Genomic DNA, 113,356 nt, shown 5'->3' on the forward strand with positions numbered 1-113,356 from the left:
AAGCTGCTCAAGGGCCCCCGCGCCCGTGACCTGGCGGTGGCCGTCGGCCTCGATCCCGACCTGGTGCCGCAGCAGGCGGCAGCGGCGGACGTGCCGTGATGCGCCGGCTCGCGTACCTTCTCGTCCCGCTGCTGCTGGCGACGGCGGGCTGTACCGCCACCGCCGAGGAGCCGGAACGTCCCGCGCCCGCCACCCGGGCCGAGCGCCCCTCGCCGTTCGCCGACTGCGCCCCGCTGACCGTCGCGCCCGCCGCCGCGTCCCCGACGTCCGCCGGGAAGGCCGCGTCCCCGACGCTTGCAGGGAAGGCCGGGGACCAGCTCCCCGACCTGACGCTCAACTGCTTCACCGGCGGCGCGCCGGTGAACCTGCGCGACGTCAAGGGCCCGGCGGTGATCAACGTGTGGGCGTCCTGGTGCCCGCCGTGCCGCAAGGAGCTGCCCGCGTTCCAGCGGCTCAGCGAGCGGGCCGACGGCCGGTTCCAGGTGATCGGCGTGAACAGCCGGGACAGCCGCGGCGGCGCGCAGTCCATCGGCGAGGACTACGGCGTCGACTTCCCGATGCTGCTCGACCAGGGCGACGCGTTCCAGCGCGCGCTGGAACGCAACGCGTTCCCGCTCACAGTGCTGGTCGACGCCGGCGGCCGGATCCGGCACACCGACGCGACCGGCGCGCTCGACGACGCCCGCCTCGCCGCGCTGCTCGAACGTCACCTCGGGGTGCGGGTATGACCCGACGGCCGCCGCTGTGGTTCGACCCGCTGCTGGGCCGGCTCGGCACCGCGCGGGCGGAGGACTTCACCCGCATCGTCACGCCGTCCAGCGGCGGCCGGGAGAGCGCCGTACTGGTGCTGCTCGGCGAGGAGCCCGGCGCCGGGCCGGACGTGCTCGTCCTCCAGCGCGCCGCGACGCTGCGCAACCACGCCGGGCAGCCGGCCTTCCCGGGCGGGGCGGCCGACCCGGAGGACGCCGACGCCCGCGCCACCGCGCTGCGCGAGGCGAACGAGGAGGTCGGCCTCGACCCCGGCAGCGTCACAGTGCTCGCCGAGCTGCCCCGGCTCTGGATCCCGGTCAGCGACTTCGTGGTCACCCCGGTGCTCGCCTGGTGGCACGACCCGCACCCGGTGCACCCGCGCGAGCCGGCCGAGGTCGCGCACGTGGCCCGGCTGCCGGTCACCGAGCTGGTCGACCCGGACAACCGCATGCGGGTACGCCACCCGAGCGGCTGGATCGGTCCCGCCTTCTCCGCACGCGGCATGCTCGTCTGGGGCTTCACCGCAGGCGTGATCGACCGGCTGCTGGAGATGGGCGGCTGGTCCCGGCCCTGGCCGCACTCGCGTGTGGTGGATCTGCCGCCCGTGGACGCCACGCCCGCTCCGTCGGCGGGCACCGAGGCGGCCGACGAGAGCCCGGTGCGCTGATCACCCGTACGCATCCCCGGGTCACGTTCCGCGAGCGCTGAGCCGAGCACGGGCCCCGTGCCCGTACCCTTGGGGCGTGTCCGCCGTGGATCTCGTCCTTCTTCTGCTCATGCTCGTGTTCGCGATCAGCGGATACCGTCAGGGTTTCGTCATCGGGGCCCTGTCGTTCTCCGGCTTCTTCCTCGGAGCGCTGCTCGGCCTCCAGGTCGGGCCGCTGATCGCGCAGCAGTTCGCGGCGAGCGGCACACGTGTGCTGATCTCCCTGGTGGCGATCTTCGGGCTCGCGGTGCTGGGGCAGGCGCTGGCGGGCTGGCTCGGCTCGAACCTGCGGGCCGCCATCACCGGCCCGGCCGGCCGGAAGATCGACGACGTCGGCGGCGCGTTCATCTCGGTCATCGCGGTCATGCTCGTGGCGTGGCTGGTCGCCGTGCCGCTCGGCTCCTCCTCGGTGCCGTGGCTGGCCTCCTCGGTCCGCAACAGCGCGCTGCTCACCGTCGTCGACCAGGTGCTGCCGGACAAGGCGCAGGACCTGTCCACAGCGCTGCGCGACACGGTCGACACCAACGGCTTCCCGGACGTGTTCGGCGACCTCGCGCCGACCCGGGCCCGGCAGGTGGCACCGCCCGACCCGGCGCTCGCCAACTCCCAGGTGGTGCAGAACAGTAGGCGGTCGGTGGTGAAGGTGCTCGGCTCCGCGCCGAGCTGCTCGCGCCGCATCGAGGGCTCCGGTTTCGTGTACGCCGACGACCGGGTGATGACCAACGCGCACGTGGTGGCCGGCACCCGCTCGGTGGCTGTGGAACTGCGCGGCGAGCGGTACGACGGCGAGGTCGTCGTCTACGACCCGGACCGGGACCTGGCGGTGCTCTACGTACCGGGGCTGTCCGGGCCGTCGCTGCGCTTCGCCGCCGGCCCGGCCGCCACCGGCGCTGACGCGATCGTGCTCGGCTTCCCGCTCGACGGCCCGTACGACGCCCGCCCGGCCCGGATCCGGGACGTCGACCGGATCACCGGCCCGGACATCTACTCGGCCGGTGACGTCAACCGGGAGATCTACACGATCCGGGCGCTGGTGCGCAGCGGCAACTCCGGCGGCCCGCTGGTCTCCTCGAACGGTCTGGTGCTCGGCGTGATCTTCGCGGCGGCGGCGGACGACCCGAACACCGGTTTCGCGGTGACCGCCGCCGAGGCGCGACCGGTGGCGCTCGCGGGCGCGGAGCGTACCCGGGGAGTGGCGACCGGCGACTGCACCTGAGCCGGCCGGCGGCGCTCAGCCACCCGCCGATGCTCCCGCCGGTGTCGCCTCGTGGCCCGAGCGGGACAGCGGCAGCCGGGCGCGGCCCCAGGTGAGCGTGCGGTCGAGTACCGCCCGCGCCATGATCGCCACGCACGCGCCGCCGTTGAGGAACGAGGCGACCACGTCGCTCGGGTGGTGCATGCCCCGGTACATCCGGGTGAGCGCCACGCCGATCGGCACCAGCACCAGCAGCGTCCACCAGCCGACCTTGGCCGGGGTGCTGCGCGCCCGCAGCGCCAGCAGCACCGCGAGACCGACGTAGAGCGCCGTGGCCGCCGAGGTGTGCCCGGACGGGAAGCTGGACGTGGGCGGGGAGGCGTCCATGTGCGCGACGGCCGGGCGGTTCCGGTCGATGGCCATGGTGGTGAACAGGAAGATCAGCGCCTGCGCGGTCACCGCCGCGCACAGGAACAGCGGCTCCCGCCAGCGGTGCAGCACCAGCCGCAGCACCAGCGCCGCCAGCACCGTCACCACGACGATCATCTGGGTGCTGGCCAGCGTGCTGAACACCAGCGAGACGTCGTTCCACCCCGGCGTCCGGTCGCCGGCCAGCTCACGGTTGACCGTGTCCTCCACGGTGAACGGCCAGGTACGGGCCAGCACCCGGGTCACCAGCAGGCCCAGGCCCACCATCAGCGCGAAGAGCAGGGCCAGCGGCAGCAGGACACGCCGGGTGACTCGGATCACGACATCGGACATGGGCACGCCTGTACCCCGGCGCGGGTCCGGCTACGCCCGGCCGCCCTCCGGCCGCTGGTCGGCCAGCTCCGGCTCGACCCCCTCACGGAGCGGACGGGCGGACGGCTGCCCGGATCCGCTGCGCCAGGTGGCGAAGCCGGCCGCTGTCGCGGCCACCACCGCCGCCCCGAGCACCCAGCCGCCCACCACGTCGCTGGTCCAGTGCACGCCCAGCGCGATCCGGCTGAGCCCGGTCACCACTGCGACCAGCACGGCGGCGGTCCACAGCGCGACCCGGCCCCGGCGGCTGTCCCGCACGAACGGTAGGAACACCAGCAGCAGCACACCCGCCGCCAGCGTGGCGTTGAGCGCGTGACCGGACGGAAACGAGTAACCGGCGGCCCGGGCCACCGGGTCGAGCAGATCCGGCCGGTCCCGGCCGACGAGCAGCTTGAGCAGCGCGCCGAGCAGCCCGCCGGCGACCATTGTGACGACCACCCAGATCGCGAGCCGGGGCGCGCCGCGCCGGACCAGCCAGACCACCACCACGACCGCGGCCACCCGCAGCGGCCCGGGCCCGAACACGTGCGTCCAGACCGTCATCACACCGACCCAGGCGGAATGGTCCTGCGCGTACCCGTGGAACGCGTCGGCGATCGAGGCGTCCAGCCGCAGCAGAGGCGGCCACGCGCCGAGCACCAGCAGCGCGATCAGGGCGAACGGCACCAGCACCAGGAACGCCGCGACCGCGGCCAGGGTGAGCCGCAGGCCCAGCGAGTGCTCGGGGTCGAGGCGGCGGCTCCGCCACGACCGCTGCCGCGTGACAGTGGCCCCGGTGGTGTCCATGGGGCTCTCCCTACCCATCCGAGGGCGGGATCAGACCGGTTCAGCGACGGGTCTGCCGGAACCGGCGAACCATCAACGCGGTGCCGGTGACGAGTGCGACGAACAGGGCCAGGCCGGTCCAGAGCCGTTCCGGGGCGGAGGCGTCCGTCTGGCCCGCCGGCCGGGCGTTCCAGCCCTCCGAGGAACGTCCCAGCGGGTCACCGCCCCGGCCCGCCGCAGCGGCCCGGGTGTCCCGCGTGTCGCCGGGCGCCGGCCCGAAGCCCACCACGCCGGGGGAGCCGTTGTCGTCGAGCGGGTTGTGGCCCACCGCCGGGACGTCGGCGGTGAGCGCGGCCACCGGATCGACAAGGCCGTAGCCGAACCGGTCGTCCCGGCCGGTCGGGCCGAGATCCCGGGCGGTGGTGATCAGCCGGTTCACCACGTCCCCGGCTGACATCTTCGGATACCGCGCGCGGACCAGGGCAGCCGTCGCGGCGACGAGCGGCGCGGCGAAGCTCGTACCCTGCACCCGCCAGTAGCCCTCCGGCCGGGCGCCGTAGAGCCCGGTGGCCGGGGCGCTGAGCACCGTCTCGTGACCCGTGATCGAGCCGGACCAGAGGTTCTCGCTGGTCCGCTCCAGCCCGGCGACCGCGAGCACACCCGGTTCCCGGGCCGGGTACCAGACCTCGGTGGTCGTCGAGGTGGCCAGATTGCCGGTGCAGGCCACCACCACCACGTCCCGGGCGAACGCGTAGTCGAGCGCCGCGGCCAGGGCCGGGTTGTCGCTGCCGCCGCCGAGCGACAGGTTGACCACCCGGGCGCCGTTGTCGACCGCCCAGCGCACCGCCTTGGCGATGATCAGCGCGTCGTCGTAGCGGTTCTCGGCGTCGAGGACCCGGACCGGAAGGATCTTGGCGTCCGGCGCGAGCCCCAGCACGCCCCGGTCGTCGTCGGCCCGCCCGGCGATAAGCCCGGCCACCGTGGTGCCGTGCCCCACCGGGTCCGGGCCGTCCGAGCCGTCCGGCGTAACCAGATCGAGGCCGGGCAGCACCTGGCCCGCCAGGTCGGGGTGGGTGCCGTCCACACCGGAGTCGATCACCGCGACCACCACGCCGCGCCCGGTCGAGGTGCGCCACGCGGTCTTCGCCCGCAACTCCTCCAGCTGCCACTGCTCGTCGCGTACCTGATCGGTGCGCAGCAGGCGGTCGGGGGACACCCAGGGACGCGCCACTGTGGCCGGGGCGGCGGGCGCGGCGTGGGCCGGCGGCGCCAGCGGACCGGCGACGGTGGCCAGCGCCGACACGGCGGCGAGCAGCGCGCGTCCGGCGCGACGCCGGGGCGGCCCACCGGGCGGTCCCTGCCGATCCCCTGTCACATTCCCCAGCCGTTCGGTCGCGTCAGACACATGCTGCACGGAGATTACCGGTTGTCCCGACCGTCACGGGGCAACTCCGCGAGGCGGATCACCCGGGCGGGAGATGCGCCAACTGCACCAGGCGCACCCCCTCCCGGCGCGTGACCAGACGCGCCCGCCCCGGGGGCAGCGGCCCGGCCTTGACCTGACCGACGAGCGCGCCCTCCTCCGGGCCACCCGACATCACCAGCCCGGCCGTGGACAGCTCGCGCAGCCGCTGCACGATCGGCTCGTACGCGGTCCGCCCGGCACCGCCGGTACGCCGCGCCAGCACCAGGTGCAGCCCGACGTCCCGCGCGTGTGGCAGATGCTCCTCCAACGCCCGCAACGGGTTCGTCGGCCCGCCTGCCACCAGGTCGTAGTCGTCGACGAGCACGAACAGTTCCGGTCCCTGCCACCACGACCGGCTGCGCAGCTGCGCCGGGGTCACCTCCGGCCCCGGCTGCCGCCCCTGGAGATAGCCGGCGGCCGACTCGATCAGCTCGGCGGTGTGCGGCGCCGCGGTCCCGTACCCGATCAGGTGCGGCGTCTCGATCACGCCCATCAGGCTGCGCCGGTAGTCCACGAGCATCACCCGGGCCTGCTCCGGGGTGAACCGGTTGACGATCGAGGTGGCGAGCGCCCGCAGGAACGACGACTTGCCGCACTCGGCGTCGCCGAAGACCAGGAAGTTCGGCTCGGTGGCGAAGTCCAGCACCACCTGGGACAGGTCCGCCTCGGCCACGCCGATCGGGAACGCCAGCCCGCTCGTCGCGCTCTGGTCCAGCTCGGCGTACGGCAGCACCGGCGGAAGCAGCCGCACCAGGGGCGCCGGCGGACCGGTCCACGCGCCGGCGAGCGCCTTGACCATGTCGGCGGTCTCCGCGCCCAGTGCCTCGACGCGGGGTTCGGCGGTGAGGAAGTGCAGTCCTCCCGCCGTGATGCCGCGTCCCGGACGCTCCTCCGGCACGGTTGCCGCCAGCGCGCGCTTGACCACCACCGAGTCGGCCGGGTCGCCGAGCCGCAACTCCAGCCGGGAGCCGAACAGGTCACGGATCGCCGGGCGGAAGTCCGACCAGCGCAGCGCGCTCGCCACCACGTGCACCCCGTACGCCAGGCCCCGGGTGGCGAGTTCGGTGACCAGCGGTTCCAGATCCTCGTACTCGCCGCGCAGCGTGTTCCAGCCGTCCACCACAAGGAACACGTCCCCGAACGGGTCCGGCGCGCCCGCCGCCCGCCGCCGTCGCCATGCGGCCATCGACTCCACACCGGCCTCGGCGAAACGCCGCTCCCGCTCGGCCAGCAGGCCGGCGACCTCGCCGACGGTACGGCGCACCGCGGTGCCGTCGGTCCGCCCGCTGACACCGCCCACGTGCGGCAGGTCGCGCAGCGTGCCCAGCGTCCCGCTGCCGAAGTCGAGGCAGTAGACCTGCACCTCGGCCGGGGTGTGGGTGAGCGCGAGCGCGCAGACCAGGGTGCGCAGCAGGCTGGACCGGCCGCTGCGGGTGGTGCCGACCACAGCGACGTGCCCGGCCGCGCCGTCCAGCGCCAGCCAGAGCAGGTCACGCCGCTGCTCGAACGGCTTGTCCACCACCGCCACCGGCACCTGGAGCGCCCCGTGCAGCTCCGGATTCGCCACCGTGAGCCCGCGTACCGGGTCGGTGCCGACCGGGCCGAGCAGCTCGTCCAGGGCGGGCGAGGCGTCCAGCGGTGGCAGCCACACCTGATGCGCCGGTGGGCCCTGCCCGGTCAGCCGGTCCACGAGCAGGTCCAGCAGCGTCTCGCCGCTGTCGTCCTCGGCGGGCGGGGCGACGGGCGCGGGCGGCTCGGGCACCGGGACCAGGTGGGTGGAGAACGCGAGCACACGCGCCTCACCGGCGCCGGACGCGCCCGCCCCGCCGCCGCGGCGGCGGACCGCGCCGGAGACGTACGCGGCCTTGAACCGGACCAGCGGATCGGTGCCCGAGCGCAGGTAACCGTGCCCCGGGCTGCGCGGCAGCTCGTGCGCGTCCGGCACGCCCAGCACCGTCCGGGACTCCAGCGCCGAGAACGTCCGCAACCCGATCCGGTACGACAGGTGCGTGTCCAGCCCGCGCAGCCGCCCCTCCTCCAGCCGCTGGCTCGCAAGCAGCAGGTGCACCCCGAGCGACCGGCCCAGCCGGCCGATCTGCACGAACAGGTCGATGAAGTCGGGCTTGGCGGACAGCAGCTCGGAGAACTCGTCGCAGATCAGCAGCAGCGACGGCAGCGGGGCCAGCGGCGAACCGGCCGCCCGGGCCCGCTCGTAGTCGCGCACGCTCGCGAAGTTGCCGGCCCGGCGCAGCAGCTCCTGCCGGCGCATCAGCTCCCCGTTGATCGCGTCCACCATCCGGTCCACCAGCGGCAGCGCGTCGGCCAGGTTGGTGATCACGGCGGCGGTGTGCGGCAGCCGCTCGAACGGCGCGAACGTGGCGCCGCCCTTGAAGTCGACGAGGACGAAGTTGAGCTGTTCCGAGCTGTGCGTGGCGGCCAGCCCGAGCACGAGCGTGCGCAGCAGCTCCGACTTGCCCGAGCCGGTCGCGCCGATCAGCAGGCCGTGCGGGCCCATGCCGTCCTGCGCCGACTCCTTCAGGTCGAGGTCGATCGCCCCGCCGTCGGCGCCCACGCCGATCGGCACCCGCAGCCGGTCCCGCGCGGCTCGGGGCGCCCAGCCCTGCTCGGCGGTGAAGCTCTCCGGGTCGCCGAGACCCAGCAGCTCGGGCAGACCCAGCTCGGCGCCGGGCGGCGCGTCCGGTCCGCGTACCGTGCCGGCCAGCCGCAGCGGCGCGAGCCGCCGGGCCACCGCCTCGGCGTCGGCGGGCGCCAGCGCGTCGGCGGCGCCCACTTCGGCGTGCCCCTCCGCGGAGTGCGAGTGCAGCCGGCCGTCGACCAGGTCGAGCAGGAGCGCGTACCGGTCGAGCAGCCGGGGCGGCGGAGTGTCCAGGTCGAGCACTGTGACCGCGTCGATGCCGCCGTCACCGGCCAGGTCGGTCGCGCCGGTCAGGTCACCGCCGTCGAGCACCACCACGACGTGCGGCCCGTCGGTGGCGGTGCCGTGCGGGCTGAACCGGGACCGGGCGCCGAGCACGTCGTCGAGCAGCCGTTCCAGGTCGGCGGCGGAGCTGGTGACCAGCCGCACCGGGCCCAGCGCGTCGGTGCGCGCCGGATGGTGGGCGTGCGGCAGCCACTTCACCCACTCCCAGGCGGTCCGGCGTTCCGGCCCGGCGCAGACCGCGATCAGCAGCTCGTCCGGCGCGTGGAAGACGGCGAGCTGGGTGAGCACCGCCCGGGCCAGCGCCTGCGCGGCGGGCGAGCCGGCGCCGCGTACCGGGCCGGCCGGGCCGCGCACGAAGACCCGGGCGAAACTGCGCAGCGACAGCGCCACCGGCAGGTCCGGCACCACCGAGTACGCGTCCAGGAAGCGCCGCAGCGCCCCGGCCGTCATCGGCTCCAGCTCCTCCAGCGGGCGGGTGATCGGCGGGACCAGCGGGGTGGCGAGCGTCTGCGGGCCCACACCGACCCGGACCACGGCGAAGTCCGGGTCGCCCGGCCGGCGCTCCCACACCCGGTGACTGTCGACTGTCGACCAGAGCCGCCCCGGTTCCGGATGGCGGTAGGACAGCCCGGCCCGCTGGGCGCCGGCGGTCTCCCGGACCCGGCGCCGGAGCGTGGCGAGGTGGCGCAGGTACTCCCGGCGGGCGGCCATCAGCTCGGACTTCTTCGGCCCGGCGCTGCCCCAGGTGGTGACCAGCATCGCCAGCGAGGAGAGGCCGAACATGCCGCCCACCACGTACGAGTAGGCCCCGCCGCCGCGGCCGAACATCATCGCCATGGCCACCGTCCCGCCGAGCATCGGCAGCACCATCAGCGCCTGCTGCCAGCGCCCACCGGTCGCGGCGGGGATCTCCGGCGGCGCCTCGACGGGCAGCTCACCGACCGGGATCTCCGGTGCCGGGCGGCGTGGCGGCCGCTTGATGACGACAGTGGACACTCACCCTCCCCGGAAGTGGCTCTGGGTAACCCGAACCTGGCTCATCGTAGGTAAAGTCCTCTCGTCCGTCAGCCCACTCCCTCCGCTCGATATGGAGATGCCTCGATGACAAGCGGGCTCGCCCGGGTCACGATCAGCGCGCCCAGGCGGCGGGTCGACGTGGCCCTCCCGGAGCAGGTGCCCCTGGCCGAGCTGTTGCCCGAGGTGCTCCGGCACGCCGGTGAGGGGCTGGCCGACGACGGGGAACGGCACGGCGGGTGGGTGCTGCGCCGGACCGACGGGGCGGTGCTCGCCACCGCCCAGGCGCTGCTGCCGCAAGGAGTGCGCGACGGCGAGGTGCTGCACCTGGTGCCGGCCCGCGCGCAGTGGCCCGAACTGGAGTACGACGACGTGGTCGAGGCGATCGTGGACGGCGCCCGGCGCCGGGGTGCCGCCTGGTCGGGCCGGGCCACCCGGGCCGCAGCGCTCGCCGGTGCCGCCGTACCCCTGGCCGTCGGCCTGGTCGCCGTGGTCGCGGGCGGGCCGGGCGCGCGCGGCTGGCCGGTCGCCGCGGCGGTCGCCCTGATCCTGGTGCTCACCGCCACCGCGGCGTCCCGGGCGTACGGGGACGGCCCGGTCGGCGCCACGCTCGGCGGGTACGCGCTGCCCTGGGCCGCGGCGGCCGGTGCGCTGGCGGTCACCTCCGGCGACCCGGTCGGCCCGATCCCCGGCCTGCGCTGGGTCGGCGCCCCCGAACTGCTGGTCGGCTCGGTGGCGCTGCTGCTGGTGGCGGTGCTCGGTCTGCTCGGCGTGGCCAGCCGGTCCCGAGTCTCCGTGGCCGGGGTGACTGTCGGCGTGGCAGGCGTGGCGGCAGCGCTCGGCGGGCTGCTGCTCGACCCGGACGGCACCGCCGCGGTCCTGCTCGCCGTGCTGGTGTTCGCGCTCGGCGGGCTGCCGTTGCTGGCCATCCGGGTCGGCAAGCTGCCGCTGCCGCCGCTCACCCTGCCCAGCCCGGCCGGCACCCGGGACCTGCCGGACCGGGGGCGGGTGCACGCGGCGGTGGCCCGCGCCGAGGAGGTGCTCACCGGGATGCTGCTCGGCCACGCGGTGCTCGCAGTCGGCGCGGTCGCGGTGCTCGTCTCCGTCGGCCGGACCGCCGGGCTGCTGCTCGCCGCCGTCGCCTGCGGGGTGCTGCTGCTGCGCTCCCGGCTGTTCGTGGCGGTACGGCACCGGGTGCCCGCTGTCGTCGCCGGGCTGGCCGGGTTCGCCCTGCTCGGCGTGGTGCTGGCCGAGCGGGCCGGTCCCGGTGGCCGCCTGGCGCTGACAGTGGGCGGGCTGGCCCTGGCACTCACGGCGGTCACCGCCGGCGCCACGTACGCCCGGCGCCCGGTCTCCCCGTACCTCGGCCGGCTGGCCGACCTGACCGACACCGCGCTCGTGGTCGCGGTCGTGCCGGTGGCCTGCGCGGTGCTCGACCTCTACGACCGGGCCCGCGACCTGCTCGCCTGAACACGCGCAAGGCCCGGGTCGCGAAGCGCGACCCGGGCCTCCGGTGAAAGCGTGAGCGTCAGTGCAGCGTCTCGCCGCGCTCCTCGGCCTCCTTGGCGCGCCGGTACGACGCGGCGATCTCCGCCTCGGCCTCGACCCGGCCCACCCAGGTCGCGCCCTCGACCGACTTGCCCGGCTCCAGGTCCTTGTAGACCTCGAAGAAGTGCTGGATCTCCAGCCGGTCGAACTCGCCCAGGTGGTGGATGTCGCGCAGGTGCTCCTGACGCGGGTCCTCGTAGGGCACGCAGAGGACCTTGTCGTCGCCGCCCTTCTCGTCCGTCATCCGGAACATGCCGATGGTGCGGCAGCGGATCAGGCAGCCCGGGAACGTCGGCTCCGGCACCAGCACCAGCGCGTCCAGCGGGTCGCCGTCCTCGCCCAGGGTGCCCTCGATGAACCCGTAGTCGGCCGGGTACTGCGTGGAGGTGAAGAGGGTGCGGTCCAGCCGGATGCGGCCGGTCGCGTGGTCTACCTCGTACTTGTTCCGGTGACCCTTGGGGATCTCAACCGTGACGTCGAAATCCATCTTCCACGCTCCCTCGTTTGCCCACGCTGGCTAACGGAAACCAGCGGCTCACCCCCGGCGCGGGGTGAACGCCCCCCGTCGGCTCCGGCCGCCGCATAGTGTTCGGACCGAAGTAGTGTCGCCCAAGGCGATTTCGAGCGGGGAGGAGGGGGCCGTGGGGAGGGAAGATTCACACTACCGCCCCGAGAGGGTTGACGGGCGCGGGTCCGCCGGTTCCGGTTCCGGCGGGGCCACCGGGCGGGTGTCCGTCCCTGGTGCGAACGTCCCCCATCGTCCGGCTCCGGCCACCGGGTCCGCCCGCGTCGGCCCGCCGCACCACGGCTCCGGCCCGGCGAGCGGCTCGGCCCGCGTCGGCCCGTCCCACGACCCGACGGCTCCGCTGAACTGGCCCGGCGCGCCGGACTCGATCCCGGTCAGCCCGCCGGTCCCGCCGGTCGGCGCCGCGCCGCCCGTACCCTCAGGGCCGCCCCCGGGCCGGCCGCGACGCGGCCGGCGGCTCGTCGCGGCGCTCGCCTGCGTGCTCGTGCTGGCCCTGGCGGTGGCCGGGCTCGCCGTGCTGCGCCCCGGCCCGGTCGCCGGGTGGCTGGGCGACGACGACAGCACGGGTACGGCGGTCGCCGCGCCGCCCGAGCCCTCCCCGCAGGCCGTGCTGGCCGGGCCGGACGGCAACGCCCCGCTGCCCACCGAGGCCGGCATCCGCACCGCCCTCGACCCGCTGGTCCGCGCCGCCGCGCTCGGCGACCGGGTGCACGTGTCGGTGGCCGACGTGAGCACCGGCCAGGCGCTCTACGGCAGCGGTCAGGACACGCCCACCGTGCCCGCCTCGGTGACCAAGCTGGCGACCGGCGTGGCGGTGCTCGCCGCGCGTGGCCCGGCCTACCGGATCCCGACCCGCGCGGTGGCCGGGGCGAACCCGGGCGAGGTGGTCCTGGTCGGCGGTGGTGACCCCACGCTCGCCGTGGACAAGAACGGCTTCTACCCGGGCGCGGCCCGGCTGGACGACCTCGCCGCCCAGGTGCGCGACGCGCTCGGCGGCACCGCGCCGACCAAGGTGATCGTCGACTCGTCGCTGTTCAGCGGCCCGGTCTTCGAGCCCGGCTGGGACGCCGACATCCCCACCGGCGGTTTCGGCGCGGCGATCACCGCGTTGATGACCGACGGCGCCCGGAAGAACGCGGCTGAGGCGCGGCGCACCGCCGAGCAGACCAATCACGCCGCCGAGCGGGTGCCGCAGCCCGACCTGACCGCCGGCCGGCAGTTCGCCAAGCTGCTCGGCCTGACCGGCGGCGCCGCCCAGGTGACCCGGGGCACCGCGCCGGGCGCGTCCGGCGCCACGGGTACGGCCCCCGGCGCCGAGCTCGGAAAGGTCGAATCACTGCCGATGATCCGGCTGGTCGACATCATGATCAGCGACAGCGACAACGTGATCGCCGAGGCGATGGCCCGCCAGGTGGCGCTCGCCAAGGGCAAGCCCGGCTCGTTCGCCGGCGGCGCGGCCGCCACCGACCAGGTGCTCGGCGAGCTGGGCCTGCCCGCCGGCGAGATCAGCCTGGCCGACGGCAGCGGGCTGTCCCGCACCAACCGGATCAGCCCCTCGCTGCTCACCGACCTGATCACGCTCGCCGGCAACGGCAGCCACCCCGAACTCGCCGCGATCTTCGGCGGTCTGCCGGTCGGCGGCTGGTCCGGCACGCTCGACGAGCGCTACCGCGCGGCGGCGACCCGCGCCGGAGCGGGCGTCGTCCGGGCCAAGACCGGCACGCTGAGCGGCGTCAACGCGATCGCCGGCACGGTGACCACAGCCGACGGCCGGCTGCTCACGTTCGCCGTGCTCACCGACCGGACCCAGGGCTCGCTGGACGACACCCGGGCGGCGCTGGACCGGATCAGCTCCGCGCTGGCCGGGTGCGGCTGCCGCTGACCGACGGGCGTCGATAGGCCGGCGCGAGCCCGGGTGGGGGTGTTCCGGCGCGGGTACGGTGGGTTCATGGCGCAGTTCGTGGACTGGGATCTGGCCGCCGCGACAGCGGGGGCGCTGAGCAAGTCGGGCCCCCGGGTGTCGTACGCCGAGGCCACCGACGTGGTCGGCGACCTGCGCCGGCTGACCGAGGAGGCGGCCGGTCACGTCGCCGACTACACCGGCCTGCGTGCGCAGGTCGCGCACCCGCCGGTACGCGTGGTCGACCGCCGGGACTGGGCGGCGGCGAACATCGCCGGGCTGCGTGAGGTGGTCTCCCCGCTGGTCGAGCGTCTCTCCGGGGACAAGCGGCCGGGCGCGCTCACCGAGGCGATCGGCTCCCGGGTCACGGGTGTGCAGGCCGGCACCGTGCTGGCTTACCTCTCCGGCCGCGTGCTCGGCCAGTACGAGGTCTTCGCCGGCGACCCCGGCCAGCTGCTGCTGGTGGCCCCGAACATCCTGGAGGTCGAGCGGAAGCTCGGCGCCGACTCGCGTGACTTCCGGCTCTGGGTGTGCCTGCACGAGGTGACCCACCGCACCCAGTTCACCGCCGTGCCGTGGATGCGCGCGTACTTCCTCGGCGAGGTGCAGGCGTTCGTGGACGCCTCCCAGGGCGGCGAGCACCTGCTGGAACGGCTCCGACGCGGCGTGGCGACGCTCTCCGACGCGGTCAAGGACCCGGAGAGCCGGGCCAGCGTGCTCGACATCGTGCAGACCCCGGCGCAGCGCGCGGTGCTGGACCGGCTGACCGCGCTGATGACGCTGCTGGAGGGCCACGCCGAGTTCGTGATGGACGGCGTCGGCCCGCAGGTCATCCCCAGCGTCGAGTCGATCCGGGCGGCGTTCAACCGCCGCCGCGAGTCCGGCAACCCGCTGGAGAAGGCGATCCGGCGGCTGCTCGGCATCGAGGTCAAGATGCGCCAGTACGCTGAGGGCCGCAAGTTCGTGCACGGCGTCGTCGACCGGGTGGGCATGCAGGGCTTCAACAAGATCTTCTCGTCCCCGCTGACGCTGCCCCGCCTGGACGAGCTGGGCGACCCGGACGCCTGGGTGTCACGCGTACACGGGCCCGCCGGTGCCACCCCGCCCGTCGGCTGATCCGGCCGGTTCGGCTGGTCCGCTCGGTCCGGCTTCTTCCGCGGGCCGGGCGGATTCCGGCGCCCGGTCGCGCCGCTCGCCGTCGCCCGCTCCCGCCGTCGCCGCCGTGCGGCTCGCCGTCCGCCGGGTGCTGACCGGCCTGCCCGGCGGCGGCCCGGTGCTGGTGGCCTGCTCCGGCGGGGCCGACTCGCTCGCGCTCGCCGCCGCCGCCGCGTTCGTGGGCCCCCGGCTCGGACGGCAGGCCGGCCTGGTGACGGTCGACCACGGCCTGCAAGCCGGGTCGGCGGAACGGGCCGAGGCGGTCGCCGACTGGGCCCGCGCCGAAGGGCTCGACCCGGTCGAGGTGCTTCCGGTACGCGTGGACGGCCGGCCCGGCGGTCCGGAGGCGGCCGCCCGCGAGGCCCGGTACGAGGCGCTGATCGCGGCCGCCCACCGACTCGACGCAGTCGGTGTGCTGCTCGGGCACACGCGCGACGAGCAGGCCGAGACAGTCCTGCTGGCGCTGGCCCGGGGCGCCGGACCGCGCGGGCTGTCCGGGATGCCGGAGCGGCGCGACGTCGACGGGGTACCCCTGCTGCGCCCACTGCTCGACGTCCCGCGCGCCGACACCCGGGCCGCCTGCGAAGCACTCGGGCTCGACCCGTGGGCGGACCCGCACAACGCCGACCCCGCGTACGCCCGGGCGCGGGTCCGGGCCGACGCGCTGCCGGCACTCGTCGACGCGCTCGGGCCGGGGGTGGTGGCGAACCTGGCCCGGACCGCCGGACTGCTCGCGGCCGACAACGCCGCGCTCGACGCGCTCGCCGACGCCGCGCTCGCCGACGCCCGGACCAGGGAGGGCGGGCTGTCCGTAGCCGGGCTCGCCGAGTTGCCGGCCGCCGTCCGTACCCGGGTGCTGCACACCTGGGCCCGCGAGCTGGGCGCCGCGCCGGCCGCGCTGTCCCACAGGCACGTGGCCGCGCTGGACGCCCTGGTCACGGAGTGGCGCGGACAGGGCCCGGTGCACCTACCCGGCAACCACCAGGTACGCCGCCACGCGGGTCACCTCCTGCCCTGACCCGAGCGGGCGGCCCCCTTACCCCCGTTGATCAAGGCCTTTTGGTCACGTTCCGGCCCTCCCCAGCCCGCAAACTCCTTGATCACCGCTCCAGAGGCGCCGACGGTGTGGGGTGGGTCAGGTGGTCTGGCGGTCTCGGAAGGTGGTGCGGTAGGCGAGCGGGGTGGTGCCCACCCGGCGGGTGAAGTGGTGCCGCAGCGCTGCCGCGTCACCGAAACCGGCCTGCTCGGCGACGCCCTCCACGCTCAGTGACGTGTCCTCCAGCAGGTGCCGGGCCAGCAGCACCCGCTGGTTGGTCACCCAGTCGTGCGGGGTGGTGCCGGTCTCGGCGCGGAACCTGCGGGCGAACGTACGTGGGGCCATCCCGGCGCGCGCCGCCAGCTCGTCCACTGTCACCTGTCGCCGCAGGTGTCCCATCAACCATTCCAGCACCGGTTCCAGCGTGGGTGCCTCCGGCGCCTTGGGGATCGGCGCCTCGACGTACTGCGACTGGCCGCCGTCGCGGTGCGGCGGCACCACCATCCGGCGGGCCAGCCGGGTCGCCACCGCGGAGCCGTGCTCCTGGCGTACCAGATGCAGGCAGGCGTCGATGCCGGCAGCGGTGCCTGCGCTGGTGAGCAGCCGGTCGTCCTGCACGTAGAGCGAGTCGCACTGGACCCGGGCGGCCGGGAAGCGCTGCTGGAGTTCGTCGGTGTACCGCCAGTGGGTGGTGCAGTCGCGCCCGTCCAGTACGCCCGCCTCGCCGAGGACGAACGCGCCGGCGCAGACGCTGAGCAGCCAGGCGCCCCGGTCGGCGGCGCGGCGCAGCGCGGCGAGCACCGGCTCGGGGACCGGGGTGCCGTCGGCGTGCGCGGGGACCGCCACCAGGTCGGCGTCCTCGACCGGGCCCAGGCCGGCGGTGGGGGTGAGCAGGAACCCGGAGCGGCTGCGGACCGCGCGGCCGTCGGCGGTGCAGACGTCGAACCGGTATCCGGGGAAGCCGTCGGCGGTGCGGTCGGTGCCGAAGACCTCGGCGAGCACGCCGAGTTCGAACGCGGCGACGTGGTCCATGGCGATGACGGCGACCGAGCGGAGCATGTGACGAGGGTAACCCGACAGGTGGCAGGAAATCGATGTCCGACGACATTCCTGCCACTGTCCGGATCGGTCGGTGGCCCGCAGAATCAATGGTGTCCGGTGCGCACCGGCGGCGAAAACAGTCTCAACCATGCGAAAGCGAGCGCCGCCATGACCGTTCTGCTGCTCCTGCTCTTCCTGCTCCTTCTCGTCGGCGCCAGCGCCTTCGGGTTCACCGCCGACACCCGCGACTCGGCCGACTGGAAGCCGAGCGACGACGGGCAGCGCTGGCGCTCCCGTACCTGCTGAGGTGATTTATTCAGTTCGCGCCGAAAATCCCCGGCGGGACCGCGCCAAAAGGGGCGGCCCCGCCGACGGCGGCGCGGGGGCGTACGGCAGGCTAGGAGCATGGCTGACGGCTCCTGGTACGACGCCGACATCGACCACGTGATCATCTCGGAGGCGCAGATCCGCGACAAGACCGCGGAGCTGGCCAAGCAGGTCTCGGCGGACTACGCCCACGTCGAGGACGGCCTGCTGCTCGTGTGTGTGCTCAAGGGAGCGGTCATGTTCATGGCCGACTTCGCCCGTGCGCTGGGCCGCCAGGGCCCGCCCGCCGAGCTGGAGTTCATGGCCGTCTCGTCCTACGGCCAGGGCACCACCTCGTCCGGCGTGGTCCGCATCCTCAAGGACCTGGACCGGGACATCGCCGGCCGCCACGTGGTGGTCGTCGAGGACATCGTCGACTCCGGCCTGACGCTGTCCTGGCTGCTGCGCTACCTGGAGTCGCGCTCCGCGGCGAGCGTCGAGGTGGTCGCGCTGTTCCGCAAGCCGGACGCGGTCAAGGTGCAGGTCCCGGTCAAGTACGTCGGGTTCGACATCCCCACCGAGTTCGTCGTGGGCTACGGGCTCGACTTCGGCGAGCGGTACCGCGAGGTGCCCTACGTCGGGGTGCTCAAGCCCGAGGTGTACGCGCGGGCCTGAGGCTTTGCCGAGCCCTTCGTCAGCTGACATTCAGCGGGCTCTCAGTCTTCCGGTCTACGGTAGGGACCGGTGACGTGGAGGCACCCTCCACGCCCGGCCCCTCGAACCGCGTGACCGTGCGGTGTGGGCGGGCCGGGTGGGAGCTCCCCGCCACGCCGGCTCAAACCCGGGTTCGCCCTACGCGTAAGTGCCGGGCTCGCAAGCTCACTCGTCGCGCGTACGGTGTACCGTCGAATGACCGTGGTGCGGCAGTTTGCGTGCCCCGGGGGTCGGGCCGGCCCGCACGGCGGCCCCGGCCGCCGCTCAAGGCGGCGACACCATTCAGACGGTCAGGACGTCGATCAGGAGGATGCGGGCGCCTCGGCACCCGACTACAGCATGGAACGTACGCGTTTCTTCCGCCGACCGGTGGTCTGGATCATCCTGGTCATCCTCGGCGCCGTTGTGCTCAGTCAACTGTTCACCGCTGGTCCCAGCTACCACCGGGTGGACACGTCCGTCGCGCTCGACCAGCTCAACAAGGGTGGCATCGAGAAGGTCGTCTTCCAGGACAAGGAGCAGACGCTCCAGCTCGACCTGAAGGACAAGGCCAAGTTCGACGGCGACACCACCACTGACAAGATCGAGGCGCAGTTCCCGTACGAGGTCGGCGGCCAGGTCTGGAACCAGGTACGCGAGGCCGAGGCGGCGGACCGCATCACCGGCCCGGTCGACACCAAGGTGTCGTCGGACAGCATCTGGGTCAGCCTGCTGGTCAACCTGCTTCCCATCGCGTTGCTCGTGCTCCTGCTGCTGTTCTTCATGTCGCAGATGCAGGGCGGCGGCTCCCGGGTGCTCAACTTCGGCAAGTCCAAGGCGAAGATGATCACCAAGGACACGCCGAAGACCACCTTCGCTGATGTCGCGGGTGCGGACGAGGCCGTCGAGGAACTGCACGAGATCAAGGACTTCCTGCAGAACCCGGCGAAATACCAGGCCCTGGGCGCCAAGATCCCGAAGGGCGTGCTGCTGTTCGGCCCGCCCGGTACCGGTAAGACGCTGCTGGCCCGCGCGGTCGCCGGCGAGGCCGGGGTGCCCTTCTACTCCATCTCCGGCTCCGACTTCGTCGAGATGTTCGTCGGTGTCGGCGCCAGCCGCGTCCGCGACCTGTTCGAGCAGGCCAAGTCGAACGCCCCGGCGATCGTCTTCGTCGACGAGATCGACGCGGTCGGCCGCCACCGTGGCGCCGGCATGGGCGGCGGTCACGACGAGCGGGAGCAGACGCTCAACCAGCTGCTTGTCGAGATGGACGGCTTCGACACCAAGGGCGGCGTCATCCTGATCGCCGCCACCAACCGTCCGGACATCCTCGACCCGGCGCTGCTGCGCCCGGGCCGGTTCGACAGGCAGATCCCGGTCGACGCCCCCGACATGGAGGGCCGCAAGGCCATCCTGCGGGTGCACGCCAAGGGCAAGCCGTTCACGCCCGACGTCGACCTCGACGCGGTCGCCCGGCGTACCCCGGGCTTCAGCGGCGCCGACCTGGCCAACGTGATCAACGAGGCCGCGCTGCTCACCGCTCGTAAGGAGCAGCGGGCGATCACCAACGACTCCCTGGAGGAGTCGATCGACCGGGTGATCGCCGGCCCGCAGCGCCGGACCCGGGTGATGAGCGACCAGGAGAAGAAGATCACCGCGTACCACGAGGGTGGGCACGCGCTGGTCGCCTGGGCGCTGCCGCACGCCGCGCCGGTGCACAAGGTGACCATCCTGTCCCGGGGTCGCTCGCTGGGTCACACGCTCGTCCTCCCGACGGAGGACAAGTACACCCAGACCCGGGCCGAGATGATCGACACCCTGGCGTACGCGCTGGGTGGCCGGGCGGCCGAGGAACTGGTCTTCCACGAGCCGACCACCGGCGCCGGCAACGACATCGAGAAGGCCACGCAGCTGGCCCGCGCGATGATCACGCAGTACGGCATGAGCTCCAAGCTCGGTGCGATCAAGTACGGCACCAGCGGCGACGAGCCGTTCCTCGGCCGCAACATGGGCCACGAGCGGGACTACTCCGACGCGGTGGCCGCCGAGATCGACGGCGAGATGCGCGCGCTGATCGAGCTGGCCCACGACGAGGCCTGGGAGATCCTGGTGGAATACCGGGACGTCCTGGACAACATGGTCCTGGAGCTGATGGAGAAGGAGACGCTCTCCACCGCCGACATGGCCCGGATCTGCGCGCGGGTGGTCAAGCGCCCGCCGATGGCGCCGTACCACGGCTTCGGCAAGCGTCTGCCCTCCACCGAGCCGCCGGTGCTCACGCCGGCCGAGAAGGAGGCGCTGGCGGCGCAGTCCCGCGCCGACGCCGCCGCCTCGATCGGTGGTTCCAGCAACAACTCGGACGGTACGCACTGAACAGCGATCCGACGACGGCCGGCTCCCACCACAGGGAGTCGGCCGTCTCCGCGACCGAGCCCGACGGGGACGACGCGCTCGACTACGTGGCCGCGCGCCTGATCAGCGGCAAGCTCACCGGTGGCCCGGTGGAGGACAGCGTCGACCTCGCCCGGATCGAGAAGGCGGTCCGCGAGATCCTCATCGCTGTCGGCGAGGACCCGGACCGTGACGGCCTCCAGCAGACGCCCGCCCGGGTCGCCCGCGCGTACGCCGAACTCTTCGCCGGCCTGCGGGTCGACCCCGCGCAGGTGCTCCGCACCACGTTCGAGGCCAACCACGAGGAGCTGGTGCTCGTCCGGGACATCGACGTGATGAGCCTCTGCGAGCACCACCTGCTGCCGTTCCGGGGCAGCGCGCACATCGGCTACATCCCCGGCCCGGACGGCCGGATCACCGGCCTGTCCAAGCTGGCCCGGCTGGTCGAGGTGTTCGCCCGCCGGCCGCAGGTGCAGGAGCGGCTGACCTCGCAGATCGCCGACCTGCTGATGTCCAGCCTCGCCCCGCGCGGCGTGATCGTGGTGCTGGAGTGCGAGCACATGTGCATGGCGATGCGCGGCATCCAGAAGTCCGGCGCGAAGACCATCACGTCCGCCGTGCGCGGCGGCCTCCAGAACGACGCGAAGTCGCGGGCCGAGGCGATGGCGCTGATCATGGCCCGCTGACTCCCGACCGACATCGACGGCCGCGTACTCCCGCCCGGGAGGGCGCGGCCGTCGTCAGTCGGGCAGCATGGCGAGCAGCAGGCCGGCGGCGGTGAGCACCGCCGGGACCAGACAGACCAGGGCGCCGAAGCGGGGTGTCCGGTCCACCCGGTCGGTGGGCCGCGGGCGGAAGACACGCCCCACCGCGAGCCAGCCCAGCATGAACGCGACAGCCGGCAGCGGCAGCCCCACGAGCAGCGCCAGCACCGTCACCGGCCCCGGACCGGCGACCGCGTACAGCAGCAACTGGAGCAGCGGCACCACGAGCGCCAGCGGCCCGTACACCAGCAGGTTGCGCGGCCGGGCCGGCCACCGGGCCAGCCGCGGCAGGCCACGCGCGCTCAGCGTGTCGTCCGCCGCGTCCGCCCAGTCCCCGGCCGCGCGCAGCACCGCCAGCACCGCCGACGGCCCACCCGCCATCGACCGGGCCGCCTCGGTCACCTCCGGCGGCGTCGGGACCAGCGACATCGCCGGTACGCCCAGATCACGCAGCCGGGACTGCTGCGGCGCCAGTCGTTCGCGTACCGCTGTCAGCTCCTCGCGGGCCGCGGCCACCGACCGTGCCTGCTCCCCGGCAGCGGTGGCCGCCGCCCGGCGTACGCCGTCGAGCGCCCGCGCGGCAGCGACGTACTCCGCCCAGGCCGACTCGGCGGGGTCCGCCACGGTGGTCGGGCCACCCGAGCGGGGCCCCGGTACGGCCGCGCCGGTCTCACTCATGCCGCCCCCTCCCCGGCGCGGTCAGTCGCCCGCGGGTCCGGCTCGACCCGCGCGGTCGCCACCTCGGCTGTGCCGAACGGCACGAAGACCGTGCCCTGCTCGTCCGGACCGTCCCAGAGCACCGCGCGTCCCGGCCGGGGCCGCCACCAGACCGGGCGGTCGAAGAGCTGCTCCAGCCGGCCGCCCGGAACGTCGGTGACCGCCACGGCGGTGAGCTTGTCCACCTCGCCCTCCGGGCCGAGCAGTCCGGCCAGCGGAGCCGGTGTCCGCCACCAGCCGAGCAGGTGCCGGCCGGCGGGCGGGCCTTCCAGCAGCAGCGTCCGCAGCAGGTCGGGCGGCAGCTCGGTGGCGTCCGGCACGTCCAGCCCGAACACCACCAGGTAGCCCGGCTCATCCGACTCCATGGCGGTCCGCAACCCGGCCGCGTCGACGGTCTCCACCCGGTGGCGTCCGGCCAGCTCGGCGGCGAGCACCCCGGCCGGCTCGGCCGAGCCGTTCGCCAGCGGCGCCAGCACGAACCGGGCCGCGCCCGGATGCGCTGCCGCCGCGCTGCGTACCGCCGTGACCAGCAGCCGCTCGGCCTCCTCGTCCCGCCCCAGGACAGCCAGGTTCCGCCCCGCGCCCGGCCCCAGCGGCACCGTCACGGTGGACCGCCGCACGTCCACCGCCCGGCCCAGCAACGCGGCGGGCGCGTGGGCCCGGCCGGCGAGCGCGGCCCGGTGCCGCGGATCGTTGGCGAGCAGCGGGCGGGCGTACCCGGCGAAGACCACCGGCGGGGTCGCCGACTCGCCCCGCGCCTCCCAGAGCCGTCGCCGCAGGTCGGTCAGGACCGCGGGATCCTCGTACGGATCCGGGAAACGGATCATCCGCTCGTGCCCCCGGGTCGCGCCGCGCGGACCGCCCAGGCCACCCGCCGTGTTCACCACCGCGCTGCCCACCGGCAGCCCGGCCGCCGAGTCGTTCGCAGGTTCCAGCACCGCCGAGCCGCCGGGCAGCGCCACCCGCACCGGGAACTGGCCGAGCAGCGGGTCACGTGGGCCGCCGATGCCCAGGTCACCCTCGCCGGCCAGCACCAGGTGGATCCCGTACGACCGGCCGGCGCGGGCGAGCGCGTCCAGCCGGGCCAGCAGGTCGGCGGCGAGCCGGTCCCGCTCGCGCAGCGCCAGCGGGAAGTTGTCGACCACGCAGACGATGCGTGGGAGCGGCTGGTGCTGGCGCAGCTCGGCGTAGCGTTGCCCACCGGCCCGCCGGGACGCCTCCTCGCGGCGGCGCAGCTCCGCCTCCAGCTCGCCGAACAGGTCGGCCACGTACTCCCGGTCGGCCGCCATCCCGGTGGCGCGCACCTGCGGCACCCAGGAACGGTCCCGCTCGGTCTGGAGGAACTCCACGAACGACTCGCCGTCGGCCAGGTCGGCGAGGTAGAGCGCCAGCTCGTCCGGGCCGTACCGGGCGGCGAGGCCGAACAGTGCGTCGGTCAGGAACGCCGACCGGCCCGCCTGACCCCGGCCGCTCACCAGCCAGTGCGGCGTCAGCTCGGTGAAGCCCAGGCTGACCGGGCGCCCGGCGGCGTCACCCACAGTGGTGCTCAGTCCGTCGGCCGAGCCGGCCGTCCAGAAGCCGTCGGCCGGCAGCAGGTCACGCAGCGAGAGGCGGGAGCCGTCCTCGATCTGCCGGGCCAGCCGCGCGCACACGTCCGCGACCAGATCGGCGGGCGGATCCTCGTCGAGGAACACGGGCGAGTTCAAGCCGACCGGCGGCTCGGCGCCGGGACTGCTGAAGCCGGCGCCGGGCGGGTCGCCGACCAGCGCGTACGCGGTGCGGACCGTGACCGGGGTGGCGCGCGGCAGCGGACTGCCGTCCGGCCAGCCGGCGAGCACCAGATGCAGCCCGGCCCGCGGCCCGCCCTCGGCCAGTCCGGCGAGCCGGTCCAGGTCGGCGGTGGTCGTACCGTCGGGCAGCGCGGCCACCACGAGCAGCAGCGTCCGGTCGTGCCCGCGCTGCCGGGCCGTTCCGGCCGCCACCCACTGCTCCGCCTCGGCCAGCACCGCACGCATCCCGGCGAGGTCGGTGGCGGGCGGTGGCAGCAGGCCGGCGTCGGCGAGCGGCGCGTACCCGGCGAACGTCGCACCGGAACCGTCGTCGACCGCGCGGGCCAGCAGCGCGCCCGCCGGGGTCGCGGCGAACACGCGCAGCAGCAGCGCGCGGAGCAGCCCGGCCACCCGGGCGTCGGAGGCGTCGGCGTCGAGGCTCACATGGCCGCTGCCGAGCAACGGCACCAGCGCGGGGAAGCGGGCGTCGTCGAGCGGCGCCGCGGTGCCCACCCGGACCAGCGGCGGCAGGCCGTCACCGGGAGGTGTCGTCGCGCTCAGCGACTCCAGCGGCCCGCCGGCCCAACCCGGCGCAGCTACTTCTGCAGCCGCCCGCAGGCGCTCGGCCAGCTCGTACTGCCGGTGGTGGTCGGCCGGCGCGGGCCGGATCTCGTCGAGGATGCCCGCCGCCGCCGTCGCGGCGGCCTCGGCCCGGCGGTGCAGCGCGGCGGCCCGGCCGGCGCGCGCCTTCGGAGTCGCCACCGCGTCCACCTCTCTTTCCGAGGCCGACATGTCCTCCCCGAGGTGTGACGGTAACCCAGGCGGCGGCCGTCCACCGGGATGTCGGTCGGCGCGGTGAGCTGGTCGGCGGTGAGCAGCCTCACCCCGCCGCCGGTCGGCGTCCGCCCGGCGGTTCGCCACGATCCGCCGGTTCCAGGCATTGGGTACGCGACGCGCAGCCGATAGCCTCAGGAGGTGGAATCAGTGCAGCCCCCCGCCGGTTCCCAGGTGTCCCGAGTACCGGCGCAGCGGACCCCGCCGGAGCAGTTGGCGCCCCTCGCGCCCGCTCCCGCCCCGGTACGCCCCAAGCGTCCGGTGCGCACAGTGCTCGCTGTCGTCGCGGGGGTGCTGGCGGTGCTCTGCACCGTCGGCGGTGTGGTCGGGTTCGTGCTGTACGACCGCGCGACCGCCCCGGACCGAAGCGCCCCCGACGTCGTTGTAGCCAACTACATCCGGGCCTACCTTATCGACCGGAACGACACGAAGGCCCAGGAATTCACTTGTAATGACAGTGACGGGATCGGTGGCATGCGTGATCTCAGGACCGAGCTTGAGCAGCGCGAGGCCAACTTCGGCGTCTCGATCAAAGTGAGCTGGGGCCCATTGCTTCAAGCCGACAATGGATCGGGCGAATCGGTTACCACGACACTTGCCATCTCCAGCTCAAAAGATGGCCAATCGGTAAGCAGCCGTCGGGAAACGTGGCGATTCGACTTGACGGACAACAAGGACGGCTGGCGCGTCTGCGGTGCGAGTAAGGTCGGCTGAGGCCTACTCAAGCCAGAGCAGGTGCACCGGCACCTCCAACGTGGTCGGCGCCTGGCCGCGCCAGGCCCACCGGTACCACTCCAGTTCCGGGGCCACCCGCACGCAGATGTCGCCGTCCGCGCCGGAGTAGGTCTCGGTGACGGCGCGCAGGTCGCGCCGTTCCACACCGTTGTCAACGTGCACCACGCGCCGCCCGGTCACCGCGTCGGCCTCGAACACCGGCGTGGGTGGCCGGCGTTCCGGCACGTCCAGCGAGACCAGCCGGAGACCCGGGGCGCTCGCCCCGGCAGCCGGCCGCCGCTCGCCGATGGTCTCCACCCAGACCCGTTCCACAGGTACCAGCGGCGCGAACACCTCCACCTGCTCGGCCTCGGCCCGGTACCACTCGTGTTCCGGGATCACCGGTACGTAGGTGCGGCTGCCCTGCACCACCCGCTCGTCGGCCCGCAGGTCGCTACGCCAGCCGAGGCCGGGCAGGCCGACGAGCACGCGGCGGCCGCGCAGCTCGGTGCCGCCGGTGGCAGGCACGGTCTCCACCGGCCGGGGCGGCAGCGGCGCCCAGTCGGGCCGGTCGGCGAACGGGTCGGGCAGGGGGTTGCTCATCCGCCCGGCCTCACCCGGTCTCGCCGAGGGGCGCGCCCCGCTTGCGCATGAAGGGCACCGGGTTCTCCGCCCCGTTGCTGGACCGGTCGCCGTTCTTGTGCACCTCGAAGTGGAGGTGCGGGCCGGACGAGTTGCCGCTGCTGCCGGAGATCCCGATGACCTCGCCCGCCTCGACCGCCTGACCCGGCACCACGCGAGGTCGTTCGACCATGTGGCAGTAGCGGGTGATGAATCCGCCGGCATGCAGGATGTCCACGAACCATCCGCAGCCGCCCTTGTTCGGCCAGCCGTCCCGGTCGCAGTCCCGCCGCCCGGAGCGGTCGGGGTCGCAGCGGGCCACCAGCACCCGGCCCGCCGAGGCGGCGTGGATCGGCGTGCCCTTCGAGGCGGCCAGGTCCACGCCGTGGTGGCTGGGGCGGGCCGTGGTGCGGAAACCGGAGACCACACCGCCGGGCAGCGGCGCGGTCCAGCCGGAGGCGGCTATCCGGTCTCCAGCCGCGGCGTCGCACACCGCCTTGCCGGCGATCTCCACGGTCCGGGCGGCGCCGCCGGCCAGCGCGTCGACGATGGCTCCGGCCAGTTCCTCGTGCTTGGCGTAGGCGTCGGGGTAGGCGCTGACCTGGACCTTCTGGGCGACCACAGTGAGCGGGCGCTGCTGCCAGTCCGGCACCTTCTCCATCTTCTGGTAGAACTTGCGGGCCGCGTACGAGGGCGTCATCCGCTGCTCGACGCTGCCCCACCCGGGCCGCTGCTGGAACAGGCCCAGCGAGTCGTGGTCGGCGCCGACCCCCTCGTGCGGCAGCGCGAGCGACGCCGGCACCGTGCTGTTGGCGAGGTTGCGCAACGCTGATTCCTGCATCGCGGTGGCCAGCGCGATCACCCAGCCGCGGGCGGGAAGCTTCATGTCCTGGCCGACCTTGATGATGACCGCGGCGTTGCGCAGCTGACGCTCGCCGTACTCGGCGAAGCGCGGCATGTCGCCGGTCAGGTTCACCTGGTAGGCGGGGTCGCAGTTCAGGGCCGCGAGCTTCGGGTCGTCCTCGTCGCCGCCGAGTTCGGTGAGGAGGAAGGCGCCGGCCCCGCCGACGCAGCAGAGCAGGGCGAGCACGCTCGTGACGGCGGTGGCGACCACGCCTAGGCGCAGCTTCCGGCGGACCTGTCCGGCGACGGCCGGGCCGGCGGTCACGACCGCTCCCAGTCGATCGCGTCCACCAGCCAGGGTCCGTCCGGTGCGACGAGTTCGAGCCGGAGCGTGCCGTTGTCCAGCGGAACCACCGCCTCCACGAAGGACTCGGTTCGGGGCCGGAGCGTCGGGGTGCCTGTGGTCCTCCGTGCGGGCACTGTCTCCGGGTCGGCATCAGTCATCTTCTCGGCCAGCGCCGGGGTGGAGAGCGGCCGCAGGCGGGCCTGCCACGCGTCGCCGCTGCTGCCCGGGCCGCTCAGCCACGCGGTGGTGAAGCGACCGGCGACCTGCTCCGGCGTGTCCTCGCCCGGCCGGGTCTTCGGGGCGACCGCAGTCGGCGGGCTGGCGAGCACGCCGTCGTCACCGGCCTCCGGGTCCGCGGTGCTGATCGGCTGGGTGGGGCGGCTGGTCAGGCCGAGGCCCGGATCGCCGGGGCCGGCGACGAGGCGGGCCGCGCCGATCACCCCGAAGACCAGCACGGCGATCATGAGAGCGACCCCGATCCGGGACCGGAGGACCCGGGTGAGGAGGAATTCCAGCGCGCGTCGCACCGGACTCACCGGGCCTCGGAGCGGATGCGCGGCGCCGGCCGGGCCGGTGCGGTGCCGCGGCCCGCCGAGTCCGGCCGGTAGACGGCGTAGGAGGGCGCCTCCTCCGGCACGTCCGGCTCGGTCCAGGTCGACGGTGCGCGCCGGGGGCGGGGAGTGCCGCCGGGACGCTCACCCGGCCGTCCGCTCGCGGGCGCCTCTTCCGGCCTTTCCCGCCCGTCCGGCCGTTCCCGCTCGGCGGGTGTGGCGCTGTGCGCCGGATCCTCGTGCCGGGCCTCCGGCCGGAGGCTGCGCTGGTCGGCCGTGACGGTGCGGCGCTTGCCGATCGCCGGTTCGTTGGTGCCGCCGGGCTCGGCCACGTCCAGCCGTGCGGCGATGCGCATGTCCCGGAAGAACCGGCGGTGCCAGGAGCCGGCCGAGCTGACCGCCTCGCTGCTGTCCTTGCCGCCGAGCTGGGTGATCCGGCGGTACGGCCGCAGCAGCAACCAGCCGACCACACCGCAGAGCCAGACCAGGACCACCTGGAGCCAGCCGGGCAGCGTGGCGGTGTTCATGATCAGGTCGACGGCGAAGAGGTAGATGGCCGCGCCGGTGCCGAAGATGGCGATGTTGAAGACGGCGGCGACCACCGCGTTCGCCAGCCGCCGGAGGCCGGCGCTGGCCGGGCGCATCAGGCCGACGGTGCCGAGGATCGGCGCGGCGATCACCGCCCAGCGGAAGATCAGGAAGCCGAGCAGCACCAGCAGCGACGCCGTGAGGTCGAACATGGCGAACAGCACCGAGGCCAGCACCGCGATGAACCCGGCGCCGATCCGGTCCATGTCCCGGGTGCCCTGGAGGTACTCGTACGCCTCCGGGTCCTCGGTCTTGATCTGCTCGGCGACCTTGGCCCACTGCTGCTGCTTGGCCTTGATGACCACGTCGCGGGTGGCCGGGTTGGACCGGATCGACGCGGCCTCGTCCCAGGTGAGCGACTTCGCGTCGTAGAGCGCTTGGCCGTACTTCTTCGCGGTCTCGCTGTCCGCCGAGCCGAGCACACCGCGCAGCCAGTTCCGGTAGAGCATCGTCTCGGTCGCCGTGTCGCTGGCACGCACGGCGGGGGGACGGTGATCCTTGCACGCCTGCGGATTTGGGTCGTCACACTGGCCTGGCGGGGTGTCCTTGGTAGACGGGCCGACCGCGTCGTGCACCACGCCCAGAGTGCTGATCAGCGTGTTGTCGGCGATGTTCGCGGACTTGACCGGCCATGCGGCCAGCGCGGTCACCGCCACCATCACCAGCAGCGCCCAGCCCGCGGTGGTCATCGCGTTGCTCATGTCCGACTGGCGGGACCGCCAGAGCAGGTAGAGGCCGACCACGCACACGGTGATGATGCCGAAGACGCTGAACACCTTCTGGTAGACGGCCTTCGTGGCCTGCTCCACCAGCGGGTCGGCCCAGCTCCACATCGTCCGCGGATCCCAGGCGCGCTCGCGCAGCGCGTTCGAGGCACCGATCACCGCGTTGGCGAACATGAACTCGCCGTTGGCGACCATCGTCGTGAAGCGGTAGTCCGGATGCAGCACGGAGGAAGCGCAGCCGCCGTCGATGTCGTACGTGTTGTAGCTGTACCCGGCGTACCCGTAGTCGCTGTAGAGGCCCTTCGGGCCGGGCTCCTTCGCCGAGTCGGGCCGGGACGCGAACCAGCCGGCCAGGCCCGAGTCCGGCGCGGCGGGCACCGGCGCGTTGCGGCACTCGACCTGGTCCTCGCTGACCGCCTTGAGCCTGCCGACGCAGGACCGGAAATCGGCCTGCCACTCCTTGGTGGTGCACAGCTCGGCGCGCGCCTGGGTGACCGGCGCGGCGGCGTACGCGGGTGTGGCCGCCCCGATCACCGGCCAGGAGATCGTGGCCCCGGCGAGTACGCCGAGCGCGAGGAGGAGCGCCGCGATCCGTGCCCGGGCCCTCGCCATGTCACGCCTCCAGATCAGCCAGGACGGTCGGCAGTATCCCGGCGGCCTGGGCGACCGCGGCGGGGGTGGTGTCCAGGTGCTCCAGCAGCCCGTCGACGTACGACACGTCGACCCGGACCTTCTGCACGCGCCCGTCGACGTCGCGCATGACGAACTCGCGGAAGCCGAGCCGGTTGGCCGATCCGCTGTCCGCCTGGGAGAGCGAGGCGAGTGTGGCCTCGTAACCGTCGTCGACAGGCACCCGCAGCAGGCGCAGCGCCTCGGAGGCGATCTCGCTGTCCTCGGCGATCCGGCCGACGAAGACGGTGGAGACGAGGTTCTGCACGTCGAGTCCGAGGATGTCCTTCGGGTTCTGCGACGCGACGAGCGCTGCCAGGTTCCACTTGCGGGAGTCGCGGGCGAGCCGGACCAGGAACGAGCGCCCGGACCGCCAGCCCTCCATGAAGTGCGCCTCGTCGAGGCCGACCAGCTTCCGGGAGGACATCGACCCGCCGTAGCAGCGGCGTACGGCGAGCCGGTGCGCGGTGTGCAGCATCGGCAGCGCGAGCGCCTCCTCGGCCGACCAGTACTCCCGCTCGATCTTGAGGTCCGGGAGCCGCAGACCGGCCATGGTGATGACGGTGAGCGCGGCGTCGGCGCCGAGCAGCCCTTCCGGCGGCCGGCCGAAGAAGAGCATGGCCAGCGGCATCTCGGCGGTGTCGAGCAGCAGGTGTGCCAGTTCGCGCCCGGCGTCGTCGTCGAGCCCCTGGAGGCAGGTCACCACGTCGTCGAGCGTGGAGGTCTCCTCGGCGGGCACCTGGCGTACGGCGTGCCGGAACAGCGTGGCGGTGGACGCCTCCCGGGCCACCTGCGGCGGCACCAGCATCATGCAGATGTCCTGCACCAGCATCCGGCGCTCGGCGCGGGCGTTCGACACGGCGATCTCGAACTCGCGGTCGCCCGCCGGACCGGCCCCGAACTCGCTGCGCAGCGGCGTCGGGATCAGCGCGTACGGCGCGAGCGTGCCCTGTTCCGAGCCGGTCAGGTTGAGCACCCGGGAGTACGGAGCCAGTTCGGGCATGGCGCAGAGGCGGGCCAGCGGGCCGGACGGGTCGAGCAGCGTCACCTGCACGCCGCGGCGCGCGGCCAGGTAGCCGAGCGCGCCGAGCAGCGTCGACTTGCCACCGCCGGGTTCGGCGACGAAGACGGCGAGGCCGGAGCGCTCGCGTACCTCCATCGGGAAGTGCAGGTCGAGGAAGACCGGCCGGCGGCAGGTGCCGGCGGTCCGCCCGATCAGGTCGCCGCGCCGGTCGCCGACTGTGGACGCGGCCTGGGGCAGCGCGGCAGCGAGCAGGTTGACCGGCATCCGTCGGACGTAGCCGGTGTTGGCGATCGGCTCGCCGGGGATGAACTCGCGGGCCAGCCAGTCCTGGTTCTTCGGGTGCTGGAGCGAGATCCGCAGCTCGCGGGAGTAGAGCTGGATGAGCCGCCGGGCCCGTTCCAGGCACTCCTCCCGGGTACGCCCGCCGACCGCGATCCGGTGCCAGCCGTGTGCCCGGGCCGAGTCGACGGGCAGACCGGTGGTCATCTCGTCGCCGATCACCAGCGCGCGTTTGGCCAGCCGTTCCAGCTCGGGCGGGGCGTCGATGCCGTGCTCGGCGTAGTCGAGCTGCTGGGAGCGGATCATCCGGAGCCGGTGTTCGAGGTTCCGGAAGGAGTCGTTGGGGCCGAGGATGTCGACCCGGGTGGACAGCTCCATCGGCCACGGCAGGCGCTCGTGGAAGTGCAGCCAGGGCTCGTGCCGCTCGGGGATCTCCAGCGGCTCCATCCGTCCGACCGCGAGCACGGCGACGTGGCGTTCCTCGCCGGTCATCCGGTTGACCAGCTTCACCGTCGAGCCGTACGGGGTGCGGTAGCGCTCGACCTGCTCGGTGAGGGCCAGCAGGTCGCCGCGTTCCCACCGGCCGTTGGTGATCGGGGACAGGACGCCGGGCGGGGCCATGCACAGCGCCACCGAGCGGTAGAGCAGCCATTCCAGCTCGGGTGCGGTGACCCGGCGCCCGCGCATGCCGAACGCGCCGAGGACCTCGTCGAACTGCTCGACGGTACGGCTCAGCCGGCGCCGCTCGCCGTCGGCGGTGCCCCGGCCGAACGTGCGCAGGAGTCGTTCGGTGAGCGAGTCGCCGAGCGACCGGCGGGCGAACGTGACACCGAGGTAGGTCTGGCCCTCGGCGTGGTTGACCGCCATCAGGTGCCGCTGGGCGGCGACCAGGTGGTCGGCCCAGCCGGTGGTGCCCGGTACGTCGGGCAGCGGCGCGGCGGTGTGCGCGTCGATGGTGCGGGCCCACTCGTCGGCCGGGAAGGGCCGGGTGGTGCGGCGCAGGTGCAGCCGGAACCCGGCGAGTCCGGCGTACTGCTCGGAGATCGCCGAGAGCAGGGCCTCGCGTTCGGCGTCCGGCCGGAACGCCCACCGCACCTCGGGCAGCCAGTACCAGGCGGTGACGGTGTTGGGGGTGAAGGTGAGGTGCCCGGCGATCTCGGTGATGGCCAGCTCGACCGACGGATCCCGGTCGCCGAACTTGATCTTCGGGGCGCGGACCCGGACCGGCTTGGTCGGCCGGTTGCGGCGTTCCGGCGTGCGCTGCCGGGGCGGCGTCACCTCGCGGTGCGCCGGACGGCCGACCTCCCGCGACGGCGCCGCGCCGGCCGCGAGCGGGTCCGCCGCAGCGAGATCCGGCTCCCGGTATTCGGCGGGCGCGGGGGCGGGGATCTGCGGGGGCGGCGGGAGCGCCGGCTCGGGCTCGGCCGGGGGGCGGAGCGCGGGCAGTCGGTCACCGGCCTGCTGCGGCACCCGGCTACGCGACGGCGGCGGCGGGGCGAGCGCGGCCGGCGGGTCGGGCAGGGGCGGCTCGACCGGCAGCGGCGCGGCGTGCACGGGCTCGGGCCGGGGGCGCCCGACCGCGCGTACCCCAGGGGTCTGCTCGCGGACCGGCGGTTCCGGCTCGGCCCGGGGCGCCGGCTCGACCGGCACGGCGGGCTGGTGCGGGATCGGCAGGGGCTCGCGGCCGACGCCGCGGCGGGGTGGCGCCACCACCGGCTCGACCGGTGCGGGCGGCGTGGACGCGGCGGGCCGCCGGCGGGGCTGCGCACCGCCGAACAGGTCGAGGAAGGGCGAGTCGATGTCGCCGTCGGGGCGTACCGGCTCGCGCGGGGTCATCGGTCGCGGCGGCTGGAACACGCCGACGCGGCTGTGCCCGGGGCTGGTGACGAGCGCGCTGTCGAGGACGACCTCGTCCAGATCCTCGTCCGGTGGGTAGTCGAACGATCGCGCACGGTTACCGTTGGGCCCGGCCGGGCGCCCGGCCGGGGAACCCGGCGTGGAAGAGCGACTCATGCGACCGCCTCACCCGCGTCGTTCGTCTGCACGGTTGTCGTACGCCCGGTCATGCCAGTTCCTCCCGGATCCTGATCCGGCTCGCGACGAGCCGCGGATCCCGCTGCTCGGTGGCCGGTTCCCGGGTGCGTCGCCAGTCGGTCAGCGCGGTCCGGATGACCATGCGCGCGGGCCGGTCCGGGTCGACGTACCGGAAGATGAACGAGGTCGTCACGATCGCCAGCGAGATCTCCCAGGCGGGGAACAGCTCGACCTGGAGCGTGAACAACCAGTGGATGAACATGTAGAGGGGTACGAGCAGCATGAACAGGCCGTACTGGGCGTACGGCAGGTGGACGGGAAGGGTGTACCCGGGCGGCCCCAGGTAGACGAGGCGTGCCCGGTAGATGTCGTCGTCGGTGCGCAGCCGCATCGTCGCCCAGCGCCCTACTCGAAGATCAGGTTGATCAGGTAGTCGCCGACGAAGAAGAGTGTTGCCGCTCCGGCGATGAAGGCCAGGCCGATGATGGCGATGGCCGAGCTGGTCAGCACCTTGGAGATCTCACCCCGGCTGGCCCGGCCGATGAAGATCACCCCGAGGACCGCGAGCAGGATCGGCGCGATCTTGCTGGCGAAGAAGGTGACGACGTTGTCGGTGTCGATGCCCTTCGGTGCCGGCTCGGCGAGTGGAGTCGACGCCAGGGTGTGGAGCGCGTGGTCCACGGCACTGGACGCCGTTGCCATGAGCTCGATGGCGATCACTGGAAACCTCCCCAAGGTCGCGGCCGGCGGCGCCGCGTTGGTGCAAGTAGGCAAGCCTGGCGGGATGGTGCTCGTCAGAGACAGCGCCGTCAACGCTGAGTCCGTCACCCACCACGCAGAGTGGTGAGTTTTGGGGGGATTCTTCCCGCTTCGGCCCTCCCTCCAGGCTTCGCCATCTCGATGCTGGGCAATTCCAAAGCGTACGGCCCGGCCACCTTTGCGACAAGCCGTGAAGAGTCGACCTCCGACGGCCCGGATGACCGATCGTACACCTGTTCCAATGCGCACGTCAGGGGTGCCGCGTCGGGCGCTCGCCCGGTGGCCGGAAGCCCTGCCGGCGAACGGTACTGTCGGGTCCGTGACCGATCTGGTACGGGCGGAGACCCCGGTGGTGATGGGCGTCCTCAACGTCACGCCCGACTCCTTCTCCGACGGCGGCAGATACGCCGATCTGGACGCGGCAGTCGCACACGGGGTGCGACTGCGCGGGGACGGTGCCGACCTGATCGACGTGGGTGGCGAGTCCACCCGGCCCGGCGCCGAGCGGGTCGACGCGGAGACGGAGACCGCCCGGGTGCTGCCCGTGGTCCGCGAGCTGAGCGCTGCCGGCATCCGCGTCAGCATCGACACCAGCCGCGCCCGGGTCGCCGAGGCGGTCCTCGCCGCCGGCGCGTACGTGGTCAACGACGTCTCCGGCGGCCTCGCCGACCCGGACATGGCCCGGGTGGTCCGCGACGCCGGCTGCCCCTGGGTGCTCATGCACTGGCGGGGGCACTCGCGGGGGATGCGGGAGCTGGCCACGTACACCGACGTGGTGGCCGAGGTCCGGGACGAGCTGAGCCGGCGCGTCGACGCCGCGCTCGCCGCCGGGGTGGCCGCCGACCGGATCATCGTGGACCCGGGCCTGGGCTTCGCGAAGACCGCCGCGCACAACTGGGCGCTGAGCGCCCGCCTGCCCGAGCTGGTCGACCTGGGCTTCCCGGTGCTGTTCGGGGCCAGCCGCAAGTCCTACCTGGGCCGGCTGCTCGCCGACCCGGCCGGCGAACCCCGCCCCACCGCCGGGCGGGAGGCCGCGACCGTCGCGACGAGCGTGCTCGCCGTCGCGGCCGGCGCCTGGGGGGTACGCGTGCACGACGTCCGCGGCACCGCCGACGCACTCGCCGTCTGGCGTGCCACCGGCAGCCCCCGGCTCGCCACCGCGACCGGCCCACGGCAAGCGACATCGCCGCAGACCGCGGCGGCCACCGGCGGCACCCGGCCGGCGGAAGCGGCCACCGGCACGAGCGGAGGCGACAGATGAGCGACCGGATCGAGCTGACCGGCCTGCGGGCGCACGGCCGCCACGGCGTCTACGACTTCGAGCGCGCCCAGGGGCAGGAGTTCGTGGTCGACGCGGTGCTCGAACTGGACCTGGGCCCGGCCGCGCGCTCGGACGAGGTGACCGACACCGTGCACTACGGCGAACTCGCCGAACGCCTGGTCGCGGTGATCACCGGCGAACCGGTGAACCTCATCGAGACGCTCGCCGACCGGCTGCTCGCGGTCTGCCTGGCCGAGCCGCTGGTGGCCGCCGCCACGGTGACTGTGCACAAGCCGGAGGCCCCGATCCCGCACGCCTTCCGGGACGTCGCCGTCACGATGCGGCGTACCCGATGACCCGGGCCGTGCTGTCGATCGGCAGCAACCTGGGCGACCGCCTCGGCCACCTGCGCGGCGCGGTGGCCGCGCTCGGCGACCGGGTGCTCGTGGTCTCCGGCGTCTACGAGACTCCACCGTGGGGGGACGCCGACCAGCCCGCGTACCTGAACGCCGCGGTGATGGTCGCGGACCCGGCGGCGGCGCCGGAGGACTGGCTGGCCCGTGCCCGGGCCGCGGAGGCGGCGGCCGGGCGCGACCGCGACCCGCAGCGACGGTACGGGCCGCGCACGCTGGACGTGGACGTGATCGCGGTCTGGGACGACGCCGGCGAGCCGGTGCTCCGCGACGACCCCGAGCTGATCCTGCCGCACCCCCGGGCCCACCTGCGCGCCTTCGTGCTGCGCCCGTGGATCGACATCGAGCCGCACGGCCGGCTGCCCGGGCACGGCTGGCTGACCGATCTGCTCAACGCCGAGCCGCTCGCCGGGGACGCCCTGGAACTGAGCCCGCGACCCGATCTGGCGCTAGAGTCGGACACATGACCCGGTGGATCGTGGCCCGGCAGTGGCGAGCTGAGGAGGTGCGGTGAGCACCGACCGCTCCCCGCAGGGGCCCGACCGCTTCCGGATGGGGCCGACCCGGGCCTCCACGCTCGTGGTGGCCGGCCTGGCCGCCGCCGCGGTGGCCTGGCTGCTGATCAGTAGCTTCTACGGCGACCTCGGCTCTGACCTGCCCTGGCTGCCGGTGATCACGCTGGCCGGGCTGGCCGTGCTGGAGGGCTACGCGGCGGTGAACACCCGGGGCCGGATCGAGCGGCGGCCCGGCCGGGAGCCGGTCAACCCGCTGCTGGTCGCCCGGTTCGTCGTGCTGGCCAAGGCGTCGGCGCTGGCCGGGGCCATCTTCGCCGGCTTCTACGCCGGGCTGACCGGCTGGCTGTTCGTGGAACAGACCAACGCGGCCATGAACGATCGGCCGGCCGCGCTCGGCGGCCTCATCGCCGCGCTGGCGCTGGTCGCGGCCGCGCTCTGGCTGGAACGCTCCTGCCGGGTGCCGGAGCAGGAGGACGACGAGGACCGCGAGCCGGGTGACCGGGAGACGCCCCGCGGGCGTCTCTGAGGGTTCCCCCCACCCCGGCCCGGCGGTACCGTCCCTGGCGACCGGAGAGCGACGGCCGCCACCGGTCCGCCCGCCCGTGGGCCGGACGCGGCCACCTGGGGGAGGCGCGAGCCAATGGCGTACGACGATGCGGGCCGGACAGCGCCGCCGGAGACGTCGTCCGGGGTGCCCGCTGCCGTACTGGAGCACGTCTTCGACGACCCGGCCCACGGCGAACCCGGCCGGGACCGGATCGCGGTGCACGTGCTCTGGGAGTTCGTGCTGCTCGCCGGTCTGGTCGCGATGGCCTGGCTGCTCTGGCGGGAGGACTCGGACGCGCTGCGCGGCGGCTCCCTGAAGACGCTGCTCGTCGACGTGGCGGCGCTCGGCCTGCTCACCCTCGCCGCCGGCCTGAGCCTGCGGGCCGGCGCGGTGAACCTGGCGATCGGGCCGGTCGCGCTGGCCGCCGCGCTGCACTTCGCCGAGCAGGGCGACCGGGGCACGCGGGAGGCGCTGCTGCCGGCGCTGGCGATCGCGGCCGCGGCCGGGCTGGCGCTCGCCCTGGCCGTGGTGGTGCTGCACGTGCCCGGATGGGCGGCGAGCCTGGCCGGGGCGGCCGGCGTGATCGTCTACCTGGAACGGCGGACCGCGCCGGTGACGGTGCAGGGCGACTACGACCCGCGCGGCAGCGCGCTGTACTTCTTCGTCGGCTTCGCCGCGGTCGCCGTCCTCGGTGGCCTGTTCGCCGCGATGAAACCGGTACGCCGGCTGATCGGCCGGTTCCGACCGGTCGCCGATCCGGCCCGGCGGCGCGGCGTGGCAGCCGCCACGGTGACCGCGCTGGCGCTCGTCGGATCCACCGTGCTGGCGATGCTGGGCGGCGTGCTGATCGCGGCGAACGGAGACGGCCAGGTCGCGCCCGGCACCGGACTGGACTGGACCGTGCTGGCGGTCGGCACGGTCATGCTCGCCGGAACCAGCGCGTACGGGCGGCGCGGCGGCATCTTCGGCACCCTGTTCGCGGTCTGCCTGGTGGTGGTGTTCCTGGCCTGGACCGTGCCGCACGGCTGGACGGTCAGCCGGTGGGCGCTCGGCGGCGCCGTGCTCGGCGTGGGCCTGCTCGTCACCCGGCTGGTCGAGACGTTCGGCCGGCCCCGCCCGGCACCGCCGGGTCCGCTCGGCCCGGTCCGCCCGGCCCGGGACGGCGCGCTGAGCGGCGGCTGGACGATGACCCCGCCGCCCGAACCGGCCGACGCCTGGCCCTCGGTGCTCCCGGTACGCCAGCACGACACCCCGGTGGAGGCATGGGAGGCCCCGCGCTGGGACAACGAACCCCGGCGCTGGGACGCCGACGACCGCTGACCCCGGCGGTGGCCGTGCGTCCGGCGCGCCCGGACTGATCTCTCCGGTTAGGCTCGGCGGCATGACCGAAACTCCTGCCCCCGGTGGCCGCACCTTCGACGAGCTCGACAAGCTCTCCACCGAGGAGCTGCGCGAGCAGGCGTTCAACCTGGCGCGCGACCGCCGCGACGTGGGCTTCTTCTGGTCGGTCCTGCGGCACCTGCCCAACGCCGACGAGGCCGCCGCGCTGGACGGCGCGCCGAACTCGATCGGCCCGACCATCGACGAGGCGAACGCGCTCTGGCGTGAGCTGACCGGGCACGGCTACGACGAGTCCGCGCCGCTGCTGCGCGCCGCCTTCATCGACTACCTGATGAAGCACTGAGGTCGATGACTGCCCGTCGGCCGACGGCTGCCGACCGGTTGCGCAGGTTTGCCCGGCGGGACCGGCCGGGAACTGACCGCCGCATGGCTCTGAGCAACCGCCCCCGCACCGTCCCCCGGTACGGCACGGCCGCCGGCACCGGCACGCTCGCCGCGTTCCTGCTCGTCGCCGTCGGCGGCAGTCCGATGTACGTCGACTGGGCGCAGCGGGGCACCGACCCGACCGGCGCGGGTGGCTGGTTCCTGCGGCTGCTCGCCTGGCCGTCCTGGCGGTGGCAGGCCGACGAGGGCGTGTTCGCCACCAACCTGCGGGCGATCCTGCTGCTCGTGCTTGCGGCGGCACTGCTGTACCTGCTGCCCGGGCCGCAGGTCGACCGGGTGACGTCCTCGGGCAGCCAGTTCCTCTCCGGCTGGGGCGCGTACGCGCTCGCGGGCGGGCTCAGCGCCCTGCTCGCCACGCTCCTCGGCCCGCACGGCTCGCTGTTCGCCGCGTTCCAGGCCGCCAGCACCGGCGTCACGTACGGCTTCTTCGCGGGCTGGATCGTCGGGCTGGCCAGCCTCGGCGGCCGGGCCTGACCTCAGTCCACGGCGCCCAGCGCCAGCACCCGGGTGCGGGTGAGCAGCCCCACCGCCCGGCCCTCCTCGGTCACCACCGCGTGCTCCGCGCCGGAGGTGAGCAGCGCGCCGAGTGCGTCGTACGCCGAGTCGCCGAGCGCCACGGTGGGCAGGCCGGTGCCGCCGTCTACCGGGAGCGGGTCGAGTACCGCGCGGGTCACCGGGGTCACGGCCAGCCGCCGGATGCCCCGGTCGGCGCCGACGAACTCGCGGACGAAGTCCGAGGCGGGCGAGCCGAGCAGCGCGGCGGGCGTGTCGTACTGCTCCAGCCGGCCGCCCTCGGACAGCACCGCGATCCGGTCGCCCAGCCGGACCGCCTCGTCGAGGTCGTGGGTGACCAGCACGATCGTCTTGCGTACCTCGGCCTGCAACCGCAGGAACTCCTCCTGCAGGCGGGTCCGGACGATCGGGTCCACCGCCGAGAACGGCTCGTCCATCAGCAGCACCACCGGATCGGCGGCCAGTGCCCGGGCCACGCCCACCCGCTGCCGCTGCCCGCCGGACAGTTCGTGCGGGTACCGCCGGCCGAACTGCGCCGGGTCCAGGCCGACGAGTTCCAGCAGCTCGCCGACCCGGTCCCGGGTCCGCTGCTTCGGCCAGCCCAGCAGCCCCGGCACGGTCGCCACGTTCGCGGCGACGGTCTGGTGCGGGAACAGGCCGACGTTCTGGATGACGTACCCGATGCGGCGGCGCAGCGCCACCGGGTCGACCCGGGTGACGTCGTCGTCGCCGAGCAGGATCCGCCCGTCGGTCGGCTCGATCAACCGGTTGATCATGCGCAGCACCGTCGACTTGCCGCAGCCGGACGGGCCGATCAGCACCACCAGTTCGCCGGCGGCGACCTCCAGGCTCAGCTCGCGTACCGCCTCGGTGCCGTCCGGGTAGCGCTTGCGGATGCCCTCCAGCGTGATCGACGCCGCGCCGCCTCCGGCGGTGCCTCCCGGGGTACCGTCCACGTGTGTCCCTCCACCTGAGCTACCGGGCCGACCCGGGTAATCCGTGGTTCTCCTGGCAGTACGTGCGGGACAACTCTGACACGATCCTCGCCGCGCTGCGGGAGCACACCTGGCTGACCGCCCGCGCCGTGGTGATCGCCGCGCTGGTGGCGTTGCCGCTCGCGGTGCTCGCGTACTGGTTCCGGTCGCTGTCGGCCCCGATCCTGGCGGTGACCGGGGTGCTCTACACCGTCCCGTCGCTGGCCTTGTTCGCGTTCCTCGCGCCGTACCTGGGCATCGGCGCGATCACAGTGCTCACCGTGGTCGCGCTGTACGCGCTGCTGGTCATCGTGCGCAACGCGCTGGCCGGGCTGAACCAGGTGCCCCCGGAGGTGCGCGAGGCCGCCGAGGGCATGGGGTACGGCAGGTGGGGCCGGCTGTTCCGGATCGAGCTGCCGCTGGCGCTACCGGGCATCCTCACCGGCGTACGGCTGGCGACCGTGTCCACTGTCGCGCTCGTCACGGTCGGAGTGGTGGTCGGCCGGGGCGGGCTCGGGCAGCTCATCTTCGCGGGCTTCCAGAACAACTTCTACAAGGCGCAGATCATGGCCGGCACGGTGCTGTGCGTGCTGCTGGCGCTGGTGCTCGACCTGGTGCTGGCGGGCGTGGGCCGCCTGCTCACCCCCTGGCTGCGCGGGAGGTCCGCCCGGTGAACCCCGTCGAGCAGGCAGTGGTCTGGCTGAACGACCCGCTGAACTGGACCAACCCCGGCGGCGTGCTGGACCGCCTCGGCGAGCACCTGAGCATGTCCGCGCTGGCGGTGCTGCTGGGCTGCCTGGTGGCCTGGCCGATCGGGCTGTGGCTCGGGCACAGCGGCCGGGGCGGCGGGCTGGTCCTGCTGGTCTCCAACGTCACACTGGCGATCCCGACGCTGGCGCTGCTGACCATCCTGCCGCTGACGTTCCTCGGCTTCGGCCGTCCGGCCGTGGTGGTGGCGCTCGCGGTCTTCGCGGTTCCGCCGCTGCTGGCGAACGCGTTCACCGGGGTGCGGCAGGCCGACCCGGAGGCCCGGGACGCGGCCCGGGGCATGGGTCTGTCCGGCGGGCAGGTGCTGCGGCGGGTGGAGCTGCCGCTCGCGGTGCCCTACCTGGCGGCCGGCTTCCGTACCGCGGCGGTGCAGGTGGTGGCCACCGCCGCGCTCGCCTCGTTCGTCAACGGCGGTGGGCTGGGCCAGATAATCCGGGCCGGGTTCGGGCTCGACATCGCCGCCGGCGGCGGCCAGATCATCGCCGGCGGGGTCCTGGTGGCCGGGTTGGCGCTGCTCGTCGAGGGGGTGCTCGCGCTGGTCGAGCGGGTGGTCACGCCCCGCCCGCTGCGCCGGGAACGCACGCGGGCGAACCGCCGCGCGACGGCGGCGACGACCGGCAACTGAGCCGTCGGTGACGATCGGATGACGAAAACCGCTCCGAGTTTGTCGGTCGGGTCCGGAGGATATTGGCTGGAGTCGCGGGTGGCCGTCCGGATCGCCCGTCGGACACGCGGCCGGCCCGAGGGGGTCGCGCCGGGACACGGAAGGCGGGCACTGATGCGCGCGCGTACGACACTGGCCGCGGGGGCGCTCGGCGCACTCACTGCGGCTGTTCTCCTCACCGGCTGCGGCGACGCCGGCTCGTCCGGCACCGACGCCCCCGAGCAGGGCGCCTCGGGGGCTGGCTGTGCACCGGTGGCCGGTGACCAGCTCGTCGTCCTGACCGACGACAAGAAGCTCCAGAACACCGACAACGTCATCCCGGCGATCAACGCGAAGGCGGCCACGCCGCAGCTCGTCGCCGCGCTGGACAAGGTCTCCGCGAAGCTCGACACCCCGAAGCTGATCCAGCTCAACCGGGCGGTCGACGTCGACCGCAAGACGCCCCAGGTCGCGGCGCAGGAGTTCGCCTCCGCCAACGGCGTGACCGACGGGATCGAGAAGGGCCCGGGCGGTCAGATCACCGTCGGCGCCGGCAACTTCAGCGAGAGCCAGACCATCGCCGAGCTCTACAAGATCGCGCTCACCGCGGCCGGCTACCAGGTCAAGGTGCAGACCATCGGCAACCGGGAGCTCTACGAGCCGGCCCTGGAGAAGGGCCAGATCCAGGTCGTCCCGGAGTACGCCGCCACCATGGCGGAGTTCCTCAACACCAAGGCCAACGGCAAGGACGCCCAGCCCGTCTCCTCGCCGGAGCTGGACAAGACGGTCGCGGCGCTGAAGACCGAGGGTGACAAGGCCGGCCTGGTCTTCGGCCAGCCGTCCCAGGCGCAGGACCAGAACGCGTTCGCGGTCACCAAGGCGTTCGCCGACAAGTACGGCGTGTCCACGCTCTCCGACCTGGCCGCCAAGTGCTCCGGCCAGGCCACCGTGCTGGCCGGGCCGCCGGAGTGCCCGCAGCGGCCGAAGTGCCAGGCCGGTCTGGTCGAGGTCTACGACTTCAAGGCCGGCTCGTTCAGCTCGCTGGACGCGGGCGGCCCGCAGACCAAGAACGCGCTGAAGACCGGCTCGGCGAGCGTCGGCCTGGTCTTCTCCTCCGACGCGGCGCTGGCCACGAGCTGACGCACCACCGCCGGCCGGCGCCACGCGTGCCGGCCGGCGGCACGGGCAGCCCGTTCGGCGGGCCGCTCATCGGGTGGCGCCGACCCGTTCCCCTCCGGTGGAACTCTCGGTACTCTGCTCAGCCATGCCAGCCTCGGTCGCGCCCGCCGACAAGAGCACGCCCGCCCTGCTCACCGTCCTGTTCTGGGTCGGTGTGGGGCTGGCGCCCCTGGCCGCGCTCATCCTGCTGATCGCCGACGGCAACGGCTCGCTCCGGTTCGGCGCCGTCCTGGCGATCCTCGCGGTCGTGCTCATCGGTCTGTCCATCGCGCTGCGGCCGGAGAGCGGTTCCGGGGGCGCGGCGTCCGAGGAGATGCGCGAGGAGCTGGCGCAGCTGCGGCGGGAGTTGCGGGCCGAGATCGTGGCCGCCGCCCAGCGCGGCAATCAGGCGCTCGACCAGGCACGACGGGCCGAGGAGGTGGCCGGCGCGGTACGGCACCGGCTCGACGCGGCCGCCGCCGGACTGGCCTCCGCGCCCGTGTCCGCCCTGGCGTCGGCGCCGGAGCGCCCGAGCGGCGCGGCCCGGGTGCCGGGCGCCGGCACGCCCGACGTCGGCCGGCCGCAACCGGTCGGCCGGGACGACGAACCGGCCCGGCCGGCGTACCCCGGCGGCGGCTACGGAACCGACGCCGACGCGCCCCGGACGGGCCACTACGCCGCTGACCCGTCCCGGACGGGCCACCACACCCCGGACCCGTCCCGGACGGGCCGATACGAGGCCGAGCCGTCCCGGACCGGCCACTACGACGCCGAGTCGCCTGGGGTGGGCCACTACGACTCCGAACCGTTCCGGACCAGCCGCTACGGCACTGAGTCGCCCCGGGCGGACCACTACGAAACCGAACAGCCCCGGGCCGGTCGCTACGACTCCGAACCGGCACGGACCGGTCGGCACGACGCCGAACCGGCGGCGCGGGCCACCGTACGTCCGGACCGGCCCGCGAGCGGGGTGTACGGCGCGGCGCGGGTGTCCGAGCCGGTGGCCCGGCCGGAAACCCGCCCGGTCGGCGTGGTCCACCACACCGAGACGGTGCACGTCACCACCCGGCACACGATCGTCGGCGGTGAGCCGACCGGCACCCGGTACGGCGGATTCCCCGGCGGCTGGCCGGACGAGGACCGGTCCCGGGGCGCGGACGCGGCCGACCACCGGCACGCGGGACACCGCGACCCGGGCGACCGGCCGGGCCGCCGCGCCGGGTCGGACGACGGCGGCCGGGGTGCCGGCTCCGGCGACGACGGGCACTCGTGGACCGACCCCGGGCGTCCCGGTGCCGAGCATCCATGGGCAGGTGTCGGCCGGGCCACTGCCGGGGAACAGGGCTGGTCCGGGCGTACCGCCGGGGGCGGCTGGTCGAGCGAGCATGGCCGGACGGCGGCGGAGGAGCAGCGGCCCTGGTCCGGCGGCGGTGACGACCGGGCCGGCCGGGCGGCGGGCGCCTGGCCCGCGGCCGCAGCGGGCGTACCGGACGTGCCGCCCGGCCGGGCGGGCACCGACGGCGACCAGTGGTCCGAGATGCGTGCCGGCAACCGGTGGGCCGCGGTCCGTGACGACGGCGCGGGCCGGGAGATCCGCCTCGGGGAACGGCGGGCCGCAGTGCACGCCGACGGCGGCGGCACGGAGTACCGAGTCGAGGACCGGTGGGCCTCAGTACGCGGCGGTGGAGCGGCCGCGAGCGGACCGGACGGACCGGACGCCCGCTGGTCCGGGGAGAGCCACCCGGCGCTGCCGGCCGGCGGTGTGCCGGTGCCGGACGAGTGGCGGCCACCGACGCAGCGCAGCGGCCAGGCGGAATGGCGCCAGCCACCCCCGGAATGGCGTCAGCCCGAACCGGAATGGCGTCAGCCGGAACCGGAGTGGCGTCAGGCCGAGCCGGAGTGGCGTCAGGTCGAGCCCGAGTGGCGTCAGCCGGAGACGCGGCAGAGCGAGTCGCAGTGGCGTCGGCCCGAGCCGGAATGGCGGCCGGCGGAACCGGAGTGGCGCAGCCCGGAGCGCGGTGGACACGGCGAGCCGTATCGGGACACCGCCGACCGCTGGCGCTGACCCCGCCGGCTACTTGTCGATGTCGCCCACCACGAAGAACATCGAGCCGAGGATGGCGATCAGGTCCGGCACCAGGCAGCCGGGCAGCAGCGACGACAGCGCCTGCACGTTCGCGTACGAGGCGGTGCGCAGCTTCATCCGCCACGGCGTCTTCTCGCCCCGGGACACCAGGTAGTAGCCGTTGATGCCGAGCGGGTTCTCCGTCCAGGCGTACGTGTGCCCCTCGGGCGCCTTCAGCACCTTCGGCAGGCGGGTGTTCACCGGCCCGCTGATCCGGTCCACCCGGTCCAGGCACTGCTCGGCGAGGTCGAGCGAGACGTACACCTGGTCGAGCAGCACCTCGAAGCGGGCGTGACAGTCACCGGCGGTCTTCGTCACCACGGGCACGTCGAGCTGGTCGTAGGCCAGGTACGGCTCGTCGCGGCGCAGGTCGAGGTCGAGGCCGGAGGCGCGGGCGACCGGCCCGGACGCGCCGAACGCGGCGGCGTCGGCGGCGGAGAGCACACCGACGCCGACGGTACGGGCCAGGAAGATCTCGTTGCGCCGGATCAGGTTGTCCAGGTCGGGCATCCGGCGGCGTACCTCGGCGATGGCGGCGCGGGCGCGCCCGGTCCAGCCGGACGGCACCTCCTCCTTCAGGCCGCCGACCCGGTTGAACATGTAGTGGATCCGGCCGCCGGAGACCTCCTCCATCACGGCCTGGATGGTCTCCCGTTCCCGGAACGCGTAGAACATCGGCGTGATCGCGCCGATCTCCAGCGGGTACGAGCCGAGGAACATCAGGTGGTTGAGCACCCGGTTCAGCTCGGCCAGCGCCATCCGCAGCCAGGTGGCGCGTTCCGGCACCTCCATGCCCATCAGTCGCTCGACGGCGAGCACCACGCCCAGCTCGTTGGAGAACGCCGACAGCCAGTCGTGCCGGTTCGCCAGCACGATGATCTGCCGGTAGTCGCGTACCTCGAAGAGCTTCTCCGCCCCCCGGTGCATGTAGCCGACGATCGGCTCGGCGGCGACCACCCGCTCCCCGTCGAGCACCAGCTTCAGCCGCAGCACGCCGTGCGTCGAGGGGTGTTGCGGCCCGATGTTGAGCACCATGTCGGTGCCGAGCTGCTCACCGCCGGCGCCGGTGCCGACTGTCAGCTCGCGGAGGTCGGCGGCGTCCGTGGTCATGCCCGTCATCGTGCCACGACCGCGTCGAGCGCGACGCCGACCGGCTGCCGCAGCCACAGGTGCCCGCCGAGCCCGGCCGGGTCGGTCAGTTCGGCCGCCGCCGACGCGGCGGCCAGCGCCCGCAGGTAGCCGGCCGGGTCGCGACCGGCCAGGCTCAGTGGTGGTCGCCCGCCGTCGGCCCCGAGCGCCCGCAGCGCCTCCCGCTGAGAGACCATGGAGTACGCGCACCGCGCGACCCGCTCACCGGCGGAGGCGACCGAGTCCATGGCGACGTGCGCCGTCACGTCGCACGACCCGTCCGGAACCGGTGGCACCTGCCGCCCGCCCCGATACCCGGTGAGCGTCCCGTCGGCAGGACGCGAGTCCCGCAGATGCCCGTAGTCCACGGCGAGCGCCAGCCCCCGCGCCACCTTCCCCACAGCCTCAGCCCAGGCCAGATCCCGCGACCACCCGATCTCCCCCCTCCAACCGCCCCCGCCCTCGCCCTCACCCGCCCCGTTGATCAAGGAGTTTGTGTCCTGATCCGGGCCCTCCGAGGCCACAAACTCCTTGATCACCGGGGCGTTGGGCGGGGCGGCCGAGGGCCACCAGTGGGTGAGCCAGGTGGTGTCGGTGGGGGACGGGGGCGGGCCGATCGTCTCCTCGCCGGTTTTCGGGTTCACCAGGAGGAGGCGCCAGCCCTCGGGGGTGTGGACTGCCACGTCCACTGGGACGTTGTCCAGCCATTCCGTCGCCAGGAGCAGGCCGGTGATGTCGTCGGGTATGTCGGAGCGCCAGTCGATCTGCGAGGGCAGGTCCGGCGGGCGGGTGGCTCGTTCCACGGCTACCGGGTGGAGCCGGGCGGCCAGCTCGGGTGCGGCCTGCGCCAGCAGCTCCCGGAGCAGTTCGCCCCGGCCCGCGCCCACGTCCACCACGTCCAGCCGGGCCGGGTGCCCCAGCGCCGCGTCCACCGTCTCGAGCTGCCGCAGCAGGCACGCGGTGAAGACGGGCGAGGCGTGCACGCTCGTGCGGAAGTGCGCGGCGGGCCCGGCACCGGAGACGAAGAAGCCGTCCGGTCCGTACAGCGCCCGCTCCATCGCGTCGCGCCAGCGCAGCGGGGAGGTCACCGGGCCGACCCTACGGGACGTACCCGAACGGGCGGTTTGCCCGCCACCGCAGCAGCGGCTTCCGGCGGTCGGTGAAGGTTTTCACACCTTCTTGTTTCGGGTCTGTCACCCGGGCGCATACTTGCCATCGACCGGTACCCCCTTCGAGGACTGGATCGCTGCCATGAGCGCACCGCTGCGCCCCCGGGCCACCGCTGCCCCGCTCGTCTTCCCGCGTACCCTCGCCGTCGGCGTCCTCGGCGCCGGCCGGGTCGGCGCCGTGCTGGGCGCGGCCCTCGCCGCAGCCGGTCACCGGGTGGTCGCCGCATCCGGCGCCTCGGGCGCGACGAAGGCCCGGCTGGCGCTGCTGCTGCCGCAGACCCCGCACGGTTCCGCGTCCGCCGTGGCGCGTGCTGCCGCCGACCTGCTGATCGTCGCGGTCCCGGACGACGCGCTGGCGGGCGTGGTAGCGGACCTGGCCGCGAGCGGCGCGCTGCGCCCCGGCCAGGTGGTGGCGCACACGTCCGGCGCGCACGGGCTCGCCGCGCTGGCCCCGGCCGTCGAGGCGGGCGCCCGGCCGCTCGCGCTGCACCCGGCGATGACCTTCACCGGTACGCCGGACGACCTGTCCCGCCTGCCCGGCATCTCCTACGGGGTGACCGCCCCGGCCGAGCTGCGCCCGTTCGCGGCCCGGCTGGTGGCCGACCTGGGCGGCGTACCGGAGTGGGTCGGTGAGAACGACCGGCCGCTCTACCACGCGGCGCTCGCGCACGGCGCGAACCACCTGGTGACGCTCGTCAACGAGGCCGCCGACCGGCTGCGCGACGCCGGGGTGGAGCGGCCGGAGAAGGTGCTCGCCCCGCTGCTGCGGGCCGCCCTGGAGAACGCGCTGCGGCTGGGCGACGACGCGCTCACCGGCCCGGTGTCGCGCGGCGACGCGGGCACCGTACGCCGGCATCTGGACCGGCTGGCGCGGACCGCGCCGGAATCCGTACCCGCGTATCTGGCGTTGGCACGACGGACGGCGGACCGTGCCGTCGCGGTCGGCCGCCTTCGCCCGGCGGACGCGGCCGCGCTGCGCAACGTGCTCGACGGAATCGAGGTGGCGGCCTGATGGCCGAGGTGCTGCACACGCGCAAGGAACTGGCGGCGGCCCGCGAGGCGATGGCCGGCCCGGTCGGCGTGGTGATGACCATGGGCGCGCTGCACGCCGGGCACGAGGCGCTGCTGCGGGCCGCCCGCGAGCGCGCCGGCCACGTCATCGTCACGATCTTCGTGAACCCGCTGCAGTTCGGCCCGAACGAGGACTTCGACCGCTACCCGCGCACGCTCGACACCGACCTGGAGATCTGCCGCCGGGCCGGGGTGGATGTGGTGTTCGCGCCCTCGGTGACCGAGATGTACCCGGAGGGCCGCCCGACGGTGCGGCTCGACCCGGGTCCGCTCGGCGAGGACCTGGAGGGCCTCAGCCGTCCCGGCTTCTTCCACGGCGTGCTCACCGTGGTGATGAAGCTGCTCCAGCTCACCCGCCCCGACCTGGCGTTCTTCGGCGAGAAGGACTACCAGCAGCTCACCCTGGTCCGCCGGATGGTCCGCGACCTCGACGTGCCGGCCGAGATCGTCGGCGTGCCGACCGTACGGGAACCGGACGGGCTGGCCATGTCCAGCCGCAACCGGTACCTGTCGGCGCCCGAGCGGGAGACCGCGCTGAGCCTGTCCGCCGCGTTGCGGGCCGGCGCGACGGCGGCCGAGCGGGGTGAGGACGCGGGCGCGGTGCTGGCCGCCGCGCACCGGGCCTTCGACGCGCCGGACGCGCGCCTGGACTACCTGGTGCTCACCGACACCGAGCTGGAACCCGGCCCGGTCGCCGGCCCGGCCCGGCTGCTGATCGCGGCCTGGGTCGGCGCCACCCGCCTGATCGACAACACGGCGATCCACCTCGCGCCGCGTCCCTGAACCCCACCACGAATGCGGAAAGGCACCCCGATGCTGCGGACCATGCTCAAGTCGAAGATCCATCGGGCCACCGTGACCCAGGCCGACCTGCACTACGTCGGCTCGGTGACTGTGGACGAGGACCTGCTCGACGCGGCGGACCTGATCCCCGGCGAGCAGGTCGCGATCGTGGACATCACCAACGGCGCCCGGCTGGAGACGTACGTGATCCCGGGGCAGCGGGGCAGCGGCGTGATCGGCATCAACGGCGCCGCCGCGCACCTGGTGCACCCCGGTGACCTGGTCATCCTGATCTCGTACGGGCAGATGGACGACGCCGAGGCCCGCGCGTACCGCCCCCGGGTGGTTCACGTCGACGCCGACAACAAGGTCGTCGACCTCTCGGCGGACCCGGCGACCGCGGCCCCCGGCACCGCAGGCGCCCCCGTCCCCAACCCCCTCGCCGCCGCGTCTCGCCGTTGATCTTGCAGTTGCGGCCCCCTCGTCGCCCCTTTTGTCAGGTTTGCGAGGGCGGCTAGTGCAAGATCGACGGGGCGGACGGGCGGGAAACGCGGTCTGTCACCGGAAGGTCATTTTCGGCTACCCTGGGCGGACCGTCGGGGATCGACGGTCGTCGGCTTGGGGAGGCCGCGATGCGCCGTGCGATGAGCTTCCTGGTCGCCGCGATGGTCGCGAGCGCCGCCCTGACCGGCTGCGCCGGCGCCGGCGGGATGGACGGCGACCTCACCGACGACTGGGCCGCGATGGCCGCACCCGGGCCGTTCACCCCGGCGGCCGGGGTCTGCCAGGTCGCCGACTTCACAGCGAGCGTCGGCCTGGCCGCGTACGCGCCGGTCGGCTGCGAGCTGCCGCACCGGGTGGAGACGGTGCACGTCGGGGCGTTCACCACCGACCGGCCCACCCCGCCGCCGCTCGCCTCGCCCGAGCTGCGTACCGCGTTCGCCGACTGCGACAAGCGGGCCGCCGGGTACGTGGGTGACGACTGGCGCGCCGGGCGGCTCCGGCTGGCAGTGGCGGTGCCGACGGGCACCGGCTGGACGGCGGGCTCCCGCTGGTACCGGTGCGACCTGACCGAGCTGACCACCGTCGAGGCGGCGGCCACCGTGGTCACCCGGACGGGCAGCCTGCGCGACGCGCTCAAGACGCCCTCCCCGCTGCGGCTGGGCTGCCAGCGCTCGGTGCGGGACACGAACCGCGTGGAGCGGCTCAACCCGGTCGACTGTGCTGCCGCGCACGACGCCGAGTTCGTCGGCGTGTGGGCCGCGCCGGACCGCCCGTATCCGAAGAAGCCGGAGGACTGGGTGCCGCTCTACGACGGCTGCTTCGGCGTGATCGCCCGGTACGCCGGGGTGCCGGCCGACGGGCTCCTGCGCTACCGCAGCGACGTGGTGGTCCGTCCGCCCGCTGCCGGTCGCTGGGCGGTCGGCGACCGGGGCGTCCGCTGCTACCTGTGGCTCAGCGACCGTACGGTCACCACCTCGCTCAAGGGTGCCGGACCGGCCGGCCTCCCGCGCCGGACGAGGTAGCGGACCGCACTCGTCACGCCCCCCGCGCCCGAGCCGAGTTCGCTTCGGGTTGACTGTGCTCATGGACCTACCGACCGTCGACCTGCCGGCGCTGCCCCGGCTGCTCGCCGCGCCCGCCCCCGGCTGGGTGGAGACGACAGACGTGATCGTGGTCGGCTCCGGCGTGGCCGGGTTGACCGCCGCGCTGCACCTGCGCGAGGCCGGCCTGCACGTCACGGTGGTCACCAAGGTCGACATGGACGAGGGCTCGACCCGCTGGGCGCAGGGCGGGATCGCCGCCGTGCTGGACCCGGCGGACACGCCGGACGCGCACGCGTACGACACGGAGGTCGCCGGCGTCGGCCTCTGCGACCCGGCGGCGGTCCGCGCACTGGTGGCCGAGGGGCCGACCCGGCTGCGTGAGCTGATGCGGATCGGGGCGGAGTTCGACCGCAACCCGGACGGCTCGCTGATGCTGACCCGGGAGGGCGGCCACCGGGCCGACCGGATCGTGCACGCGGGCGGCGACGCCACCGGTGCGGAGGTGCAGCGGGCGCTGCACGACGCGGTCCGCCGCGATCCGTGGATCCGGCTGGTCGAGCACGCGCTGGTGCTGGACCTGCTGCGCGCTCCCGGCGACGGGCCGGACGGGCTCGGCCCGGCCTGCGGGATCACGCTGCACGTGCTCGGCGAGGGCAGCGAGGACGGCGTCGGCGCGATCCTCGGCCGCGCGGTGGTGCTGGCCACCGGCGGGATGGGGCAGATCTTTGCCGCCACCACGAACCCGGCGGTCTCCACCGGCGACGGGGTGGCGCTGGCGTTGCGCGCGGGCGCCGCAGTCACCGACGTGGAGTTCGTGCAGTTCCACCCGACCGCGCTCATCGTGCCGGCCGGCGGGCCGGGCGCGGGGCTGGCCCAGCAGCCGCTGGTCTCCGAGGCGCTGCGCGGCGAGGGCGCCCACCTGGTCGACGGCGACGGCAAGCGGTTCATGGTCGGTCAGCACGAACTGGCCGAGCTGGCGCCCCGGGACGTGGTCGCCAAGGGCATCCACCGGGTGCTGCTCGCGTCCGGCGCGGACCACGTCTTCCTGGACGCCCGGCACCTGGGCGGCGACTTCCTCGCCCGGCGGTTCCCCACCATCGTGGCGTCCTGCCTGGCCATCGGCGTGGACCCGGCGACCGACCTGATCCCGGTTGCGCCGGCCGCGCACTACGCCTCCGGCGGCGTCCGGACCGACCTGCGGGGGCGCACCTCCATCCCCGGCCTGTACGCGTGCGGCGAGGTCGCCTGCACCGGCGTGCACGGCGCCAACCGGCTCGCCAGCAACTCGCTGCTGGAGGGGCTGGTCTTCTCCCGCCGGATCGCCGAGGACATCGCCGCCGGGCTGCCCGAGCAGGCCCGCCCGGCGGAGACCGGCGCCTGGGTGGGCGGTCCGGGCGCGCTGGTGCCAGCTACGGGCACGGCGGAGCTGCAACGGGCGATGACGCGGGGCGCGGGAGTGCTCCGGTCGGCGCAGACGCTGGAGGCCACCGCCGCCACGCTCACCGGGCTGGGCGCGGGCCGGGGCGTGCCGCGTACCGCCGACTGGGAGGCGACGAACCTGCTGACTGTGGCGTCGACGCTGGTCGCCGCCGCGTACGCGCGCCAGGAGACGCGGGGCTGCCACTGGCGGGAGGACTTCCCGACGGCCGACGAGCGGTGGCTGGGCCACCTGGTGGCCGAGGTGGGTACGGACGGCCGGGTGGCCGAGCGCTGGGAGGAGAACCAGTCATGAGGGAGTCGACGGAGCGGGCGCTGCGGGACGGCGGCCTGGACCCGGAGCGGGTCCGGCACGTCATCGTCGACACGCTGCACGAGGATCTGGGGCCCGACTTCCTCGACGTGACGAGCGTGGCCACCATCCCTGACGACCAGCACGACACGGCCGATCTGGTGGCGCGCGCCGACGGCGTGGTGGCCGGGCTGCCCGTCGCCGCCGCCGTGTTCGAGCTGGTCGGCGAGGTGACCGGCGCGGGGCGTACGGTCGAGGTCTCGCTCGTGGCTCACGACGGGCAGCGGGTGGCGCGCGGCGACGTGCTGGCCACCGTGACCGGGCCGACCCGGCTTCTGCTGACCGCCGAGCGGACGGCGCTGAACCTGCTGTCCCGCATGTCCGGGGTGGCGACGCACACCCGGGCCTGGGCCGACGCGCTGGCCGGCACGAAGGCGATGGTGCTGGACACCCGCAAGACCACGCCGGGCCTGCGGGCACTGGAGAAGTACGCGGTCCGGGCCGGTGGCGGCACCAACAAGCGGATGGGCCTGTACGACGTCGCCATGATCAAGGACAACCACAAGGTCGCGGCGGGCGGGATCGCTGCCGCGTTCCGCCGGGTCCGGGAGGCGTTCCCCGACGTCGCGGTGCAGGTGGAGGTGGACACGCCGGCCGAGGCGGTGGAGGCGGTCGAGGCGGGGGCGCGGTTCCTGCTGCTGGACAACATGACCCCGGCGCAGCTGCGCGAGGTGGTGGCGTCGGTGGGCGACCGGGCGGAGCTGGAGGCCACCGGAGGGCTGACGCTGCCGATGGCCGCCGAGTACGGCGCGACGGGCGTCGACTTCCTCTCGGTCGGCGCGCTCACCCACTCGTCGCCGATCCTGGACATCGCCCTCGACCTGCGTGACGTCTAGGCTGCCGCTGTGCTGCTCTGCATCGACATCGGAAACACGAACACCGTGCTGGCGACCTTCGACGGCGACAAGCTGGTGCATTCGTGGCGGATCAAGACCGACGCCCGTTCCACAGCGGACGAGCTGGGTCTGATGTTCCGCGGACTGCTCGCCGGGGACGCCGTGGAGATCACCGGCGTGGCCGCCTGCTCGACCGTGCCGGCCGCGCTGCGCTCGCTGCGCACCATGCTCGACAGGTACTACGCCGACCTGCCCAGCGTGATCGTCGAGCCGGGTGTCCGGACGGGCGTGCAGCTCGCCATCGACAACCCGAAGGAGGTGGGCGCGGACCGGGTGGTGAACACGCTGGCCGCGTACACGCTCTACGGCGGGCCGTCGATCGTCGTCGACTTCGGCACCACCACCAACTTCGACCTGGTCAGCAGCCGTGGGGAGTTCCTCGGCGGGGCGTTCGCGCCCGGCATCGAGATCTCCTTCGACGCGCTGGCCGCCCGCGCGGCCCAGCTGCGCAAGGTGGAGGCGACCCGCCCGCGCTCGGTGATCGGCAAGAACACCGTCGAGTGCCTCCAGGCCGGGCTCTACTTCGGCTTCGCCGGCCAGGTGGACCGGATCGTCGAGCGGATGTCCGAGGAACTGGGCGGCGTGAAGGCGGTCATCGCCACCGGCGGCCTGGCCTCGCTGGTGCTCGGCGAGTGCCACACCATCACCCACCACGAGCCGATGATCACGCTGATCGGCCTGCGGATGGTCTACGACCGCAACGTCTGAGGTGCAAGGAAGGGCCCCCTGTTAACGCCTCCGGTAGAGGAGGGGCCCCTTCTTAACGCCGGCGTGCCCGGAGCACCATCGTGCGGTACGGCAGCTCCACGGCGTCCCGGCCGGCCAGGTCGGGGTGGCCGGCGAACAGCTCCGCCAGCTCCGCGTCGACCCGCCGCCGCTCGTCCGTGTCGGCGGTCAGCCAGAACGAGCGGGTGTGCAGCATGCCCACCACCTCGTCCGGCGTGAGCGTGGTGGCGTGCGGGAACTCGCCCACCTCGACAGCGGTGAAGGCGGCGCCGAAGTCCGCGTACCGCTGGGTCACGTCGCCCGCGTTGTCGCCGAGGTGGGCGATCCGGGTCAGCTCCGCCACCCAGCCGACCCGCTCGTCCCGGATGTTCCAGACCGGCGCGAACGTGCCGCCCGGGCGCAGCACGCGGGCCACCTCGGCGTGCGCCCGCTCCCTGTCGAACCAGTGGTAGGCCTGCCCGGCCAGCACCGCGTCCGCCGACCCGTCCGGCAGCGGCACCGCCTCGGCGCTGCCGGCCAGCGCCGTCGCACCCGGCGTCGCGGCGGCCAGTTGCGCCCGCATCCCCGGATCCGGTTCCACGGGTACGACGTGCGCCACCGGCCCGGTCAGCGCCAGCAGTCCCCGGGTGAGGATGCCGGTGCCGGCGCCGAGGTCCACGACCTGCGCGTCGAGCAGTCCGTCCAGCGCCCAGCGCAGCGCCGCCTCCGGATAACGGGGACGGAAACGGTCGTACTCGGCCGCGGCCGCACCGAACGAGAGCGCCGCAGTGGGGTCGGTCATGGCGGGCAGGTTATCCCGTAACGGCCGCCACGGCGCTTGAGTACGCTCATGTGCTGACCCCGCCGATGTCCCCAAGGCCTGAGGAAGCGTGCCGTGACCGAGCAGAACGCCCTGCCAACAGACCCCGCCGACGACCTTCCCGAGCAGATGAAGGTCCGCCGGGAGAAGCGGGACCGGATGCTCGCCGAGGGCGTCGAGCCGTACCCGGTGGGTTTCCCGCGGACCACCACGCTCGCGCAGCTGCGGGAGCGCTACGGCGACCTGCCCACCGACACCGCCACCGGCGACCGGGTCTCGGTCACCGGCCGGGTGATCTTCATTCGCAACACCGGCAAGCTCTGCTTCGCGACGCTGCGGGACGGTGACGGCACCGAGGTCCAGGCGATGCTCTCGCTGGACCGGGTCGGCGCCGAGCGGCTGGGGGACTGGAAGCGTCTGGTCGACCTCGGCGACCACGTGGGCGTGACCGGCGAGGTGATCACCAGCCGGCGCGGCGAGCTGTCCGTTCTCGCCGAGGAGTGGGCGGTGACCGCCAAGGCGCTGCGCCCGCTGCCGGTGGCGCACAAGCCGCTCAGCGAGGAGTCCCGGGTCCGCCAGCGCTACGTGGACCTGGTGGTCCGCCCGCAGGCCCGGCAGATGGTCCGCACCCGGGCCACCGCCGTCCGCAGTCTGCGCGACACCCTGCACGGGCAGGACTTCATCGAGGTCGAGACGCCGATGCTGCAACTGCTGCACGGCGGCGCGGCGGCCCGCCCATTCGTGACCCACAGCAATGCGCTCGACACGGATCTGTATCTGCGAATCGCGCCGGAACTGTTTCTCAAGCGTGCGGTGGTCGGTGGCGTGGACCGCGTCTTCGAGATCAACCGCAACTTCCGTAATGAGGGCATCGACTCTTCGCACTCGCCCGAGTTCGCGATGCTGGAGGCGTACCAGGCGTACGGCGACTACCACACGATGGCCGAGCTGACCCGAAATCTCGTACAGCAGGCCGCAGTGGCGGTCGCCGGCTCGACGGTGGTGACGCACGCCGACGGGCGTGAGTTCGATCTGGGCGGCGAGTGGCGGTCGGTGTCGCTGTTCGGTGTTCTTTCCGAAGCGCTCGGTGAGCAGGTCACCGTCCGCACCGAAAGGGCACGCCTGGTCGAGTACGCGGACAAGGTCGGTCTCTCCGTCGACCCGAAGTGGGGACCGGGCAAGCTGGCCGAGGAGTTGTTCGAGGAACTGGTCGTGCCGTCCCTTCGGGCGCCGACGTTCGTCATGGACTACCCGGAGGAGACCAGCCCGTTGACCCGGGCCCACCGCAGCGAGCCGGGCCTGGCCGAGAAGTGGGACCTCTACGTGCTCGGATTCGAGCTGGGCACCGCGTACTCGGAGCTGGTCGACCCGGTCGTGCAGCGGGAACGGCTGGTGGCCCAGGCGCAGCTCGCGGCGCGCGGCGACGACGAGGCGATGCGACTGGACGAGGACTTTCTCCGGGCCATGGAGTACGGAATGCCGCCGTCCGGCGGCATGGGAATGGGAATCGACCGGCTGCTGATGGCACTGACGGGGCTCGGAATTCGGGAAACGATCCTGTTCCCGTTGGTCCGGCCCGAGTAGGTGCTCCCCGCAAGCCTTCTCCGGCTCGTTACCCCGTCCTATTGACGGAGCAAGCGCCGGACGGGTTATTGTGCTCGGTGTATTGCAGGAGTACAACCCTGCTCGAAAGGAATGTGGGACGTGGCCAAGCAGATCATTCACAAGCTGGTCGATGACCTGGACGGCGGGGACGCTGACGAGACCGTCAAGTTCGCGCTCGACGGCGTGCAGTACGAGATCGACCTCTCCGCTTCCAACGCCGGGAAATTGCGCGACGTATTCGCGCCGTACATCGCGAACGGAACGAAGGTCGGTCGCGGGGGTGTGGTCGTCGGTGGCCGGGCCGCTCGGGGCCGGGGCGGCGCGACCGCCGACCGCGAGCAGAACCGGGCCATCCGCGAGTGGGCCAAGAAGGCCGGCAAGGACATCTCCGACCGGGGGCGGATCCCGCAGGAGATCGTGGACGAGTACCACGCGAAGGCGGGGCACTGACCCCACCCTCGTCACGGGCGACGCGACGCCGGACCGGAGTGCCACTCCGGGCCGGCGTCGCCGTTTCCGTACCGGGGTCACGGTTGCGCCCAGCCGTCCCGTTCCCGTCGCCCCTGTGCCGGATGTCCGGTCCGGCCCACCGTGCCGCCCTCGCTCGCGGCGGACGGGAAGAAACCCCCGCCGGGGATGGTTGTCCACAGGCGGTGGAGACTTCATCCACAGGCTGTGGACGACCCGGCGGACGCATCGGTTGCCGCCTCCGGTTCACTCGGCCGGCCGTTCGGGTGCCGGTCGAATTTCGCTCTGCGCGTACAGGCAGGGGCCCCGGAACACCTCCTGAGCGTGGACGGTTGTCAGAAACGACGTCGGAACGGGCATTCGCGGGGGCACACGACCTCAGCGAAGACGGTCCGCGGCGATAGAGTAAGGAGGCACGGACGCCCGTCCCGGACGTCCGCGCACCGGCCCCGCCGAGATCTGACCATCAAGGCGCACGGCACGTGAGGAGCACGAGGGCATGTTCGAGCGGTTCACCGACCGAGCGCGACGGGTTGTCGTCCTGGCCCAAGAAGAGGCCCGGATGCTCAACCACAACTACATCGGTACGGAACACATCCTGCTGGGCCTGATCCACGAGGGTGAGGGTGTCGCGGCCAAGGCCCTGGAGAGCCTCGGCATCTCCCTGGAGGGCGTGCGCCAGCAGGTCGAGGAGATCATCGGCCAGGGCCAGCAGGCGCCGAGCGGGCACATCCCGTTCACGCCGCGGGCCAAGAAGGTGCTGGAGCTGTCGCTGCGCGAGGCGCTGCAGCTCGGCCACAACTACATCGGCACCGAGCACATCCTGCTCGGCCTGATCCGCGAGGGCGAGGGCGTCGCCGCCCAGGTCCTGGTGAAGCTGGGCGCCGACCTGAACCGGGTGCGCCAGCAGGTCATCCAGCTGCTCTCCGGCTACCAGGGCAAGGAGCCGGCCGCTGCCGGTGCCGCCCCGGGTGAGGCCGCGCCGTCGACCAGCCTCGTGCTGGACCAGTTCGGCCGCAACCTGACCCAGGCCGCCCGCGAGGGCAAGCTCGACCCGGTCATCGGGCGCGAGAAGGAGATCGAGCGGGTCATGCAGGTGCTGTCCCGCCGCACCAAGAACAACCCGGTGCTGATCGGTGAGCCCGGCGTCGGCAAGACCGCCGTGGTGGAGGGCCTGTCCCAGAAGATCATCAAGGGCGAGGTGCCCGAGACGCTGAAGGACAAGCAGCTCTACACCCTCGACCTCGGTGCCCTGGTCGCCGGTTCCCGCTACCGCGGTGACTTCGAGGAGCGCCTGAAGAAGGTGCTCAAGGAGATCCGTACGCGCGGCGACATCATCCTGTTCATCGACGAGATCCACACCCTCGTCGGTGCGGGCGCGGCCGAGGGCGCGATCGACGCCGCCAGCATCCTCAAGCCGATGCTGGCCCGTGGTGAGCTGCAGACCATCGGCGCCACCACGCTCGACGAGTACCGCAAGCACCTGGAGAAGGACGCTGCTCTGGAGCGTCGTTTCCAGCCGATCCAGGTGGGTGAGCCGTCGCTGGCCCACACCATCGAGATCCTCAAGGGCCTGCGGGACCGCTACGAGGCGCACCACCGCGTCTCCATCACCGACGCCGCGCTGGTCGCCGCCGCCACGCTCGCCGACCGGTACATCTCCGACCGGTTCCTGCCGGACAAGGCGATCGACCTGATCGACGAGGCGGGCGCGCGGATGCGCATCCGCCGGATGACCGCGCCGCCGGACCTGCGCGACTTCGACGAGCGCATCGCCCAGGTGCGCCGCGACAAGGAGTCCGCGATCGACGCGCAGGACTTCGAGCGGGCCGCCCAGCTGCGCGACACCGAGAAGCAGCTGCTGGGGCAGAAGGCTCAGCGGGAGAAGGAGTGGAAGGCCGGTGACCTGGACGTCGTCAGCGAGGTCGACGACGAGCAGATCGCCGAGGTGCTCGGCAACTGGACCGGCATCCCGGTCTACAAACTGACCGAGGAGGAGACCTCGCGCCTGCTGCGCATGGAGGACGAGCTGCACAAGCGCGTCATCGGCCAGGAGGACGCGGTCAAGGCCGTCTCGAAGGCGATCCGGCGTACCCGCGCCGGCCTGAAGGACCCGAAGCGCCCCTCCGGCTCGTTCATCTTCGCCGGCCCGTCCGGTGTCGGTAAGACCGAGCTGTCCAAGGCGCTGGCCGAGTTCCTGTTCGGCAGCGAGGACGCCCTCATCCAGCTGGACATGTCGGAGTTCCACGACCGGTACACGGTGTCCCGGCTCGTCGGTGCCCCTCCCGGCTACGTCGGCTACGACGAGGGTGGGCAGCTGACCGAGAAGGTGCGTCGCCGGCCGTTCTCGGTGGTCCTCTTCGACGAGATCGAGAAGGCCCACCCGGACGTGTTCAACACGCTCCTCCAGATCCTGGAGGACGGGCGCCTCACCGACGGCCAGGGCCGGATCGTGGACTTCAAGAACACGGTCATCATCCTGACCACCAACCTCGGTACGCGTGACGTCGCCAAGGCGGTCTCGCTGGGCTTCCAGGCCTCCGAGGACTCCGAGTCGAACTACGACCGGATGAAGCAGAAGGTCAACGACGAGCTCAAGCAGCACTTCCGGCCCGAGTTCCTGAACCGGATCGACGACACCATCGTCTTCCACCAGCTGCGTCAGCTGGAGATCCTGTCGATCGTCGACATCATGATCGCCCGGATCGAGACCCAGCTGCGGAACAAGGACATGGGTCTGGAGCTGACCGACAACGCGAAGAAGTACCTCGCGAAGAAGGGCTTCGACCCGGTGCTGGGTGCGCGGCCGCTGCGCCGCACGATCCAGCGCGACATCGAGGACAACCTGTCCGAGCGGATCCTCTTCAACGAGCTGACCCCGGGTCAGATCGTGGTCGTGGACTGCGAGGGCGACCCGGAGGACATCGACAAGTCCAAGCTCGTCTTCCGGGGCGCGGACCGGCCGGACGCCGTGCCGGACGCGGTCCCGGCGGACCTCGGCGGCACCGCCGCCACCGGCGCTGACGACGCCGCATAAGTCCGCACAGTTCGAGGGCGACGGCCCCGGTAGGCGAAAGCCACCGGGGCCGTCGCCTTTCCGATGCCCACCCACCGCTCCCCAGGGTGCCGGCCGCCCGGCCTTGGCGCCGCCGCCCGCCCGCCCCAGCCCTGCCCGCCCCAGCCCTGCCCGCCCCAGCCCTGCCCGCCCCAGCCCTGCCCGCCCCAGCCCTGCCCGCCTTTGCCCTGGTCGATCATGAAGTTGACCGCACTTGGTGCCCTATTTGTCGCCGCTAACTTCATGATCAACGGGGCGAGCCGAGGGCGGGGCGGGGGGCGAGCCGAGGGCGGGCGGGGGTGGGGCGGGGGCGGTCAGGGGAGGGGGACGGCGGGGCCGTCTCCGGCCAGGCGGAACGACTCCTGGCCCACCGGTTCCACCAGGCCGTCGGTGACCAGGCCGGCCAGCGCTCGCGCCCGCTGGACGTCGTCGTGCCAGACCTGGTCCAGCCGCTGGTGCGGCACCGGGCCGGTGGACTCCCGCAGCACCGCGAGCAGCAGTCCGCGTACCTGCCGGTCGGTGCCGGCGTAACGCTGCGGCCGGCGGGTCGGTCCCGTGGGGGCGGCCTGTCCAGAAGCCCGCCAGGCACAGCTCGACTCGACCGGGCAGATCGCGCAGCGCGGCGCGCGGGCGGTGCAGACGACAGCGCCTAGTTCCATGAAGGCGGCGCTGGCCAGCGCGGCGTCAGCCGGCTCGATCGGCAGCAGTTCCTCGGTGGCGACCAGGTCGGCCGGGCGGGTGGTGGGGCCGGCGTCGGGTTCTCCGGCGATCGCCCGGCACACCACGCGCCGGACGTTCGTGTCCACCACCGGGTGCCGCTGCCCGTACGCGAACGCGGCGACCGCGCGGGCCGTGTACGTGCCGACACCGGGTAGCGCCAGCAGTTGATCGAGCCGGTCGGGCACCACGCCGCCGTGGCGCTCCACGATCGCCGCCGCGCACTCGCGCAGGCGAACCGCCCGGCGGGGGTAGCCGAGCCGTCCCCACATCCGGATCGCCTCGGCCGGGGTGTCCTCGGCGAGCGCGCGCGGCTCGGGCCAGCGGGCCAGCCACGCCTCCCAGGCCGGTACCACCCGGACCACGGGGGTCTGCTGGAGCATGACCTCGCTGACCAGGATCGCCCAGGCGCCGATGCCGGGCTTGCGCCAGGGCAGGTCGCGGGCGTTGCGCTCGTACCACCGGCTGACCTGGGTGGCGAATGTGGGATCGGACATCGCGTCGCCGATCATGTCACGGCTGTCTTTCCCGCAGGTTGGGCGGGCCGGGTGGCCGGGCGCGATCGATCATGGGCGACGGGGCAGAATGTCCGAATGAACGAGCTCGCGATCACCGTCATCGGCCGGGACCGGCCGGGCATCGTGGCCGACGTCGCGGAGGTCCTCGCCCGGCTCGGCGCGAACCTCACCGACTCGACGATGACCCGGCTGCGTGGACACTTCGCGATGACGCTGATCTGCGTGGGCCCGGCCGCCGCCGACGTCGAGGCCGCGCTGGCCCCGCTCGCCGCCGACGGGCACCTGCTGGCGACCGTACGCGCGGTCACGCCCGACGGCGGCAGCGAGCCCACCGGGGAGCCGTACGTGCTCGCGGTGCACGGCGCCGACCGGATGGGCATCGTCGCGGCGATGACCCGGGTGCTCACCGACGCGGGCGGGAACGTGACCGACCTGAGCACCCGGCTCACCGGTTCGCTCTACGTGGTGGTGGCCGAGGTCGAGTTGCCGCCCGGCGTGTCGGACGAGGTGGCCGGCCGGCTCACCCGGGTCGCCGCGGAGCTGGGCGTGGGGGTCAGCCTCCGCCCGGCGGACACGGATCTGCTGTGACCGGGCCGGAGTACGCGGGCCTGGGCGGCTGGACCCCGGAGAAGCTCGGCATCCCCGGCGCGGTACGGGCGGTGGTCACCGCGCCGGAGCCGGTGCTGAGCCAACCGGGCCCGGAGGTCGACCCGACGTCTGCCGAGGTGGTGCGCCTCGCCGCCGACCTGGTGGCCACGATGCGCGTCTCGCCCGGTTGCGTGGGACTGGCGGCGCCGCAGGTCGGGGTGAGCGCGCAGGTGTTCGCGGTGGACGTGACGGGGCATCCGAAGGCGGTCACCGTGCACGGCACGTTCGTGCTCTGTAACGCGCGCGTGGTGGAGGCGTCCCGGTGGAAGGCCGGGCGGGAGGGCTGCATGTCGGTGCCGGACCTGACCGGCGACGTGAAGCGGGCCAGCCGCCTGGTCGTCGAGGGTGCGCTTCCCGGCAGCGGCGAGCCGGTCCGCCTGGTGACGGACGGCTTCGAGGCGCGGGCGCTCCAGCACGAGATCGACCACTGCGCGGGGCTGCTCTTCCTCGACCGGGTGGCCGGCGCGCACGCGATCTACCAGCGCAAGGTCTACCTCTGACGGTGGCGGTAGGAATCCAGTGTGGACGCTCGTGGGCGTACGGCGGCGGGTTCCCGGCGCGTCGGACCGGCGAGCCGTGCGCCGCGCGGCTACGGTAGGCGCATCATGCGTCTGACGGTCGGCCCCCTGCCCCCTGCCGTGTACTGGCGGCGTCGTGCCGTCGTGCTCGGAGCGGGGCTGCTCTTCCTGATTGTCCTGCTGTATTCCTGCACCGGTACGGATCGCAACACCGGCGCGCCGGGCACCGACCCGTCCCCGACCGGTTCCGCCGGGGCTCAGCCCGACCCGTCCGGCTCGGTGCTGACTCCGCAGTCGGGCAGCCCGTCGCCGGCACCGGGCGACACCGGGGGCGGCGGCGCGAACAACGGCGGCGGGAACACAGGCGGCGAGAACACCGGCGGCGGGAACGACGGCGGGGGCGCGAACAACGGGGGCGGCACCGGCAACGGTGGCGCGACCGGTCAGCCGGTCTCCGACGACGGCACCTGCACCGACTCCGAGCTGCTGGTGACGCCGGTGGCGGTGCCGCCGACCGCCCAGCGGGGCACTGTGGTCACGCTGCGCCTGAAGGTCAAGAACGTGTCGAACCGTACGTGCAGCCGCGACGTCGGCGCCGACCTCCAGGAGCTGTACGTCAAGTCGGGCGCGGAGAAGATCTGGTCGTCGGACACCTGCGGCACCGGCAAGGGCTCGGACGTCCAGTCGTTCACGCCGAACTTCGAGCGCTCCTACGAGCTGGGCTGGAACGGCCGGCTGGACAACAGGTGCGCGAGCGGGCTGGCCGGCGGCGACTTCGCCGCGATCGGCGCGTACCAGGTGTTCGCCCGCGTCGGCACCAAGATTAGCGAGCCGGTGAAGTTGACCATCACCGGCTGAGCCGTCGGTCAGACGTACCGTTCGAGGATGCTGGCCTCGGCGAGCCGGGACAGGCCCTCGCGGACGCCACGGGCACGGGCGTCGCCCACGCCCTCGACCGCCTGGAGGTCTTCCACAGTCGCGCCGAGCAGCCGCTGGAGGCTGCCGAAGTGCACCACCAGCCGGTCGACGACGGCGACCGGCAGCCGGGGCACCTTGGCCAGCAGGCGGAACCCGCGCGGGCTGACCGCCGCGTCGAGCGCGTCCGAGGCGGACGGGTAGCCGATCGCCTTCGCCACCGCCACGAGGTCGATGAGCTCGGTGGCGCTGAGCAGGTCGAGCTCCACGAGCGCCTCGTCGAGCGTGCGGGACTTGCGGCCGGTCGGCAGGTAGTCGCGGATGACCAGAGTGCGGTCGGCGTCCACGCCGGCCATCAGCTCGTCGAGCTGAAGGGCCAGCAGGCGGCCGTCGGTGCCCAGCTCCACCACGTAGCCGGCGATCTCGTCGGCGATCCGCCGGACCATCTCCAGCCGCTGCACCACCGCCACCGCGTCGCGGACGGTGACCAGATCCTCGATCTCCAGCGCGGAGAGCGTGCCGGAGACCTCGTCCAGCCGCAGCTTGTAGCGCTCCAGCGTGGCGAGCGCCTGGTTGGCGCGGGACAGGATGGCCGCCGAGTCGTCGAGCACGTGCCGCTGACCGTTGACGTAGAGGCTGATGATCCGCATCGACTGGCTGACCGAGATGACCGGGTAGCCGGTCTGCCGGGCCACCCGCTCGGCGGTGCGGTGCCGGGTGCCGGACTCCTCGGTGGGGATGGACGGGTCCGGCATCAGGTGCGCGCCGGCCTGCACGATCCGGGTGCCGTCGCTGGACAGCACCACCGCGCCGTCCATCTTGCACAGCTCACGGACCCGGGTGGCGGAGAACTCCACGTCCATCGGGAAGCCGCCGGTGCAGATCTGCTCGACCACCTTGTCGTAGCCGAGCACGATCAGCGCGCCGGTGCGGCCGCGCAGGATCCGCTCCAGGCCGTCCCGCAGGGCGGTGCCGGGAGCCATCAGGGCGAGGTTGGCGCGCAGCGGATCGGCGCCGGCCCCGCCGCCGACGCTTCCGTTGACGCTCACGCTGATGGCACGAGCGGGGTTGCCGCTCACGGCGCCGGTACGGGCGTGCGGCGTCGCCGTTGCGGGCTTGGTGGCATCGCGGTCGATCGGCACGGGCACAGTCTACGGACTGCCATGCGGTGGGTGCTCTCGTGGTTACTGTGATGTGTCACGATGCCCGGCTCGGACGGGTCGGCGCGGCCTGCGTGGCCTGCCCGGAAACGCCCGGCGGATGCCACCGTGTCACTCCGCCGACGCGCGGGCGGCCGCCTGGAGTGCGGCACGCACGTCAGTGACCTCGATCACGCGCATGTTCTCCGGCCCGGCGCCGCTGCTCTCCGGCCCGCACCCGGGCGGCACGAGAGCCAGCCGGAAGCCGAGCCGGGCGGCCTCGGCCAGCCGCCGGGGCACCGCGCCGACGCGACGGACCTCGCCGGTGAGACCCACCTCGCCGATGGCCACCAGATGCGGGTTGAGCGCCAGGTTGAGCCCGCCGGAGGCGACAGCGAGCGCCACCGCCAGGTCGGCCGCCGGCTCCACCACCCGGATGCCGCCGACGGTGGCGGCGAAGACCTCCCGGTCGTGCAGCGTGAGCCGCTCGGTGCGGCGCTGGAGCACCGCGAGGACCATCGCCAGCCGGGCGCTGTCCAGGCCGGAGACGGTACGCCGCGGCGAGCCGGCCACGGTGGCCCCGATCAGCGCCTGCACCTCGGTCACCAACGCCCGGCGCCCCTCCATCGCCACCGTCACGCAGGTGCCCGGCACCGGTTCGGAGTAGCGAGTCAGGAACAGGCCGGACGGGTCGGCCAGGCTGCTGATGCCGCCCTCGTGCATCTCGAAGCAGCCCACCTCGTCGGCCGCGCCGAAGCGGTTCTTCACGCCGCGCACCATGCGCAGCGAGGAGTGCTTGTCGCCCTCGAAGTGCAGCACCACGTCGACCAGGTGCTCCAGCACGCGAGGACCGGCCACCTGGCCGTCCTTGGTGACGTGCCCGACCAGCACGGTGGCGATGCCGCGCTCCTTGGCCACCGCGACCAGGGTGGCGGTGACCGCGCGGACCTGGGTGACGCCGCCCGGCACGCCCTCGGTGCCGGTGGTCGAGATGGTCTGCACCGAGTCGAGCACCAGCAGCCCCGGCTTGACCGCGTCGAGGTGGCCGAGCACCGCCGACAGGTCGCTCTCGGCGGCCAGATAGAGCTGGTCGTGCAGGGTGCCCATCCGCTCGGCGCGCAGCCGCACCTGGCTGACCGACTCCTCGCCGCTGACCACCAGCGACGGGCTGCCGGCGCCGGCCGCCCACTGCTGGGCCACGTCGAGCAGCAGCGTCGACTTGCCCACCCCGGGCTCACCGGCGAGCAGCACCACAGCGCCGGGGACCAGGCCGCCGCCGAGCACCCGGTCGAGCTCGCTCACACCGGTGGGACGGGCCCGGGCGGGCGCGGCGCTGATCGTGGCGATCGGCCGGGCCGGTTCGGCAGGCATCCGCGAGCTGACCACTCGGCCGGAGACGATCGGGCCGGTGACCGTGCACTCGACCACCGAACCCCACTCGCCGCACTCGGGGCACCGGCCCACCCACTTCGGGGGCTGGTGGCCGCAGGCGTCGCACTCGTAGGCCGGGCGGGGTTCGCGGGTGGCGGCGCGACCGCGGCCGGCGCCGGCACGGGAGGGGGTCGATCGGGGCGTGGTCACCACCGGACGCTAACCGGCCCGTACGACGAAAGCCCACCCGAAACGGCGACACCGCCGGCGTGGCGCTGGCCACGGCGGCGGTGCCGACGGAAGGAGGGGAGAGGTCAGTGGCCGCCCTCGGCGCCGCCGTCCTCACCGGCGTGCTCACGCGGGTTCACGATCTTCGACGGCGTGGCCTCCGGGGTCAGCGGGATGCCGATCGGCGCCGGGGTCTTGACGACCTTGCCGTCGCCGAAGTCGAAGGTCAGGTTGACCTGCTGGCCGACGAGCAGCTTCTCGTTCAGGCCGACGAGCTGGAGGAACCGCGGGTTGCCGGCGTTGAGCTGGGCGTAGCTGAGGGCCGGGATCTCGATCCGGGCCGGCTGACCGGCGGGCGCGGACTCGCTCTCGCTCGGCGACGGGCTGGCCGACGGCGACCCGGTCACCTCCAGCGACTGGCTCGGCGACGCGCTCGGGTCGCTCGCGGTCGGCGAGGTGGTGACCGGCTCGGTGGGCGAACCGGTCGGGGTGGCCGCGCCGCTCTCACCCGCGCCGGAGCCGGTGAGCACGATCTCCCGCGCGCTGTCGGTGGTGACCGTCACTGTCACCGGCTTCTCGCTGTCGTTGTAGATCACCACGTTGACCGGCGCGTTCGACCCGGCCTCGTAGCCCTTCGGGCCCGGGAACTGCACGTAGAGCCCGCGCACCTTGAAGAGGTTGTCGGACGTCTGGACGTTGACGCCCTGTACCGACGGGATCTTGTTGGCGGTCTCGGAAATCTGCCCGGCGCCGCACCCGGACAGCAGCAGGCTCGCCGCCGCCGTGCCGGCCAGCAGCAGGGCCGGCCCCCGGGAACCCCTGATCGAGCGCGTCACGTCGGTCCTCCTCGTCACGATCCCCGCCCGGTCGACCACCGGGCACGGGGTGGCCATACCCGCGCAGACCGCGCTCCAGGGTAGTTGGAGCTGATCGAGGCCCGCACGCGGACCCGGCAATGCCACCTCGGAGTGGACTCCTCAGACCACCCGGCCGCTCGTCACCAGCAGCACCACATCGATGAGCGCCACCACCAGCACCGCCCGGAAGGCGGTCGCCGAGCGTCCGGCTGTCGCGCGTCCCGCGTACCAGCCGACCGCCGGCACGGCGACGGCGGCGGCGACCGCCGACAGGCCGGTCCACGACGGCGGCCCGGGCGGGCCGAGGACCAGCGCGACGGTGGCCGCGAGCAGCAGCCCGGCGGCGGCCAGCCGGCTGCCCACCGGCCCGAGCCGGTGCGGCAGGCCGCGCACCCCGGTCCGGGCGTCGTCGGCCAGGTCCGGCAGCACGTTCGCGAAGTGCGCGCCGGCGCCGAGCAGCGCGGCGGCGGCCACCAGCCAGGCCGGGGGCACCGGCGAGCCGGGCAGCGCCAGCACCACGAACGCGGGCAGCGCGCCGAACGAGACCGCGTAGGGCAGCACCGACACCGGCGTCGACTTCAGCGGCCGGTTGTAGAGCAGCGCGGAGACGAGGCCCAGCGTGGCGCAGGCCGCCGCGGCCGGGCCGCCGGCCAGCGCGAGCACCGGCACGGCGACGGCGGCCACCGCCGTGGCCCGGGCCAGCGTCGGACGGGCGACCTCGCCGGTGGTCACCGGTTTGTCGGTACGCCCCACAGCGGCGTCCCGCTCGGCGTCGATCAGGTCGTTGCTCCACCCGACCGCGAGCTGGCTGGCCAGCACCGTCAGCGCCACGAGCACGACACCCGCCGCCGAGTGCCCGACACCGGCGGCGAGCAGCGCGGCGACCACCGTGACCGCCGCCGCGGGCTCCGGATGGCTCGCCCTGACCAGCCCTAACACCCGTGTCGACATAAGGGAAGTCTGGTCGTTACCGGGCAGTCGTGCCACGCTCGACGCATGCCCGACGCGTCGCCGGTGTCCACTCCGTACCGGGTGCTGCCGCCGAACGACCCCCGGCAGTACGACGACCTGGCCGGCGAGTGGTGGCGGCCGGACGGCGCGTTCGCGATGCTGCACTGGCTGGCCCGGGCCCGGGCGGCGCTGGTACCAGCGGCGTCCACCCCGGACGACCTGCTCGTCGACCTGGGCTGTGGCGCCGGGCTGCTGGCGCCGCACCTGGCCGGCAAGGGTTACCGCCACGTCGGGGTCGACCTGACCCGCTCCGCGCTCGACCAGGCCGCCGCGCACGGCGTGACGGTGGTCCAGGCCGACGCGACGGCGGTGCCGCTGGCCGACGGCTGCGCGGCGGTGGTCTCCGCCGGTGAGCTGCTGGAGCACGTACCGGACTGGCGGCGGGCGGTCGCCGAGGCGTGCCGGCTGCTGCGCCCGGGCGGCCTGCTGGTGCTGGACACGCTCAACGACACGCTGCCGGCCCGGCTGATCGCTGTGGAGCTGGGCGAACGGCTGCCCACAGTGCCGCGCGGCATCCACGACCCGCGGTTGTTCGTCGACGCCCGCGCGCTGGTCGCCGAGTGTGCCCGGCACGGCGTGTCGTTGACGGTGCGCGGGGTCCGGCCGGAGCTGGGCGGCACGCTGGCCTGGCTGCTGCGCCGCATGCGCGGCGGCGCCGTCCGTCCGGGCAGGACCGAACCGCGCATCGTGCCGACCCGGTCGACGGCGGTGCTGTACCAGGGCTGGGGGCGCCGGGGCGGGTAGCCGGGGCCGCCCGGGGTAAAGGACGCCGAGAAGGGGGCGACATGACTGTGCACGCGCTGGAGGCGGCCCGCCGGTTGGCGCCGCGACTGGCCGCCCGCGCGGCCGAGCACGACCGCGACGGCTCGTTCCCCGTGGACGACTTCGCGGACCTGCGGGCAGCAGGGCTGTTCGGCTTGATGGTGCCCCCCGAGCTGGGCGGCACGGGCGCGAGCTTCGCCGAGTACGCCGCTGTCGCCACCGAACTGGCCCGGGGCAACGGCGCGACCGCGCTGGTGTTCAACATGCACGCCTCGGTCACCGGGGCGCTCGGCGCGGTCACCGAGGAACTGGCCGAGGCGCTCGGCGTACCGGACGAGGCGCTGGCGGCGCGGGACCGGCTGCTGCGCGCGGCGGCCGACGGCGCCTGGTACGCGGTCGCGATGAGCGAACGCGGCGCCGGCGCCCGGTTGTCCCAGCTCAGCACCGTCTACGAGCCGGTCGACGGCGGCTGGCACATCAAGGGCAGCAAGACGTTCTGCTCCGGCGCCGGCCACCCGGACGGCTACCTGGTGGCCGCCCGCAGCGCCGCCGACCAGTCCGTGGTGTCGCAGTTCCTGGTCCCGGCTGGGGACGGGATCACCGTCGAGCCCACCTGGGACTCGCTCGGCATGCGGGCCACCTCCTCGCACGACGTGCACCTGGACGTGACGGTCCCGGCCGACCGGCTGCTCGGCGGCGTCGAAGGGCTGGCCCTGGTCGTCGCCCAGCTCATGCCGCACTGGCTGGTGGCGAGCTACGCGGCGGTCTACGTCGGCGTGGCCCGGGCCGCCATCGACGCCGCGGCCGAGCACCTCAACGCCCGCAACCTCGCCGGGCTGCCCGCGGTGCGGGCCCGCCTGGGCCGGGCCGACGCGGCCACCGCCGCCGCCGAACTGGTGGTCGCCGAGGCGGCCCGCCGGGTCGACGAGGCACCCGGCGACGCCGAGACGAACCGCTGGGTGTGGCGGGCCAAGCTGCTCGCCGGCACCACAGCCGCCGAGGTGGCGGCCTCCATGCTGGAGGCGGCCGGTACGTCGGCGACCCGCCGCGGGCATCCGCTGGAGCGGCTCTACCGGGACGCCCGCTGCGGCTCGCTGCATCCGGCCACGTCCGACGTGTGCGCCGACTGGCTCGGCATCGCCGCACTGGGCGGCGACCCGGACCGGGACAGCGCGCTCCCTCGTTGGTGAGCGCGAGGAGTGAGCCGGTTTTGCGAGCCCCGCAGTCGCGAACGAAAAGCGGCACGGTGAGCGCGAGGAGTGAGCCGGTTCTGCGAGCCCCGCAGTCGCGAACGAGAAGCGGCACGGTGACCAGGAGTCGGTGCGAGAGGTGAGGGAGGGCTCAGGGGTGGGGGACGTGGGCATACCGGTGATCGCGGGTCTGGGTACGGCACAACCGCCGGCTGCGATGCAGGACGAACTGTGGACGGGCTTCTTCGCGAAGCACTTCCAGGGGAACACCCGGGCGCTGGCCGAGCGGATCTTCGCGAACTCGGGCGTGACCCGGCGGCAGGCGGCGGTCAACCCGCTGCTGGAGGACGTCTCGGAGTGGCCGACCGAGCGCCGGATGCGCCGCTACCAGGTCGAGGCGCTGCCGCTGGGCAAGGAGGCGGTCAGCCGGGCTCTCACCGCCGCCGGCCTGGACGCCTCCGACATCGGGCTGTTCATCGTCTGCTCGTGCACCGGGTACGCCACCCCGGGGCTGGACATCCTGCTCGCCCGGGATCTGGGGATGTCGCCGAGCACCCAGCGCATGTTCGTCGGGCACATGGGCTGTTACGCGGCCCTGCCCGGGCTGGGCGCGGCGAGCGACTTCGTCACCGCCCGCGGGCGACCGGCGCTGCTGCTCTGCGCGGAGCTGACCAGCCTGCACATCCAGCCGCCTGGTGCCCGGGTGGACACCCAGCAGATCGTCTCCCACGCGCTGTTCTCGGACGCCGCGGTCGCCGCCGTGGTCGTCCCCGGCGGCCGGGGGTACGCGCTGCGCGAGGTCACCTCGGTCACCGACACCTCCACCGCCGACCACATGACCTGGGACGTCACCGACACCGGTTTCCGGATGGGGCTGTCGCCGAAGGTGCCGCAGGTCCTGTCCCGGCACGTGCGGACGCTGATCGACGAGCTGCTGGCGCGGCACGGGTGCGAGCGCTCCGACGTGGACGGCTGGGCGGTGCATCCGGGCGGTCCGCGGATCCTCAACGTGGTGGAGCGTGAGCTGGCCCTGCCGCCGGACGGCCTCGCCGCCTCCCGGGGGACGCTCGCCGAGCACGGCAACTGCTCGTCCCCGACCGTGCTGCTGATTCTGGACCGGCTGTGGCGTACGGAGCCGTCGCCGCCGCGCTGGGTGGTGATGCTCGCGTTCGGACCGGGCCTGACGCTCTACGCGGTGCTGCTGGAACGGGTGGGCTGACGGCTCGCCCCGCCCGGGCCGCACGGATACGCTGCCGTCATGGCCTCCGACGAGCGGGACGGACGGGTACCGCTGACCGTCCTGACCGTTCTGGCGCTGGCGGCCGGTGCGGCCTGGTGGCGGTCGGCGGCACCCGAGCCGGGTGCGGCCACGGCCGTGCCGGCGCCGCCCGCGAGCGCCGAACCCGTCGCCCGAACCTGGCGGGTCGACCCGTCGACCGGCGACGCCTGGCCGGCACGGCCGGGGCGTGACCCGACGCCCCGGGCACTCCGTGCCCCGGCCACGGCGCCGGACCGGTCGGTGGTGATCCGGGTCGAGGACGACGGCACCTCGCGTGTGCTCCAGGTGTCGCACGTGGTGTGGCGGGAGACGTCCGACCTGACGCCGGACGGGCCGCCCGTCGTACGGCAGGTGAACCCGTCGCGGGGCGACGACTACCGGCTGACGGTGAGCTGCTCCGGGGACGGATCGATCGCCGTGCAGCTGTCCGGCACCGGGACCGGCGACGCGCGGCGGTTCCTCCGCTGCGGCGGGCGACTGGAGCTGCCCTTCCTGGGCGGCACCGGCGCGCCGGTGCTGGTGCGGTTCACCGGTGTACGCGGCCGGGCCGAGCTGGACGCCCGGCTCGAAGCGCTCTACTGACAGCCGTCGCGCGCCGGGCACCGGCAGCTCCCGCCTCCTCGGGCCGGCAGCTCGGCCGCCCAGCCGGCGCTCCCGGACCGGCCTGTCAGCTGCCCAGCCGGGCCAGGTCGGCGCCGTAGTCCGACAGCGGGCCCAGCTCCGGCACCACCCGGACCAGCGAGCCCTGCCGATCCACGAGCAGCGCGGCGGCGGTGCCGGGGTGGGCGGACAGGTGCAGGTAGGAGCGCAGGCCGCCGGCCGGGTCGCCGAGCGGGCGTACCCCGGGGACGCTCGCGGGTCCGGCGCTGCGGCCCTCGGTCACGGTGACCACAGTGACGCCGGGCGGCGCGGCGCGCGCCGCGGTGCCGACCTGCTCGGCGCAGGCGCAGGCGTCGACCAGGATGATCATGGCGGGCAGCAGGCTGCGCAGCGGTACCGGCGTGTCGTCCGCGCCGACCAGGTCCAGCGCGGGCAGCGGGCCGACCGGTTGCGGCGCGGTGGTGGAGCGGGGGAGCACCGTCGGCGCGCCGGACCGCGTGGTGGTGCGCGGCCAGGTGACGGCGGCCAGCCCGGCGAGCGTGACGAGCACCGACACGAGCAGGATCAGCACCGGCAGCCCGAGGCGGGCCGGAACGGTACGCCGGCCGGAGCCCTGCCGCGCGCGGCGCAGCTCCCGGCGGACCTGCCGGGCCTCGTCGGCGAGCGCCGAGGCGTCGTCCGGGACGACCACCCGGCCCCACTCCGGAGGCAGGCCGGGCAGCCCGTCCGGCGGCCCCTGGCCGTCAGCGTCAGGCACGCCCATCGGACCCCCAGGAACGTCTCGGTGAGCGGACGTCACGTCCCTCACCAGCGTCCCGCACCGACCGCCGTAACGCCACACCTGGGCGCGGACGGACTTGCGGAGCTACCATGGAAGGAGCGCATTGCCCTAGATCTGGACGCTCCCGTCACCCCTTACCGGGTTGTCACGTGTTCCTCACGGAGCGTGTCGAAAGCATCGGTTTGACCGCCTGTCAAGCTGAAGAAATACCTCTCACAGGGCCCCTGAGCTGCGCCAACGATCAGGACAGCGGTGAGACATCGGTGCCTGAGCGTGTTACCCTAGACACAGCGAAAGGGGTTTCGAACCTATGGTTTTCAGTGTCGGCGAGACCGTTGTTTACCCCCACCACGGGGCCGCACTCATCGAGGCAATCGAGACTCGGGTCATCAAGGGCGAGCCCAGGGAATACCTCGTCCTGAGGGTCGCACAGGGTGACCTGACGGTCCGGGTGCCCGCCGAGAACGCCGAGATCGTGGGTGTGCGCGAAGTGGTTGGCGAAGAGGGCCTGGGCAAGGTCTTCGACGTGCTCCGTGCACCGCACACCGAGGAGCCGACCAACTGGTCGCGGCGTTACAAGGCGAATCTGGAGAAGCTGGCCTCCGGTAACCCGCTGAAGGTGGCCGAGGTCGTCCGCGACCTGTGGCGCCGGGAGCGGGAGCGGGGCCTGTCGGCGGGCGAGAAGCGGATGCTCGCCAAGGCCCGTGACATCCTCGTCGGCGAGGTCGCGCTGGCGGAGAAGAGCACCAAGGACGAGGCCGAGACGCTGCTCGACAAGGTGCTGACCGAGGCCTGATCCACGCCTCTGCCTCTACTCACCCCGCAGCGAACGAATCCGAGGACCGCGACGTGACCGCGCAGCTCAATCCGCGCGGTGACGTCGCGGTCCTCGTTCCTGCGGCAGGTGCCGGGGTACGCCTCGGACCCGGCGCCCCGAAGGCGCTCCGGCTGCTCGCCGGTGAGCCGCTGCTCGTACACGCGGTCCGCCGGATCGCCGCCGCGCCTTCCGTGCACACGATCGTGGTGGCCGCGCCGGCGACCGAGGTCGAGGCGGTACGCGCGATGCTCGCCCCCGTCGCCCCGGTGACAGTGGTCTCCGGTGGTGCCGAACGCCAGGAGTCGGTGGCGGCGGCACTCGCCGCAGTTCCCGCCGGTCCGGAGATCGTCCTGGTGCACGACGCGGCCCGCGCGCTCACCCCGCCCCACCTGGTCGAGTCGGTGGCCGCGGCGGTCCGCGACGGGCACGACGCGGTGATTCCGGTACTGCCGGTGGTCGACACGATCAAGGAGGTCGACGCGACCGAGCGGGTGCTCGGCACAGTCGACCGGTCCGCGCTGCGGGCGGTGCAGACGCCGCAGGGCTTCCGCCGGTCGGTGCTGGTCGCGGCCCACCGGTCCGCCGGTGACGCGCTGACCGACGACGCCGGGTTGATCGAGAAGCAGGGCGGCGCGGTCATGTGCGTGCCCGGCTCCGAGCTGGCCCTGAAGATCACCCGCCCGTTCGACATGGCCCTGGCCGAACACCTGCTGACCACAGGCACCTGACGCGCCGCCCGCGCGGCACGCGGGCTTCGAGATCTTGGTACGAAACGGCCCTCATAGGGGCCCTTTGCTACCAAGATCTCTCCCGAGGTGTGCGTACCCTCTGGTCATGATCGTTCCTCGGGTGGCTGTCGGCACCGACGTGCACGCGTTCGCGGCCGGGCGGCCCTGTTGGGTCGCGGGCCTGCACTGGCCGGACCAGGACGGCCTGGCCGGTCACTCCGACGCGGACGTTGCCGCGCACGCCGCCTGCAACGCCCTGCTCTCCGCTGCCGGTCTCGGCGACCTGGGCGCGAACTTCGGCGTGGACCAGCCGGAGTGGGCCGGTGCCTCCGGGGTGGCGCTGCTGACCGAGAGCGCACGCCGGGTACGGGCGGCGGGCTTCCAGATCGGCAACGTGTCGGTGCAGGTCGTCGGCAACCGCCCCAAGATCGGGCCGCGCCGGGAGGAGGCGCAGCGGGTGCTCTCCGAGGCGGTGGGCGCGCCGGTGACCGTCTCCGCGGCCACCACCGACGGCCTCGGCTTCACCGGGCGCGGGGAAGGGCTGGCCGGGATCGCGGTGGCCCTGATCTACGAGGCTCCGGCCGGCTGACGCGGTGACCGGGGACGCCGGCCACCGCGTCACCCGATCAGTCGACGTCGGTGCAGACGTTGTGAGTAGTGCCGTGGAGCATCGTGATCGTCTTGTCGTAGGTGGGGGAGAACTCCACCCGGAACCGGCCGTCGACGATCCACAGCCCCTTCGGCAGGGTGCCGGCGTTCTCCCGGAAGCCGAGCAGCACCGGCCCGGTCACGTACCAGGTCATCGAGCCGTCGGCGCGGTAGACGACGAGGGCGGTGCCGCTCGCGTCCGCCGTCGAGGTGGCGCCGGTCTCCAGGTTCGTCACCCGGTTGATCAGAGCGCCGGTGAACAACTCCCGCTTCGGCGTGCCGTCCGGGTAGGTCTCGATCGTCAGCTTCCGCACCTCGTCCACGATCGGCTCGACCCGTACCGCGAACTCGCATCGCGCGCCCGCTGGCATCTCGAACGGCGCCTGGGGTGCCGGTTCCCAGGCACCCGGGGCGGGATGCCGCTCCGGCGCGGCGGACGCCGAGCCTGGTAGGGCCGCAACCACCGCCGCCACGACGCTCGCCACCGCGATGCTCATCCTGAACCGCATGTTCCACTCCATCCCTCGCTGGTCCGGATCCCTCGCCGGTCCGGGCGGCGAGCATCACCGGGCCCGGTCACCACCGGATCACCGCGTCGAGCGGCAACAGTCGAGCGGGCGGACCCGGCCGGCCGGGTTCCTCACCACGCGATCACCGTCGGGCGACAACCCCGGGCTTGGGCCGACCCGTCCTGTTCGGTATGGAGTTCCGCCTGCTCGGGCCGTTCGAGGCCCGCCACGACGGCCGGCCGGTCGAGGTCGGCAGCCGGCGTCAGGAGCGTTGCCTGCTCGGGGTGCTGCTGCTCGACGTGGGCCGGGTGGTGCCGACCGACCGCCTCATCGACCTGCTCTGGAACGGCCGGCCGCCGGCCACGGCCCGGAGCGCGGTGCAGACGTACATCGGGCGGCTGCGGGGCTCGCTCAACCCGTACGGGGTGCGGATCAGCACCCGGGGCGAGGGCTACGCGGTGGAGGAGGACGGGCACCGGGTCGACGTCGACGAGTTCGCCGACCTGGTCCGGGCGGCCGGGCGTGCCGCCGACCCCGCCGAGCGGGTGCGGTCGCTCGACCGGGCGCTCGCCCTCTGGCGCGGGCCGTTGCTCGCCGACGCGGCGGACGACGAGCTGCGGGACCGGCTGCACGGCACGGTCGAGGAACTTCGCCTGGTCGCCGTGGAGCTTCGGGCCGAGGCGCAGCTCGCGCTGGGCCGGCACACGCGCGCGGTCGCCGACCTGATGCCGCTGGCCGCCCAGCACCCGACGCGGGAACACCTCGTGGCGGTCCTGATGACCGCCCTGTACCGGGGCGACCGGCGGGCCGACGCGCTGCGCCTCTACAACGCCACCCGGGACCTGCTCGCGGCCGACTTCGGCGTCGAGCCGGGGCCCCGCCTCCGGGAGGTGCAGCGCCGGGTGCTCGCGGGCGACGACCGGCTGGACCGGGCCGCCCGGCCGATGCACGAGATCCGGGTCGGCGACGAGAGCCTGCCGTGGAGCGTGGGCGGCCACCCGGCCCTGGACTTCTGCAACACCCTCGCCGGGTGGGGGCACGAGCCGCCGTTGCCCGGCGCCGAGTGGCTGCGCGGCTACCGGACCCTCGCCGTCTGGGCCGGCCACGTCGGGCTGGTGGACGAGGTCTCGACGAACCGCCTGCTGCACCTCGCGCGCCGTGACCCGGCAGCGGCGGAGGCGGTGCTCGACGAGGCCCGTACGCTCCGCGCCGCGCTCTACGCCAGCCTGGTCGACCCGGACGACGGCGCTGCCTTCGAGACTGTCGCGCGGGCCGCCGAGGCCGCCGCCCGTACGCTCGTCTTCCGGCGCGAGACCGACGGACGCGGCAGGTGGTGGCCGGACCTGGCGGCCGGGCTGCGGCTGCCGGTGCACGCCGCCGCGTTCAGCGGCGCGCAGCTGCTCGCCGATCCGGCCCGGTTCACGGTGCGGGTCTGCCCGGACCGGCGGTGCGGGTGGTTGTTCCTGGACGAGAGCGGGCTGCGCCGGTGGTGCAGTCTGGGGACGTGCGGCGGCCGGGCGGGCGTGTCCTGCCGGAGTGCCTGACGCCGGGCACCCTCGGCGCGCGGTGGGTCCGGGCGGATACGCTCGCCGGGATGCCGAGTGACGCCGCCCCCGACCAGTCCGCCGCCGACGGTTACCTGCAACGCGCCCACCTGCTCGCCGAGCTGGGGCGCTACGACGAGGGGATCGGCGAACTCACCGCGCTGATCGCGACCGAACCGGCGCACGTGCCCGCGTTGACCATGCTGGCCCGGATGCACCTGGCCGCCGACCGGCCATCCGAGGCGCTCGCCGCCGCCGAGGCCGCAGTGACCGCCGCCGGCGGCCCGCCCGCCCCTGAACCGCCCGCCGTCGGGACGCCGGCCGCGGAGACGCCAGCCAGCGACACGCCTGGCACCGTGCCACCCGCCACCGGGGAGGTCGTGCCGGCGCTCGTGGCACGCGGGTTCGCGCTGCTCGACCTCGAACGCTGGAAGCCCGCCGCCGCCACCGCCGACGAGATCCTGGCGCGCGCGCCGGGTGACGCGTACGCGCAGCGCAGTGCCGCCGCCGTCCTCTCGGCGTCGCGCAACGGGCAGGCGGCGCTGGACGCGGCGTGGCGGGGTGTGGAGCTGTCGCCGGACGAGCCGGAGGCGCACCTGGTGCTGGGCCTGGTCGCGGTGCGGCTGCAACTGTTCGACCTGGCCGAGCGGGCCTACCGGGAGGCGCTGCGGCTGGACCCAGGGCTGGGCGAGGCGGGGCAGGACATGGGCGTGGCCCGGCTGGAACGACGCCGGTACGCCGAGACGCTGGAACACCTGACCGCGATGGCCGACCTGCCGGTGGCCCGTCCCGACCCGGTCCGGACCGTGGACGCCGGCATCCGGCGTCTCCTGCTGTCGGTGGCCGGGTTGTCCCTGATCGCGAGTGTGCTGGTCGCGGCGCTGGCCCCGGCCTCGCCGGGTGCGTCCCGGCTGTTCGCGGTGCTGGCGGTGGCCGGGGTGGCGGTGCTGCTGCGGCGCCCGGCGACGTGGCAGCCCGGCCTGCGGGAGGCGATGTCGCGCGGCCTGGTCGTCCCGGTCTACGCGGCCGCCGCCGCGGTGGTGCTGTTGCTCGTTTACGCGCTGGTCGGCGGCCCGTTGCCGCTGGTCGGGGCGATCACCGCGTCGGTGGTGGCCGGATTCACCGCGTTCGCTCGCCGGTGAGAGGGTAGGAGGACCGGAAACACCGGCTGAAGGAAGCGGGAATCAGTGCTCACCGTCAATGCCTACGCGGCGACGTCCGCGACCGAACCGCTCGCCCTGACCACGATCGAGCGGCGGGATCTCGGACCGGACGACGTTCTCATCGACATCAAGTTCTCCGGCATCTGCCACTCCGACATCCACACCGCGCGCAGCGAGTGGGGTCCGACCCGCTACCCGATCGTGGTGGGTCACGAGATCGCGGGCGTGGTGCGTGAGGTCGGCCCCGCGGTCACGAAGTTCGCCGTCGGCGATCGGGTCGGCGTCGGCTGTCTCGTCGACTCCTGCCGGGAGTGCGACAACTGCCGCAAGGGCCTGGAGCAGTACTGCCTGAAGGGCAGCACCGGCACGTACGGCGGGGTGGGGCGGGACGGCGAGCCGACCCAGGGCGGCTACTCGCAGGCCATCGTGGTCACCGAGGACTTCGTGCTGCGCATCCCGGACGGCATCGAGCTGGACGCCGCCGCGCCGCTGCTCTGCGCCGGCATCACCACGTACTCGCCGCTGCGGCACTGGAACGCCGGGCCGGGTCGCCGGGTCGCGGTGATCGGCATGGGCGGTCTCGGCCACATGGCCGTGAAGCTGGCCCACGCGATGGGCGCCGAGGTGACCGTGCTGTCGCAGTCGCTGAAGAAGCGGGAGGACGGGCTGCGGCTCGGCGCCGACCGCTACTACGCGACCTCCGACGAGGACACGTTCACCGAGCTGGCCGGCTCGTTCGACCTGATCATCAACACGGTGAGCGCGACCCTCGACATGGACGCGTACCTGCGGCTGCTCGCCGTGGACGGGACGCTCGTCAACGTGGGCGCCCCGGAGAAGCCGCTGTCGGTGCACGCGTTCTCGCTGATCCCGGCCCGGCGGTCGTTCGCCGGGTCGAACATCGGCGGCATCGCGGAGACCCAGGAGATGCTCGACTTCTGCGCCGAGCACGGGCTGGGCGCCGAGATCGAGGTGATTCCGGCCGAGAAGATCAACGAGGCGTACGAGCGGGTGCTCGCCTCCGACGTGCGCTACCGCTTCGTCATCGACGCGTCCACGTTCTGACGACCGCGTGCGAAGGGGCCGCGTCCGTGCCGGGCGCGGCCCCTTCTCGCGTACGTCAGGACTTGCGCGCCCAGGTCCAGGCGTAGCCGTCGTCCTCGCAGTCGGCGGCCGCGTCGCAGAGGTCGAGCGGGCGGAACGTGTCCACCATGACCGCCAGCTCGTCGAAGAACTCCGCCCCGATCGACCGCTCGGCCGCGCCCGGCTGGGGGCCGTGGGTGAAGCCGGACGGGTGCAGCGAGATCGAGCCCTGCTCGATGCCGGAGCCGCGCCGGGCCTCGTAGTTGCCGCCGGTGTAGAACAGCATCTCGTCGGAGTCGACGTTGTGGTGGTTGTACGGCACCGGGATGGCGGCCGGGTGGTAGTCCACCTTGCGCGGCACGAACGAGCAGATCACGAAGTTCGGGCCCTGGAACGTCTGGTGCACGGGCGGGGGCTGGTGGATCCGCCCGGTGATCGGCTCGAAGTCGTGGATGGAGAACGCCCACGGGTACATGTGCCCGTCCCAGCCGACCACGTCGAACGGGTGGTTGGCGTAGACGTACCTCGTCCACCCGCGGCGGTGCTTGACGAGCACCTCCACCTCCTCGCCGTCGACGAGCAGCGGCGTGTCCGGTCCGCGGACGTCGCGCTCGCAGTAGGGCGCGTGCTCCAGGAACTGGCCGCGTACGGAGAGGTAGCGCTTGGGCGGCCCGATGTGGCCGGACGCCTCGACGGCGAGCAGCCGGGCCGGCTCGTCGCCGGTGGGCACCAGGCGGTGGATGGTCGAGGTGGGGATGACGACGTAGTCGCCCGCTACCGCGTCGAGCACGCCGAACGGCGACTCGACCCGCATCGACCCGGCCTCCAGGTAGAGGCAGTGGTCGCCGGTGGCGTCGCGGAACAGCGGCGACGGCCGGTCGGCGAGCACGTACGCGATGCGTACGTCGTCGTTGGCGAGCAGGTACTGCCGGCCGAGCACCGGGTCCGCGCCGGTGCCGTCGAGCTTGTGCGTGCGCAGGTGGCGCGGCTTGAGCGGCAGGTTGGGCACGCGGGTGACTGTGGGCGGGGCGTACTCCTCGGCGGCGAGGATCGCGGTCGGCGCGTGCCGGTGGTAGAGCAGCGACGAGTCGGAGGAGAAACCCTCCTGGCCGACCAGTTCCTCCACGTAGAGAGTGCCGTCGGGCTGGCGGAACTGGGTGTGGCGCTTGCGCGGCACGTCGCCGACGCTGCGGTAGTACGGCATCTCGCCTCCCGATATGTCCCGTTCTCCGGCCGGTGGCGTCCGATAATCGGACGCTGTTGTCCGTTCCTCGTAGCGTCCCGTACATTCTTGTCTCGTGTCAACGCAGGTGCCCCGCCTCCTCTCCGGCCTGGTGGACGACGCCGCGGTCTTCCCGCCCGGCAACGCCGCGCTGCCCGACGCGGTGACCGCGCACCGCACCCACCGAACCGCGTGGTACGCGGACATGGTCGGCCCGCTGCTGCTGCCCGCCTCGGAGATCCAGCGCGGGTCGTTGAACGGCCTGGTGGACCCGGCCGAGGGCCTGGTGATCGGGCTGATCGGCGACACCGGCCTGGACCAGCTCCCGCAGGCGCTGGACGCGCTCGCGCCCGACGGGGTGACCGCCCGGCAGGTCGAGGCGCCGGTCGCCAAGCGCGGCGAGGACCCGCAACCCGGGCTGTCCGAGCTGATGACGCTCGCCGGCCGGCTCGACGGCGCCGCCGTGTACGCGGAGATCCCGCTGACCTTCGGCCTGATGGGCGCGCTCGACACGCTCGCCGAGGCACGCGCCGCCGGGCTGCCGGTGGCCGCCAAGTTCCGCACCGGCGGGCTCGCCGCCGAACTGTTCCCCACCCCGGTCGAGCTGGCCGCGGTGATCTGCGCGTGCCGGGACCGTAAGCTGCCGTTCAAGCTCACCGCCGGGCTGCACCACGCGATCCGGCACCGCGACCCGGAGACCGGCTTCAACCACCACGGTTTCGTGAACGTGCTGGGCGCCACGCTCGCCGCCGTCGGGGGCGCCGAGGTGGACGGCGTGGCCGAGCTGCTCGCCGCCACCGACCCGGTACGCGTGGTCGAGCCGGCCCGGGCGCACCGCGACGCCGAGCGCCCGCTCTGGGTCGGGTACGGCTCGTGCAGCATCTCCGAACCACTTACCGATCTGATCCGGCTGGGGCTGGTGAACGGAGGCTTTGAGGCATGAGCTGGGTTCCGGGTGTGGCAGGGTCGCCGTACGGGGTGACGAACCTGCCGTACGGCGTGTTCCGGCACGGCGAGGGTGAGCCGCGCGTCGGCGTCCGCATCGGTGACTTCGCGCTGGACCTGGCCGGCGCGGAGGCCGCCGGTCTGGTGCTGGCCGGCGGCGCGCTGGGCCGGCCGACGCTCAACGCCTTCATGGCGCTCGGCCGCCCGCAGTGGACGGCGGTCCGGCAGCGGGTCGTCGAGCTGCTCACCGAGCCGGAGCACCGGGCGGCGGTCGAGCCGCTGCTGGTGCCGCTGCGCGAGGTCGAGATGGCGCTGCCGTTCGAGGTGGCCGACTACGTCGACTTCTACTCCTCCGAGCACCACGCCTCGAACGTCGGGCAGATCTTCCGGCCCGGCCAGCCGCCGCTGCTGCCGAACTGGAAGCACGTGCCGATCGGCTACCACGGCCGGGCCGGCACCGTGGTCGTCTCCGGCACCCCGGTGACCCGCCCGACCGGCCAGCGGGCCAGCGCGCAGGGCCCGACCACCGGCGCCTCGGTCCGGCTGGACATCGAGGCCGAGGTGGGCTTCGTGGTGGGCGTGCCGAGCCGGCTCGGCGAGCGGGTGCCGGTTGCCGACTTCGCCGACCACGTCTTCGGCGTGGTGCTCGTCAACGACTGGTCGGCCCGGGACATCCAGGCGTGGGAGTACCAGCCGCTCGGGCCGTTCCTCGGCAAGTCGTTCGCGACCTCCGTCTCGGCCTGGGTGACGCCGCTGGAGGCGCTGTCCGACGCGTTCGTGCCCGCGCCGGACCAGGACCCGCCGGTGCAGGACTACCTGCGCGACACCCCGCGCCTCGGGCTGGACCTGACGCTGTCGGTCGAGTGGAACGGCGAGCGGGTCGCCGAGCCGCCGTTCGCCGGCATGTACTGGACCCCGGCCCAGCAGCTCGCGCACCTCACCGTCAACGGCGCGTCGCTGCGTACCGGCGACCTCTACGCCTCCGGCACCGTCTCCGGTCCGGAGCGCGGCCAGGTCGGTTCGTTCCTGGAGCTGACCTGGGGCGGGTCCGAGCCGGTCAAGTTCGCCGACGGCAGCGAGCGGACGTTCCTGGAGGACGGCGACACGGTGACGATCACCGCCGCCGCGCCCGGCCCGGACGGCACCGCAGTCGCGTTGGGCGAGGTCACCGGGACGATCCTCCCGGCTCGCTGAGATCCGACCTTCCGAACCGGCCCCGGTCGCACCCGATGTGCGACCGGGGCCGTTTCCTTCGGCGTTGATCGCTCCGGATCACCTACGCCCCGGCCGGTGGCTCCCGGTCGAGCCGGGAGCCGCCCGCGGTGCCGGGCCGGGGCGTACCCGCGGAAGCCGAAACAGGAAGGACCGAGCATGACCGAGTTGACCGGTGCCGTCTGGCGCACCAGCAGCCGCTCGAACGATCAGGGTCTCTGCGTCGAGGTGGCGACGAACGTGGTCGCCGAGCACGGCGTGGTGGGCGTACGCGACTCGAAGGACCCGGACGGTCCGGCGCTCGCGGTGAGCCCGCCGGGCTGGGCCGCGTTCGTGACCGCGCTGCGGGGCGGCGCGCTCCGCGGTTGACCGCTCCTGCGCCACCACCGGTGCCCCGGCCGGGGGCACCGGTGGTGGAAATGTCACCGGGAGGCTCCCCGTTTCCGGTCACGGCCCGTACCGTGTACGACACGGGAGGTGCCATGTCGACGGTGACGGTTTCCGCATTCATCGAAGCGCAGGACGCCGATCTGTGGCGGCTGCTCACCGACCTCCCTGCCCGCGCCGACTGGCTCTCGGCGGTGGACGCGGTCGAGGTCCTCGGCACCGGCGGGTTCGGGCCGGGCACCGTGTGGCGGGAGACCCGCGTCCGGCCGGACGGCGGCACCGAACCGGAGGAGTTCGAGGTGATCGAGGCGGTCGCGCCCGGCCGCCTGGTGCTCGGGTCGCGCGGTGCCGGCGCCGACTACCGGATCACCTGGACGCTGCGCACCGTCGAGCGGCGGCGGCGTGGCTGCACCGAGGTCACCGTCGAGCAGGAGGCGGTGCCGACCCGGGCGTACGGGCGGGTGCTGGCCCTGATCCTCGGTGGCCTGGCCGCCCGCGCGGTCGAGGGCGCGCTCCGGCGCGACCTGGCCGACCTGGCGCTGGCCGCCGGTTCCGCCCGATCCACCGAGGCCGCCTGAGCCGACCCGGCCGCTCCCCGTACCCGGCCCGCACGCGGCCGGTAGGGTGCCGGGGCGGAGGTGACGGATGGCGAAGGCCGCGAGGCGGCGGGCCGTGGTGGCGCTGGTGGCGGTGCTCGCCGTCGCGGCGTCGGTCGCCGTGGTCGTCCGGGTGCTGGCGCCCGCCGAGGTCGACACCCCGGCCCGGAAGCCCTACCCGGCGGTGCCCGCGCCGACCGCCGGGGTGCTCGCGCGGCTGCCGGTGGCGCCCCTCGTCGTGGACGGCCGGCTCCGCGTCTACGCGGGCACCCGTCAGGTGTACGCGGACCAGCCGGTCACCGGACGGCACCGGGTCACCCCGTTCTGGTCCTTCCGCCGCTGGCCGGCGACGCTGGTCGGAGTGCTCGCCGAGGGCACTACGGTGGTCAGCCGCTGGTCCGACGGGAAGCTGGTGGCGCTCGACGCGCGTACCGGACGGGTGGCCTGGCGGGCCGACGGCCCGCAGCCGGGGTCGGTGCCGGAGCCGCGACGCACCTTCGCCGCCACGGTCTGGGATCCGGCCGGACTACACGTGGCGCGCACGTCCGAGGGGCGGGCCGTGCTGCTCGCGACCGGTCCGGGCGGCATCGGCGGGTACGACCTCACCGACGGCCGCCGGCTCTGGCGCGCGGACGTGAGCAGGGGTTGCCGGTCCGACGTGGGCACGACCGCCAGCGGTGAGCTGGTCGGCGTGGACAGCTGCGACGGCCCGGCCGCGGTCGAGCTGCGGGACGCGGCGACCGGTGCGGTGCGGACCCGCTGGCGGCCGCCGGACGCGCCGGAACAGCTCGTCGTCACGCCGGTGGGCTGCCGCGACGGGCACTCCGGTTGCCGCGGGCTGCGTACCGCCGGGCCGGACGGCGCGGGCAGCCGGGGCTGGCTGGTGACCGACCCGGGTGAGCCGGCCGCCGCGCCGGGCCTGGACCACCCGGACACGGTGCTCGACGGTGAGCGGGCGGTGGACACGTCCGGCCCGGTGGTGGTCGGGCGCTCGGCGCGTACCGGCGAGGAGCTGTGGCGCCGGGCGGACATCCATCCGGCCCGGGTGCTCGCGACCGAGCCGGGGCGGGTGCACCTGCTGACCGACCGGCGGGAACTGATCACCGTCGACCCGCTCACCGGTACGACCCGGTCGGGTTTCGTGCTCGACCTGGGCCGGGACGGGATCGGCTGGCGGCCGGGCCGGGCGTACGCGGTGGACGGCTACGTCGCTGTGGAGCGGCTGCGGGAGCAGGCCGCTCCGGAGGACGACGACCAGGGCTACTTCCTGATGGCCGAGCCGGTGTTGCTGGCGGTGACCTGATCTGGCGAGTCAAGCCTAAAAACGGACAAAAGCACCTATAGTGCTCTTGTCTGATCGGTCGGACGAAGACGCCCGGCGCCGGTCCGTAGGGGGTTGACGGACCGGTGCCGGGCGCGCCCGGTCAGGCCAGCGCGGCCTCGGCGGCGGCCAGGAACGCGTCGTTCTCGGCCGGGGTGCCGATGGTGACCCGGACGCCGTCGCCCGGGAACGGGCGCACGATCACGCCACGCGCCTCGCACGCCCGGCCGAACTCCACCGCCCGGTCGCCCAGCGGCAGCCAGACGAAGTTGGCCTGGCTGTCCGGCACGTCCGGGACGAACTTGCGCAGCGCCTCGGTGACCCGGTCCCGCTCGGCCACGACCAGCGCGCAGCGCCGCTCCACCTCGTCGGCCTGCGCGAGCGCGGCCAGCGCGCCGGCCTGGGCGGCCATGCTGGTGGAAAACGGGGTGACCACCTTGCGCACTGCGGCGGCCACCTCCGGCGCCGCGACCAGCCAGCCGATCCGCAGACCGGCCAGGCCCCACGCCTTGGACAGCGTGCGCAGCACCGCCACGTTCGGCCGGTCCAGGTAGGTCAGGCCGTCCGGCACCTCCGGGTCGGTGACGAACTCCCGGTACGCCTCGTCGATCACCACGAGCACGTCGTCCGGCATCGCGTCGAGGAAGCGGTCCAGCTCGGCCCGGCGCACCGCCGTACCGGTGGGGTTGTTCGGGTTGCAGACCAGGACCATCCGGGTCCGGTCGGTCACCGCCGCCGCCATCGCGTCCAGGTCGTGGCCGTGGCCGGCGTCGTTCGGCACCCGCACGCTTGTCGCGCCGCTGGTCGCCGCGATGATCGGGTACGCCTCGAAGGAGCGCCACGAGTAGAGCAGCTCGTCACCGGGCAGGCAGGTGGCGCGGACCAGGTGCTCGGCCAGCGCCACCGAACCGCAGCCGGTGGCGATCCGGTCGGCGTCCACGCCGTACCGCTCGGCGAGCGCCTGGCGCAGCGCCACCACGCCCATGTCCGGGTAGCGGTGCGAACCGGCGACCGCCTCGGCGACCGCCTCCACCACACCCGGCAGCGGGCCGTACGGCACCTCGTTGCTGGCCAGCTTGATCGCCTCGGCCAGGCCCAGCTCCCGGGCCAGGTCGGCGGGGCTGCGGCCGGGCACGTAGTTGGGCAGCGCGTCCAGGTCGGCGCGGGTGAGCCGCGGCGCAGGCTGGTGGCGTCCGGTCTCGGTCATGGGGTGTCTCCCGGGGTGTCGGCGCTCTCGGGCGGGGCGGTACCGGTGTCACGTTTGCGGGGGAGCTGGACCACCACCGTCTGCGCCCGCTTGTCGTGCAGGGCCTGGCGCAGCGGGTGGTCGAACAGGGGCGAGATCGCGTCGATGAGCTGGAGCAGCAGACCCAGCCCGCAGCAGTACCAGAGCAGCGTCGGCAGGCCGAGCGTGCTCCAGCGCCGGGTGGCCCGGCCGAAGCCGAGCGGCTGGTCCGCCTCGACCGGCAGCGCGCGAATGCCCATCAGCCGCTTGCCGAAGGTCTGACCGCGCGCCGCCATCGACGGCACCTCGTACGCGTACCAGAGCGCGGTGGCGATCACGAGAATGGCGATCTGGAGGCCGCCGGCCTGGTCGTCGATCTGGGGCAGCCCTTCGGTGGACGTGTCGCCGTTGAGCGCCCGGCGCACCGATTCACGCAGGTACGGGGAGACGGCCTCGACGTAGCGCCAGACGAACCAGCCGTTGACAACGGCGTTGAGCAGGAACACCACGCCGAAGTCGATCAGGCGCGCGACCAGCCGGGCGCCGTACGACGCCAGCGGCAGTCCGTGCGGGCGGGGGATCGGCTGTGCGCCCGGCCAGTGCGGGTACGGCCAGCCCGGTGGCGGTCCCTGCATGCCCGGCCCGGCCTGTCCCGGCTGCCCGGGCTGACCCGGCTGACCCGGCTGACCTGGCCACGGGTTCGGTTGACCCGGCTGTCCCGGCCACGGGCCGGCCTGGCCGGGCTGACCCGGTTGTCCCGGCCACGGGCCCGGCCGGCCGGGCGCGCCGGACGCGCCGGACGTCGGGGTCGCGTCGGGACGGCCGCCCGGGCCGGCGGCCTGCTGTTCGGCGGCCGGCGTCGGGGTGACCGGCGCGGGCTCCGGTTCGGGGGGCGGCGGGCCGTCGGGCGGGGTGACGTCGACCGGGATCGGCGCGCCGATCCAGCCCTCGCCGTCCCACCACCTGCGGGTCTCCGTGTCGGCGGGGTCGACGTACCAGCCGGGTTCCAAACTCACGATGCCGTCCTAGTTCCCGACTGCGGGGCTCGCAGACCCGGCTCACTCCTCGCGCTCACGGGCCAACCTTAACGACGACCGTACCGGCGAACTTGTCGTGGAGGCACTGCTGCCAGGGCTTGTCCCACAGTTGCCAGAAACCGTCGAGGTAGCTGAGGAACGGCACGAACATCCCGCCGGCGAATTCGACGGCCCAGCGCTTGCCGAGCATGCCCCGGGTCAGCGCGGCGTCCGGCTGCACCGGCACGATCCGCAGCTTCATCACCTTCTTGCCGAGCGTCTGCCCGGTCCGGCGGGCGTACTCGACGTGGTAGACCCAGTAGAAGGCGAGCATCAGCAGCAGGACCCCGAGCTCGGCGGCGAGCAGCGGCAGGAACACGCTCGTCCAGACCTCGACCGCGTCGGGACCGTTCGGGCCGGCCTGCTCGATCTCGTCGATCATCCGGAAGAAGACGAGGAAGAACACCGGCACGAACAGCGCCATCGTCACCGCCATGGCGACGGCGGTGTCGATCAGGTAGGCGAGCAACCGGTCGCCGAAGCCCGCCAGCGGCTGCCCGTTCGGCGCCACCGGGGGCGGGACGGGCGCCGGGGCGTACCCGGGTGGGGGGAAACCGGGCGGCGGGTAGCCGGGCGGGCCGGCGTACCCCGGGGGAACGTGCTGCGCGGGCACCGCCGGTCCGCCGGGCGGCGCGAAGCCGCCGCCCGCGGCTGGATGTCCGGCGGGCGGCGGCATCGGGTTCGGAGGAGGCTGGGTCACGCGGACAGTGTTACAGGTTCCCGCGCTTCTCCTGCTCGCGCTCGATCGCCTCGAACAGGGCCTTGAAGTTGCCCTTGCCGAAGCCGAGCGAGCCGTGCCGCTCGATCAGCTCGAAGAAGACGGTGGGGCGGTCCTGCACCGGCTTGGTGAAGATCTGGAGCAGGTAGCCGTCCTCGTCCCGGTCGACCAGGATCTTGCGGGACTGAAGCTCCTCGATCGGCACCCGGACGTTGCCGATGCGGGCGCGCAGCTCCGGGTCCTCGTAGTACGAGTCCGGGGTGTCCAGGAACTCGACGCCCGCGGCGCGCATGGCGTCCACGCTGGCCAGGATGTCGTTCGTGGCCACGGCGATGTGCTGGGCGCCGGGGCCCTGGTAGAACTCCAGGTACTCGTCGATCTGCGACTTCTTGCGGGCCACGGCCGGCTCGTTGAGCGGGAACTTCACCTTGCGGGTGCCGTTGGCGACGACCTTGCTCATCAGCGCCGAGTAGTCGGTGGCGATGTCGTCGCCGATGAACTCCGCCATGTTCGAGAAGCCCATGACGCGCTTGTAGAACTCGACCCACTCGTCCATCCGGCCCAGCTCCACGTTGCCGACGACGTGGTCGACCGCCTGGAAGAACCGCTTCGGCTGGATGCCGGCGTCGATCATCGGCTGCCGGTCCACGATCGGGCCGCGAGCGACGAAGCCGGGCAGGAACGGGCCGGTGTAGCGGGACCTGTCGACCAGGCTGTGCCGGGTGTCGCCGTACGCGGCGATGGACGCCATCCGGACGGTGCCGTGCTCGTCGCTGACGTCGTGCGGCTCGACCAGGCCGGTCGCGCCCTGCGCCACGGCGTGCGCGTACGCGGCGTCCACGTCCGGCACCTCCAGCGCGATGTCGGAGACGCCGTCGCTGTGCTTCGCCACGTGCTCGGCGCCGTCGGCGTCCGGGCGGACCGCGCCGGTCAGCACGAAGCGGGCCGAACCGCTGGTCAGCACGTACTGCGCGTGGTCGCGGTAGCCCTGCTCCGGCCCCCGGTACGCCACGCACGTCATGCCGAACGCGGTGGAGTAGTAGTGCGCGGCCTGCTTGGCGTTGCCCACCAGGAAGTGGACGTGGTCCATGCCCTTGACCGGGAACGGGTCGCGGGTGATGTCGTGGTCGACTGCGCCGACGAGAGCGTCGACGTCGACCTCCTCGGTCGACTGGGGTCGGTCGATCGCCTGGGTCATGGTGGCCTCCCTCGCGTACCGGCCGGCCTCGTGGGCCGCCGTGGATGTGCTCTTCCGGCGAGGATCTACGGACCGCAGTGAGTTGGGCAACAGTTGACGTTATTCCTGGTCAGGTTGTGCATTCGGTACGGTGAGACACCATGAACACTGGTCAGGATGTACAGCTCGACGAGCTGGACGCTCGCTTGATCGAACTGCTCGCGGAGGAGCCCCGGATCGGCGTGCTGGAGTGCTCCCGCCGCCTCGGCGTGGCCCGCGGCACGGTCCAGGCCCGGCTCGACAAGCTCGTCGGCCGGGGCGTGGTGACCGGGTTCGGACCGGACATCACCCCCGCCGCGATCGGCTTCGGGGTGACCAGCTTCGTCACCCTGGAGATCAGCCAGCGGCACGGCCACGACCAGGTCACCGCGCATCTGGCCGCGATCCCCGAGGTGCTGGAGGCGCACACCATCACCGGCTCCAGCGACCTGCTCTGCCGGATCGTCGCCCGGTCGAACACCGACCTCCAGCGGGTCATCGACCAGATCGTCGCCTCGGAGGGCATCCGGCGCGCGTCCACCATCATCGCGCTGGCTGAGCAGATCCCGTACCGGACGTTGCCGCTGGTCCGCTCCGCCGCCCGCGGGTAAGGAAGGGCCCCCTGTTAACGCCTTCGGAGGTGGAAGGGCCCCTTATTAACACCCCGGACCGCCCAAGAAGCGCCGCGACACGCACCGCACGCGGCCCGGGGGACCGGTGATCGTCGCTACCGTGTGCGGTGTGAAGGGCCTAGGGGTACGCGGCTGGTTGCTGCTCGGGCTCGTCACCGTGGTCGTACTCGCCGCGACAGGCGTCTGGAACCCGTTCCCGGCGCTGTGGGACTGGGTCGACCGCAGCAAGCCGATCTCCGAGCCGGACGTGGTCTGGCAGCAGCGCGTCGGCGGCACGCCGCGCAGCGTCACCATCGCCGGCGACACAGTGATCGTCGAGCAGCGCACCCGCATCGAGGCGCGCAACCTCGCCGACGGCGGCCAGTTGTGGGAGCGCAAGGCCGACTGGTCGGCGGTCGCGGGCAGCGGCCGGGAGTCGGTCGTCGCCGTGGGCCGGCTGCTCGACAAAGGGTACGAGGTGCTCGACCCGGTCAGCGGCGTGACCCGCCGCCGCGACGACCGCGCGATCGCCGTCTGGACCTACCGGAACCTGCTGCTGGACGCGTACTGCGTGCAGGCCACCGACTGCACGCTGCGCGCCTGGGAGCCGCGCGGCACCGCTCCGCTGTGGAGCGCGTTCCTGCCCGGCGTGCACAGCGGCGTGCTCGCCGACAACCCGGAACTACTGGGCACCCGGCGGCTCGGCGCCACCCGGATCGACGGCGGGGTGGCCGGGCCGGAGTCCGTCCCGCCGCTGCTCGGCTTCCCGGTCGACGGGCGGGTGCACGTGGTGGACACCGCCACCGGCCGGGTGCTCCAGAACGTCCAGCCCGGCCGCGAGGAGCGGCTCGCGGTGGTCGGCGGCCGGCTGCTGCGGATCGCGGCCACCTCCCGCGACGGGAGCTGCTACTACGCCGTGACCGCCGTGGACCCGGCCACCGGTCAGCAGGTGTGGCGGCGTACCGGGATCAACCTGCGCACCGCCGACTACGCCGGCTGCGTGCAGCGGGAGGATCCGCAGGGCGGGCGCAACGTGATCATCGGGGTCGCCCCGGACGGGCGTGAGGCGGTGCTCGACGGGTACGACGGCCGGCTGCTCCAGGTCGGCGCGGACGGCGAGAAGCTGCTCGCCGTGGACGACCGGTACGCCGTGGTGCGCAGCGCCGACAAGGGCTCGCTGCTCGGGCGGGAACTGTCGGCCGACCGGACCCGCTGGACCCGGCCGGCGGGCGGCAAGAGCGGTGCGGCGCTCACCCCGTACGCGGCGGTGATCAGCGAGGAGAAGCCGTCGCGGCTGATCGCGGTCGAGCCGCGGGAGGGCCGGGTGCTGGTCGAGCTGCGTACCTCGGCGAACGCGCTGGCGGTCGGCCCGAACGGCATGATCATCGGCGAGGGGCGGGAGATCGGGTACGTCCGCTGGGGCGCCGGCACGTCCGAGGCGCCGGGGCCGGGCCAGGACGGCGCGCCGGTGGCGCCGGACCCCGGAGGCAGCTGGCGTCCACCCAGCGACCAGGGAAGTTGCGGACCGAAACGGGAACTCTGCGCCGACGGCAAGTGACAGCGGGTGAGAGCGTCGTCCCAGGACCGACCTGCGGGTGCCACCGATCGACAGCTCTGCCCTAGGCTTTTCGGTCATGAGCAGTGCCGCCGCCTTCTCGTACGCACCCCTGCTGCCGACCGGTCCCGACCAGACCGAATACCGCCTGGTCACCGACGAGGGCGTGGACGTCGTCAACGGCCCCGGGGGCCGCCGGTTCCTCACAGTGGATCCGGGCGCGCTGACCGCGCTGACGGCCGAGGCGATGCACGACATCGCCCACTTCCTGCGCCCGGCCCACCTGGCTCAGCTCCGCGCGATCATCGACGATCCGGCGGCCTCGCCGAACGACCGCTTCGTCGCGCTCGACCTGCTGCGCAACGCCAACATCGCGGCCGGCGGCGTGTTGCCGATGTGCCAGGACACCGGCACCGCGATCGTGATGGGCAAGCGCGGCCGGCACGTGCTCACCGACGGCACCGACGCGGAGGCGATCTCGCGCGGCGTCTATCAGGCGTACACCCGGCTGAACCTGCGCTACTCCCAGCTCGCCCCGCTGACCATGTGGGACGAGCGGAACACCGGCAGCAACCTGCCCGCCCAGGTGGAGCTGTACGCCGAGGACCCGGACGGCCACGCCGACGCGTACAAGTTCCTCTTCATGGCCAAGGGTGGCGGCTCGGCCAACAAGTCCTACCTCTACCAGGAGACCAAGGCGCTGCTGAACCCCACGCGGATGATGCAGTTCCTGGAGGAGAAGCTGCGGCTCATCGGCACCGCGGCCTGCCCGCCCTACCACCTGGCGATCGTCATCGGCGGCACCTCCGCCGAGTACGCGCTGAAGACCGCGAAGTACGCCTCCGCGAAGTACCTCGACGCGCTGCCCACCGAGGGCTCGATGAGCGCGCACGGCTTCCGTGACCTGGAGCTGGAGGCCGAGGTGCTGGAGCTGACCCGCAACTTCGGCATCGGCGCTCAGTTCGGCGGGCGCTACTTCTGCCACGACGTACGCGTGGTCCGGCTGCCCCGGCACGGCGCCTCCTGCCCGGTGGCGATCGCGGTCTCCTGCTCGGCCGACCGGCAGGCGGTGGCGAAGATCACCCCGTCGGGCGTCTGGCTGGAGCGCCTCGAAACCGACCCGGCGCGTTACCTGCCCGACGTCACCGACGAGACGCTGGAGACCGAGGAGGTAGTCCGCGTCGACCTGAACCGGCCGATGGACGAGATCCGGGCCGAGCTGTCGAAGTACCCGGTGAAGACCCGGCTGTCCCTGACCGGCCCGCTCGTCGTGGCCCGGGACATCGCGCACGCGAAGATCGCCGAGCGGCTGGACGCGGGCGAGCCGATGCCGCAATACCTCCGCGACCACGCGGTCTACTACGCCGGCCCGGCGAAGACCCCCGAGGGCTACGCCTCCGGCTCGTTCGGTCCCACCACGGCGGGCCGGATGGACGCGTACGTGGAGAAGTTCCAGGCGGCCGGCGGCTCGATGGTGATGCTCGCGAAGGGCAACCGGTCCGCACAGGTCACCCGCTCCTGCCAGGCCCACGGCGGCTTCTACCTCGGCTCGATCGGCGGCCCGGCCGCCCGCCTGGCGCAGGACTGCATCAAGCACGTCGAGGTGCTCGAGTACGCCGAGCTGGGCATGGAGGCGGTCTGGAAGATCGAGGTGGAGGACTTCCCCGCCTTCATCGTCGTCGACGACAAGGGCAACGACTTCTTCGCCGAGGTCACCAAGCCGGTCCTCACCGTCGGCCGGCGCTGACGGCAGACGTACACGAGGGGCGCCCGGGATGGTCCGGGCGCCCCTCGGCGTGTTCGTCATGCATCGACATCGGTGCGCCTGCCCGGCAGGGTGGCCGGACAGGCGCACCGCCCCCGTCGGATGTCGTCACCGACAACCGGTGACGAGTCTGTGCGCCGTCGCTATCGGATCGCTATCGCCTCGCCGCGCCGCTCGGTGACCGCCGGGCTACGCTGCTGGAAGTTGCATGGCGGCAGGCGGGGGCGCGGATGCGATTCGGGATCTTGGGGCCCTTGCGGGTCGGCGGCGGCGAAGCCACCGTCACCGCGGGCCGGGATCGCACCGTGCTCGCCATGCTGTTGCTGCGCCCCGGCCGGGTGGTGCCGGTGGAGGATCTGGTCGACGCCGTCTGGGAGGAGCGTCCCCCGGCGACCGCGCGGACCCAGCTCCAGATCTGTGTGTCGCGACTGCGGCAGCGGTTCGCGGCGCTCGGGCTGCCGGCCGGGACCATCGTCACCGACCCGGCGGGCTACGGCATCCGGATCGAGCCGGACGACCTCGACGCCGACATGTTCGCCCGGGCCGTGGAGACGGCCCGCGCCGAGGCCGCCGCCGGCCGGTTTGCCGAGGCCCGCCGTCACTATCGGGCGGCGCTGGCGCTGTGGCGCGGTCCGGCGCTCGCCGGTATCCCGGCCCGGCTGGTGCGACTGCGGGCCCAGGCGCTCGACGAGCAGCGGCTCGCCGTGCTGGAGGACTGCGTCGACGTCGAGTTGCGGCTGCGCCGGGGGACCGAACTGGTCGACGAGCTGACCGAGGCGGTCGAGCACAACCCGCTGCGGGAACGGCTGCGAGGGCAGCTGATGCTGGCTCTCTCGGCGGTCGGCCGGCAGGCGGACGCGCTCGCCGTCTACCGGGAGGGCCGCCGGATCTACGCCGAGGAGCTGGGCATCGAGCCCGGCGCGGCGTTGCAGGAGTTGCACCAGCGGGTGCTCGGCGGCGACCTGGTGCTGGGCGTGCCGGAGAGCCGGGTCACCGCGCCGGTCCGGGCGCTGCCCCGGGCGATCAGCGACTTCACCGGGCGCCAGCAGACCGTGGCCCGGCTGGTCAAGGAGGTCGCCGAGGAGGGAAGCCGGGTCCAGCTCCTGGACGGTATGGCCGGCAGCGGCAAGACCACACTGGCCGTTCAGGTGGCGAGCGCGCTCGTCGACCGGTTCCCCGACGCGCAGCTCTTCGTCGACCTGCACGGGCACAGCGACCGCAGCCCGCTGAGCACTGCCGCTGCGGCGGCCATCCTGCTCCAGCAGCTCGGTGTGCCGGCCGAGCGGGTTCCGGCCGACCTGGCGGGCCGGCTGGCGATGTGGCGTTCCGAACTGGCCGACCGGCGGGCCGTGGTGGTGCTCGACAACGCCGCGGACGCCGCGCAGGTCGTCCCGCTGCTGCCCAACGGGCGGGACTGCACCGTGCTGATCACCAGCCGCCGCAGGCTGGTCGGCGTGGACGCGGGGCGGCCCACCTCCCTGCCGGTACTCGATGCCGACGAGGCGGTCGAGCTGCTGGCCCGGGTGGCCGGCGCGGAACGGGTCGACGCCGAGCCGGAGGCGGCGGCGGAGGTGGCGCGCCGTTGCGGACACCTTCCGCTCGCGCTGCGGCTGGCCGGGGCGCGGCTCGCGCACCGGCCGCGGTGGCGGATGGCCGACCTGGCCGAACGCCTGGCCGGGGCGGCCGATCCCCTGGCGGAGCTGACCGTCGGGGAGCGCTCGGTCGCGCGTGCCTTCGCGCTGTCGTACGAGCAGGTGCCGCCGGTGGTGCAGCGGGTGTTCCGGCTGCTCGGACTCCACCCGGGCAGCCGCATCGACAACCGGGTGGCGGCCGTGCTCGCGGAGCTGTCGCTGTCGGAGGCGCAGGACGCACTCGACGAACTGGTCGACGCGCACCTCGTCGAGGAGGTGGAGCCCGGCCGGTACCGGTTGCACGACCTCATCCGGGAGTACGCCCACACGCTCGGGGCGGAGCGCGAGACCGGCGACGAGCGACGGGCGGCGATCGCCCGGCTGCTCGATCATCACCTGCACGTCGCCGCCGCCATCGCGCTGACTCTGGAGCAGACCGCTCCGCACGGCATTTTCGCCCGATCGGAGCCGGTACGGCCCGACCTGGTGGCGGCCACCGTCGTTCTCGGCCGGCCGTGGCTGGAGGAGAACCGGTCGACGCTGACCGCGTTGGTCCGGTTGGCGGAGGCCGAGGGTTTCCTCCGGCAGAGCTGGCAGCTGGCCCGGGTGGGCTGGACCGTCAACTTCTACGGCGGCCACCTCGACGACCTGATCGAGACGCACCAGATCGGCCTGCGGGCCGCCGAGCGTCTGGGCGACGACGAGGCCGTGGCGACGATGCACAACTATCTCGCGTCGGCCGACTACCGCCGGGCGCGCTTCGCCGAGGTGATCCGGCGGATGGAGGTGGTGGTCGGCATCTACCGGCGGCTCGACCGGCCGGTCGAGCTGCGGAAGGCGCTCGACAACCTCGGCACGGCCTACGCGGTGGACGGGCACCACAGGCAGGCCATCGAGATGTACGACGCGTCGGCCGCGCTCGCCCGCCGGCTGGACGATCCGTTCGCGCTGACCAACATGCTGAACAACCTCTCGCTCTGCCTGATGTGGTCCGGGCGGTACGACGAGGCCCTGCGGAAGTGCCGCCACCATCTGGCGCTCGCCCGGCAGGTCGGCGACCCGCGTCAGCTCGGCAACGCCGTCGGCCACCTGGGCATGGTCCGGCACCGGCGCGGCGAGCGTGGACCGGCCCGGCGGCTCCTGCGTACCGGTCTGACGTTGAAGCGCAAGATCGGCAACCGCTACGGCGAGGGCGAGCTGCTCAACGAGCTGGGCATGATGGAGCGCGAGGAGGGCCGGCCGGAGCAGGCCGCCGCGCTGCATCGGGAGGCCTTGATGGCGATGAACGACGCCGGGGATCTGGGCGGGCAGTGTGCGTCCCGGAACCTGCTGGCCCGGGCGATGCTGGACCAGGGGGACGTCGCCAGCGCGCTGGACCTGCACCGCCGGGTGCTCACCGACGCCACCCGGCTCAGCGCCCGTTACGAGCAGGCCTGCGCGCTCGACGGCATGGCCCGCTGCCTGCGTCACACCGACCCCGACCAGGCCCGCCGGTACGCCGGGCGGGCGCTGGCGCTGTTCCGCCAGGTCGAGTCGCCGGACCGGCGGGAGACCGAGAGGCTGCTCGCCGAGCTGGGCTGAGGGCCGCGCCACTTTCCCTGCACACCGACCGGTGGCGCGGCAGGATGGAACGCGTGACGACTCCAGAGGCGACCGGCTACCGGACCGAACGCGACTCGATGGGCGAGGTGGAGGTGCCCGCCGAGGCGCTGTGGCGGGCGCAGACCCAGCGCGCGGTGCAGAACTTCCCGATCTCGGGGCGCGGGCTGGAACCGGCCCAGATCAAGGCCCTGGCGCAGATCAAGGGGGCGGCGGCCCTGGTGAACGGTGAGCTGGGGGTGATCGACGCGGACGTGGCGCAGGCGATCGCCACCGCCGCCGCGCACGTCGCCGAGGGCGGCTACGACGACCAGTTCCCGGTGGACGTGTTCCAGACCGGTTCCGGCACGTCGTCCAACATGAACACCAACGAGGTGATCGCCACCCTGGCGAGCCGCGAGCTGGGCCGTGACGTGCACCCGAACGACCACGTCAACGCGTCGCAGTCCAGCAACGACGTCTTCCCCACCTCGATCCACCTGGCCGCCACCCAGTTCGTGGTGGAGGATCTGATCCCGTCGCTGAAGCAGCTCGCGGGCGCGCTGGAGGAGAAGGCGGCCGAGTTCGAGACGGTGGTCAAGGCGGGGCGTACCCACCTGATGGACGCCACGCCGGTCACGCTCGGGCAGGAGTTCGGCGGGTATGCCGCGCAGGTGCGCTACGGCGTCGAGCGGCTGGAGTCGGCGCTGCCCCGGCTGGCCGAGCTGCCGCTGGGTGGCACCGCTGTGGGCACCGGCATCAACACGCCGCTGGGCTTCGCCGACCGGGTGATCGGCAAGCTGCGGGAGTCGACCGGGCTGCCGCTGACCGAGGCGCGCAACCACTTCGAGGCGCAGGGCGCCCGGGACGCGCTGGTGGAGACGTCCGGCCAGCTCCGTACCATCGCGGTCGGCCTCTACAAGATCGCCAACGACGTGCGCTGGATGGGCTCCGGCCCTCGCGCCGGGCTGCGTGAGCTGCGCATCCCCGACCTCCAGCCGGGGTCGTCGATCATGCCGGGCAAGGTGAACCCGGTGGTGGCCGAGGCGATGCGGCAGGTCTGCGCCCAGGTGATCGGCAACGACGCCGCGGTGGCCTTCGCCGGGTCGCAGGGCGACTTCGAGCTGAACGTGATGCTCCCGGTGATGGGCCGCAACCTGCTGGAGTCGATCAAGCTGATCGCCGCGTCCAGCCGCCTGTTCGCCGAGCGGCTGGTGGCCGGCCTGGTCGCTGACGCCGAGGTCTGCCTGGCGTACGCGGAGGGCTCACCGTCGATCGTCACCCCGCTCAACCGCCACCTCGGGTACGACGAGGCCGCCTCGATCGCCAAGGAGGCGCTGGCCAAGCAGGTGTCCATCCGCGAGGTGGTGATCGCCCGGGGGCACGTCGACTCGGGCACGCTCACCGAGACCCAGCTGGACGAGGCCCTGGACCTGCTCCGGATGACCCACCCCTGAGTCGGCGCCGGTAATTGCCTCGACCCGTCACAGTGGGCGCGGCATGATCCGACCGTGCGTGACGACGGCGGCGTGTTGCTGGAGACCGCGCGGCTGACGCTGCGCCGGTTCACGATGGACGACGTGGATCGGCTGGTGGCGCTGGACGCCGATCCGGAGGTCATGCGCTTCCTGACGGGTGGCGCGCCGACCCAGGCCGGGACGTACCGGGACGAGGTGCTGCCCCGGGTGCTCGCGCAGTACGCCCGGCATCCCGGGCTCGGCCGCTGGGCGACGCTCGACCGGTTCACCGGAGAGTTCCTCGGCTGGCACTCGCTCGACCCGTCCGACGACGGCGGCGAGGCGGAGCTGGGCTACCGGCTGCGCCGCGCGACGTGGGGACACGGGCTGGCCACCGAGGGCGCGCGGGCGCTGGTGCGGCACGCGTTCGACACGGTCGGCGTCCGCCGGGTGTGGGCCCAGACGATGGCCGTCAACGACCGCTCCCGCGCGGTCATGGCCCGCGCCGGGTTGCGCTACGTCCGCACCTTCCACCTGGCCTTCGACGACCCGATCCCGGGTACGGAGCACGGCGAGGTGGAGTACGAGCTGCGCCGCGACGCCTGGCCCGCGACGCGTCAGGAGTGGGACGCGGCGGCCCTGCGGGCCCGGTAGGCGCTCACCGCGGCCCGGTTGCCGCACCCGGCGTCGCAGAACCGGCGGGACCGGTTCCGGGACAGGTCGACGAGCACGTTGTCGCAGTCGGGGTGGTCGCAGTGCCGCAGCCGGCTCAGCTCGCCCATCCGGACCAGGTCGGCCATCGCCATCGCGGCCTCGACCGCCATCCGGGTCGCCAGCGGCGCGTCCCGCGGCACGGCGTGCAGGTGGTACGGCTCGTCGTCGTGCCGGACGAGCTGCGGCAGCGCGTGCGACTCGCGCAGCAGCGTGTTGACGATCGTCACCACCTCGTCGGTGTCGGCGTACCAGATGCGGCGCAGCCGGGGCCGCAGCGCGCGGACCTGGCGCAGTTCGGCGTCGGTGTGCTCGTGCCGGCCGCTCCACCCGTGGGCGGTGAAGAAGGCGTCCAGGGCGGCCACGTCGGGCAGCCCTTCCCGGTCGTCGCCGGCGGTGTTCACCAGTGCGGCGACGCTGACCAGCGCGCATTCGGTGTCATGGGCGAAAAGCAACTTGACTCCTGTCGGAGGCTACGCCTAGCGTCATCAGCATAACCTCCCTTGACTCATGACCAGGAGATGCCGATGCGTGAACGGTCAAGCGTCGGGCTCGGCCTGGCACTGCTCTCCGCGATCACGTTCGCCACCTCGGGCACCTTCGCCCGCCCGCTGATCACCGGCGAGTGGTCGGCGGTCGCCGTGGTGATCGCCCGGGTCGGCATCGCCGCGCTGGTGCTCGCCGTCCCCGCCGTGCTGGCGCTGCGCGGCAGGTGGACAGTGCTGCGCCGTAACGCGGGAAGCGTGGTGCTGTTCGGGCTGCTCGGCGTGGCCACGGCGCAGGCCTGCTTCTTCAACGCGGTCCGCTACCTCCCGGTCGGCGTGGCGCTCCTGCTGGAATACCTCGGCATCGTGCTCGTGGTCGGATGGATGTGGCTGGTCCACGGTCAGCGCCCCCGGCTGCTCACGGTGGCCGGTTCGGTCACCGCCCTGTGCGGGCTGGGGCTCGTCCTCGACCTCACCGGCGCCGGACGACTCGACCCGGTCGGCGTGCTGTGGGGCCTCGGCGCGGGCGTCGGGCTGGCCGGATACTTCGTCATCGCCGGGCGGATCGACGCGGGCCTGCCCTCGGTGGTGATGGCCAGCGGTGGCATGGCCGTCGGCGCGGTGGCGCTGCTCCTGCTCGGCGGCATCGGAGCGCTGCCGCTCGCGGCCGGCACCGCCGATGTCACCTTCGGCGGGCACCGGGTGAGCTGGCTGGTGCCGATCGCCGGGCTGTCGCTGATCGCCGCCGTGGTCGCGTACCTCGCCGGTGTCGCCGGCACCCGGCTGCTCGGGGCACGGCTGTCCTCCTTCGTGGGGCTGACCGAGGTGATGTTCGCGGTGCTGATCGCCTGGCTGGTGCTCGACGAACTGCCCAGCCTGATCCAGTTGGCCGGCGGGGCGCTCATCCTGGGCGGCGTCGCCCTGGTCCGGGCGGACGAACTGCGGGGCACACCGTCGACCTCGGCGACTGCGCCGGCCGAGCCGGTGCTGACCGGCGAGCGATGAGCGGGCCGCGCGGCGCCGTCGTCTTCGACGCCGACGAGACACTCGTCGACCTGCGCCCGGCGGTCACCGGCGCGCTCGTCGCCGTACTCGACGAGATGCGGCGGCGGGCCCCGGCGGCGGCCGCCGTGGCGCTCGCGGACCTGGAGGGGGACTGGGGTGCGGTCTTCGGCGCGCTCAGCGCCGCCCCGGTGCAGGAGATCCGGCGGGCCGCCCTGGCCCGTTCGCTGGCCCGGGCCGGGCTGGAGGCGGACCTGGACGAGTTCGCGGCGTTGTTCTTCGCCCGCCGGTACGCGCTGAGCCGCCCCTTCCCGGACGTGCTGCCCGCGCTGGCGGCGCTGCGCCCGCACCACGTGCTGGGCTTCGCCACGAACGGCAACAGCCGCGCCGAACGCTGCGGCCTCGCCGGGCAGTTCGCCTTCGAGGTGTACGCGCACGAGGGCGGCGTGCCCAAGAAACCGGCGCCGGAGTTCTTCACGGCGGTGGTGGCGGCGTCCGGGCTGCCCGCCGCGCGCATCGTCCACGTGGGCGACTCGCCGGAGCACGACGTGGCCGCAGCCCAGCGGGCCGGACTGCGTGCCGTCTGGCTCAACCGGGCCGGACTGCCCCGCCCGCGGGGCCTCGAACCGGACGCCGAAGTGTCCACGCTCGCCGGACTGTCCACGGTGCTCACCACCGTGGCGAACGCGAATGCCTAGTTGCCGCCGATAACGGACGTCGATCTGGCGGAACCCGCTCCCGTGATGTGGGATGACACCACGTCCCTCAACGAGAGGATCTGATGTGGTGAGCAAGCGCTTCACCGTCGGCGCGGTCGCGGCTGCGGCCTCGCTGGCACTCACGGTGACCGGTCTGAGCATCCCGGCGAACGCCGCGCCGTCGGACACCCGGACCTTCACCGTGCTGGCCGAGAGCGGCGTCTCCACCGACGCCGCGATCGCCGCGATCGCCGCCGCCGGTGGCAAGGTCGTCGCCCGCACCGACGACGTCGGCCTGTTCCAGGTCACCAGCGACCGGGCGGACTTCGCCAGCCGGGCCACCGCGGCCGGCGCGCTGGTCGGCGCCGCCGAGGAGAAGGCGATCGGCCGCAAGCCGAAGCTGGACCGGGTCGAGCAGGAGCACCTGCTGGCCGCCGCGGCGACCAAGGGCAAGGCCGCCAGGAACAACGGCAAGAAGATGGACCCGCTCGACGACAAGCTCTGGGGTCTGGACATGATCCGGGCCGACAAGGCCCGCAAAATCGAGCCGGGCGACCGCCGGGTCACCGTCGGCATCCTGGACACCGGCGTCGACGCCAGCCAGCCCGACCTCGCGCCCAACTTCAACTGGGCGCTGTCGCGCAACTTCGCCCCGGACATCCCCGAGGTCGACGGCCCGTGCGAGGTGGCGAGCTGCCTCGACCCGGTCGGCACCGACGACGGTGGGCACGGCACGCACGTGGCCGGCACCATCGGCGCCGCCGCGAACGGCTTCGGCCTCTCCGGCGTGGCCCCGAACGTCTCCCTGGTCGAGCTGAAGGGTGGCCAGGACAGCGGCTACTTCTTCCTCAACCCGGTGGTGAACTCCCTGGTGCACGCGGGCCGCTCCGGGCTGGACGTGGTGAACATGTCCTTCTACGTCGACCCGTGGCTCTACAACTGCACCGCCAACCCGGCGGACTCGCCGGAGGCGCAGGCCGAGCAGCGGACCGTCATCGAGGCGATGAAGCGGGCGCTGAACTTCGCCCACCACAAGGGCGTCACGCTCGTCGGCTCGCTCGGCAACAACCACGAGGACCTGGGCGCGCCGCGCACCGACGTGAGCAGCCCGGACTACGGCGCCGACCCGTACCCGCGCCCGATCGACAACGCGACCTGCTGGGACCTGCCGGTCGAGGGCCCGCACGTGATCGGCGTGTCGGCGGTCGGCCCGTCCGGCAAGAAGTCGGACTACTCGAACTACGGCACCGAGCAGATCTCGGTGGCGGCGCCGGGTGGCTGGTTCCGGGACGGCTTCGGCACCGACACGTACCGCACCGACGCCAACATGATCCTCTCCACGTACCCGAAGAAGGTGCTCCAGGAGGAGGGGTCGGTCGACGAGAACGGCGACATCGTCGCCGGCTTCGAGAACTCGGTGTTCAAGCAGTGCACCGCCAAGGGTGAGTGTGGCTACTACACCTACCTCCAGGGCACCTCGATGGCGTCCCCGCACGTCTCGGGCGTGGCGGCGCTGATCGTGAGCAAGCACGGCAAGAAGCAGGGCCGCAACGGCTACGGCATGGCGCCGAACCTGGTCGAGCAGCACCTCTACCGGACGGCGGCCGAGCACGCCTGCCCGGAGCCGCGGCTGCAGAGCTACACCAACGAGGGCCGGGACGCCGAGTTCGACGCGTACTGCGCGGGCTCGCTGAACTTCAACGGCTTCTACGGCTACGGCATCGTCGACGCCTACGCCGCGGTGAAGACCCCGGTCAAGCCGAACGTACGACCGTAACGACAGTTTCCCCGAGGTGGCGGTGTCCGGAGTTCCCGGACGCCGCCACCTCGGCGTTCCGGCGGGTGTCACGGCCGCCACCCCCGGGCCACCAGTGCGGCGCGGATCTCCCGCACCAGGGCGGGGAACTCCTTACGCAGACGGCGGCCGGTCACGTGCAACACGAGCCAGCCGGCCGCGACGAGCTGGTTGAGCCGCCGCCGGTCGAGGTGCATCCGGTCCGCGTCGGAGTGCCACTGACCGTCGTACTCGACGGCGACCCGGAACTCCGGCCAGGCCAGGTCGGGGTGCAGGATCAGGCCGGTCGGCACACGCACCGGATACTGGGCCACCGGGCGGGGCAGGCCGGCGAGGACGAGGCGGACCCGCAGATGGGACTCGGGCGGGGACTGAGCCAGCCCGTCGGTCAGGCCGAACACCCACGCGGCTCGCCGCCCACCGGGGCGGCACGCGTTCCGGGCCGCCTCGCTCGCCAGCGCCGACCGGTTCACCGAACCGGTACGCAGCAGCCCGTCGATGATGCCGACCGCCTTGACGGGATCGGCCCAGACCGCTGTCTCCCAGGCACAGGCGGCCGGCTCGGTGCGGGGCGGCGGCCCGGCCAGGATCATTTCCGCGCCGGGGTACGACCCCGCGAACGGGTTCAATGCGGCGGTTGAAGCCGGCGGGGTGGCCGGGCCGTGCGGTCCGGGCGCCCTGCGGGAGTCGGCCGGATTCGGCGATCTGGTCCGGCCCGGTGTGCCCGGTGGGCGGTCCGCCGCGGACGACGCCGCGACGGGCGACCTCGTGCCGGCGCGCGACTTCGTGCCGGCGGGCGACCTTGTGCTTGCGGGTGGGCTCGTGCTTGCGGGCGAGTTCGTGCTTGCGGGTGGCTTCGTGTCGGTGGGCGACCTCGTGCCTGCGTATGGGTTCGTGCCTGCGTATGGGTTCGTGCCTGCGTATGGGTTCGTGCCTGCGTGTGGGTTCGTGTCGGCGTGTGGGTTGGTGCCGGCGGGTGGGCTCGTTCGCGCGGCTGCGGCGGCGGCGGGGACCAGGAGGCCGCTGCGGGTGCTCGACATCGGGGCGTGGTGCACCCGGACACCCGGCTGGGAGTCGGCCCGGACCGTGGCCGGCAGCAGGACGTGCACGTCGTCGGTGAAGTCGGCGGCGTGCTCGACCCCGTGCAGGTAGGCCGCCGAAGGGCCGGCGATCGCCGCACCGGGTGGCATGCGTAGCAGCGCCGCGCGGCAGGCCAGCGCGTGGTCGCGGTCGAGCCGCGCGTCGGCGTAGACGTCCTGCCGGAGCCGGATCCAGGACGCGCCCCGCAGATGGTGCCGGGACAGCAGCCCGCGCCGGATCGCTTCCGAGCCCCGGAAGACCTGCCAGGCCAACTCCGATGGTCGATGAGGATGAGGTGGCATGTGACGAGCGTGGCGGGGCACGGGTCGAGATCGGTACCCCTGTGGACAGCCGCAGCCGTGCCACCCGCCGCGCCCTGTGGACAACCCCCGACCGCCCCTGTCCGTGTGCTATGGCCCTCGATCAGCGCATGATCCACTCCACTTCGGGGAGGTGGCGGCATCCGGGCCGCGTTGATGCAGCCACGTCGCCGAGCTGGCGTGAGGGTGTGTGGAGAAGGGCGGGTTCCAGCCACTTCGGCCTGGTGGTGTGAGGGTTCCGGGGTGGGCTGGGCCGTGTGGCCGCCGGTGCCTTGAGCTGGCTTGATCGACTCCACTTCGGGGAGGTGGCGGCATCCGGGCCGCGTTGATGCAGCCACGTCGCCGAGCTGGCGTGAGGGTGTGTGGAGGAAGGCGGGTTCCCAGCCACTTCGCCGAGCTGGCGTGACGGCGTGAGGGCATGCGGGGTCAGGAGAGCGCGGCGGCGACCGCCTCGGCGGCGGCGGTGACCTGGGCGCCGACGTCCGCCACGTCGAGCGGGGTCAGCGACACCACCCCGACGCTCCCCTCCAGCCCGGGCACGCCGAGCACCGGCGCCGCCACCCCGTATGCGCCTGATTGAAGCTCGCCGCTGGTACTCACCGGCCCCGGATCGCCGGCCCGCCCGGCCAGTACCGCCCGGCCGGCGGCGCCCCGTTCCAGCGGGTGCCGGGTGCCGGTCCGGTACGCCACGTGGAACGACGTCCAGCTCGGCTCGACCACCGCGAGCGCCACCCCCTCGCCGCCCTCGACCACCGTGAGGTGGGCGGTCGCCCCGGTGCCCTCGGCGAGCCGGCGCAGCGCGGGCAGCGCGCCCTCGGCCAGCAGCGGCTGGGCGCGGCGGGCCAGGTGCAGCACGCCCACGCCGATGCGCAGGCGGCCCTTGCCGTCACGCCGGAGCATCCCGTGGCCGGTCAGCGCGCCGACCAGCCGGTAGACGGCCGCCCGGCCGATGCCCAGCCGGTGCGCCGCCTCGGTGACTGTGAGCCCGCCCGGCGCGTCCGCGACCAGGTGCAGCAGCCGCAGGCCCCGGTCCAGGGTCTGTGCCGTCTCTCCCGTGCGCGCCGCCGTGTCCACAGCACGCAGCGTACGACCCGGCTCCGGCCAACCCGGAAATGTGCGGACGGCTACCCTTGTGAGGTGACGCTACGCCTGTATGACACCGCCACCCGATCGGTGCGGGACTTCGTCCCGCGGGAAGCCGGCAAGGTGGGGGTCTACCTGTGTGGTCTCACGCTCCAGGCCCCGCCGCACATCGGTCACCTTCGCTCCGGCGTCAACTACGACGTGCTGCGCCGATGGCTGCTCAGCAAGGGCTTCGAGGTCACGTTCATCCGCAACCTGACCGACATCGACGACAAGGTCCTGGCCAAGGCGATGGAGCAGGACCGGCCGTTCTGGTCGATCGCGTACGCGAACGAGCAGATCCTCACCACCTCCTACCGGGCGCTGAACGTGCTCCCGCCGACGTACGAGCCGCGGGCGACCGGGCACGTCCCGGAGATGCACGAGCTGATCGCCCGGCTGATCGAGACCGGTCACGCCTACCCGGCCACCGACGGCTCCGGCGACGTCTACTTCGACGTGGCCTCCTGGCCCGCGTACGGCTCGCTGTCCGGCCAGTCCCCGGCGGACATGCAGCCCGCCGGCGACGCCCCCGACCGGGGCAAGCGCGACCCGCGTGACTTCGCGCTCTGGAAGGGCGCCAAGCCGGGCGAACCGGCCGACGCCTACTGGCCGTCGCCGTGGGGCCGCGGCCGGCCCGGCTGGCACATCGAGTGCTCGGCCATGTGCTGGCGCTACCTCGGTCCCGAGTTCGACATCCACGGCGGCGGGCTCGACCTGACGTTCCCGCACCACGAGAACGAGATCGCCCAGTCGCAGGCCGCGGACCTGCCGTTCGCCCGCTACTGGGTGCACCACGGCCTGCTCGGCATCGGCGGCACCAAGATGGGCAAGTCGCTCGGCAACACGCTCGACCTCGACTACGTGGCCGCGCTCGGCGTCCGCCCGGTCGAGCTGCGCTACTACTACGTCGCCGCGCACTACCGGTCCCGCATCGACTACTCCGAGGACGCGCTGCGCGAGGCCGCCGTCGCGTACCGGCGGATCGAGGGCTTCGTGCAGCGGGCGGCCGAGCGGGTCGGCCCGGGCCGACCCGGCGACCTGCCGGCCGGGTTCGTGGCCGCGATGGACGACGACCTCAACACGTCGGCGGCGCTCGCGGCGCTGCACGAGGTGGTCCGCGACGGCAACACCGCGCTCACCGCCGGGGACGATGTGACCGTCCGCACGACGCTGGCCGCCACCCGGGCGATGCTGGATATCCTCGGCGTCGACCCCCTGGACCCGGCCTGGACCGGCGGCGGCCGCACGGACGACCTGCGCGGCGTGGTGGACTCCCTGATCGCGCTGGCCCTGGAGCAGCGCGCGCAGGCCCGCAGCCGCAAGGACTGGGCTGCCGCCGACGCCGTACGCGACCAGCTCAAGCAGGCCGGCGTGGTCGTCGAGGACACCCCCCAGGGCCCGCGTTGGACTATTGGAGAGCAGGACTGATGGCCGGCAACTCGCAGCGCCGTGGCCGGCGACTGACGCCGAAGGCGGGCGCCCCCAAGGGCACCGGTGGCAAGAACAAGGACTCGCTCGCCGGGCGGGGTCGCACGCTGCCCGCCGACGAGCGGCCCTGGCACAAGGCGTACTCGGGCACCGAGAAGCTGCCCCAGCGCACCGCCTGGAAGCAGGACAAGGAGCGCCGCGCCGCCGCCGAGGAGGGCCGCGCGCCCAAGATCGGCCAGCCCGGCACCAAGGACACCACCTGGGGCAAGGGAAGCCGGGCCGGTGTGCCGCTCAAGGGCGGCAAGGGCAAGCCCGGCGGCCGGGGCGGTCCCCGGGTCGCGCCGGGCCGCAAGGCCAACCCGGCGAAGGACAGCCCCGAACTGCTGGTCGGGCGCAACCCGGTGCTGGAGTCGCTGCGCACCCAGGTGCCCGCGACAGCGCTCTACACCGCGCAGGGCATCGACGTCGACGACCGGGTCAAGGAGATCGTCCGGACCGCCGCCGACCGGGGCATCGCGATCCTCGAGGTCAGCCGCGCCGAGCTGGACCGGATGACCGGCGGGGTGCTGCACCAGGGCGTCGGCCTCCAGGTGCCGCCGTTCGCCTACGAGCCGTTCGACGACCTGGTCGCCGCCGCGCTGGAGCAGGCCGCTCCGCTGCTGGTCGCGCTGGACGGTGTCACCGACCCGCGCAACCTCGGCGCGGTCATCCGGTCGGCCGCCGCGTTCGGTGCGCAGGGTGTCTTCGTACCCGAACGGCGTGCCGCCGGGATCACCGCGACCGCCTGGCGGACCAGCGCCGGCGCGGCCGCGCGCGTGCCCGTCGCCCAGGTCACCAACCTGACCCGGTCGCTCAAGGCGTGCAAGGAGGCCGGCTTCGTCGTGGTCGGCCTCGACGCCGACGGACAGACCGACCTGTACGACCTGGAGGCCGCCGTCGGCCCGCTCGTCGTGGTGGTCGGCTCGGAGGGGCGCGGGCTGTCCCGCCTGGTCGGGGAGACCTGCGACCTGACCGTCAGCATCCCGATGGTCTCCGACGTGGAGTCGCTCAACGCCAGCGTGGCCGCCGCGGTCACGCTCGCCGAGGTCGCCCGCCGCCGGTCCGTCGAGGCCTGATCGAGAGCAACGAAAAGGGGCGGTCCGCCGTGGCGGACCGCCCCTTTCTCGCGTACGTCAGATCCGCTGGCCGGTGGCGGCGTGGAAGACGTGGCTGCGGCCGGTACGCGGCTTGACGAACACGGTGTCGCCCATGTTCGGCATGCTGCGCCGGTCGGTACGGACCACGAACCGCTCGTTGTGGCCCTCCAGCGCGGCGTGGCCGTAGACGTTGGCGTCCGAGCCGAGGTCCTCGACCAGCTCGACCACGACCGGCATGCCGCCCTCGGACGGGCTGACCAGGTCGCAGTCCTCCGGCCGGAAGCCGACGGTGACCTTGCCGTCGCCGCCCTCGGCGCCGGCCGCCTGGACCTGCTCGCGGGTCAGCGGCACGATCATCTCGGCGAACGCGCCGCCCTGCTCGGTCAGCTTCACCGTCTTGATGTTCATGGCGGGGGAGCCCATGAAGCCGGCGACGAAGACGTTGGAAGGGGTGTCGTAGAGCGCCCGCGGGGTGTCCACCTGCTGGAGCACGCCGTCGAGCATGACCGCCACCCGGTGACCCATGGTCATGGCCTCGACCTGGTCGTGGGTGACGTAGACGGTGGTGACGCCCAGCTTCGCCTGCAGCGAGGCGATCTGGGTACGGGTCTGCACGCGCAGCTTGGCGTCGAGGTTCGACAGCGGCTCGTCCATGAGGAAGACCTGCGGCTCGCGGACGATCGCGCGGCCCATGGCGACACGCTGGCGCTGACCGCCGGAGAGCGCCTTCGGCTTGCGGCTGAGGAACTCCTCCAGCTGGAGCAGCCCGGCCGCCTCCTTGACCCGCCGGTCGATCTCCGACTTCGAGGTCTTGCGCAGCTTGAGCGCGAACGCCATGTTCTCGTACACCGTCATGTGCGGGTACAGGGCGTAGTTCTGGAAGACCATCGCGATGTCGCGGGCCTTCGGCGGGAGGTGGGTGACGTCCCGGTCGTCGATGTAGATCGCGCCGTCGTCGACGTCCTCCAGGCCGGCGAGCATCCGGAGGCTGGTGGACTTGCCGCAGCCGGACGGGCCGACCAGGACGAGGAACTCCCCGTCGCCGATCTGGAGGTCGAGCTGGTTGACGGCGGGGCGCTCGGTGCCCGGATAGATCCGGGACGCCTTCGCGTAGGTGACCGTAGCCATGATGGAGCGCTTCCTTTCACCGGCAGGAACGTGCCGGACGATCCGAGTGAAGGAGCGACCGGCGCCCAAGGCACCGGCCAACGGGGTCGTCGCTCAGGCAGCCGAGGCCGACCGGAGTGTCGTCCGTGTCACTGCACGGTAAACGGCTTTCGCGATCGTGCCAAGACGTGGCACGTCGGGTGGGACGGATGGCATACGCATAACGGTCAGGAAGGCACTGTGAGGCATCAATCTCCCCACCTGTGAGCGCGGCCGAGCGATGATCCATCGGTCGTACCGGTCGGGATGCCGACGTTTTCCGTGCTCGGGAGCCCTGCGAGGCGGGAATTCCGGGGCTCAGTCGCTATGCTGAGCCCGACGCACGCGCCCCTGTAGCTCAGCTGGCCAGAGCACTCGCCTTGTAAGCGAGATGTCGCCGGTTCGATCCCGGCCGGGGGCTCCAGTTCCACAAGGCGTTCCGGGGCCGATGTCGCCGCGGGACGCCCGGCTCCGTCAGCAGCGACATGACGGTACACCCGCGAGGGGTCAGGCGGGCCCACGGGCGTCGGCCCCCGCGGGCTCCCAGAGCTGGATCATGTTGCCCTCTGGGTCTCTGAGGCTCGCGAACCTGCCGTTCGGGTACTCCTCGGGGTCCACCTCGACGTCGATATCCGCATCGCGCAGTTGGTCCACCATCGCGTCCAGGTCGACGACCCGGAAGTTGAGCGACCAGGAGTGCTCGGGGCCGCCGAAGTGCTCGGAGTCCGCCGACATGGCCGCCAGGACGGTAGGACCGGGCTTCTGCCACCAGGAGGACACGTCGTAGGACTCCGGTGCCAGCTCGACCCCGAGATGGGTGGCGTACCAGCGGTTGATCCGGTCCGGGTCGTGGGCGCGGAAGAAGACGCCGCCGATGCCCGTCACGCGTTCCACGATGTCTTCTCCCCGCTGGGCGCTGTCCGTGCCCTCTTCGACCTGGCTGAGCCTGCCGACTTCAGGCTAGACCCGACTCGGGCGGGATTCGACAGCACCCGATCGTCACGGTTGCCGGATACCGGTTGCCTGCTCGGCAGGCCTGCGCCACCCTCTCCGCATGCTCGAAACGCGCGTCCTCGGCGAGGACGACTGGAAGGTGTGGCGGGAACTGCGGCTCGCCGCGCTCGCCGAGGCCGGGTACGCCTTCGGCGCCCGACTGGCTGATTGGCAGGGCGACGGCGACCGCGAGGAACGCTGGCGCGGGCGGCTGGCCGTCCCCGGCTCGTACAACGTCGTGGTGATGCTCGACGGGCAACCGGTCGGGATGGCCAGCGGGATGCCGACCGAGCAGGACGGGGTGGTCGAGCTGATCTCGATGTACGTGGCACCCGTCGGACGCGGCCGGGGCGTGGGCGACCACCTCGTCCGGGAGGTCGAGCAGTGGGCCCGGCCGGCAGGCGCGCGGACGATGCGGCTCGCCGTGGCGGAGGGCAACCCCAACGCGTGGGCCCTGTATCTGCGCAACGGCTTCCGGGACACGGGCGAAGCCGGCGGCCTGATGCCCGACGGCGTGCGCCGCGAGCACATCATGACCAAGAGTCTCCTGGACCAGCCGTAGACGGTGCGGGCGCGGCACGCGCAGTAGGCTGACCAGCGATGAGTCGCGCGGTCGAGGAGTCCAACCGGGCGATGCTGCGCGCCCGCGACGCGATGGACCGGGCGTACGCGCAGCCGCTCGACATCCCCGCCCTGGCCCGGATCGCGCACGTCTCGGAGGCGCACTTCATCCGCACCTTCCGGGCCACCTTCGGCGAGACGCCGCACCGCTACCTGCAACGCCGACGGGTGGAACGCGCCATGTACCTGCTGGCGTGCACCGGCGAACCGGTCACCGAGATCTGCCACCTGGTCGGCTTCGGCAGCCTGGGCACGTTCAGCCGGACGTTCCACGGCATCGTCGGTGAGTCGCCGTCGGCCTACCGGCGCCGCAAGGCCGCCCCGGCCGACGTCCCGAGCTGCTTCACCAAGGCCTGGATGCGCCCGAGCGCCACCGCCGGCAAGCTGGCCACCGCCGGCCAGTCGGTCGCCACCCGCAAGCCGGCCGCCGCCGGGGAAGCCGCAGCGGTCAGCGGCCCCGCACCCTCCGCCGCACCATGACCCAGAGCCGGTCACCGAGCCGGGTCCGCCGTAGCCAGCGCAGTCCGGCCAGCCGGCTCTCCGGTGGCGTACGCGGGCGCGGCGGCGCGGTGACCCGCTCGTAGGTGGCGCCGGTCGACGGCCCGGTGAAGTCGGGTTCCAGCCGTTCGGAGGCGACCGCCAGCGCGGTGAACTGGGCCAGCACCCGCGGATCGGGCCGGCCGCCCCGGGCGGCGGTACGCAGCTCCCGTTCCACGGCCGGACGCCGGATCAGCTCGGTGAGCGGCCCGTGGACGGTGTCCAGCAGGTCGGCCACGGCGGCGACGCCGTCGCCCTCCCAGATCCGGGTGGCGCGGGACGGTCCGGTGGCGGAGCTGACGAACGGCACGTCCGCCCACTCCGGTACGAGCCGGGCGATCAGCGCGGTGTGCGGAAGTCGCGCCCGCTTCTCGGCCGCGGTGAACGCGAAGCTGGCCGCGACGAAGCCGGGCGCCAGGAACGGGGTGACCATGCCCGTGGTGTACGCGGCTGTGCACCAGCGGCGCATCCGCTCGACCAGGTAGACGTAGTCGATCAGGTGCTCGTCGCGTAGGCCCAGCTCCCGGGCGTGGGCCGTCAGCGCGGTGACGCGGTCCCGTTCGGCGGCCAGCGCCTCGGGCGTCGTGGTCCCGCGCGGCACGGCCGCCAGCAGCTTGCTCATGGCCGCCTGCTCGGGCGTGGGCGCCGGGTCGGCGTCGGGGCGGGGATACCAGAAGCCGACCACCAGTTCGCCTGCCGCTCCGGTGAGGCTCGGCGGGCGTACCTGGTCCGGCAGCCGGGTCCGCGCCGCCGGGCGCGTCAGGTAGGTCGACGGGAACTGGTGGTCGTGCAGCGCGGCGAGCCGTCGCGCCCGGTCCCGGAGGCCGGTGCCGAGGACGGTTTCCGGCGGCGCTGCGGGTGTGAGGCGGTGCGGCAGCTCCAGGCCGCGCCGGTCCCGCAGGAGCCGAACCAGTTCGCGGGCCACGTCGCCCTCGGCGGGGGTGTCGTCGTTGGTGACCAGGTCCGGCGTACGGCCGGCGGCGACGAGCGTCGCGGCGATGAGCCGGGAGTCCTTGCCGCCGGAGAGACCGAGCGTGACCTCGCCGTCGTGCAGCCGGTGCAGGCCGGCGACGGATCGGGTCAACGCGTCAGCGGCCAGGTCCAGCCGCTCGTCGGTCGGCCGGTCCCGGTCGGCGAGGCCGCTGCGGACCACGTCGTCGGCGGCGTACCGGATCTCGGTGGTGAGCTGCCAGCCGCCGTCGGCGCGGCGGCGGCCGGTGACCCGCTCGCCCGGCTGGAGCAGCCGGATGCCGGCGAGCGGCGAGAGGTCGCCGCCGAAGTGGCCGGTGAGCAGGTACGACGTCCAGCCGGCCGGGTCGGGGCGGGCCTCGCCGTGCAGGAAGTCGGCGAGCAGACCGGGCCGGGTGCACCAGGCGGTGATCCCGTCGGCCGCGCCGGTGAACACCCGGGCCATGCCCAGCCAGTCCTGTTGCAGGGCGAGACGGTCGCGGTCGAGTGCGAGCAGCGCGAACGGCGGTACGACGTCCCGGTGCACGTCCTCGCCGGTGAGCAGGCGGTTGGCGAGCGTCACCGGGTCGTCGCCGTCGGCCCCTACCGGGATGCCCACGGAGACGGCGGTGACGGGGCCGTCGGTGGCGACGGGCGGCCACCGGTATCCGCCCGGATCGGCCGGGTGCAGCACCAGCACGCCCCAGTCGGTGCCGCCGAAGCGCCGGCGGTGCCAGCTTTCGGGTACGAGGTCGGCCACGGCCTTGTCGAACCGGGCCACGGCGGCATCGAGGCGCGGTTGTGGCAACGCCCCGGTCGCGGCCCAGGCCACCATCAGCTGCATCGAGTAACCCCCCGGCTTATGTCACGGGGACGTTAACAGCGGATGTCCGGGCGGTGTCCCCGCGCGGACAAACGACGCAACTCGGGCGAGGTGGCTCGACGGCGGGACTGCGCAGTTTCGGATAAGCAGCAGGTCGGGGCGCTGCTCTAGCGTCGTCGGCATGACGATGACTTCGACTTCCCGCTCCCAGATCTACGTGCTCGACCAGGACGAGGCGCTCGACTTCTACGTCGGCAAGCTCGGCCTGGAGGTCAGCACCGACCAGGACCTCGGTTTCATGCGCTGGCTCACCGTGAACGTGCCGGGTGACCCGGGCCGGGAGATCCTGCTGGAGAAGCCGGGTCCGCCGGCTCTGGACCCGAAGACGGCCGAGCAGGTCCGGGAACTGCTCACCAAGGGCGCCGCCGGCGGTTTCCTGTTCTTCACCACCGACGACGCGCACAAGACGTACGCGGACCTGGTCGCGAAGGGCGTGGAGGTGACCGACGAGCCGACCGACCGGCCGTACGGCATCGACTTCGGCATCCGTGACCCGTTCGGCAACCGCATCCGGATCGGGCAGATGCACCAGCACCCGTGACCGGCGGGCCACCCGGGCGGCGCTCAGCGGGCTAGTCTCGCGGTCCCCGACCGTGGAGGTGCCGATGCCCACCCGCCTGCTCTACCTGGTCCGTCACGGCGAGCAGGACCGGCCGGAGGAGGAGGCGGACACCGGACTGTCCGAGCGCGGCCGCCGACAGGCGACGCTGCTGGGCGAGCGGCTGCGCGGCACGCGCTTCGCCGCCGTACACCATGGGCCGGCCCGGCGGGCCGCGGAGACCGCCGCGCTGGTCGCGGCGTCGCTGCCGGGTGTTCCGGTACGCGAGGACGACCGCGCCGGCGACCACATGCCGCACGACACCGACCCGGCCGGCCTGCCGGAGTCGTACGCGGCCTTCCTGGCCGGTTTCTCCGAGCGGGAGCGGCGAGACGGACCGCGCGTGACCGCGGAGTCGGTGGCGCGGTTCGCCGCCGCTCCCGCGGAGGGTGACGTGCGCGAGCTGGTCGTCACCCACAACTTCCTGGTCGCGTGGCTGGTACTGCACGCGGTAGACGCGCCGGCGCGCCGGTGGATCGGGCTGAACCAGCAGAACTGCGGGTTGACCGTGATCCGCTACAGCTCGGGCGGCCCGCCGGCGCTCGTCGCGTTCAACGACGTCGCCCACCTGCCGCCCGAGCTGCGTGCCACCGGCCTGCCCGACGACTACCGGATCTGACTCAGGCGATCAGCTTCACCACGGCGTCGGCCACGGCGCGGGCGGACTGCGGGTTCTGGCCGGTCACCAGCCGCCCGTCGACCACCACGTGCTCGGTGAAATCAGGTGCCGGCACGTGCTGCGCGCCCGCTTCGCCGAGCTTGTCGGCGAGCAGGAACGGCACCTCGTCGGTGAGGCCGACGGCCGCCTCCTCGCTGTTGGTGAACCCGGCCACCCGCTTGCCGGCGACGAGCCGGGAGCCGTCGGTGAGGGTGAGGTTCACCAGCGCCGACGGGCCGTGGCAGACGGCGGCCACCACGCCGCCGCGCTCGTAGACCGAGCGGGCGATCCGGGCCAGGTCGGGGTCGTCGGGGAAGTCCCACATGGTGCCGTGACCACCGGCGAAGAGGATCACGTCGTACCCGTCCGGGTCGACGTCGGCGGCCTTCGGGGTGTCGGTGACGCCGGCGGTGGCGAGGAAGTCATTCTGGGTGCTGTCGTTC

The 113,356-nt window shown here is 73.5% G+C and carries 105 protein-coding genes and 1 tRNA gene (2 of these 106 cut by a window edge); 68 read left to right on the forward strand and 38 right to left on the reverse strand.

Going from position 1 to position 113,356, the window contains the following annotated elements:
- The 4 genes from nth to BFV98_RS20850 all read left to right on the forward strand — a co-directional run.
- Positions 1-99, forward strand: partial view of an endonuclease III gene (gene nth / locus BFV98_RS20835; RefSeq protein WP_013289003.1) — the 3' end only. Its footprint begins 681 nt before the window's first position; the window shows 99 of its 780 coding nt (coding positions 682-780); its start codon lies beyond the left edge, outside the window; its stop codon occupies positions 97-99.
- Positions 99-728: a TlpA disulfide reductase family protein gene (locus tag BFV98_RS20840; RefSeq protein WP_071097511.1), complete on the forward strand. Its 630-nt coding sequence runs from the start codon at positions 99-101 to the stop codon at positions 726-728. Before nth ends, BFV98_RS20840 begins: the two co-directional genes overlap by 1 nt.
- Positions 725-1,417: a CoA pyrophosphatase gene (locus BFV98_RS20845; RefSeq protein ID WP_013474985.1), complete on the forward strand. Its 693-nt coding sequence runs from the start codon at positions 725-727 to the stop codon at positions 1,415-1,417. The genes BFV98_RS20840 and BFV98_RS20845 overlap by 4 nt, the downstream gene beginning before the upstream one ends.
- A gap of 76 nt (positions 1,418-1,493) precedes the next feature.
- Entirely contained in the window at positions 1,494-2,672 is a 1,179-nt protein-coding gene (locus BFV98_RS20850) for a MarP family serine protease (protein ID WP_071097512.1), read from the forward strand.
- A gap of 15 nt (positions 2,673-2,687) precedes the next feature.
- Here BFV98_RS20850 and BFV98_RS20855 read toward each other — a convergent pair whose 3' ends face one another.
- The 4 genes from BFV98_RS20855 to eccCa form a co-directional block, all read right to left on the reverse strand.
- Entirely contained in the window at positions 2,688-3,413 is a 726-nt protein-coding gene (locus BFV98_RS20855) for a phosphatase PAP2 family protein (protein WP_071097514.1), read from the reverse strand.
- Between the two features lie 30 nt (positions 3,414-3,443).
- Positions 3,444-4,238 (reverse strand): phosphatase PAP2 family protein, encoded by a 795-nt coding sequence (locus tag BFV98_RS20860; protein WP_071097515.1) that lies wholly within the window; start codon positions 4,236-4,238, stop codon positions 3,444-3,446.
- Between the two features lie 40 nt (positions 4,239-4,278).
- The gene (gene mycP, locus BFV98_RS20865; protein ID WP_176921711.1) at positions 4,279-5,592 is read right to left on the reverse strand and encodes a type VII secretion-associated serine protease mycosin; all 1,314 of its coding nucleotides are present in this window, start codon (positions 5,590-5,592) and stop codon (positions 4,279-4,281) included.
- A gap of 88 nt (positions 5,593-5,680) precedes the next feature.
- The gene (eccCa, locus tag BFV98_RS20870; RefSeq protein WP_071097519.1) at positions 5,681-9,619 is read right to left on the reverse strand and encodes a type VII secretion protein EccCa; all 3,939 of its coding nucleotides are present in this window, start codon (positions 9,617-9,619) and stop codon (positions 5,681-5,683) included.
- A 105-nt stretch (positions 9,620-9,724) separates the two neighbouring features.
- On the opposite strand from eccCa, the gene eccD reads away from it, so the two are divergent.
- Positions 9,725-11,107 carry a type VII secretion integral membrane protein EccD gene (gene eccD, locus BFV98_RS20875; RefSeq protein WP_013474990.1) on the forward strand — a complete coding sequence of 461 codons (1,383 nt, stop codon included), beginning with the start codon at positions 9,725-9,727 and terminating at the stop codon, positions 11,105-11,107.
- A gap of 58 nt (positions 11,108-11,165) precedes the next feature.
- On the opposite strand, the gene BFV98_RS20880 is transcribed toward eccD, so the two are convergent.
- Positions 11,166-11,672, reverse strand: coding sequence for an inorganic diphosphatase (locus BFV98_RS20880; RefSeq protein WP_013288994.1), 507 nt, complete (start codon positions 11,670-11,672; stop codon positions 11,166-11,168).
- Between the two features lie 517 nt (positions 11,673-12,189).
- Between BFV98_RS20880 and dacB the strand changes: the two genes are divergently transcribed.
- The 3 genes from dacB (at position 12,190) to tilS (ending at position 15,784) form a co-directional block, all read left to right on the forward strand.
- Positions 12,190-13,593, forward strand: a complete 1,404-nt coding sequence (gene dacB, locus BFV98_RS20885) for a D-alanyl-D-alanine carboxypeptidase/D-alanyl-D-alanine-endopeptidase (RefSeq protein ID WP_174361825.1) — start codon at positions 12,190-12,192, stop codon at positions 13,591-13,593.
- Positions 13,594-13,659: 66 nt separating this feature from the next.
- Positions 13,660-14,727 (forward strand): zinc-dependent metalloprotease, encoded by a 1,068-nt coding sequence (locus BFV98_RS20890; protein WP_013288992.1) that lies wholly within the window; start codon positions 13,660-13,662, stop codon positions 14,725-14,727.
- Positions 14,728-14,833: 106 nt separating this feature from the next.
- Complete coding sequence (tilS, locus tag BFV98_RS20895; protein WP_071097520.1) at positions 14,834-15,784, forward strand: tRNA lysidine(34) synthetase TilS; 951 nt, start codon at positions 14,834-14,836, stop codon at positions 15,782-15,784.
- A gap of 117 nt (positions 15,785-15,901) precedes the next feature.
- On the opposite strand, the gene BFV98_RS20900 is transcribed toward tilS, so the two are convergent.
- Positions 15,902-16,861: a GlxA family transcriptional regulator gene (locus BFV98_RS20900; RefSeq protein ID WP_071097522.1), complete on the reverse strand. Its 960-nt coding sequence runs from the start codon at positions 16,859-16,861 to the stop codon at positions 15,902-15,904.
- A 150-nt stretch (positions 16,862-17,011) separates the two neighbouring features.
- Here BFV98_RS20900 and BFV98_RS32320 point away from each other — a divergent pair, with 150 nt between their 5' ends.
- From BFV98_RS32320 to folE, 4 genes are all read left to right on the forward strand, one after another.
- Positions 17,012-17,149, forward strand: a complete 138-nt coding sequence (locus BFV98_RS32320) for a hypothetical protein (RefSeq protein ID WP_018786602.1) — start codon at positions 17,012-17,014, stop codon at positions 17,147-17,149.
- A gap of 99 nt (positions 17,150-17,248) precedes the next feature.
- Positions 17,249-17,824, forward strand: a complete 576-nt coding sequence (hpt, locus tag BFV98_RS20905; protein WP_013288988.1) for a hypoxanthine phosphoribosyltransferase — start codon at positions 17,249-17,251, stop codon at positions 17,822-17,824.
- Between the two features lie 378 nt (positions 17,825-18,202).
- Complete coding sequence (gene ftsH / locus BFV98_RS20910) at positions 18,203-20,215, forward strand: ATP-dependent zinc metalloprotease FtsH (protein ID WP_013288987.1); 2,013 nt, start codon at positions 18,203-18,205, stop codon at positions 20,213-20,215.
- A gap of 86 nt (positions 20,216-20,301) precedes the next feature.
- Positions 20,302-20,919, forward strand: coding sequence for a GTP cyclohydrolase I FolE (gene folE / locus BFV98_RS20915; RefSeq protein WP_013288986.1), 618 nt, complete (start codon positions 20,302-20,304; stop codon positions 20,917-20,919).
- A gap of 54 nt (positions 20,920-20,973) precedes the next feature.
- Here folE and BFV98_RS20920 read toward each other — a convergent pair whose 3' ends face one another.
- Together BFV98_RS20920 and BFV98_RS20925 are read right to left on the reverse strand one after the other, a co-directional pair.
- The gene (locus BFV98_RS20920) at positions 20,974-21,675 is read right to left on the reverse strand and encodes a hypothetical protein (RefSeq protein ID WP_071097524.1); all 702 of its coding nucleotides are present in this window, start codon (positions 21,673-21,675) and stop codon (positions 20,974-20,976) included.
- Complete coding sequence (locus tag BFV98_RS20925) at positions 21,672-24,254, reverse strand: FtsK/SpoIIIE domain-containing protein (protein WP_176739872.1); 2,583 nt, start codon at positions 24,252-24,254, stop codon at positions 21,672-21,674. The genes BFV98_RS20920 and BFV98_RS20925 overlap by 4 nt, the downstream gene beginning before the upstream one ends.
- 213 nt (positions 24,255-24,467) lie before the next feature.
- On the opposite strand from BFV98_RS20925, the gene BFV98_RS20930 reads away from it, so the two are divergent.
- Positions 24,468-25,031, forward strand: coding sequence for a hypothetical protein (locus tag BFV98_RS20930; RefSeq protein WP_071097526.1), 564 nt, complete (start codon positions 24,468-24,470; stop codon positions 25,029-25,031).
- A gap of 3 nt (positions 25,032-25,034) precedes the next feature.
- Here BFV98_RS20930 and BFV98_RS20935 read toward each other — a convergent pair whose 3' ends face one another.
- Genes BFV98_RS20935 through BFV98_RS20965 form a run of 7 tightly spaced genes read right to left on the reverse strand, consistent with a single transcriptional unit; the run spans position 25,035 to position 33,431 of the window.
- Positions 25,035-25,634, reverse strand: coding sequence for a hypothetical protein (locus tag BFV98_RS20935; RefSeq protein WP_071097528.1), 600 nt, complete (start codon positions 25,632-25,634; stop codon positions 25,035-25,037).
- Positions 25,635-25,644: 10 nt separating this feature from the next.
- Entirely contained in the window at positions 25,645-26,820 is a 1,176-nt protein-coding gene (locus BFV98_RS20940) for a M23 family metallopeptidase (protein WP_071097530.1), read from the reverse strand.
- The gene (locus tag BFV98_RS20945) at positions 26,817-27,377 is read right to left on the reverse strand and encodes a hypothetical protein (protein ID WP_071097532.1); all 561 of its coding nucleotides are present in this window, start codon (positions 27,375-27,377) and stop codon (positions 26,817-26,819) included. The genes BFV98_RS20940 and BFV98_RS20945 overlap by 4 nt, the downstream gene beginning before the upstream one ends.
- Positions 27,374-29,317: a hypothetical protein gene (locus tag BFV98_RS20950; protein WP_071097534.1), complete on the reverse strand. Its 1,944-nt coding sequence runs from the start codon at positions 29,315-29,317 to the stop codon at positions 27,374-27,376. The genes BFV98_RS20945 and BFV98_RS20950 overlap by 4 nt, the downstream gene beginning before the upstream one ends.
- Before the next feature lies 1 nt (position 29,318).
- Entirely contained in the window at positions 29,319-32,690 is a 3,372-nt protein-coding gene (locus BFV98_RS20955) for an ATP-binding protein (protein ID WP_030273731.1), read from the reverse strand.
- Between the two features lie 49 nt (positions 32,691-32,739).
- Complete coding sequence (locus BFV98_RS20960; RefSeq protein WP_013288977.1) at positions 32,740-33,102, reverse strand: hypothetical protein; 363 nt, start codon at positions 33,100-33,102, stop codon at positions 32,740-32,742.
- Between the two features lie 14 nt (positions 33,103-33,116).
- Positions 33,117-33,431, reverse strand: coding sequence for a hypothetical protein (locus tag BFV98_RS20965; RefSeq protein WP_013288976.1), 315 nt, complete (start codon positions 33,429-33,431; stop codon positions 33,117-33,119).
- 358 nt (positions 33,432-33,789) lie between these two features.
- On the opposite strand from BFV98_RS20965, the gene folP reads away from it, so the two are divergent.
- From folP to BFV98_RS21000, 7 genes are all read left to right on the forward strand, one after another.
- The gene (gene folP, locus BFV98_RS20970; protein WP_047894246.1) at positions 33,790-34,731 is read left to right on the forward strand and encodes a dihydropteroate synthase; all 942 of its coding nucleotides are present in this window, start codon (positions 33,790-33,792) and stop codon (positions 34,729-34,731) included.
- Positions 34,728-35,087: a dihydroneopterin aldolase gene (folB, locus tag BFV98_RS20975; protein ID WP_013288974.1), complete on the forward strand. Its 360-nt coding sequence runs from the start codon at positions 34,728-34,730 to the stop codon at positions 35,085-35,087. Before folP ends, folB begins: the two co-directional genes overlap by 4 nt.
- Positions 35,084-35,611 (forward strand): 2-amino-4-hydroxy-6-hydroxymethyldihydropteridine diphosphokinase, encoded by a 528-nt coding sequence (gene folK, locus BFV98_RS20980; RefSeq protein WP_030273727.1) that lies wholly within the window; start codon positions 35,084-35,086, stop codon positions 35,609-35,611. Before folB ends, folK begins: the two co-directional genes overlap by 4 nt.
- A gap of 85 nt (positions 35,612-35,696) precedes the next feature.
- Entirely contained in the window at positions 35,697-36,185 is a 489-nt protein-coding gene (locus BFV98_RS20985; RefSeq protein WP_085983675.1) for a DUF3180 domain-containing protein, read from the forward strand.
- 114 nt (positions 36,186-36,299) lie between these two features.
- Complete coding sequence (locus BFV98_RS20990) at positions 36,300-37,526, forward strand: ABC transporter permease (RefSeq protein ID WP_030273726.1); 1,227 nt, start codon at positions 36,300-36,302, stop codon at positions 37,524-37,526.
- A gap of 61 nt (positions 37,527-37,587) precedes the next feature.
- Positions 37,588-37,890, forward strand: coding sequence for a hypothetical protein (locus tag BFV98_RS20995; RefSeq protein ID WP_013288970.1), 303 nt, complete (start codon positions 37,588-37,590; stop codon positions 37,888-37,890).
- An 83-nt stretch (positions 37,891-37,973) separates the two neighbouring features.
- Entirely contained in the window at positions 37,974-38,465 is a 492-nt protein-coding gene (locus BFV98_RS21000) for a hypothetical protein (RefSeq protein WP_013288969.1), read from the forward strand.
- A gap of 2 nt (positions 38,466-38,467) precedes the next feature.
- Here BFV98_RS21000 and BFV98_RS21005 read toward each other — a convergent pair whose 3' ends face one another.
- Positions 38,468-39,460, reverse strand: a complete 993-nt coding sequence (locus BFV98_RS21005; protein ID WP_013288968.1) for an ABC transporter ATP-binding protein — start codon at positions 39,458-39,460, stop codon at positions 38,468-38,470.
- A 2-nt stretch (positions 39,461-39,462) separates the two neighbouring features.
- Here BFV98_RS21005 and BFV98_RS21010 point away from each other — a divergent pair, with 2 nt between their 5' ends.
- From BFV98_RS21010 to BFV98_RS21025, 4 genes are all read left to right on the forward strand, one after another.
- The gene (locus BFV98_RS21010; protein WP_013288967.1) at positions 39,463-40,152 is read left to right on the forward strand and encodes an ABC transporter permease; all 690 of its coding nucleotides are present in this window, start codon (positions 39,463-39,465) and stop codon (positions 40,150-40,152) included.
- Complete coding sequence (locus BFV98_RS21015; protein ID WP_013475008.1) at positions 40,149-40,871, forward strand: ABC transporter permease; 723 nt, start codon at positions 40,149-40,151, stop codon at positions 40,869-40,871. The genes BFV98_RS21010 and BFV98_RS21015 overlap by 4 nt, the downstream gene beginning before the upstream one ends.
- Before the next feature lie 153 nt (positions 40,872-41,024).
- On the forward strand, positions 41,025-42,029 hold the full coding sequence (locus BFV98_RS21020; RefSeq protein WP_013288965.1) for a glycine betaine ABC transporter substrate-binding protein: 1,005 nt from the start codon (positions 41,025-41,027) through the stop codon (positions 42,027-42,029).
- 124 nt (positions 42,030-42,153) lie between these two features.
- Entirely contained in the window at positions 42,154-44,112 is a 1,959-nt protein-coding gene (locus tag BFV98_RS21025) for a hypothetical protein (protein WP_071097536.1), read from the forward strand.
- A gap of 9 nt (positions 44,113-44,121) precedes the next feature.
- Here BFV98_RS21025 and BFV98_RS21030 read toward each other — a convergent pair whose 3' ends face one another.
- Positions 44,122-45,291 (reverse strand): NADH-quinone oxidoreductase subunit D, encoded by a 1,170-nt coding sequence (locus tag BFV98_RS21030; RefSeq protein ID WP_013288963.1) that lies wholly within the window; start codon positions 45,289-45,291, stop codon positions 44,122-44,124.
- Positions 45,288-46,358 carry an SAM-dependent methyltransferase gene (locus tag BFV98_RS21035; RefSeq protein WP_049794896.1) on the reverse strand — a complete coding sequence of 357 codons (1,071 nt, stop codon included), beginning with the start codon at positions 46,356-46,358 and terminating at the stop codon, positions 45,288-45,290. Before BFV98_RS21035 ends, BFV98_RS21030 begins: the two co-directional genes overlap by 4 nt.
- Positions 46,359-46,551: 193 nt before the next feature.
- Between BFV98_RS21035 and BFV98_RS21040 the strand changes: the two genes are divergently transcribed.
- The 7 genes from BFV98_RS21040 (at position 46,552) to BFV98_RS21070 (ending at position 53,263) form a co-directional block, all read left to right on the forward strand.
- Positions 46,552-47,481 carry a Rossmann-like and DUF2520 domain-containing protein gene (locus BFV98_RS21040; protein WP_013288961.1) on the forward strand — a complete coding sequence of 310 codons (930 nt, stop codon included), beginning with the start codon at positions 46,552-46,554 and terminating at the stop codon, positions 47,479-47,481.
- Positions 47,481-48,323 carry a pantoate--beta-alanine ligase gene (gene panC, locus BFV98_RS21045; RefSeq protein ID WP_013288960.1) on the forward strand — a complete coding sequence of 281 codons (843 nt, stop codon included), beginning with the start codon at positions 47,481-47,483 and terminating at the stop codon, positions 48,321-48,323. The genes BFV98_RS21040 and panC overlap by 1 nt, the downstream gene beginning before the upstream one ends.
- Positions 48,324-48,353: 30 nt before the next feature.
- On the forward strand, positions 48,354-48,785 hold the full coding sequence (gene panD, locus BFV98_RS21050) for an aspartate 1-decarboxylase (protein ID WP_013288959.1): 432 nt from the start codon (positions 48,354-48,356) through the stop codon (positions 48,783-48,785).
- Between the two features lie 170 nt (positions 48,786-48,955).
- Positions 48,956-49,849: a septum formation family protein gene (locus BFV98_RS21055; RefSeq protein WP_013288958.1), complete on the forward strand. Its 894-nt coding sequence runs from the start codon at positions 48,956-48,958 to the stop codon at positions 49,847-49,849.
- A 61-nt stretch (positions 49,850-49,910) separates the two neighbouring features.
- On the forward strand, positions 49,911-51,602 hold the full coding sequence (locus BFV98_RS21060; RefSeq protein WP_013288957.1) for an L-aspartate oxidase: 1,692 nt from the start codon (positions 49,911-49,913) through the stop codon (positions 51,600-51,602).
- A complete protein-coding gene (gene nadC, locus BFV98_RS21065) occupies positions 51,599-52,495 on the forward strand; it encodes a carboxylating nicotinate-nucleotide diphosphorylase (RefSeq protein ID WP_013288956.1) in 897 nt (298 codons plus the stop codon). The genes BFV98_RS21060 and nadC overlap by 4 nt, the downstream gene beginning before the upstream one ends.
- A gap of 9 nt (positions 52,496-52,504) precedes the next feature.
- Positions 52,505-53,263, forward strand: a complete 759-nt coding sequence (locus tag BFV98_RS21070; RefSeq protein ID WP_013288955.1) for a type III pantothenate kinase — start codon at positions 52,505-52,507, stop codon at positions 53,261-53,263.
- Positions 53,264-53,315: 52 nt separating this feature from the next.
- Here BFV98_RS21070 and BFV98_RS21075 read toward each other — a convergent pair whose 3' ends face one another.
- The gene (locus BFV98_RS21075; protein ID WP_013288954.1) at positions 53,316-54,062 is read right to left on the reverse strand and encodes a class I SAM-dependent methyltransferase; all 747 of its coding nucleotides are present in this window, start codon (positions 54,060-54,062) and stop codon (positions 53,316-53,318) included.
- Between the two features lie 93 nt (positions 54,063-54,155).
- Here BFV98_RS21075 and lysS point away from each other — a divergent pair, with 93 nt between their 5' ends.
- The 3 genes from lysS (at position 54,156) to BFV98_RS21090 (ending at position 59,190) form a co-directional block, all read left to right on the forward strand.
- Positions 54,156-55,664 (forward strand): lysine--tRNA ligase, encoded by a 1,509-nt coding sequence (gene lysS, locus BFV98_RS21080; RefSeq protein ID WP_071097538.1) that lies wholly within the window; start codon positions 54,156-54,158, stop codon positions 55,662-55,664.
- Positions 55,665-55,784: 120 nt separating this feature from the next.
- Positions 55,785-56,135, forward strand: coding sequence for an Lsr2 family protein (locus BFV98_RS21085; protein WP_013288952.1), 351 nt, complete (start codon positions 55,785-55,787; stop codon positions 56,133-56,135).
- A gap of 517 nt (positions 56,136-56,652) precedes the next feature.
- Positions 56,653-59,190, forward strand: coding sequence for an ATP-dependent Clp protease ATP-binding subunit (locus BFV98_RS21090; protein ID WP_013288951.1), 2,538 nt, complete (start codon positions 56,653-56,655; stop codon positions 59,188-59,190).
- 332 nt (positions 59,191-59,522) lie between these two features.
- Here BFV98_RS21090 and BFV98_RS21095 read toward each other — a convergent pair whose 3' ends face one another.
- A complete protein-coding gene (locus BFV98_RS21095; RefSeq protein WP_071098956.1) occupies positions 59,523-60,422 on the reverse strand; it encodes an A/G-specific adenine glycosylase in 900 nt (299 codons plus the stop codon).
- A 96-nt stretch (positions 60,423-60,518) separates the two neighbouring features.
- Here BFV98_RS21095 and BFV98_RS21100 point away from each other — a divergent pair, with 96 nt between their 5' ends.
- The 3 genes from BFV98_RS21100 to BFV98_RS21110 all read left to right on the forward strand — a co-directional run bounded on the left by BFV98_RS21100 (position 60,519) and on the right by BFV98_RS21110 (position 62,467).
- Entirely contained in the window at positions 60,519-61,031 is a 513-nt protein-coding gene (locus BFV98_RS21100; protein ID WP_013288949.1) for a glycine cleavage system protein R, read from the forward strand.
- Positions 61,028-61,591, forward strand: coding sequence for a peptide deformylase (locus BFV98_RS21105; RefSeq protein WP_071097540.1), 564 nt, complete (start codon positions 61,028-61,030; stop codon positions 61,589-61,591). Before BFV98_RS21100 ends, BFV98_RS21105 begins: the two co-directional genes overlap by 4 nt.
- Before the next feature lie 105 nt (positions 61,592-61,696).
- Positions 61,697-62,467 (forward strand): hypothetical protein, encoded by a 771-nt coding sequence (locus tag BFV98_RS21110; protein WP_013475019.1) that lies wholly within the window; start codon positions 61,697-61,699, stop codon positions 62,465-62,467.
- Positions 62,468-62,475: 8 nt separating this feature from the next.
- Here BFV98_RS21110 and disA read toward each other — a convergent pair whose 3' ends face one another.
- From disA to BFV98_RS21130, 4 genes are all read right to left on the reverse strand, one after another.
- Positions 62,476-63,666 (reverse strand): DNA integrity scanning diadenylate cyclase DisA, encoded by a 1,191-nt coding sequence (gene disA / locus BFV98_RS21115; RefSeq protein WP_013288946.1) that lies wholly within the window; start codon positions 63,664-63,666, stop codon positions 62,476-62,478.
- A gap of 129 nt (positions 63,667-63,795) precedes the next feature.
- Positions 63,796-65,244: a DNA repair protein RadA gene (gene radA, locus BFV98_RS21120; protein ID WP_041799371.1), complete on the reverse strand. Its 1,449-nt coding sequence runs from the start codon at positions 65,242-65,244 to the stop codon at positions 63,796-63,798.
- A gap of 104 nt (positions 65,245-65,348) precedes the next feature.
- A complete protein-coding gene (locus BFV98_RS21125) occupies positions 65,349-66,098 on the reverse strand; it encodes a hypothetical protein (RefSeq protein ID WP_013288944.1) in 750 nt (249 codons plus the stop codon).
- 141 nt (positions 66,099-66,239) lie between these two features.
- On the reverse strand, positions 66,240-67,070 hold the full coding sequence (locus BFV98_RS21130; RefSeq protein ID WP_013288943.1) for a UbiA family prenyltransferase: 831 nt from the start codon (positions 67,068-67,070) through the stop codon (positions 66,240-66,242).
- 45 nt (positions 67,071-67,115) lie between these two features.
- Between BFV98_RS21130 and BFV98_RS21135 the strand changes: the two genes are divergently transcribed.
- The 4 genes from BFV98_RS21135 to BFV98_RS21150 all read left to right on the forward strand — a co-directional run bounded on the left by BFV98_RS21135 (position 67,116) and on the right by BFV98_RS21150 (position 70,943).
- Complete coding sequence (locus tag BFV98_RS21135) at positions 67,116-67,874, forward strand: methyltransferase domain-containing protein (protein WP_013288942.1); 759 nt, start codon at positions 67,116-67,118, stop codon at positions 67,872-67,874.
- 41 nt (positions 67,875-67,915) lie between these two features.
- Entirely contained in the window at positions 67,916-69,082 is a 1,167-nt protein-coding gene (locus BFV98_RS21140; RefSeq protein WP_071097541.1) for an acyl-CoA dehydrogenase family protein, read from the forward strand.
- Between the two features lie 157 nt (positions 69,083-69,239).
- Positions 69,240-70,301 (forward strand): type III polyketide synthase, encoded by a 1,062-nt coding sequence (locus tag BFV98_RS21145; RefSeq protein ID WP_013288940.1) that lies wholly within the window; start codon positions 69,240-69,242, stop codon positions 70,299-70,301.
- A gap of 39 nt (positions 70,302-70,340) precedes the next feature.
- Positions 70,341-70,943, forward strand: a complete 603-nt coding sequence (locus BFV98_RS21150) for a hypothetical protein (RefSeq protein ID WP_071097543.1) — start codon at positions 70,341-70,343, stop codon at positions 70,941-70,943.
- Between the two features lie 85 nt (positions 70,944-71,028).
- Here BFV98_RS21150 and BFV98_RS21155 read toward each other — a convergent pair whose 3' ends face one another.
- Positions 71,029-71,724 (reverse strand): hypothetical protein, encoded by a 696-nt coding sequence (locus BFV98_RS21155; protein WP_071097545.1) that lies wholly within the window; start codon positions 71,722-71,724, stop codon positions 71,029-71,031.
- Positions 71,725-72,052: 328 nt separating this feature from the next.
- Here BFV98_RS21155 and BFV98_RS21160 point away from each other — a divergent pair, with 328 nt between their 5' ends.
- From BFV98_RS21160 to ispF, 3 genes are all read left to right on the forward strand, one after another.
- The gene (locus tag BFV98_RS21160; RefSeq protein ID WP_013288937.1) at positions 72,053-72,538 is read left to right on the forward strand and encodes a CarD family transcriptional regulator; all 486 of its coding nucleotides are present in this window, start codon (positions 72,053-72,055) and stop codon (positions 72,536-72,538) included.
- Positions 72,539-72,591: 53 nt separating this feature from the next.
- A complete protein-coding gene (gene ispD / locus BFV98_RS21165) occupies positions 72,592-73,287 on the forward strand; it encodes a 2-C-methyl-D-erythritol 4-phosphate cytidylyltransferase (RefSeq protein WP_071097547.1) in 696 nt (231 codons plus the stop codon).
- 106 nt (positions 73,288-73,393) lie between these two features.
- On the forward strand, positions 73,394-73,876 hold the full coding sequence (ispF, locus tag BFV98_RS21170; protein WP_013288935.1) for a 2-C-methyl-D-erythritol 2,4-cyclodiphosphate synthase: 483 nt from the start codon (positions 73,394-73,396) through the stop codon (positions 73,874-73,876).
- A 37-nt stretch (positions 73,877-73,913) separates the two neighbouring features.
- Here ispF and BFV98_RS21175 read toward each other — a convergent pair whose 3' ends face one another.
- Positions 73,914-74,444, reverse strand: coding sequence for a hypothetical protein (locus tag BFV98_RS21175; protein WP_071098958.1), 531 nt, complete (start codon positions 74,442-74,444; stop codon positions 73,914-73,916).
- A 167-nt stretch (positions 74,445-74,611) separates the two neighbouring features.
- On the opposite strand from BFV98_RS21175, the gene BFV98_RS21180 reads away from it, so the two are divergent.
- The 3 genes from BFV98_RS21180 to BFV98_RS21190 are packed head-to-tail and all read left to right on the forward strand — an operon-like array spanning position 74,612 to position 78,216.
- Positions 74,612-75,988 (forward strand): BTAD domain-containing putative transcriptional regulator, encoded by a 1,377-nt coding sequence (locus BFV98_RS21180; RefSeq protein ID WP_255368189.1) that lies wholly within the window; start codon positions 74,612-74,614, stop codon positions 75,986-75,988.
- A gap of 50 nt (positions 75,989-76,038) precedes the next feature.
- The gene (locus BFV98_RS21185; RefSeq protein ID WP_071098960.1) at positions 76,039-77,130 is read left to right on the forward strand and encodes a lipopolysaccharide assembly protein LapB; all 1,092 of its coding nucleotides are present in this window, start codon (positions 76,039-76,041) and stop codon (positions 77,128-77,130) included.
- 45 nt (positions 77,131-77,175) lie between these two features.
- Positions 77,176-78,216, forward strand: a complete 1,041-nt coding sequence (locus tag BFV98_RS21190) for an NAD(P)-dependent alcohol dehydrogenase (protein ID WP_071097551.1) — start codon at positions 77,176-77,178, stop codon at positions 78,214-78,216.
- A gap of 55 nt (positions 78,217-78,271) precedes the next feature.
- Here the strand turns inward: BFV98_RS21190 and BFV98_RS21195 are convergent, their stop codons facing one another.
- Entirely contained in the window at positions 78,272-79,438 is a 1,167-nt protein-coding gene (locus BFV98_RS21195) for a homogentisate 1,2-dioxygenase (protein ID WP_071097552.1), read from the reverse strand.
- A gap of 94 nt (positions 79,439-79,532) precedes the next feature.
- Between BFV98_RS21195 and BFV98_RS21200 the strand changes: the two genes are divergently transcribed.
- The 5 genes from BFV98_RS21200 to BFV98_RS21220 all read left to right on the forward strand — a co-directional run bounded on the left by BFV98_RS21200 (position 79,533) and on the right by BFV98_RS21220 (position 83,899).
- Complete coding sequence (locus BFV98_RS21200; RefSeq protein WP_071097554.1) at positions 79,533-80,399, forward strand: hypothetical protein; 867 nt, start codon at positions 79,533-79,535, stop codon at positions 80,397-80,399.
- Complete coding sequence (gene fahA / locus BFV98_RS21205; protein WP_071097556.1) at positions 80,396-81,595, forward strand: fumarylacetoacetase; 1,200 nt, start codon at positions 80,396-80,398, stop codon at positions 81,593-81,595. Before BFV98_RS21200 ends, fahA begins: the two co-directional genes overlap by 4 nt.
- 177 nt (positions 81,596-81,772) lie before the next feature.
- On the forward strand, positions 81,773-81,982 hold the full coding sequence (locus BFV98_RS21210; RefSeq protein WP_013288927.1) for a DUF397 domain-containing protein: 210 nt from the start codon (positions 81,773-81,775) through the stop codon (positions 81,980-81,982).
- A gap of 113 nt (positions 81,983-82,095) precedes the next feature.
- Entirely contained in the window at positions 82,096-82,578 is a 483-nt protein-coding gene (locus BFV98_RS21215; RefSeq protein WP_013288926.1) for an SRPBCC family protein, read from the forward strand.
- Positions 82,579-82,645: 67 nt separating this feature from the next.
- Positions 82,646-83,899 (forward strand): PQQ-binding-like beta-propeller repeat protein, encoded by a 1,254-nt coding sequence (locus BFV98_RS21220; RefSeq protein ID WP_071097558.1) that lies wholly within the window; start codon positions 82,646-82,648, stop codon positions 83,897-83,899.
- A gap of 121 nt (positions 83,900-84,020) precedes the next feature.
- Here BFV98_RS21220 and hisC read toward each other — a convergent pair whose 3' ends face one another.
- The 4 genes from hisC to hppD are packed head-to-tail and all read right to left on the reverse strand — an operon-like array spanning position 84,021 to position 88,134.
- Positions 84,021-85,124 carry a histidinol-phosphate transaminase gene (gene hisC, locus BFV98_RS21225; RefSeq protein WP_013475036.1) on the reverse strand — a complete coding sequence of 368 codons (1,104 nt, stop codon included), beginning with the start codon at positions 85,122-85,124 and terminating at the stop codon, positions 84,021-84,023.
- Positions 85,121-86,158: an RDD family protein gene (locus BFV98_RS21230; protein ID WP_071097560.1), complete on the reverse strand. Its 1,038-nt coding sequence runs from the start codon at positions 86,156-86,158 to the stop codon at positions 85,121-85,123. Before BFV98_RS21230 ends, hisC begins: the two co-directional genes overlap by 4 nt.
- A gap of 55 nt (positions 86,159-86,213) precedes the next feature.
- Positions 86,214-86,918: an RDD family protein gene (locus tag BFV98_RS21235; protein WP_236619412.1), complete on the reverse strand. Its 705-nt coding sequence runs from the start codon at positions 86,916-86,918 to the stop codon at positions 86,214-86,216.
- A 10-nt stretch (positions 86,919-86,928) separates the two neighbouring features.
- On the reverse strand, positions 86,929-88,134 hold the full coding sequence (gene hppD / locus BFV98_RS21240) for a 4-hydroxyphenylpyruvate dioxygenase (RefSeq protein ID WP_071097563.1): 1,206 nt from the start codon (positions 88,132-88,134) through the stop codon (positions 86,929-86,931).
- Between the two features lie 140 nt (positions 88,135-88,274).
- Between hppD and BFV98_RS21245 the strand changes: the two genes are divergently transcribed.
- From BFV98_RS21245 to BFV98_RS21270, 6 genes are all read left to right on the forward strand, one after another.
- Positions 88,275-88,763 carry an Lrp/AsnC family transcriptional regulator gene (locus BFV98_RS21245; RefSeq protein WP_013288920.1) on the forward strand — a complete coding sequence of 163 codons (489 nt, stop codon included), beginning with the start codon at positions 88,275-88,277 and terminating at the stop codon, positions 88,761-88,763.
- 121 nt (positions 88,764-88,884) lie between these two features.
- Entirely contained in the window at positions 88,885-90,321 is a 1,437-nt protein-coding gene (locus BFV98_RS21250; RefSeq protein ID WP_083395375.1) for a PQQ-binding-like beta-propeller repeat protein, read from the forward strand.
- 76 nt (positions 90,322-90,397) lie between these two features.
- Positions 90,398-92,065, forward strand: coding sequence for a fumarate hydratase (locus tag BFV98_RS21255; protein WP_013288918.1), 1,668 nt, complete (start codon positions 90,398-90,400; stop codon positions 92,063-92,065).
- Between the two features lie 248 nt (positions 92,066-92,313).
- The gene (locus BFV98_RS21260; RefSeq protein ID WP_013288917.1) at positions 92,314-95,295 is read left to right on the forward strand and encodes a BTAD domain-containing putative transcriptional regulator; all 2,982 of its coding nucleotides are present in this window, start codon (positions 92,314-92,316) and stop codon (positions 95,293-95,295) included.
- A gap of 53 nt (positions 95,296-95,348) precedes the next feature.
- Positions 95,349-96,749: a class II fumarate hydratase gene (locus BFV98_RS21265; protein WP_036310969.1), complete on the forward strand. Its 1,401-nt coding sequence runs from the start codon at positions 95,349-95,351 to the stop codon at positions 96,747-96,749.
- A gap of 54 nt (positions 96,750-96,803) precedes the next feature.
- Positions 96,804-97,403 carry a GNAT family N-acetyltransferase gene (locus BFV98_RS21270; RefSeq protein WP_013288915.1) on the forward strand — a complete coding sequence of 200 codons (600 nt, stop codon included), beginning with the start codon at positions 96,804-96,806 and terminating at the stop codon, positions 97,401-97,403.
- On the opposite strand, the gene BFV98_RS21275 is transcribed toward BFV98_RS21270, so the two are convergent.
- On the reverse strand, positions 97,367-97,915 hold the full coding sequence (locus tag BFV98_RS21275) for a CGNR zinc finger domain-containing protein (RefSeq protein ID WP_013288914.1): 549 nt from the start codon (positions 97,913-97,915) through the stop codon (positions 97,367-97,369). The two genes, BFV98_RS21270 and BFV98_RS21275, sit on opposite strands and share 37 nt — an antisense overlap.
- A 72-nt stretch (positions 97,916-97,987) precedes the next feature.
- Here BFV98_RS21275 and BFV98_RS21280 point away from each other — a divergent pair, with 72 nt between their 5' ends.
- The 3 genes from BFV98_RS21280 (at position 97,988) to BFV98_RS21290 (ending at position 101,422) form a co-directional block, all read left to right on the forward strand.
- A complete protein-coding gene (locus BFV98_RS21280; protein WP_091332117.1) occupies positions 97,988-98,950 on the forward strand; it encodes a DMT family transporter in 963 nt (320 codons plus the stop codon).
- Positions 98,947-99,645: an HAD family hydrolase gene (locus tag BFV98_RS21285; protein WP_071097566.1), complete on the forward strand. Its 699-nt coding sequence runs from the start codon at positions 98,947-98,949 to the stop codon at positions 99,643-99,645. Before BFV98_RS21280 ends, BFV98_RS21285 begins: the two co-directional genes overlap by 4 nt.
- Positions 99,646-99,733: 88 nt before the next feature.
- Positions 99,734-101,422, forward strand: a complete 1,689-nt coding sequence (locus BFV98_RS21290) for a S8 family serine peptidase (RefSeq protein WP_030272055.1) — start codon at positions 99,734-99,736, stop codon at positions 101,420-101,422.
- 68 nt (positions 101,423-101,490) lie between these two features.
- On the opposite strand, the gene BFV98_RS32760 is transcribed toward BFV98_RS21290, so the two are convergent.
- A complete protein-coding gene (locus BFV98_RS32760) occupies positions 101,491-102,069 on the reverse strand; it encodes an endonuclease domain-containing protein (RefSeq protein ID WP_255368191.1) in 579 nt (192 codons plus the stop codon).
- Between the two features lie 1,197 nt (positions 102,070-103,266).
- Complete coding sequence (locus BFV98_RS21300) at positions 103,267-103,914, reverse strand: IclR family transcriptional regulator (protein ID WP_030272059.1); 648 nt, start codon at positions 103,912-103,914, stop codon at positions 103,267-103,269.
- A 63-nt stretch (positions 103,915-103,977) separates the two neighbouring features.
- Here BFV98_RS21300 and cysS point away from each other — a divergent pair, with 63 nt between their 5' ends.
- Positions 103,978-105,393: a cysteine--tRNA ligase gene (gene cysS, locus BFV98_RS21305; protein WP_013288907.1), complete on the forward strand. Its 1,416-nt coding sequence runs from the start codon at positions 103,978-103,980 to the stop codon at positions 105,391-105,393.
- Positions 105,393-106,508 (forward strand): 23S rRNA (guanosine(2251)-2'-O)-methyltransferase RlmB, encoded by a 1,116-nt coding sequence (rlmB, locus tag BFV98_RS21310; protein WP_013288906.1) that lies wholly within the window; start codon positions 105,393-105,395, stop codon positions 106,506-106,508. The genes cysS and rlmB overlap by 1 nt, the downstream gene beginning before the upstream one ends.
- Before the next feature lie 57 nt (positions 106,509-106,565).
- On the opposite strand, the gene BFV98_RS21315 is transcribed toward rlmB, so the two are convergent.
- Complete coding sequence (locus BFV98_RS21315; protein WP_047891140.1) at positions 106,566-107,657, reverse strand: ABC transporter ATP-binding protein; 1,092 nt, start codon at positions 107,655-107,657, stop codon at positions 106,566-106,568.
- Between the two features lie 365 nt (positions 107,658-108,022).
- On the opposite strand from BFV98_RS21315, the gene BFV98_RS21320 reads away from it, so the two are divergent.
- Positions 108,023-108,099: transfer RNA gene (locus BFV98_RS21320), tRNA-Thr, on the forward strand.
- A gap of 83 nt (positions 108,100-108,182) precedes the next feature.
- Here the strand turns inward: BFV98_RS21320 and BFV98_RS21325 are convergent.
- Entirely contained in the window at positions 108,183-108,569 is a 387-nt protein-coding gene (locus tag BFV98_RS21325) for a VOC family protein (protein WP_013288904.1), read from the reverse strand.
- Between the two features lie 160 nt (positions 108,570-108,729).
- On the opposite strand from BFV98_RS21325, the gene BFV98_RS21330 reads away from it, so the two are divergent.
- Positions 108,730-109,230: a GNAT family N-acetyltransferase gene (locus tag BFV98_RS21330; protein ID WP_071097569.1), complete on the forward strand. Its 501-nt coding sequence runs from the start codon at positions 108,730-108,732 to the stop codon at positions 109,228-109,230.
- 38 nt (positions 109,231-109,268) lie between these two features.
- The gene (locus tag BFV98_RS21335) at positions 109,269-109,769 is read left to right on the forward strand and encodes a helix-turn-helix domain-containing protein (protein ID WP_071097571.1); all 501 of its coding nucleotides are present in this window, start codon (positions 109,269-109,271) and stop codon (positions 109,767-109,769) included.
- Here the strand turns inward: BFV98_RS21335 and BFV98_RS21340 are convergent.
- The gene (locus BFV98_RS21340; RefSeq protein ID WP_071097573.1) at positions 109,738-111,618 is read right to left on the reverse strand and encodes a hypothetical protein; all 1,881 of its coding nucleotides are present in this window, start codon (positions 111,616-111,618) and stop codon (positions 109,738-109,740) included. The two genes, BFV98_RS21335 and BFV98_RS21340, sit on opposite strands and share 32 nt — an antisense overlap.
- 160 nt (positions 111,619-111,778) lie before the next feature.
- Here BFV98_RS21340 and BFV98_RS21345 point away from each other — a divergent pair, with 160 nt between their 5' ends.
- Positions 111,779-112,198 carry a VOC family protein gene (locus tag BFV98_RS21345; protein ID WP_013288900.1) on the forward strand — a complete coding sequence of 140 codons (420 nt, stop codon included), beginning with the start codon at positions 111,779-111,781 and terminating at the stop codon, positions 112,196-112,198.
- Positions 112,199-112,262: 64 nt separating this feature from the next.
- Entirely contained in the window at positions 112,263-112,874 is a 612-nt protein-coding gene (locus BFV98_RS21350; protein WP_030272065.1) for a histidine phosphatase family protein, read from the forward strand.
- A 1-nt stretch (position 112,875) separates the two neighbouring features.
- On the opposite strand, the gene BFV98_RS21355 is transcribed toward BFV98_RS21350, so the two are convergent.
- A protein-coding gene (locus BFV98_RS21355) for a type 1 glutamine amidotransferase domain-containing protein (protein WP_232236698.1) crosses the window boundary here: on the reverse strand, positions 112,876-113,356 show its 3' portion. Its footprint extends 176 nt past the window's final position; the window shows 481 of its 657 coding nt (coding positions 177-657); its start codon lies off the right edge, out of view — the gene reads right to left on this strand; its stop codon occupies positions 112,876-112,878.

The organism is Micromonospora sp. WMMB235 (assembly GCF_001855515.1).
GTDB classification, from domain to species: Bacteria; Actinomycetota; Actinomycetes; order Mycobacteriales; family Micromonosporaceae; genus Micromonospora; species Micromonospora aurantiaca.

What these genes read in the sequence shown, in the direction of transcription:
- BFV98_RS21055 (WP_013288958.1), top strand. Translation starts at nt 48,956, where the DNA reads ATGCGCCGTGCGATGAGCTTCCTGGTCGCCGCGATGGTCGCGAGCGCC.
- BFV98_RS21340 (WP_071097573.1), bottom strand. Translation starts at nt 111,618, where the DNA reads ATGCAGCTGATGGTGGCCTGGGCCGCGACCGGGGCGTTGCCACAACCG.
- BFV98_RS21280 (WP_091332117.1), top strand. Translation starts at nt 97,988, where the DNA reads ATGCGTGAACGGTCAAGCGTCGGGCTCGGCCTGGCACTGCTCTCCGCG.
- BFV98_RS20860 (WP_071097515.1), bottom strand. Translation starts at nt 4,238, where the DNA reads ATGGACACCACCGGGGCCACTGTCACGCGGCAGCGGTCGTGGCGGAGC.
- BFV98_RS21160 (WP_013288937.1), top strand. Translation starts at nt 72,053, where the DNA reads ATGGTTTTCAGTGTCGGCGAGACCGTTGTTTACCCCCACCACGGGGCC.
- BFV98_RS21155 (WP_071097545.1), bottom strand. Translation starts at nt 71,724, where the DNA reads ATGGGCGTGCCTGACGCTGACGGCCAGGGGCCGCCGGACGGGCTGCCC.
- BFV98_RS20900 (WP_071097522.1), bottom strand. Translation starts at nt 16,861, where the DNA reads ATGCTCCGCTCGGTCGCCGTCATCGCCATGGACCACGTCGCCGCGTTC.
- BFV98_RS21315 (WP_047891140.1), bottom strand. Translation starts at nt 107,657, where the DNA reads ATGGCTACGGTCACCTACGCGAAGGCGTCCCGGATCTATCCGGGCACC.
- BFV98_RS21140 (WP_071097541.1), top strand. Translation starts at nt 67,916, where the DNA reads ATGACTGTGCACGCGCTGGAGGCGGCCCGCCGGTTGGCGCCGCGACTG.
- BFV98_RS21185 (WP_071098960.1), top strand. Translation starts at nt 76,039, where the DNA reads ATGCCGAGTGACGCCGCCCCCGACCAGTCCGCCGCCGACGGTTACCTG.
- BFV98_RS21210 (WP_013288927.1), top strand. Translation starts at nt 81,773, where the DNA reads ATGACCGAGTTGACCGGTGCCGTCTGGCGCACCAGCAGCCGCTCGAAC.
- BFV98_RS21025 (WP_071097536.1), top strand. Translation starts at nt 42,154, where the DNA reads ATGCCAGCCTCGGTCGCGCCCGCCGACAAGAGCACGCCCGCCCTGCTC.
- BFV98_RS20920 (WP_071097524.1), bottom strand. Translation starts at nt 21,675, where the DNA reads ATGAGTGAGACCGGCGCGGCCGTACCGGGGCCCCGCTCGGGTGGCCCG.
- BFV98_RS21095 (WP_071098956.1), bottom strand. Translation starts at nt 60,422, where the DNA reads ATGTCCGATCCCACATTCGCCACCCAGGTCAGCCGGTGGTACGAGCGC.
- BFV98_RS21215 (WP_013288926.1), top strand. Translation starts at nt 82,096, where the DNA reads ATGTCGACGGTGACGGTTTCCGCATTCATCGAAGCGCAGGACGCCGAT.
- hpt (WP_013288988.1), top strand. Translation starts at nt 17,249, where the DNA reads ATGGCTGACGGCTCCTGGTACGACGCCGACATCGACCACGTGATCATC.
- BFV98_RS21020 (WP_013288965.1), top strand. Translation starts at nt 41,025, where the DNA reads ATGCGCGCGCGTACGACACTGGCCGCGGGGGCGCTCGGCGCACTCACT.
- BFV98_RS20845 (WP_013474985.1), top strand. Translation starts at nt 725, where the DNA reads ATGACCCGACGGCCGCCGCTGTGGTTCGACCCGCTGCTGGGCCGGCTC.
- ispF (WP_013288935.1), top strand. Translation starts at nt 73,394, where the DNA reads ATGATCGTTCCTCGGGTGGCTGTCGGCACCGACGTGCACGCGTTCGCG.
- BFV98_RS21110 (WP_013475019.1), top strand. Translation starts at nt 61,697, where the DNA reads ATGCGTCTGACGGTCGGCCCCCTGCCCCCTGCCGTGTACTGGCGGCGT.
- BFV98_RS21090 (WP_013288951.1), top strand. Translation starts at nt 56,653, where the DNA reads ATGTTCGAGCGGTTCACCGACCGAGCGCGACGGGTTGTCGTCCTGGCC.
- BFV98_RS21100 (WP_013288949.1), top strand. Translation starts at nt 60,519, where the DNA reads ATGAACGAGCTCGCGATCACCGTCATCGGCCGGGACCGGCCGGGCATC.
- rlmB (WP_013288906.1), top strand. Translation starts at nt 105,393, where the DNA reads ATGGCCGGCAACTCGCAGCGCCGTGGCCGGCGACTGACGCCGAAGGCG.
- BFV98_RS21345 (WP_013288900.1), top strand. Translation starts at nt 111,779, where the DNA reads ATGACGATGACTTCGACTTCCCGCTCCCAGATCTACGTGCTCGACCAG.
- BFV98_RS21195 (WP_071097552.1), bottom strand. Translation starts at nt 79,438, where the DNA reads ATGCCGTACTACCGCAGCGTCGGCGACGTGCCGCGCAAGCGCCACACC.
- BFV98_RS20840 (WP_071097511.1), top strand. Translation starts at nt 99, where the DNA reads ATGCGCCGGCTCGCGTACCTTCTCGTCCCGCTGCTGCTGGCGACGGCG.
- hppD (WP_071097563.1), bottom strand. Translation starts at nt 88,134, where the DNA reads ATGACCCAGGCGATCGACCGACCCCAGTCGACCGAGGAGGTCGACGTC.
- BFV98_RS20890 (WP_013288992.1), top strand. Translation starts at nt 13,660, where the DNA reads ATGGCGCAGTTCGTGGACTGGGATCTGGCCGCCGCGACAGCGGGGGCG.
- BFV98_RS20935 (WP_071097528.1), bottom strand. Translation starts at nt 25,634, where the DNA reads ATGAGCAACCCCCTGCCCGACCCGTTCGCCGACCGGCCCGACTGGGCG.
- BFV98_RS20985 (WP_085983675.1), top strand. Translation starts at nt 35,697, where the DNA reads ATGGGGCCGACCCGGGCCTCCACGCTCGTGGTGGCCGGCCTGGCCGCC.
- BFV98_RS21175 (WP_071098958.1), bottom strand. Translation starts at nt 74,444, where the DNA reads ATGCGGTTCAGGATGAGCATCGCGGTGGCGAGCGTCGTGGCGGCGGTG.
- BFV98_RS21040 (WP_013288961.1), top strand. Translation starts at nt 46,552, where the DNA reads ATGAGCGCACCGCTGCGCCCCCGGGCCACCGCTGCCCCGCTCGTCTTC.
- panC (WP_013288960.1), top strand. Translation starts at nt 47,481, where the DNA reads ATGGCCGAGGTGCTGCACACGCGCAAGGAACTGGCGGCGGCCCGCGAG.
- BFV98_RS21335 (WP_071097571.1), top strand. Translation starts at nt 109,269, where the DNA reads ATGAGTCGCGCGGTCGAGGAGTCCAACCGGGCGATGCTGCGCGCCCGC.
- panD (WP_013288959.1), top strand. Translation starts at nt 48,354, where the DNA reads ATGCTGCGGACCATGCTCAAGTCGAAGATCCATCGGGCCACCGTGACC.
- BFV98_RS21260 (WP_013288917.1), top strand. Translation starts at nt 92,314, where the DNA reads ATGCGATTCGGGATCTTGGGGCCCTTGCGGGTCGGCGGCGGCGAAGCC.
- BFV98_RS21135 (WP_013288942.1), top strand. Translation starts at nt 67,116, where the DNA reads ATGCCCGACGCGTCGCCGGTGTCCACTCCGTACCGGGTGCTGCCGCCG.
- hisC (WP_013475036.1), bottom strand. Translation starts at nt 85,124, where the DNA reads ATGACCGAGACCGGACGCCACCAGCCTGCGCCGCGGCTCACCCGCGCC.
- BFV98_RS21130 (WP_013288943.1), bottom strand. Translation starts at nt 67,070, where the DNA reads ATGTCGACACGGGTGTTAGGGCTGGTCAGGGCGAGCCATCCGGAGCCC.
- BFV98_RS20880 (WP_013288994.1), bottom strand. Translation starts at nt 11,672, where the DNA reads ATGGATTTCGACGTCACGGTTGAGATCCCCAAGGGTCACCGGAACAAG.
- BFV98_RS21220 (WP_071097558.1), top strand. Translation starts at nt 82,646, where the DNA reads ATGGCGAAGGCCGCGAGGCGGCGGGCCGTGGTGGCGCTGGTGGCGGTG.
- BFV98_RS21255 (WP_013288918.1), top strand. Translation starts at nt 90,398, where the DNA reads ATGAGCAGTGCCGCCGCCTTCTCGTACGCACCCCTGCTGCCGACCGGT.
- BFV98_RS21350 (WP_030272065.1), top strand. Translation starts at nt 112,263, where the DNA reads ATGCCCACCCGCCTGCTCTACCTGGTCCGTCACGGCGAGCAGGACCGG.
- BFV98_RS20995 (WP_013288970.1), top strand. Translation starts at nt 37,588, where the DNA reads ATGACCGAAACTCCTGCCCCCGGTGGCCGCACCTTCGACGAGCTCGAC.
- ftsH (WP_013288987.1), top strand. Translation starts at nt 18,203, where the DNA reads ATGGAACGTACGCGTTTCTTCCGCCGACCGGTGGTCTGGATCATCCTG.
- BFV98_RS20960 (WP_013288977.1), bottom strand. Translation starts at nt 33,102, where the DNA reads ATGCGGCTGCGCACCGACGACGACATCTACCGGGCACGCCTCGTCTAC.
- BFV98_RS20950 (WP_071097534.1), bottom strand. Translation starts at nt 29,317, where the DNA reads ATGGCGAGGGCCCGGGCACGGATCGCGGCGCTCCTCCTCGCGCTCGGC.
- eccD (WP_013474990.1), top strand. Translation starts at nt 9,725, where the DNA reads ATGACAAGCGGGCTCGCCCGGGTCACGATCAGCGCGCCCAGGCGGCGG.
- BFV98_RS21030 (WP_013288963.1), bottom strand. Translation starts at nt 45,291, where the DNA reads ATGACGGGCATGACCACGGACGCCGCCGACCTCCGCGAGCTGACAGTC.
- BFV98_RS21245 (WP_013288920.1), top strand. Translation starts at nt 88,275, where the DNA reads ATGAACACTGGTCAGGATGTACAGCTCGACGAGCTGGACGCTCGCTTG.
- BFV98_RS21330 (WP_071097569.1), top strand. Translation starts at nt 108,730, where the DNA reads ATGCTCGAAACGCGCGTCCTCGGCGAGGACGACTGGAAGGTGTGGCGG.
- BFV98_RS21150 (WP_071097543.1), top strand. Translation starts at nt 70,341, where the DNA reads ATGGCCTCCGACGAGCGGGACGGACGGGTACCGCTGACCGTCCTGACC.
- BFV98_RS20955 (WP_030273731.1), bottom strand. Translation starts at nt 32,690, where the DNA reads ATGAGTCGCTCTTCCACGCCGGGTTCCCCGGCCGGGCGCCCGGCCGGG.
- BFV98_RS21060 (WP_013288957.1), top strand. Translation starts at nt 49,911, where the DNA reads ATGGACCTACCGACCGTCGACCTGCCGGCGCTGCCCCGGCTGCTCGCC.
- BFV98_RS21035 (WP_049794896.1), bottom strand. Translation starts at nt 46,358, where the DNA reads ATGGAGCGGGCGCTGTACGGACCGGACGGCTTCTTCGTCTCCGGTGCC.
- folB (WP_013288974.1), top strand. Translation starts at nt 34,728, where the DNA reads ATGAGCGACCGGATCGAGCTGACCGGCCTGCGGGCGCACGGCCGCCAC.
- fahA (WP_071097556.1), top strand. Translation starts at nt 80,396, where the DNA reads ATGAGCTGGGTTCCGGGTGTGGCAGGGTCGCCGTACGGGGTGACGAAC.
- BFV98_RS21000 (WP_013288969.1), top strand. Translation starts at nt 37,974, where the DNA reads ATGGCTCTGAGCAACCGCCCCCGCACCGTCCCCCGGTACGGCACGGCC.
- BFV98_RS20855 (WP_071097514.1), bottom strand. Translation starts at nt 3,413, where the DNA reads ATGTCCGATGTCGTGATCCGAGTCACCCGGCGTGTCCTGCTGCCGCTG.
- BFV98_RS32320 (WP_018786602.1), top strand. Translation starts at nt 17,012, where the DNA reads ATGACCGTTCTGCTGCTCCTGCTCTTCCTGCTCCTTCTCGTCGGCGCC.
- BFV98_RS21285 (WP_071097566.1), top strand. Translation starts at nt 98,947, where the DNA reads ATGAGCGGGCCGCGCGGCGCCGTCGTCTTCGACGCCGACGAGACACTC.
- nadC (WP_013288956.1), top strand. Translation starts at nt 51,599, where the DNA reads ATGAGGGAGTCGACGGAGCGGGCGCTGCGGGACGGCGGCCTGGACCCG.
- BFV98_RS21075 (WP_013288954.1), bottom strand. Translation starts at nt 54,062, where the DNA reads ATGACCGACCCCACTGCGGCGCTCTCGTTCGGTGCGGCCGCGGCCGAG.
- folK (WP_030273727.1), top strand. Translation starts at nt 35,084, where the DNA reads ATGACCCGGGCCGTGCTGTCGATCGGCAGCAACCTGGGCGACCGCCTC.
- BFV98_RS20990 (WP_030273726.1), top strand. Translation starts at nt 36,300, where the DNA reads ATGGCGTACGACGATGCGGGCCGGACAGCGCCGCCGGAGACGTCGTCC.